Annotated in this window: 126 protein-coding genes and 2 pseudogenes (1 of these 128 cut by a window edge); 32 read left to right on the top strand and 96 right to left on the bottom strand. The window is 47.1% G+C overall.

The genetic code is table 11. The annotated features are described in order from the left end of the window. Positions 1-262: the 3' portion of a DUF4181 domain-containing protein gene (locus C5I45_RS02395; protein WP_014305966.1), read on the top strand. 83 nt of this gene lie to the left of the window's left edge; 262 of the gene's 345 nt are visible here — the last part of the coding sequence; its start codon lies beyond the left edge, outside the window; it ends in the stop codon at positions 260-262. A gap of 11 nt (positions 263-273) precedes the next feature. Here C5I45_RS02395 and ggt read toward each other — a convergent pair whose 3' ends face one another. Then, positions 274-1851: a gamma-glutamyltransferase gene (ggt, locus tag C5I45_RS02390; RefSeq protein ID WP_024085890.1), complete on the bottom strand. Its 1578-nt coding sequence runs from the start codon at positions 1849-1851 to the stop codon at positions 274-276. Between the two features lie 207 nt (positions 1852-2058). Between ggt and C5I45_RS02385 the strand changes: the two genes are divergently transcribed. From C5I45_RS02385 to C5I45_RS02375, 3 genes are read left to right on the top strand one after another with little or no spacing between them, the layout of a single operon-like run. After that, positions 2059-2535 carry a chromate efflux transcriptional regulator ChrS gene (locus tag C5I45_RS02385; protein WP_003151298.1) on the top strand — a complete coding sequence of 159 codons (477 nt, stop codon included), beginning with the start codon at positions 2059-2061 and terminating at the stop codon, positions 2533-2535. A gap of 13 nt (positions 2536-2548) precedes the next feature. Next, positions 2549-3139, top strand: coding sequence for a chromate efflux transporter subunit ChrB (gene chrB, locus C5I45_RS02380; RefSeq protein ID WP_003151297.1), 591 nt, complete (start codon positions 2549-2551; stop codon positions 3137-3139). Then, on the top strand, positions 3136-3672 hold the full coding sequence (locus C5I45_RS02375) for a chromate efflux transporter ChrA (protein WP_107994206.1): 537 nt from the start codon (positions 3136-3138) through the stop codon (positions 3670-3672). The genes chrB and C5I45_RS02375 overlap by 4 nt, the downstream gene beginning before the upstream one ends. 26 nt (positions 3673-3698) lie before the next feature. Here C5I45_RS02375 and C5I45_RS02370 read toward each other — a convergent pair whose 3' ends face one another. Together C5I45_RS02370 and C5I45_RS02365 are read right to left on the bottom strand one after the other, a co-directional pair. Next, positions 3699-3917, bottom strand: a complete 219-nt coding sequence (locus C5I45_RS02370) for a hypothetical protein (protein ID WP_014305970.1) — start codon at positions 3915-3917, stop codon at positions 3699-3701. Continuing rightward, positions 3914-4459, bottom strand: a complete 546-nt coding sequence (locus tag C5I45_RS02365; RefSeq protein ID WP_015387599.1) for a flavodoxin family protein — start codon at positions 4457-4459, stop codon at positions 3914-3916. Before C5I45_RS02365 ends, C5I45_RS02370 begins: the two co-directional genes overlap by 4 nt. Positions 4460-4581: 122 nt before the next feature. Between C5I45_RS02365 and C5I45_RS02360 the strand changes: the two genes are divergently transcribed. After that, the gene (locus tag C5I45_RS02360) at positions 4582-5463 is read left to right on the top strand and encodes a LysR family transcriptional regulator (RefSeq protein WP_003151293.1); all 882 of its coding nucleotides are present in this window, start codon (positions 4582-4584) and stop codon (positions 5461-5463) included. Between the two features lie 85 nt (positions 5464-5548). Here the strand turns inward: C5I45_RS02360 and C5I45_RS19850 are convergent. From C5I45_RS19850 to C5I45_RS02305, 11 genes and pseudogenes are all read right to left on the bottom strand, one after another. Next, positions 5549-5635: pseudogene (locus tag C5I45_RS19850) on the bottom strand (endonuclease V); the annotation flags it as partial. Positions 5636-5698: 63 nt separating this feature from the next. Beyond that, positions 5699-6250: a hypothetical protein gene (locus C5I45_RS02355; RefSeq protein ID WP_041482406.1), complete on the bottom strand. Its 552-nt coding sequence runs from the start codon at positions 6248-6250 to the stop codon at positions 5699-5701. A gap of 4 nt (positions 6251-6254) precedes the next feature. Further along, positions 6255-8072: a T7SS effector LXG polymorphic toxin gene (locus C5I45_RS02350; protein WP_069013310.1), complete on the bottom strand. Its 1818-nt coding sequence runs from the start codon at positions 8070-8072 to the stop codon at positions 6255-6257. 19 nt (positions 8073-8091) lie between these two features. Continuing rightward, positions 8092-8352 carry a YwqI/YxiC family protein gene (locus C5I45_RS02345; RefSeq protein ID WP_007614257.1) on the bottom strand — a complete coding sequence of 87 codons (261 nt, stop codon included), beginning with the start codon at positions 8350-8352 and terminating at the stop codon, positions 8092-8094. After that, complete coding sequence (locus tag C5I45_RS02340) at positions 8352-8786, bottom strand: coiled-coil domain-containing protein (RefSeq protein ID WP_003151273.1); 435 nt, start codon at positions 8784-8786, stop codon at positions 8352-8354. The genes C5I45_RS02345 and C5I45_RS02340 overlap by 1 nt, the downstream gene beginning before the upstream one ends. A gap of 280 nt (positions 8787-9066) precedes the next feature. Next, complete coding sequence (locus tag C5I45_RS02335; RefSeq protein WP_003151271.1) at positions 9067-9855, bottom strand: YwqG family protein; 789 nt, start codon at positions 9853-9855, stop codon at positions 9067-9069. Positions 9856-9918: 63 nt separating this feature from the next. Then, complete coding sequence (locus C5I45_RS02330) at positions 9919-11244, bottom strand: UDP-glucose dehydrogenase family protein (protein WP_015387591.1); 1326 nt, start codon at positions 11242-11244, stop codon at positions 9919-9921. A 199-nt stretch (positions 11245-11443) separates the two neighbouring features. Beyond that, the gene (locus C5I45_RS02325) at positions 11444-12208 is read right to left on the bottom strand and encodes a tyrosine-protein phosphatase (protein ID WP_107994205.1); all 765 of its coding nucleotides are present in this window, start codon (positions 12206-12208) and stop codon (positions 11444-11446) included. A gap of 45 nt (positions 12209-12253) precedes the next feature. Further along, on the bottom strand, positions 12254-12943 hold the full coding sequence (locus tag C5I45_RS02320) for a CpsD/CapB family tyrosine-protein kinase (RefSeq protein ID WP_021734086.1): 690 nt from the start codon (positions 12941-12943) through the stop codon (positions 12254-12256). Then, positions 12930-13676, bottom strand: a complete 747-nt coding sequence (locus C5I45_RS02315) for a protein-tyrosine kinase activator TkmA (RefSeq protein ID WP_003151261.1) — start codon at positions 13674-13676, stop codon at positions 12930-12932. Before C5I45_RS02315 ends, C5I45_RS02320 begins: the two co-directional genes overlap by 14 nt. A gap of 215 nt (positions 13677-13891) precedes the next feature. Then, the gene (locus tag C5I45_RS02305) at positions 13892-14035 is read right to left on the bottom strand and encodes a YwzD family small protein (protein WP_003151259.1); all 144 of its coding nucleotides are present in this window, start codon (positions 14033-14035) and stop codon (positions 13892-13894) included. 203 nt (positions 14036-14238) lie between these two features. On the opposite strand from C5I45_RS02305, the gene C5I45_RS02300 reads away from it, so the two are divergent. Further along, complete coding sequence (locus tag C5I45_RS02300) at positions 14239-15849, top strand: SWIM zinc finger family protein (RefSeq protein WP_060387209.1); 1611 nt, start codon at positions 14239-14241, stop codon at positions 15847-15849. Beyond that, positions 15836-18610: a DEAD/DEAH box helicase gene (locus C5I45_RS02295; RefSeq protein WP_003151255.1), complete on the top strand. Its 2775-nt coding sequence runs from the start codon at positions 15836-15838 to the stop codon at positions 18608-18610. The genes C5I45_RS02300 and C5I45_RS02295 overlap by 14 nt, the downstream gene beginning before the upstream one ends. A gap of 112 nt (positions 18611-18722) precedes the next feature. Here the strand turns inward: C5I45_RS02295 and C5I45_RS02290 are convergent, their stop codons facing one another. The 4 genes from C5I45_RS02290 to C5I45_RS02275 form a co-directional block, all read right to left on the bottom strand. Next, positions 18723-19580, bottom strand: coding sequence for a Cof-type HAD-IIB family hydrolase (locus tag C5I45_RS02290; protein ID WP_003151252.1), 858 nt, complete (start codon positions 19578-19580; stop codon positions 18723-18725). Beyond that, positions 19577-20359: a transcriptional regulator GlcR gene (locus C5I45_RS02285; RefSeq protein ID WP_003151250.1), complete on the bottom strand. Its 783-nt coding sequence runs from the start codon at positions 20357-20359 to the stop codon at positions 19577-19579. The genes C5I45_RS02290 and C5I45_RS02285 overlap by 4 nt, the downstream gene beginning before the upstream one ends. Before the next feature lie 210 nt (positions 20360-20569). Next, complete coding sequence (locus C5I45_RS02280) at positions 20570-20911, bottom strand: single-stranded DNA-binding protein (protein WP_003151249.1); 342 nt, start codon at positions 20909-20911, stop codon at positions 20570-20572. A gap of 97 nt (positions 20912-21008) precedes the next feature. Beyond that, positions 21009-21362 carry a hypothetical protein gene (locus C5I45_RS02275; protein ID WP_003151247.1) on the bottom strand — a complete coding sequence of 118 codons (354 nt, stop codon included), beginning with the start codon at positions 21360-21362 and terminating at the stop codon, positions 21009-21011. Between the two features lie 172 nt (positions 21363-21534). On the opposite strand from C5I45_RS02275, the gene C5I45_RS02270 reads away from it, so the two are divergent. After that, on the top strand, positions 21535-21945 hold the full coding sequence (locus tag C5I45_RS02270) for a YwpF-like family protein (protein ID WP_003151245.1): 411 nt from the start codon (positions 21535-21537) through the stop codon (positions 21943-21945). A 45-nt stretch (positions 21946-21990) separates the two neighbouring features. Here C5I45_RS02270 and mscL read toward each other — a convergent pair whose 3' ends face one another. Both mscL and fabZ read right to left on the bottom strand, forming a co-directional pair. After that, entirely contained in the window at positions 21991-22386 is a 396-nt protein-coding gene (mscL, locus tag C5I45_RS02265) for a large conductance mechanosensitive channel protein MscL (protein ID WP_003151243.1), read from the bottom strand. A 56-nt stretch (positions 22387-22442) separates the two neighbouring features. Beyond that, complete coding sequence (gene fabZ / locus C5I45_RS02260) at positions 22443-22868, bottom strand: 3-hydroxyacyl-ACP dehydratase FabZ (RefSeq protein WP_003151242.1); 426 nt, start codon at positions 22866-22868, stop codon at positions 22443-22445. 195 nt (positions 22869-23063) lie between these two features. Between fabZ and C5I45_RS02255 the strand changes: the two genes are divergently transcribed. Continuing rightward, a complete protein-coding gene (locus C5I45_RS02255; RefSeq protein ID WP_003151240.1) occupies positions 23064-24128 on the top strand; it encodes a tetratricopeptide repeat protein in 1065 nt (354 codons plus the stop codon). A 17-nt stretch (positions 24129-24145) separates the two neighbouring features. Here C5I45_RS02255 and C5I45_RS02250 read toward each other — a convergent pair whose 3' ends face one another. The 4 genes from C5I45_RS02250 to spoIIID all read right to left on the bottom strand — a co-directional run bounded on the left by C5I45_RS02250 (position 24146) and on the right by spoIIID (position 27410). Continuing rightward, positions 24146-24967, bottom strand: a complete 822-nt coding sequence (locus C5I45_RS02250; protein ID WP_046341500.1) for a flagellar hook-basal body protein — start codon at positions 24965-24967, stop codon at positions 24146-24148. 24 nt (positions 24968-24991) lie between these two features. Further along, complete coding sequence (locus C5I45_RS02245) at positions 24992-25789, bottom strand: flagellar hook-basal body complex protein FlhO (RefSeq protein ID WP_107994204.1); 798 nt, start codon at positions 25787-25789, stop codon at positions 24992-24994. Positions 25790-25947: 158 nt separating this feature from the next. Beyond that, positions 25948-26949: a cell shape-determining protein Mbl gene (mbl, locus tag C5I45_RS02240; RefSeq protein ID WP_003151237.1), complete on the bottom strand. Its 1002-nt coding sequence runs from the start codon at positions 26947-26949 to the stop codon at positions 25948-25950. A 179-nt stretch (positions 26950-27128) separates the two neighbouring features. Beyond that, positions 27129-27410 (bottom strand): sporulation transcriptional regulator SpoIIID, encoded by a 282-nt coding sequence (gene spoIIID / locus C5I45_RS02235; protein ID WP_003151236.1) that lies wholly within the window; start codon positions 27408-27410, stop codon positions 27129-27131. Positions 27411-27741: 331 nt separating this feature from the next. On the opposite strand from spoIIID, the gene C5I45_RS02230 reads away from it, so the two are divergent. After that, positions 27742-28155, top strand: coding sequence for a MarR family winged helix-turn-helix transcriptional regulator (locus tag C5I45_RS02230; RefSeq protein ID WP_014305988.1), 414 nt, complete (start codon positions 27742-27744; stop codon positions 28153-28155). Between the two features lie 24 nt (positions 28156-28179). After that, positions 28180-29376 carry an MFS transporter gene (locus tag C5I45_RS02225; RefSeq protein ID WP_024085905.1) on the top strand — a complete coding sequence of 399 codons (1197 nt, stop codon included), beginning with the start codon at positions 28180-28182 and terminating at the stop codon, positions 29374-29376. Positions 29377-29411: 35 nt separating this feature from the next. Here C5I45_RS02225 and C5I45_RS02220 read toward each other — a convergent pair whose 3' ends face one another. From C5I45_RS02220 to C5I45_RS02210, 3 genes are all read right to left on the bottom strand, one after another. Further along, positions 29412-30866, bottom strand: coding sequence for an NCS1 family nucleobase:cation symporter-1 (locus tag C5I45_RS02220; RefSeq protein ID WP_003151230.1), 1455 nt, complete (start codon positions 30864-30866; stop codon positions 29412-29414). A 163-nt stretch (positions 30867-31029) separates the two neighbouring features. After that, complete coding sequence (locus tag C5I45_RS02215) at positions 31030-32394, bottom strand: MFS transporter (RefSeq protein WP_003151229.1); 1365 nt, start codon at positions 32392-32394, stop codon at positions 31030-31032. Then, entirely contained in the window at positions 32391-32957 is a 567-nt protein-coding gene (locus tag C5I45_RS02210) for an isochorismatase family protein (protein WP_003151227.1), read from the bottom strand. The genes C5I45_RS02215 and C5I45_RS02210 overlap by 4 nt, the downstream gene beginning before the upstream one ends. A 252-nt stretch (positions 32958-33209) precedes the next feature. Here C5I45_RS02210 and C5I45_RS02205 point away from each other — a divergent pair, with 252 nt between their 5' ends. Both C5I45_RS02205 and C5I45_RS02200 read left to right on the top strand, forming a co-directional pair. Continuing rightward, entirely contained in the window at positions 33210-34421 is a 1212-nt protein-coding gene (locus C5I45_RS02205) for an ammonium transporter (protein ID WP_107994203.1), read from the top strand. A gap of 17 nt (positions 34422-34438) precedes the next feature. Beyond that, positions 34439-34789: a P-II family nitrogen regulator gene (locus tag C5I45_RS02200; protein WP_003151222.1), complete on the top strand. Its 351-nt coding sequence runs from the start codon at positions 34439-34441 to the stop codon at positions 34787-34789. Positions 34790-34841: 52 nt separating this feature from the next. Here the strand turns inward: C5I45_RS02200 and ftsW are convergent, their stop codons facing one another. Next, positions 34842-35996 (bottom strand): putative lipid II flippase FtsW, encoded by a 1155-nt coding sequence (gene ftsW / locus C5I45_RS02195; protein ID WP_107994202.1) that lies wholly within the window; start codon positions 35994-35996, stop codon positions 34842-34844. 164 nt (positions 35997-36160) lie between these two features. Between ftsW and C5I45_RS02190 the strand changes: the two genes are divergently transcribed. Further along, the gene (locus C5I45_RS02190) at positions 36161-36736 is read left to right on the top strand and encodes an undecaprenyl-diphosphatase (protein WP_025853586.1); all 576 of its coding nucleotides are present in this window, start codon (positions 36161-36163) and stop codon (positions 36734-36736) included. 16 nt (positions 36737-36752) lie between these two features. Here the strand turns inward: C5I45_RS02190 and C5I45_RS02185 are convergent, their stop codons facing one another. Next, positions 36753-37175: a VanZ family protein gene (locus tag C5I45_RS02185; RefSeq protein ID WP_014305992.1), complete on the bottom strand. Its 423-nt coding sequence runs from the start codon at positions 37173-37175 to the stop codon at positions 36753-36755. A gap of 91 nt (positions 37176-37266) precedes the next feature. After that, positions 37267-38136, bottom strand: a complete 870-nt coding sequence (locus tag C5I45_RS02180) for a stage II sporulation protein SpoIIQ (protein ID WP_017418752.1) — start codon at positions 38134-38136, stop codon at positions 37267-37269. A gap of 132 nt (positions 38137-38268) precedes the next feature. Here C5I45_RS02180 and C5I45_RS02175 point away from each other — a divergent pair, with 132 nt between their 5' ends. Continuing rightward, positions 38269-38766, top strand: coding sequence for a GNAT family N-acetyltransferase (locus C5I45_RS02175; RefSeq protein WP_003151217.1), 498 nt, complete (start codon positions 38269-38271; stop codon positions 38764-38766). Continuing rightward, positions 38763-39212, top strand: a complete 450-nt coding sequence (locus C5I45_RS02170) for a DUF5362 family protein (protein WP_003151216.1) — start codon at positions 38763-38765, stop codon at positions 39210-39212. Before C5I45_RS02175 ends, C5I45_RS02170 begins: the two co-directional genes overlap by 4 nt. A 31-nt stretch (positions 39213-39243) precedes the next feature. Here the strand turns inward: C5I45_RS02170 and C5I45_RS02165 are convergent, their stop codons facing one another. Next, positions 39244-39681 (bottom strand): DUF5392 family protein, encoded by a 438-nt coding sequence (locus C5I45_RS02165; RefSeq protein ID WP_107994201.1) that lies wholly within the window; start codon positions 39679-39681, stop codon positions 39244-39246. Positions 39682-39901: 220 nt separating this feature from the next. Here C5I45_RS02165 and cls (C5I45_RS02160) point away from each other — a divergent pair, with 220 nt between their 5' ends. After that, a complete protein-coding gene (gene cls, locus C5I45_RS02160) occupies positions 39902-41350 on the top strand; it encodes a cardiolipin synthase (protein WP_003151210.1) in 1449 nt (482 codons plus the stop codon). 135 nt (positions 41351-41485) lie between these two features. Then, the gene (locus C5I45_RS02155) at positions 41486-41872 is read left to right on the top strand and encodes a DUF5362 family protein (protein WP_003151208.1); all 387 of its coding nucleotides are present in this window, start codon (positions 41486-41488) and stop codon (positions 41870-41872) included. A gap of 37 nt (positions 41873-41909) precedes the next feature. Here C5I45_RS02155 and C5I45_RS02150 read toward each other — a convergent pair whose 3' ends face one another. Beyond that, on the bottom strand, positions 41910-42089 hold the full coding sequence (locus C5I45_RS02150; protein ID WP_014305995.1) for a hypothetical protein: 180 nt from the start codon (positions 42087-42089) through the stop codon (positions 41910-41912). A 293-nt stretch (positions 42090-42382) separates the two neighbouring features. Here C5I45_RS02150 and xynA point away from each other — a divergent pair, with 293 nt between their 5' ends. Next, positions 42383-43024 (top strand): endo-1,4-beta-xylanase XynA, encoded by a 642-nt coding sequence (gene xynA, locus C5I45_RS02145; RefSeq protein ID WP_003151206.1) that lies wholly within the window; start codon positions 42383-42385, stop codon positions 43022-43024. A 24-nt stretch (positions 43025-43048) separates the two neighbouring features. On the opposite strand, the gene C5I45_RS19845 is transcribed toward xynA, so the two are convergent. From C5I45_RS19845 to C5I45_RS02065, 17 genes are all read right to left on the bottom strand, one after another. After that, a complete protein-coding gene (locus tag C5I45_RS19845; RefSeq protein ID WP_234415024.1) occupies positions 43049-43351 on the bottom strand; it encodes a hypothetical protein in 303 nt (100 codons plus the stop codon). Between the two features lie 46 nt (positions 43352-43397). Next, complete coding sequence (locus tag C5I45_RS02135; protein ID WP_015387581.1) at positions 43398-43802, bottom strand: Rrf2 family transcriptional regulator; 405 nt, start codon at positions 43800-43802, stop codon at positions 43398-43400. 140 nt (positions 43803-43942) lie between these two features. Next, on the bottom strand, positions 43943-45652 hold the full coding sequence (gene ureC / locus C5I45_RS02130) for an urease subunit alpha (RefSeq protein WP_043867501.1): 1710 nt from the start codon (positions 45650-45652) through the stop codon (positions 43943-43945). Next, the gene (gene ureB, locus C5I45_RS02125) at positions 45649-46023 is read right to left on the bottom strand and encodes an urease subunit beta (RefSeq protein ID WP_003151199.1); all 375 of its coding nucleotides are present in this window, start codon (positions 46021-46023) and stop codon (positions 45649-45651) included. The genes ureC and ureB overlap by 4 nt, the downstream gene beginning before the upstream one ends. Then, complete coding sequence (gene ureA / locus C5I45_RS02120) at positions 46020-46337, bottom strand: urease subunit gamma (RefSeq protein WP_003151198.1); 318 nt, start codon at positions 46335-46337, stop codon at positions 46020-46022. Before ureA ends, ureB begins: the two co-directional genes overlap by 4 nt. 353 nt (positions 46338-46690) lie before the next feature. Beyond that, complete coding sequence (locus C5I45_RS02115) at positions 46691-46879, bottom strand: CsbD family protein (protein WP_003151197.1); 189 nt, start codon at positions 46877-46879, stop codon at positions 46691-46693. Positions 46880-46952: 73 nt separating this feature from the next. Beyond that, a complete protein-coding gene (locus tag C5I45_RS02110) occupies positions 46953-47432 on the bottom strand; it encodes a hypothetical protein (RefSeq protein ID WP_003151196.1) in 480 nt (159 codons plus the stop codon). Positions 47433-47554: 122 nt separating this feature from the next. Beyond that, positions 47555-48685 carry a response regulator aspartate phosphatase gene (locus C5I45_RS02105; protein WP_003151195.1) on the bottom strand — a complete coding sequence of 377 codons (1131 nt, stop codon included), beginning with the start codon at positions 48683-48685 and terminating at the stop codon, positions 47555-47557. 190 nt (positions 48686-48875) lie between these two features. Continuing rightward, entirely contained in the window at positions 48876-49901 is a 1026-nt protein-coding gene (gene moaA / locus C5I45_RS02100; RefSeq protein WP_015387579.1) for a GTP 3',8-cyclase MoaA, read from the bottom strand. Between the two features lie 17 nt (positions 49902-49918). After that, positions 49919-50707: a formate dehydrogenase accessory sulfurtransferase FdhD gene (gene fdhD, locus C5I45_RS02095; RefSeq protein ID WP_025853589.1), complete on the bottom strand. Its 789-nt coding sequence runs from the start codon at positions 50705-50707 to the stop codon at positions 49919-49921. Between the two features lie 94 nt (positions 50708-50801). Next, positions 50802-50966, bottom strand: coding sequence for a hypothetical protein (locus tag C5I45_RS19715; RefSeq protein ID WP_003151191.1), 165 nt, complete (start codon positions 50964-50966; stop codon positions 50802-50804). Positions 50967-51052: 86 nt separating this feature from the next. Further along, on the bottom strand, positions 51053-51733 hold the full coding sequence (locus C5I45_RS02090) for a VWA domain-containing protein (RefSeq protein WP_015387578.1): 681 nt from the start codon (positions 51731-51733) through the stop codon (positions 51053-51055). Positions 51734-52042: 309 nt separating this feature from the next. Beyond that, positions 52043-52729: a VWA domain-containing protein gene (locus C5I45_RS02085; RefSeq protein WP_003151188.1), complete on the bottom strand. Its 687-nt coding sequence runs from the start codon at positions 52727-52729 to the stop codon at positions 52043-52045. A 264-nt stretch (positions 52730-52993) separates the two neighbouring features. Then, positions 52994-54025, bottom strand: coding sequence for a stage II sporulation protein D (spoIID, locus tag C5I45_RS02080; protein ID WP_014306003.1), 1032 nt, complete (start codon positions 54023-54025; stop codon positions 52994-52996). A 198-nt stretch (positions 54026-54223) separates the two neighbouring features. Then, complete coding sequence (gene murA / locus C5I45_RS02075; protein WP_003151185.1) at positions 54224-55534, bottom strand: UDP-N-acetylglucosamine 1-carboxyvinyltransferase; 1311 nt, start codon at positions 55532-55534, stop codon at positions 54224-54226. Positions 55535-55567: 33 nt separating this feature from the next. Beyond that, positions 55568-56308 carry a YwmB family TATA-box binding protein gene (locus C5I45_RS02070; RefSeq protein WP_032857509.1) on the bottom strand — a complete coding sequence of 247 codons (741 nt, stop codon included), beginning with the start codon at positions 56306-56308 and terminating at the stop codon, positions 55568-55570. Between the two features lie 141 nt (positions 56309-56449). Next, positions 56450-56680 carry a DUF1146 family protein gene (locus tag C5I45_RS02065; RefSeq protein ID WP_003151181.1) on the bottom strand — a complete coding sequence of 77 codons (231 nt, stop codon included), beginning with the start codon at positions 56678-56680 and terminating at the stop codon, positions 56450-56452. A gap of 172 nt (positions 56681-56852) precedes the next feature. Here C5I45_RS02065 and C5I45_RS02060 point away from each other — a divergent pair, with 172 nt between their 5' ends. Then, positions 56853-57323, top strand: a complete 471-nt coding sequence (locus C5I45_RS02060; RefSeq protein WP_003151179.1) for a hypothetical protein — start codon at positions 56853-56855, stop codon at positions 57321-57323. 44 nt (positions 57324-57367) lie between these two features. On the opposite strand, the gene C5I45_RS02055 is transcribed toward C5I45_RS02060, so the two are convergent. From C5I45_RS02055 to spoIIR, 18 genes are all read right to left on the bottom strand, one after another. After that, positions 57368-57766 (bottom strand): F0F1 ATP synthase subunit epsilon, encoded by a 399-nt coding sequence (locus tag C5I45_RS02055; RefSeq protein WP_003151176.1) that lies wholly within the window; start codon positions 57764-57766, stop codon positions 57368-57370. Positions 57767-57789: 23 nt separating this feature from the next. Beyond that, a complete protein-coding gene (gene atpD / locus C5I45_RS02050; RefSeq protein WP_003151173.1) occupies positions 57790-59211 on the bottom strand; it encodes a F0F1 ATP synthase subunit beta in 1422 nt (473 codons plus the stop codon). A 25-nt stretch (positions 59212-59236) separates the two neighbouring features. Beyond that, the gene (atpG, locus tag C5I45_RS02045; RefSeq protein WP_003151172.1) at positions 59237-60100 is read right to left on the bottom strand and encodes an ATP synthase F1 subunit gamma; all 864 of its coding nucleotides are present in this window, start codon (positions 60098-60100) and stop codon (positions 59237-59239) included. Positions 60101-60175: 75 nt separating this feature from the next. Beyond that, positions 60176-61684 carry a F0F1 ATP synthase subunit alpha gene (gene atpA / locus C5I45_RS02040; RefSeq protein ID WP_003151170.1) on the bottom strand — a complete coding sequence of 503 codons (1509 nt, stop codon included), beginning with the start codon at positions 61682-61684 and terminating at the stop codon, positions 60176-60178. Positions 61685-61700: 16 nt separating this feature from the next. Further along, positions 61701-62246 (bottom strand): F0F1 ATP synthase subunit delta, encoded by a 546-nt coding sequence (locus C5I45_RS02035; protein ID WP_003151169.1) that lies wholly within the window; start codon positions 62244-62246, stop codon positions 61701-61703. Beyond that, positions 62243-62755 (bottom strand): F0F1 ATP synthase subunit B, encoded by a 513-nt coding sequence (gene atpF, locus C5I45_RS02030; protein WP_003151168.1) that lies wholly within the window; start codon positions 62753-62755, stop codon positions 62243-62245. Before atpF ends, C5I45_RS02035 begins: the two co-directional genes overlap by 4 nt. 142 nt (positions 62756-62897) lie before the next feature. Next, a complete protein-coding gene (gene atpE, locus C5I45_RS02025; protein WP_003151167.1) occupies positions 62898-63110 on the bottom strand; it encodes a F0F1 ATP synthase subunit C in 213 nt (70 codons plus the stop codon). Between the two features lie 45 nt (positions 63111-63155). After that, positions 63156-63890, bottom strand: a complete 735-nt coding sequence (atpB, locus tag C5I45_RS02020; RefSeq protein ID WP_003151158.1) for a F0F1 ATP synthase subunit A — start codon at positions 63888-63890, stop codon at positions 63156-63158. Positions 63891-63897: 7 nt separating this feature from the next. Further along, entirely contained in the window at positions 63898-64281 is a 384-nt protein-coding gene (atpI, locus tag C5I45_RS02015) for an ATP synthase subunit I (protein ID WP_003151155.1), read from the bottom strand. Positions 64282-64701: 420 nt separating this feature from the next. Then, a complete protein-coding gene (gene upp, locus C5I45_RS02010) occupies positions 64702-65331 on the bottom strand; it encodes a uracil phosphoribosyltransferase (protein ID WP_015387576.1) in 630 nt (209 codons plus the stop codon). Between the two features lie 134 nt (positions 65332-65465). Beyond that, positions 65466-66713, bottom strand: a complete 1248-nt coding sequence (gene glyA, locus C5I45_RS02005) for a serine hydroxymethyltransferase (RefSeq protein ID WP_107994200.1) — start codon at positions 66711-66713, stop codon at positions 65466-65468. A gap of 146 nt (positions 66714-66859) precedes the next feature. Continuing rightward, positions 66860-67402 (bottom strand): TIGR01440 family protein, encoded by a 543-nt coding sequence (locus C5I45_RS02000; protein ID WP_107994199.1) that lies wholly within the window; start codon positions 67400-67402, stop codon positions 66860-66862. 13 nt (positions 67403-67415) lie between these two features. Next, positions 67416-67865, bottom strand: coding sequence for a ribose 5-phosphate isomerase B (gene rpiB / locus C5I45_RS01995; protein ID WP_003151149.1), 450 nt, complete (start codon positions 67863-67865; stop codon positions 67416-67418). 133 nt (positions 67866-67998) lie between these two features. After that, on the bottom strand, positions 67999-68454 hold the full coding sequence (locus C5I45_RS01990) for a low molecular weight protein arginine phosphatase (protein ID WP_003151148.1): 456 nt from the start codon (positions 68452-68454) through the stop codon (positions 67999-68001). 73 nt (positions 68455-68527) lie between these two features. Continuing rightward, complete coding sequence (locus C5I45_RS01985; RefSeq protein WP_003151147.1) at positions 68528-69085, bottom strand: manganese efflux pump MntP; 558 nt, start codon at positions 69083-69085, stop codon at positions 68528-68530. Positions 69086-69152: 67 nt separating this feature from the next. Further along, on the bottom strand, positions 69153-70193 hold the full coding sequence (locus tag C5I45_RS01980; RefSeq protein WP_003151146.1) for an L-threonylcarbamoyladenylate synthase: 1041 nt from the start codon (positions 70191-70193) through the stop codon (positions 69153-69155). 156 nt (positions 70194-70349) lie between these two features. Next, the gene (locus tag C5I45_RS01975; RefSeq protein WP_003151145.1) at positions 70350-70793 is read right to left on the bottom strand and encodes a GNAT family N-acetyltransferase; all 444 of its coding nucleotides are present in this window, start codon (positions 70791-70793) and stop codon (positions 70350-70352) included. 70 nt (positions 70794-70863) lie between these two features. Next, positions 70864-71544, bottom strand: a complete 681-nt coding sequence (spoIIR, locus tag C5I45_RS01970) for a stage II sporulation protein R (RefSeq protein ID WP_003151144.1) — start codon at positions 71542-71544, stop codon at positions 70864-70866. Between the two features lie 161 nt (positions 71545-71705). On the opposite strand from spoIIR, the gene C5I45_RS01965 reads away from it, so the two are divergent. Beyond that, positions 71706-72080, top strand: a complete 375-nt coding sequence (locus C5I45_RS01965; RefSeq protein WP_003151143.1) for a UPF0715 family protein — start codon at positions 71706-71708, stop codon at positions 72078-72080. On the opposite strand, the gene C5I45_RS01960 is transcribed toward C5I45_RS01965, so the two are convergent. From C5I45_RS01960 to prfA, 3 genes are all read right to left on the bottom strand, one after another. Next, positions 72067-72345, bottom strand: a complete 279-nt coding sequence (locus C5I45_RS01960) for a DUF5316 family protein (RefSeq protein ID WP_041481929.1) — start codon at positions 72343-72345, stop codon at positions 72067-72069. The two genes, C5I45_RS01965 and C5I45_RS01960, sit on opposite strands and share 14 nt — an antisense overlap. Before the next feature lie 70 nt (positions 72346-72415). Next, entirely contained in the window at positions 72416-73276 is an 861-nt protein-coding gene (prmC, locus tag C5I45_RS01955; RefSeq protein ID WP_003151141.1) for a peptide chain release factor N(5)-glutamine methyltransferase, read from the bottom strand. Between the two features lies 1 nt (position 73277). Beyond that, positions 73278-74348 carry a peptide chain release factor 1 gene (gene prfA, locus C5I45_RS01950; RefSeq protein WP_003151139.1) on the bottom strand — a complete coding sequence of 357 codons (1071 nt, stop codon included), beginning with the start codon at positions 74346-74348 and terminating at the stop codon, positions 73278-73280. 111 nt (positions 74349-74459) lie between these two features. Here prfA and gloA2 point away from each other — a divergent pair, with 111 nt between their 5' ends. Both gloA2 and racA read left to right on the top strand, forming a co-directional pair. Beyond that, entirely contained in the window at positions 74460-74843 is a 384-nt protein-coding gene (gene gloA2 / locus C5I45_RS01945; protein WP_003151138.1) for an SMU1112c/YaeR family gloxylase I-like metalloprotein, read from the top strand. A gap of 110 nt (positions 74844-74953) precedes the next feature. Beyond that, positions 74954-75517: a chromosome-anchoring protein RacA gene (gene racA / locus C5I45_RS01940; protein WP_003151137.1), complete on the top strand. Its 564-nt coding sequence runs from the start codon at positions 74954-74956 to the stop codon at positions 75515-75517. A gap of 33 nt (positions 75518-75550) precedes the next feature. Here racA and C5I45_RS01935 read toward each other — a convergent pair whose 3' ends face one another. The 11 genes and pseudogenes from C5I45_RS01935 to spo0F all read right to left on the bottom strand — a co-directional run bounded on the left by C5I45_RS01935 (position 75551) and on the right by spo0F (position 86022). Further along, positions 75551-76507 carry an AEC family transporter gene (locus C5I45_RS01935; protein ID WP_003151136.1) on the bottom strand — a complete coding sequence of 319 codons (957 nt, stop codon included), beginning with the start codon at positions 76505-76507 and terminating at the stop codon, positions 75551-75553. An 86-nt stretch (positions 76508-76593) separates the two neighbouring features. Then, positions 76594-78291, bottom strand: a complete 1698-nt coding sequence (malS, locus tag C5I45_RS01930) for an oxaloacetate-decarboxylating malate dehydrogenase (RefSeq protein WP_003151135.1) — start codon at positions 78289-78291, stop codon at positions 76594-76596. A 276-nt stretch (positions 78292-78567) separates the two neighbouring features. Continuing rightward, the gene (locus C5I45_RS01925; RefSeq protein WP_014306007.1) at positions 78568-79158 is read right to left on the bottom strand and encodes a thymidine kinase; all 591 of its coding nucleotides are present in this window, start codon (positions 79156-79158) and stop codon (positions 78568-78570) included. Between the two features lie 84 nt (positions 79159-79242). Then, complete coding sequence (gene rpmE / locus C5I45_RS01920) at positions 79243-79443, bottom strand: 50S ribosomal protein L31 (protein WP_003151132.1); 201 nt, start codon at positions 79441-79443, stop codon at positions 79243-79245. A gap of 122 nt (positions 79444-79565) precedes the next feature. Further along, a complete protein-coding gene (gene rho / locus C5I45_RS01915; protein WP_003151107.1) occupies positions 79566-80852 on the bottom strand; it encodes a transcription termination factor Rho in 1287 nt (428 codons plus the stop codon). After that, a pseudogene (locus tag C5I45_RS20185) lies at positions 80849-81057 on the bottom strand (hypothetical protein). The gene rho and the pseudogene C5I45_RS20185 overlap by 4 nt, the downstream one beginning before the upstream one ends. 201 nt (positions 81058-81258) lie before the next feature. Next, positions 81259-82224: a class II fructose-bisphosphatase gene (gene glpX / locus C5I45_RS01910; protein ID WP_003151105.1), complete on the bottom strand. Its 966-nt coding sequence runs from the start codon at positions 82222-82224 to the stop codon at positions 81259-81261. Between the two features lie 33 nt (positions 82225-82257). After that, a complete protein-coding gene (locus C5I45_RS01905) occupies positions 82258-83547 on the bottom strand; it encodes a UDP-N-acetylglucosamine 1-carboxyvinyltransferase (RefSeq protein WP_015387571.1) in 1290 nt (429 codons plus the stop codon). Positions 83548-83857: 310 nt separating this feature from the next. Beyond that, on the bottom strand, positions 83858-84496 hold the full coding sequence (gene fsa, locus C5I45_RS01900) for a fructose-6-phosphate aldolase (RefSeq protein ID WP_003151103.1): 639 nt from the start codon (positions 84494-84496) through the stop codon (positions 83858-83860). A gap of 118 nt (positions 84497-84614) precedes the next feature. Next, a complete protein-coding gene (locus C5I45_RS01895) occupies positions 84615-85472 on the bottom strand; it encodes a class II fructose-bisphosphate aldolase (RefSeq protein WP_003151102.1) in 858 nt (285 codons plus the stop codon). Positions 85473-85647: 175 nt separating this feature from the next. Beyond that, a complete protein-coding gene (gene spo0F, locus C5I45_RS01890) occupies positions 85648-86022 on the bottom strand; it encodes a sporulation initiation phosphotransferase Spo0F (RefSeq protein ID WP_012118670.1) in 375 nt (124 codons plus the stop codon). A gap of 164 nt (positions 86023-86186) precedes the next feature. Here spo0F and C5I45_RS01885 point away from each other — a divergent pair, with 164 nt between their 5' ends. Then, positions 86187-86708: a DUF2529 domain-containing protein gene (locus tag C5I45_RS01885; protein WP_025853590.1), complete on the top strand. Its 522-nt coding sequence runs from the start codon at positions 86187-86189 to the stop codon at positions 86706-86708. A gap of 47 nt (positions 86709-86755) precedes the next feature. Here the strand turns inward: C5I45_RS01885 and pyrG are convergent, their stop codons facing one another. From pyrG to C5I45_RS01870, 3 genes are all read right to left on the bottom strand, one after another. After that, a complete protein-coding gene (gene pyrG, locus C5I45_RS01880) occupies positions 86756-88363 on the bottom strand; it encodes a glutamine hydrolyzing CTP synthase (RefSeq protein WP_003151098.1) in 1608 nt (535 codons plus the stop codon). 240 nt (positions 88364-88603) lie between these two features. After that, the gene (gene rpoE, locus C5I45_RS01875; protein ID WP_025853591.1) at positions 88604-89131 is read right to left on the bottom strand and encodes a DNA-directed RNA polymerase subunit delta; all 528 of its coding nucleotides are present in this window, start codon (positions 89129-89131) and stop codon (positions 88604-88606) included. A gap of 227 nt (positions 89132-89358) precedes the next feature. Further along, positions 89359-91467 (bottom strand): (Fe-S)-binding protein, encoded by a 2109-nt coding sequence (locus C5I45_RS01870; protein ID WP_003151094.1) that lies wholly within the window; start codon positions 91465-91467, stop codon positions 89359-89361. A 138-nt stretch (positions 91468-91605) separates the two neighbouring features. On the opposite strand from C5I45_RS01870, the gene cls (C5I45_RS01865) reads away from it, so the two are divergent. The 3 genes from cls (C5I45_RS01865) to C5I45_RS01855 all read left to right on the top strand — a co-directional run bounded on the left by cls (C5I45_RS01865) (position 91606) and on the right by C5I45_RS01855 (position 94121). After that, on the top strand, positions 91606-92805 hold the full coding sequence (gene cls / locus C5I45_RS01865) for a cardiolipin synthase (protein ID WP_003151091.1): 1200 nt from the start codon (positions 91606-91608) through the stop codon (positions 92803-92805). Between the two features lie 12 nt (positions 92806-92817). After that, positions 92818-93780 (top strand): UV DNA damage repair endonuclease UvsE, encoded by a 963-nt coding sequence (uvsE, locus tag C5I45_RS01860; protein WP_003151088.1) that lies wholly within the window; start codon positions 92818-92820, stop codon positions 93778-93780. 68 nt (positions 93781-93848) lie between these two features. After that, a complete protein-coding gene (locus C5I45_RS01855; protein WP_003151087.1) occupies positions 93849-94121 on the top strand; it encodes a hypothetical protein in 273 nt (90 codons plus the stop codon). 67 nt (positions 94122-94188) lie between these two features. Here C5I45_RS01855 and C5I45_RS01850 read toward each other — a convergent pair whose 3' ends face one another. From C5I45_RS01850 to C5I45_RS01815, 8 genes are all read right to left on the bottom strand, one after another. Then, complete coding sequence (locus C5I45_RS01850; RefSeq protein ID WP_014306011.1) at positions 94189-95916, bottom strand: ABC transporter ATP-binding protein; 1728 nt, start codon at positions 95914-95916, stop codon at positions 94189-94191. A gap of 80 nt (positions 95917-95996) precedes the next feature. After that, positions 95997-97499 carry a cardiolipin synthase gene (gene cls / locus C5I45_RS01845; RefSeq protein WP_014306012.1) on the bottom strand — a complete coding sequence of 501 codons (1503 nt, stop codon included), beginning with the start codon at positions 97497-97499 and terminating at the stop codon, positions 95997-95999. A 95-nt stretch (positions 97500-97594) separates the two neighbouring features. Beyond that, positions 97595-98224, bottom strand: coding sequence for a YitT family protein (locus C5I45_RS01840; protein ID WP_003151082.1), 630 nt, complete (start codon positions 98222-98224; stop codon positions 97595-97597). A 138-nt stretch (positions 98225-98362) separates the two neighbouring features. Further along, positions 98363-99034 (bottom strand): respiratory nitrate reductase subunit gamma, encoded by a 672-nt coding sequence (gene narI / locus C5I45_RS01835; protein WP_095318316.1) that lies wholly within the window; start codon positions 99032-99034, stop codon positions 98363-98365. Further along, positions 99031-99588, bottom strand: coding sequence for a nitrate reductase molybdenum cofactor assembly chaperone (gene narJ / locus C5I45_RS01830; RefSeq protein ID WP_015387565.1), 558 nt, complete (start codon positions 99586-99588; stop codon positions 99031-99033). The genes narI and narJ overlap by 4 nt, the downstream gene beginning before the upstream one ends. A 25-nt stretch (positions 99589-99613) precedes the next feature. Further along, positions 99614-101077: a nitrate reductase subunit beta gene (gene narH, locus C5I45_RS01825; protein WP_015387564.1), complete on the bottom strand. Its 1464-nt coding sequence runs from the start codon at positions 101075-101077 to the stop codon at positions 99614-99616. Then, positions 101067-104753 carry a nitrate reductase subunit alpha gene (locus C5I45_RS01820; RefSeq protein WP_107994198.1) on the bottom strand — a complete coding sequence of 1229 codons (3687 nt, stop codon included), beginning with the start codon at positions 104751-104753 and terminating at the stop codon, positions 101067-101069. Before C5I45_RS01820 ends, narH begins: the two co-directional genes overlap by 11 nt. Before the next feature lie 176 nt (positions 104754-104929). Beyond that, on the bottom strand, positions 104930-105406 hold the full coding sequence (locus C5I45_RS01815) for a cyclic nucleotide-binding domain-containing protein (protein WP_015387562.1): 477 nt from the start codon (positions 105404-105406) through the stop codon (positions 104930-104932). Between the two features lie 142 nt (positions 105407-105548). Here C5I45_RS01815 and C5I45_RS01810 point away from each other — a divergent pair, with 142 nt between their 5' ends. Then, positions 105549-106268, top strand: a complete 720-nt coding sequence (locus C5I45_RS01810; protein ID WP_003151076.1) for a YwiC-like family protein — start codon at positions 105549-105551, stop codon at positions 106266-106268. A gap of 31 nt (positions 106269-106299) precedes the next feature. Here C5I45_RS01810 and C5I45_RS01805 read toward each other — a convergent pair whose 3' ends face one another. The 4 genes from C5I45_RS01805 to C5I45_RS01790 all read right to left on the bottom strand — a co-directional run bounded on the left by C5I45_RS01805 (position 106300) and on the right by C5I45_RS01790 (position 110534). Beyond that, a complete protein-coding gene (locus C5I45_RS01805) occupies positions 106300-107016 on the bottom strand; it encodes a fumarate/nitrate reduction transcriptional regulator Fnr (protein ID WP_014306017.1) in 717 nt (238 codons plus the stop codon). 97 nt (positions 107017-107113) lie between these two features. After that, entirely contained in the window at positions 107114-108304 is a 1191-nt protein-coding gene (gene narK / locus C5I45_RS01800; RefSeq protein WP_095315495.1) for a nitrate transporter NarK, read from the bottom strand. A gap of 134 nt (positions 108305-108438) precedes the next feature. After that, positions 108439-110109 carry an arginine--tRNA ligase gene (gene argS / locus C5I45_RS01795; RefSeq protein ID WP_003151071.1) on the bottom strand — a complete coding sequence of 557 codons (1671 nt, stop codon included), beginning with the start codon at positions 110107-110109 and terminating at the stop codon, positions 108439-108441. Continuing rightward, positions 110106-110534, bottom strand: coding sequence for a YwiB family protein (locus tag C5I45_RS01790; protein WP_003151069.1), 429 nt, complete (start codon positions 110532-110534; stop codon positions 110106-110108). Before C5I45_RS01790 ends, argS begins: the two co-directional genes overlap by 4 nt. A 291-nt stretch (positions 110535-110825) precedes the next feature. Between C5I45_RS01790 and C5I45_RS01785 the strand changes: the two genes are divergently transcribed. The 4 genes from C5I45_RS01785 to C5I45_RS01770 all read left to right on the top strand — a co-directional run bounded on the left by C5I45_RS01785 (position 110826) and on the right by C5I45_RS01770 (position 112692). Then, complete coding sequence (locus C5I45_RS01785; protein WP_107994197.1) at positions 110826-111971, top strand: response regulator aspartate phosphatase; 1146 nt, start codon at positions 110826-110828, stop codon at positions 111969-111971. Further along, entirely contained in the window at positions 111955-112074 is a 120-nt protein-coding gene (locus tag C5I45_RS01780) for a PhrC/PhrF family phosphatase-inhibitory pheromone (RefSeq protein WP_003151066.1), read from the top strand. The genes C5I45_RS01785 and C5I45_RS01780 overlap by 17 nt, the downstream gene beginning before the upstream one ends. Positions 112075-112271: 197 nt before the next feature. Further along, positions 112272-112475 carry a helix-turn-helix transcriptional regulator gene (locus C5I45_RS01775; protein ID WP_003151064.1) on the top strand — a complete coding sequence of 68 codons (204 nt, stop codon included), beginning with the start codon at positions 112272-112274 and terminating at the stop codon, positions 112473-112475. Between the two features lie 13 nt (positions 112476-112488). After that, positions 112489-112692, top strand: coding sequence for a hypothetical protein (locus C5I45_RS01770; RefSeq protein ID WP_069473623.1), 204 nt, complete (start codon positions 112489-112491; stop codon positions 112690-112692). Positions 112693-112955: the final 263 nt, after the last annotated feature.

The following is a 112955-nucleotide window of genomic DNA, read 5'->3' as shown; positions in this document are numbered from 1 at the left end:
TCATTTTCCAAAGGCTGTTAAAAAGCAGAAGCCGATAAACGGCACACATCGATTAATCGAAATCACACTGCTTATTACGGGCATCGCAGCGGTGACTTTGTTCAATGAAATGTACGTATTTGCGGGAGTTGTTTTCATGCTATTTTGCTGCAGCGGCTTAATGGAATGGCGGCACCGGCGGGAGGAAAAGCAATATGTGTACGATTCGTTTTACGCAGGTCTTTCTGCCGCTCTTGGCGTGCTTATTTTTTTCATCAGTTAGCGTATCATGCTCTATACTCCTGCGGCCGCTCCGTCGCCGCGCGGGTCGGCCCCGCCTTGGAGAAAGCCTTCTTCATCAATGACGATCGCTGCCGCATGGCCCATAAGCCCGTCAAAATCACCAACGGTCTCGACGCGGTGGCCGCTCTGCCTTAAGGCTTCTCTCGTTTCAGGGCTGATTCTGCTTTCAACCCTCAGCCCTTCATACTCCTCTCCCCATGTCCGCCCCCAGACCCAGCGCGGCTCATTGATCGCCTGCTGCGGGTCCATTTTGTAATCAATGATGCGCGTAATCATCGCTGTCTGAGTTTGCGGCTGGCCTTCTCCTCCCTGGGTTCCGTACAGGATGTGCGGCTTTCCTTCTTTACAGGCCATCGCCGGCATGAGAGTGTGGAACGTCCGCTTGCCGGGTTCAAGTGTATTGACATGGGATTCATCCAGCGAAAAAAATGACCCGCGGTTTTGCAGCAGAATGCCCGTCTTCCCCGCCGTAACGGCTGACCCGAATTCAAAATAAAGGCTCTGTATAAAGGAAACGGCATTTCCTTCCGCATCTCTGACGGCGGCATAAGCAGTGTCGCTTCCGACCGGACGGCTTAGCGCCGGCGCAGCCGTGTCACCGATTTCTTCCGCCAGCTGCTTTGCATACCGTTTATCAAGCAGCCGATCCAGCGGAATATGAGAAAATGCCGGATCAGTCAGCACTTCATTCCGGTGCTGAAAACTCTTTTTCAGCGCCTCGATCAGCAGATGATAATAGTCAAAGGAGCCGTGTTCAATCTGAGAAAAATCATAGTTTTCCAATATATTGAGCGTCATTAAGCCTGTAAAGCCCTGTGAATTCGGCGGAGCCTGATAGATGCGGTATCCGCGGTAATCAGAGGATACCGGGTTCGTCCACTCGCCGCGGTGGGCTTTAAAGTCATCAAGTGTCAGACGGCTGCCGTTGTTTTGCAGAAAGGATGTGATGCTTTGAGCGAGGTCTCCTTCATAAAAAGCGCTTCTGCCCTTCTCGGCAAGCTGCTCCAAGCTGTCCGCCAAATCCTTTTGGACAAACCGTTCACCGGGCCTGGGCGCTTTTTTGTTTCTCGTAAAAATGGCCGAGGTGTAAGGCGTCGAGGCTAAAAGAGCGAGATTGTGTTCTGTGTGGGCGCACTGGTCGGCGGACACCGGGAATCCGTTTGCCGCATAATCAAGAGCAGGCTTCAGCACCTCAGCGAGCGAAAGACGCCCGTACGCCGAAAGCACGGCATCCCAGCTGTCCGCCATTCCCGGAACGGTAATGGCGCTTTCTGGCCCGCGCAGAGGGATCGCTTCTCTGCCCCGATACAAGTCTCTCGTCACATGCTTCCCTGAACGGCCGCTCCCGTTATAAGCTTTGATTCGTCCCGTTTCTTTATGGTAAGTGAGCCAAAATGAATCCCCGCCAAGACCCGTCATATGCGGATACACGACTGCCAGGCAGGCGCTGACCGCCACTGCCGCGTCAAACGCGTTTCCGCCCTTTTCCAGAATGCCGGCCCCCGCCTGAGAAGCAAGATAATGCGGACTGACGACCATTTGTTTCGTTCCGATGGTTGAAGTATTCATGGCAAGCCCCTTTACAAATTTTCCTAAGTATAAAAAGCGGCTTCACCGGTATCCACTTTCCTGAAAGAAAAGCTCACACACTATTTACTTTCCGATAAGAAATAATCCTAAGTTATTACGTAACGAAAACAATAAAAAAATTTCCCCTTCATACCGTAACATTTCATGATACAATAATATCCACCAAATGAAGGAAGGTGAAGCCGGTTGGAACATGAGTACAGCATTCCGAATCTTGTCCTTGATGAAACGGATAAACAGATTCTCTCGATTTTGCACGAGGAAGGGAGGATTTCCTATACAGACTTAGGAAAGCGGGTTAACCTGTCGCGAGTGGCGGTTCAGCACCGCATTCAGCATTTACTGGATGCCGGTGTGATTGAAAAATTCACCGCTGTCATCAACCCGGCGAAAATCGGCCGTCATGTGTCCGTGTTTTTTAACGTGGAGGTGGAGCCGCAGTATTTGGAGGAAACCGCATTAAAGCTTGAAAAGGAGCCGGCGGTGACAAGCCTTTATCATATGACCGGACCGAGCAAGCTGCATATGCACGGCATTTTCGCAAATGATCAGGAGATGGAAGAGTTTTTGACAAAACGGCTCTATACGCAAAAAGGCGTCGTCAGCGTCGACTGCCAAATGCTGATTAAACGCTATAAAAGCAGAACGGGCATGAAGCTGTAAGGAGGACATAGCCATGAAACATCCCTATTGGGACATTACGGCGGCGATGGTCCGAACGGGCATTCTCGGATTCGGAGGCGGCCCGTCGGTGATCCCGCTCATCCGCCATGAAGCCGTCAATAAATACAAATGGATAGATGATGATGAATTCGGAGAAATATTAGCGATCGCTAATGCGCTTCCCGGACCGATTGCCACAAAAATGGCGGCGTATCTGGGCTTCAAGCTGAAAGGCACGTTAGGCGCAATCGCGGCAACCCTCGCACATATTCTGCCTACATGTCTCGCTATGGCGGGCTTGTTTGCGGCTGTCAATGTCTTAAGCCGCTCAGCAATCGTTGCCGGCATGATTGGCGCCGTAACACCGGTGATCGCCGTCATGCTCGGCATCATGGCGTACGAGTTTGGCCAAAAAGCGCTTAAAGGTTTCGGCTGGGTCACGGGCATCCTGTTTTTTATCATCGCTTTTATCGGCCTGCAAACGTTACAGATCAATCCCGGCTTTGTCATTATCATTTTCTTGGCATACGGCGCGTTTCATTTTAAATTAAAGGACAAAATCACAAAGAAACGTTCAAAAGATAAAGGAATGCCGGCCTCATGATCTTGATTTATGTATTTATGGCGTTTTTTGTCGCAAACGTACTCGGATATGGAGGCGGACCGGCGTCGATCCCGCTGATGTTTGAAGAAGTCGTCAACAGATACAACTGGCTCTCAAACGATCAATTCTCAAATATGCTCGCACTTGCGAACGCATTGCCGGGCCCGATCGCAACCAAAATCGCGGCGTATGTCGGCTACAGCGCAGGCGGATGGCCCGGATTCCTGATTGCGCTGATCGCCACCGTCGTACCGTCGGCGCTCGCATTGATCATCCTCTTGCGCGTCATTCAGCGCTTCCGCCAATCCCCCGTCATCAAAGGTATGACGCTGTCCGTCCAGCCTGTCATCGCCGTCATGATGCTCATTCTTACCTGGCAAATCGGCGCAGACGGCATCAAAGCGATCGGCTGGGTTCAAGCGATAATGATTGCGGGGATTTCCCTCCTTGCCTTGACAAAATTCAAGATGCATCCGGCCTTTCTGATTATCGCGGCGTTTTTGTATGGAGGGCTTGTGATTCCTCATTTATAAAGAAAAGCACCTGGACAGGTGCTTTTTTATTTTGGCCCCACAATGCCGTTTGATATGACAACAGATTCATCGCCTGCATCACTCTTGATGATTTGCTTGACTTGCAGCGTTGCGCCTGCCATTCTCACAAATTGCTGAACCTGAGGCGAATTGGTTTCAGCCTGTATCCAAACAGAAGTCGGCGCTTTCCAAGCTAGAAAGAGTGCAAGAATCAACATACCAGAGATAACCAGCAGCAGCTTCATATCGCATCACTCCTTTTCAATAAACGGCTCGCAGCGGACAGCGCCTGTTGATCATGAAGAATATCACCGGGACGATTGCCTTCTCCCAACACATAGCCTTTAAAGGACATCCCCATAAAATCAAAAATATGTTCAAATTGCTGAATCAGCGGCAGCCCTTTTAGTTTAGGGTTGTCTCCGCCCACTGCTGTTACATATGCCTGCTTCGCTGACATTTGCTGTTTAAAATCAGGAAACCTCGGATCTCTCAGCGTCTGTGACCAGCGATCAATAAACAGCTTTAATGTCCCTGACATGCCAAACCAATAAATTGGGGTGGCGAATACAAGAATATCGCACGGTAATATCAGCTCAATGATAGAATCGTAGTCATCTTGAACAGGACGAAAGCCGCCTTGGGCGTGACGCAGATCTTCAATTGGCCGGATCCGATATTTCCGCAAATGAATGTGCTCCGCATCGAATCCTTGAACAGCCTTCTCCGCAAGAATATCCGTATTTCCGCCAGGCCTCGTTCCGCCATGAATAACCGCAATGTTCATGATGCATCTGCTCCTTTGTTTACGAATGATTTTCTTCATCATATAATGGATTCATCAATCAATACAGATAATTATTTCGATTGTTTCAATCGATAAAACCGATTTAGAAAGGGCGAGATCAAATGGAATTGAAGCAGCTGATCACCTTTATTACCGCAGCAGAACATGTAAACTTCACCCTAACCGCCAAGATGCTTAACTACGCACAATCAAGCGTTACCTCTCAGATCAAATCACTGGAAGAAGAAATCGGGACTCCTTTATTTGAACGGCTGGGCAAGCGGCTTTTCCTGACAGAAGCCGGCAAAACGTTCAAATCCTATGCGGAGAAGATCATTGCGTTAACAGAAGAAGCAAAAATGGCCGCAAATCAAGCAAGAGAAACAACCGGAACCTTGAAAATCGGCGCGACGGAAAGCCAGTGCACATACCGCCTTCCGCCTATCATAAAAGAATTCAAACAGGCTTTTCCTCAAGTAAAGCTTATATTCAAACCGTATATTTCCAACGAACAAGCGAAAGAACAGCTCTTGCAGGGCCAGCTTGATATCACTTTCATTTTGGATGTGAATCGGTCGGAAGACGCACTGCACGTTGAATCTCTGATTCAGGATGAAATCAAAATGGTAGCCGCCAATGACCATCCTTTTCCAGCAGACTCACCAGCAACATTGAAGGATCTTCAAAATGAAACCCTTCTGCTGACAGAGGACGGCTGTTCATATCGCACGCTCTTTGAGAACACTTTACATGACGCCGGAGTCTACCCTAATAAATTAGAATTCGTCAGCATAGAAGCCATCAAACAATGCGTGATGGCCGGACTCGGAATCGGACTATTGCCTGAAATGACAGTAAAAGACGATATTGCCGAAGGACGGATGAAAGAACTCAACTGGCAGAATGAATGCCCCGTTTTTACTCAACTAGCATGGCATAAGGACAAGTGGATGTCTGCGCCATTAAAGGCATTTATCGATTTGACGCGAAAAACATTCAAATAAAAACCTGCTGCAAGGACGACAAAGTTTTTAATAAAGCAGACACCAGGCATACAAAAAAACACTTGGTGGCTTAAAGCTCCAAGTGTTACATGTGATTTTTCCGATAAAACGTTCGCAAAACATGCGTTTCAAGGTCAGCCAGACGGACAGGGATCGGCAGCCTGCTTCTCCTTGTATTCCACATTGTTAAATTATTATAAAAAAACTTGCCGATAACAACACGGCAAGCTCTTAACTATAGCAATTCTAATACATCAGTAAACAAGGCATCTCCTAATGTTAATCTCCTGTTGAAAGGCTGTATATGTGGCAATTCACTCCACTCATACACAGTATCGTAGTAATCATACAAATAACTGAGTTCGATAAACCCTTTCTCTTGCATTATTTTATTAATATAGTTCGTTCCCTGAATGAATTCTAAAGATTCAGCGGTTCCTACAATGTCATAAGCGCCATCTATTAAATCGTGTCTTAGGGAATAACTATAATCTAATACATAAACAGGAACCAATTTAGATACTTTCATATTGATTTGCTGTTCTAAATGAAAACCATTTTCCCCAGAAAGATCTTGCAAATGGATATCAATTTCTCCTGAAGGATTGTTTAAATCTCTAACTTCAATTTTTTTCAAACCTTTTATTTGATTAAATTCATCAGGTACTTTTATTTTCTCTGCGCATTTGCTCTTGTACCATTCGTCTAATTCCCTATTCACAAATAGACGATGAAGCAATTCACCGATTTCAGGGTATTCATTAATAAATCTGATTCCATGTTCCATAGTTTTAACCATCCCATCTTCTTGAAGGCTCGCCTTTTTTCGTCTGCTTACCAGTTACAGGATCAAACTCTCCTAAATGCTCTGTTCTTCTGCGGTTCCACTTTTCTAATTTACCATGCTGGGAATCCCATTGCCAATTAAACCCATCTCTATCTGACCAAGATTTTCTTTTTAATCTTTCTTTTATTTGTATCATACCTCTTTCTTCCATCCAGTTAGTTGGTTCTTTTAAACGATATCCATTTGAATTGTCTCCAACTATCTTCTCTCTATCAGCTAGCGCAGCATAGTATTCTTCAGTCCGTTTCTTTTTACTGTAGTTAGTACCATTATGAGCAACATAATCATTTTGAGTCATCCCCTCAGGTTTTTCCAACCATTTTGGTTTTTTTGACTGGCTACTAGCCATCTTCACAATCCCAAGATCCTTCACAGCCGTCTTTTCCACATCGACACGGACTGTTGGGAATCCGTACGTAAAGCCGTTCGCTGTTACTGGGCGTTCTGCGTACACGCGGACGTTTGTCGGGACTTTGAATTGTTTAACTTTTTCTAGTGTCTTGTTAGCTTTTTGAACTTTTGAATGGGTTGCAAGCGGTATGCCTTTGTTTACATGCTTCGCCAATGCGCCGGCACCAACCAAACTCAGCGCAGCTTCCAACGCCCCTTGCTTCCGTTTTTCCTCAGACACTTTGTTTCCGAACATATCCCGTCCTGTGACGGCTTCTGAGAATCCGTTTGAGGCGACAAGACCGTATGCGCCCATTTCTGTCATTTTGAGAATGTCTAAGGATTTTCCGGTTTTATAGGCATCTAAAGCATGTTCTGCGGCAATGACGGTTTTTCCGGTTTTGTAAATGGCTTTTCCGCCTTTGAAAGCGCGGCCCGCCCAGCCGACGACCGGTATGAATCCGGCGGCGGCCATCGCTCCTGCTGTGACGCGTTCTGCGGTGGAGAGTTTTTCGCCGGTCACCGGATCAACGCCTTCGGCTGCTCTTTTATAATCATAATAGCCGGTGACTTCGCCGGTAAAGTTGCAGATGCCGTCCCATGTTTTTTCGTACCATGGTTTATTGGCTTCTTCTTCAGCCTTTTCCTGAAGCCGTCTTGCTTCGGCCTGCTGGGCTTTTGCGTCAATATAGTCCGTGCCCTGTTTTTCTGTCGCCATGACGCTTTTGTAGATTTCATTGCTGTGGAAGGCTTTTTTGTCATAGTACATAGGGGAGGCGCTTTTCCCGTTGCTGGTGGCCTGCATGAGAAGGGAATATTTGCTGAGCACTGCGTTGTCCAGAGATTCTAAGTTTTGATATTCAGCGGTCAGGGATTCATCAAGCGTATCGACTGCCGTGATCGTGTCGCGTCTGGTTTTCTGGGCATCACCCATTTTATCTGCGTAATCATCCAGCGTATATGTATCGAGATGAATAATATCACTGATGCCAGACAAAATCGAATCGATTTCTGCTTTATGAGCGGAGACAATCTCTGAAGCTCTCAAATCCGCATTGGGCAGCTCATGCTCTAAAAATGAAGTCTCCGCATATGAATCACTGAGCTCTTGATCTTTAATGTCACCTGAAATGCCATTTAAAAACGCAATTTGAGCAGAGACAAGCGTCAGCCAGCTGTCGGCGATTTCCGCTTGTCCCTGAAAGAAATCCTTTATATTGTCTGCGCCTTTCCCTTTCAAAGCATCACCCAGATCGGCCACGCCTTGAAAGGCTTGTTTGAGCGCACGCAGCTGTTCTTCAAGGGCTTCGTATTGTTTCTTTCTCTTATCTGCTTCGTCCGTTAACGATTGTGATTCAAACACTTTGCTCATCGGCAAGTCCTTTCTTTCGTTATTTTACAGCGATCGCCTCGTCCTGTTCCTTCAAAGAATCTACGTTGTCTTTAACGTCCGCGATGTTCTTATGAACGGCCTGCTTGTATTCGCTGATCATCGATACAAGCTTTGCCTCGCGGGATTGGTATTTGGAGGTATAGTCGAGCTTGTTTTTTCCGTTTGAACCGGCGTTCCCGATAGAAACGGCCTCCAAAGCGCTGCTGACGGATTCAAGCTGCTTCATGACGGCTCCGTATTTGAGTTTTATTTCTGCCATTAAAACCAACTCCAGCTTTTTTTGATTGATTGTATTTTTTCTCCGACCGTGTCAAGGGCTTCTTCTCCCAGCGTCAGCAGGTGCTCTGCCTCTCTCGCGATGCTTCTGGCGGCAAGGAGCCCTCCTTTTTCAATTTCAAGCTGTGTCATCTTTAAGCCGATTCTGTAAATATAACCGTCGTATTTGTCTGTGACGATTCTGTATGCTTCTGTATGGGCCTGATCGCGCCGGTCATCAAATTCTTCAGCAAAAGTGCCGGTCCAATGATGATCCAGGTGCGGCCTGAGGATGTCCCTGATTTCAGACACGCCCTCTTCCTGCAGAGATTCTATCTCTCTTTTCGCTTCTTTTAATTTATCAATTTGGTGTTCGATCTCGCCCAGTTTATGGCTGATGGTGCTGTTAATATGGCTTAATGTGCTTGAATGGCTCATCTGTTTTCACCTCGTCTTACGCAAAAAGTCGTACAAAAAGCACAGACTTTTCCATACTATATTTCCATATATTATATTTTAAAATAGACAGAAAGCAGCTTAAATAGGTTAAATGACTTATTTTCAGCAGCCGAGATGCTCATCATTAACGCCAAAAGACTCACTTAAACAGCATATCCATTCATTGATCTCCTCTATGTATCCATGATAAATTCCCTAAAAAAAAAGAGACAGTGATTAACCGTCTCCTTTGCCTTGTATCATGATTCTAATAATGTCGTTAACTGCAGTCCCAGTTGTACAAAACGTTTGAGAAATCTTTTTTCTTCAAATCTTCCGGTCTGATAAAGAAATTGGCGATTCCCACATCTCCCCACATCGAATCAATGTCATCATCTGAATCAATTTGCAAGAGCAGAATCGTATGGTTTTGATGGGAATAAGACCGCGGATCTTCCTGGGTGAAGGACGCATAGCCGCCGATTTTATGGCCGAATGCGTTCACCGTATATTCGTCATACACCTCATCGTCAAACTGCTCGAAATAGCCGAAGGCATCCATCCCGGCATATTGCCTGAATTGAAAATCAGACGGGAGCACCCATTCAGCAGACAGCTCAGGGGTGATCAGCGCTTCGGATTGAATCGGAAAATCGTACTCCTCTTCAACCTGAACGAAAGAAAAATCATCCATGAGCTCCTCTTCCCGATCTGTCACGTGCTCAAAATATTTGACGCAGAAACCCGTTTGCGCGCACCCGTCGTCAAAATTCAAACCGTATACGTCATCACTGACCGATATGTAAAACTGAAGAATGCCGGTGTCCGGAAAATCAGGTAGTCCGGGCATATCCGCAAAATTGATTTGGGCGAGAAGCTTCATCGGCCTGCCGCTTTCATCTTCAGGGTATGGTTCATGTTTCGGAAAATAGGGGTCTCCGGCAATTTTACTGTCATACCGTCCCGTTTCAGCTTTTTTGACGTGCAGTTTGATAAAGGGCCGTGCTGACGTTTCCAGCAGACCGCGGGATGATTCCATTTGCTTCGGCAATTTCCATGTGTTTTCCACGATTAATATCTCCTTCGTCTCTAATGATTGTATGATAAAAGGCCGGCGCGGACCGCCGGCCTTTCAAGTGACAGAATCAGTCTGAGGCACGACGGCTCTTCTTCCGATTGAGATATATTCCACGCCGGCCTGTTCCGCTTCCTCAAGCGAGTGGCAGTTTCTCCCGTCGAAAATAACCGGGGTTTCCATCAGCTCTTTGTACGCTTCAAGCGGGAAGTGTTTAATTTGTTCCCAATCTGTCAGAATCAGGACGGCATCCGCTCCCCTGACGGCTTCTTCTATGGACTCCCGATAGGAAACCGCAGCCGGAAGCAGCCCGGAAGCCCGGAATGAAGCGATCGGATCGTACGCTGTCATCCGGGCGTCAAGAGCCGCCAGACGATCCGCAATGACAATGGACGGGGCATCCCGCATATCATCTGTATTCGGCTTAAAAGACAGCCCTAATAACGCGATGGTTTTCCCCGTCACACCGCCCAGCCTGTTCAGCACTTTATCAACCAGCATGGACTGCTGGTTATTGTTGACTTTAATGACGGACTTCAGCAATTCAAAATCATGCTCCACATGTCCCGCGATCTGCACGAGGGCGTTTGTATCCTTCGGAAAACAGGAACCGCCGTAACCGATGCCGGCTCTTAAGAATTGATTGCCGATCCGTTTATCCAATCCCATTCCGTGTGCGACTGATTCCACATCCGCACCGACTTTTTCACATATATGAGAAATTTCATTAATAAAACTGATTTTTGCCGCTAAAAATGCGTTTGACGCATATTTGATCATCTCAGCGCTTCTGATGTCCGTATGATATACCGGAATCGCAAGCGGCGCGAAAACCCGGTCAAGCGTTTCCCGCGTCTGCCGGTCTTCAGCCCCGATCACGATGCGGTCGCCGTGAAAGGTATCGTGAATCGCCGAACCTTCACGGAGAAATTCCGGATTCGAAGCGATTGAAATGTTCACGTCCGCTCTCAGCCGTGAATGAATAACTTCGCTGATTCTGTCATTCGTTCCCACGGGAACCGTGCTTTTTGTCACGACGATCGCATCTTTAGAAATATGTTCGGCAATCTGTTCGGCGACATTTTCAATATAAGTAAGGTTTGCGTGCCCGTCTTCTTTTTGCGGCGTTCCGACCGCTATAAAAATAACGTCCGCTTCCGCAAGCCCTTTTTCGTAGCTCGTTTCAAATGCCAGCCGATGCCGGCCGATATTTCGTTTCATCATATCTTCAAGGCCCGGTTCAAAGATAGGGGACAATCCCTTTCTCATCTGCTCAACCTTACGTTCGTCAATATCTATGCATGTTACGTCATGGCCGATTTCTGAAAGAGACACTCCTGTCACAAGACCGACGTAGCCTGTTCCGATCACTGTTATTTTCATCGTGTTCCCCCAACCGTTTAGAAATTGCTGCTGGGCAGCTTACCGCTATTATCATATGATCCCGGCGCCGGCGGAATGCCGGGAGCCTGAGGTCATGATAGGAAAAAACGGCGCCGGCCGCTGATAATAGCATAAGCATAAAAGAATCATCTTGCAAAACAGCCGCTTACGCTTCATTTAAACGGGATGGAGACGACGATTAAAAAAGACCCCAGCGCTTACGGCGGGCCACAGGCAGCGGAGGTTCCTTATAAACGGCTTTGTTTTCAGCGAGAAGCGCCGCATTTTCCGTGAGCATGTAAATCAGCTCCGCTCCTGCTTCTTTTTTCAGAACGCTGATCGCCTCCTGATAATAAAAATTTCTCGGTCCGAGATTATGGGCGTCAGATGCGAGAAAGTGGATCAAATTCGCTTCCATCAGCTGCAGCGAAAAGGATTTCGCTTTCCGCCCGAATGCTCCGGCAATGCAGCCGGCCGTCACTTGGGCGGCCGCCCCTTTCTTCACAAGACTGTAAAGGACGGAAGGATTTTCGCGAATTTCCCTGTTCCGCTCCGGATGGGCGATGACGGGGACATATCCGTTCAGCTGCAGTTCATAAAACAGCCTTTCAGCATAGGCCGGGACATGATCCGCCGGAAATTCCGCCAGCACATACTTTGTATTATGGAGCGGGGCAAGCGAGCCGCTTTGAAGACCTGCCAGCAGATCTCCGTCTATTCTGATCTCCTGGCCTGGCAGAACAGTCAGCGGAATGCCTTCCTTATTCAAACGTTTGTTTAACAGGCTGACCGCTTCGTTGACCGTATGCCGATCCGTGTCATAGCGGTATTTCACATGATGCGGCGTCGCGATGATCATATCAATCCCCTGTCTGACCGCTTCTCTCGCCATCTTCAGGCTTTCTGTATCATCCGCCGCGCCGTCGTCTATGGAAGGAAGGATGTGACAATGGATATCTATCATATTTCAATCCCTCCTTAAAAAGAATGGACCGCGCCCATTGTGACATTATTGTCCGTAATAGGCGTAGTCCGAATGTTTCGTTTGTTTCTTCCCGTTCATAACGGCCCCAAGGAGCTTGCACGGGCAGTAATCGAGCGCTTCTTTCGCCTTGGCCGCTTTTTCTTTGTCCGTTTTCCCGCTTGAGATCACCATAATGGCTCCGTCAGTGTAGCTGCCTAATATTTTCGTATCGGCTACGGCCAAAACGGGAGGCGTATCCAAAATCACCTTATCATAAACTGCGGCTGCTTCTGACAGAAGATCTTTCATCGCACCCGTCGATAAAAGCTCCGCCGGATTGGGCGGGATCGGCCCGCTCGTTAAAATATCCAAGTTTGCTTCATCAGCCGGCAGGACGGCATTCTGAAACGGCATCTGTTTTAACAGCAGCGACGTTAATCCGGTTCCGTTATCCAATTTGAAGGTGAAATGAACCGTCGGTTTGCGCAGATCCGCATCAATTAAAAGCACTTTTTTCCCCTGCTGTGCAAATACGACGGCAAGGTTGGCCGCGGTTGTCGATTTTCCTTCTTCCGGACCGGCGGATGTGATCAAAAGGGACTTCACCTCCGTATCAACGGAAGAAAATTCAATGTTTGTGCGAATCGTGCGATATTGTTCTGAGTTGATGGATTTCGGCTCAGACATCGCAATCACGCTTCGTTTTCCGGGTTTGTCTTTTTTACGCGTCAACATGTCCGCCTCCCGCTTGTTTGGTTTCCGCCATCCTCAAGCTTTTGGCAACGCTGTCTTTAGTACTGATTGAAGTAACCGTTCCCAGGATCGGGATGCCGAGCAGCGCTTCCAGCTGTTCTTCCGATTTGATCGTATTATCCAGATGTTCCAGCAAAAAGGCGAGACCGATTCCGCCCAAAAGTCCGGCGGCAAACGCAATCGCGATGTTCAGCTTACGGTTAGGCTCTGCCGGTGACTGGCTGTCCGACACTTCGGCCTTTGAAAGGATGCTGACATTATCCACGTTCATGATGGCGGTGATCTTGTCCTGAAAAACGGATGCAACCGCATTTGCCATAACGGCCGCCCGCTTAGCATCCGTATCCCGAACGGCAATCGTCACGACTTGTGAATCCTGCTCGCTGGATACCGTGATTTTCGATTCCAGCTCTTTCGAAGTCATGGACAGATGCAGCTGTTTAATCACCTCATCGAGGATGACCGGGCTTTTGATGATGACATTATACGTGTTGATTAATTGGAGGTTGGTTTGAACGTCATTGAATTGGACTTCTTTTTGATTGTTTTTGGATTGGCTGACCAAAATTTGAGTTGAGTTTTCATAGACCGGCGTAAGAGCGAAGAAACTGATGAGACCGCCTGCGGAAGATGCCGCCGCGGTAATAATAAGTATAAACAGCAGACGCTTTCTCAGTATTGCGAATATTTCCTTTATGCTTGCAGATTCTCCCATATAACCTCCATATCACTTTCCGTGTATTCCCATTCCCTCCAATGATCTTTTCCAATTACGATTATACAGCTTTAAACTGTCATTTCTAACCTTTTCAAATGACAAAATTCGACAAAAATAGACAATCACTTCAATCTGATTTATATTTGTAAGCGCTTTAAATGCTGGTGTCACAGGAAGATTAAAAAATCCCGCGGCCAGGAGGCTGCGGGATTTTATGTTGCATATCCATTTTTAATATAAGAAATCAAATTCTCAAGCATTTCTTTTGTGGTCATCTCAGAGGACTGCTCACCGATGTCGTGCGCATGCATTAAAATCTTCAGAAACTCCTCTTGATCTAACTTCGTTTTCTTCATCATTCGTTTCCTTTCGGCTTCCATTAAATTGAAAACAAGATTATTATATGCTGTCGGGTGCTGTTTTGCAATCTCTAATACATCATTCGACACATTCGGGTTTTTATGTCCTTTTTTAGGAAAAACTTTTTCCGGGCCATGTGTTGCGATATAATAGAGGAATTGGAATCTTTTTATTTTGTGACTCGTTAGGAGCGATAATCATGCTTCAGGATATGATTGCTAAAGAAGATGTGCTCGCAGCGGCTGAACAGCTTAAAGAACTTCTTCCTTACAATGAAGACAATGTTCAGCTGATGAAGAAAGCACTCATTTTATATCGGCAGGATTCCGTCTATCGTATACAGGTTCAAACCCCGACAGAGATTTCCGCATATGTGCAGGATGTTGTGCCTGTAAGGGTCACGCTGAACTTATTTTTCATGGTGAAAAGCGGCTGCGCATGCCCGTCTGAGGCGATCTGCCGCCACGTGCTCGCCGTTTTTCTTTACGTATATGCCCAATTCGAGCGGGTCGGTACCTTTACCGAACATTGGCTGGAAAGAGAAAAGCTTGAGGAAAGCAGGGAGCTTGTCCGCCGGCAGTTTCAGGAAAAAGTGCTGCCGAATGAAGAGTCGCTGTCAAGCTGGCTCGCTTTTTTTGATTCGGAATTCTCGCTGTGGGAGGCGCGGACGCCGGCCGGAAGCCAGACGATGCAGGGCCTTTATTACGGCTATCTGTCAGCGCTCAAAAAACACGCCCCGAAAAAACCCGAGCTTAAAAGCTTATATCAGATTCATTCGGCGCTTGCCGTCTGGCTTCACATGTTCACTTTGATTGAGTCAGGCAGATTGGATGCCGAAAAAGATTATTACAGCATTAATCCATACGTGGAACAGCTGATGGATACGATTTATTCCTCCATTGACAGACTGAAAACGTACGCCTTGTCTTTTTCACTCGATCCTTTTTTAGACCGGACGCCCCCGGTGCTCCGCAGACTGCTTGTGAAAGAAGAGCTTTTTCAATACGAACGCCTCCGGGTATTCGGTGAAATGTGGAGCGCGCTTTTGAACCGGCCGAAATGGGTCGCGCGTGAACAGGAGATTCTCGAACAGGAAAGCGGGCGCCGTTTTTCGCCGGAAGTGCGGTTCGGACGGCTTCATCTGGCCTTTTTGCAAAAAGATGATGAAGCGGTCTTTGAAGATATGTCCCGCTTCCCTCCTGAAGCGCTGCCGTACACTTTTCAATGGCTCGGTGAACTCACCGCGAAAAAAGACTGGAAACGGCTGAAAACATGGTATGGCCGGATCGAACCGCTTGCCGTGAACTATACGAAGCTTGATAAGCCGTTTAAAGAAATGCGCGACATCATCGGAGAGCTGTTTGCACTGTTGGCGGATTATGCGCGGCACTCACGGGATGATCAGCTGTTTGAACGGTTTGCTTCCGGCTGCCTTCCCTATACCTTTACCGAATACAGCCAGTACCTGTACGAAAAACGGCGGCACGCGGAATGGGTCGAGATTCACAGCCTCGTCGGTTTTTCCGTCTGGGAAATTGAAAAGGACATCCTGAAGGAAATTGCCGCCAGTGATCCGGAAGCGCTCATCCCCTCCTATCACCGGGCGGCGGCCTTTTTTATCGACCAAAAAAACCGCAGCGCCTATAAAGAGGCTGCGCGCCACCTGAAAAAACTGCGGACGCTTTATAAAAAGGCAAAAAAACAGCAGGTATGGGAGCGTTATATCAGCCGGCTGAGCGCAAGCTACAAGAGGCTGCGCGCCCTTCAAGAAGAATTGCAGAAAGGAAAGTTGATTGATGGCGAGTCTTAAGGAAATTTTCATTCATGTAGAACAAATGGAAGATTGGACATTTACGCTGTCAAGCCATGATGAGAAGGAGCAGCCGCTTACTCTCAGTCAGATGAAGACTCATTTGTTCCAATGGCATGAGTCCACCTTTTACGGAACGTTTCTTGAAGACGTCAGCTTCATCGGCACTCCGGCCGTTCTGCTCAGCCCTTGGATGACCGTCGAGCTTCTTGGAAAAAACTCGTTCAATTCATTCAGCACCGTGCAGCTGACAAAGGAAACGGAACCGTTAATCGAAGCGGCTTCGACGATATACGAATTTATTGCTGACGGCGATTTTCTTCCGGATTATGACGCATGGCAAAATGGCGTCCTGCGCTTCAAAGACCGCGAGCTTTTGCTGGAAGGCTTTACGGCAGACTGGTTCTCAGCCGCGGTACAGGACTACATTCAGTACAATGATGATCTGCTGGAAAAATGGCGGCGGATCGAAACCCGTTCGCCGGCCGTTCATACGTTTAAAGGCTCCTTTTTGGATGAAGAGGATTTTCTGGAGGGAATCGGCTGGCATGACGATCTGACGCCGTTTACCGTCGGCCTCCGATTAAACGAGCCTGATTTCGACGGTGACGACTGGAAAATCGAGATGTTTTTACGTGAGAAAAAAACCGGCTCCATCACCTTTTTCGACGGACTGAAAGGGCTGAAAAAAGCGTGGCAGGCATACAGCGGAAAAATCGCGCGTGAACAGGACCGCTTCCGCAGAACGGTTCCCTGGCTTTCGTTTGATTCAGGAACGACGCTGATATCTGAAGAAGAGGCTTGGATCTTCTTATCGGAAGCGAGTGAGACGCTTGTCGATATGGGTGTGGAGATTCTTCTCCCATCATGGTGGCAGATTGTCCGGGACAGCAATATGATGCTTAAGGCGAAAGTGTCATCCTCCCCGCGGGGCGAGTCCTTCGTCGGCATGAACGCTCTGCTTGATTTCAACTGGAGATTCGCCACAAACGGGATTGAGCTGACAGAGGATGAATTCAATGAGCTCGTCGCAAACAACAGACGTCTCGTCAACATTCGCGGCCAATGGGTGAAAATTGATCCGCAATTTATTAAACAGATGAAAATACTGATGGAAAAAGCGGAATCTGAGGGCCTCCACATGTCCGACGTGCTGGCGCGCGAACTGATGGATCACGGGGAAAACGGAGCCGAGGACACGGACATCATTGACTCATCGGCATTTGCCGGAATCAAGATCGAATTATCAAAGCATCTCAGAAGCCTGATCCGCAAACTGACGGATGCCGGGGATCTGCCGGAGCATGAAGTCAGCGCCGCGTTTCAGGGCCAGCTCCGCCCTTATCAGATGTACGGCATGAACTGGCTTCTGTTTTTACGGGAAAACGGCTTCGGCGCCTGTCTCGCAGATGACATGGGACTTGGAAAGACGATTCAGATGATCGCTTATTTTCTCCATGTGAAGGAAAGCGGCCGGCAAAAAGCGCCTGCCTTAATCATTGCGCCGACATCGGTGCTCGGCAACTGGCAGCGTGAGCTCCAGACCTTCGCGCCGCAGCTGAAGGCCGTGCTTCATTACGGCCCCCGCAGGCCGAAGGGGGAAGCATTTGTCCCGGCCTATCAGGACGCGGATGTCGTTCTTACTTCTTACGGCCTCTCGCACGCCGATCAGGAAGAGCTTTCTTCCGTGACATGGAGCACCGTCTGCCTTGATGAAGCGCAAAACATTAAAAACGCGCATACGAAGCAGTCCCGCGCAATCAGAAAGCTGAAAGGCGTCCATCATATCGCGCTGAGCGGAACACCGATGGAAAACCGCCTGACAGAGCTTTGGTCGATCTTTGATTTTATGAACAAAGGCTATCTCGGCAGTCTGACCGGCTTTCATAAACGCTATGTGCTGCCGATTGAAAAAGACCGTGACGAAAAAAGAATCAACCAGCTTCAGCAGTTAATCCGGCCGTTTTTACTGCGCCGGACAAAACGGGATGAAGAAGTGGCGCTTAATCTTCCTGACAAGCTGGAACAAAAAGAGTTTATCCCGCTCTCAGCCGAACAGGCATCCCTTTATGAACAGCTTGTCAAAGATACATTTGAACATATGGCTTCTCTGACCGGGATGCAGCGGAAAGCGCTGATTCTGAGCATGCTCGGCCGCTTGAAGCAAATATGCGACCATCCTGCGCTCTATTTGAAGGAAGAACAGACAGAGCTGTTAAACGGGAGGTCCGTCAAACTGGAAAAGCTGCTTGACTTAATGGCGGCGATCCGCGGACAAGGGGAAAGCTGCCTCATTTTCACCCAATACATTCAGATGGGCAACATGATGAAGCGCCTCCTGGAAAAAACATTCGGAGAACCGGTTCAGTTTTTAAACGGAAGCCTGTCCAAGCAGGAACGCGATTCTCTCGTCGAACGGTTCCAGAAGAAAGAATACCCGACGCTGATTTTGTCACTGAAAGCGGGCGGAACCGGCCTGAATCTGACGGCTGCCAATCATGTCATTCACTATGACAGGTGGTGGAATCCGGCGGTGGAAAACCAGGCGACCGACCGCGCCTACCGAATCGGCCAGGAACGGTTCGTCCACGTTCACAAACTCATTACGACGGGAACGATTGAAGAAAAAATTGATGCCATGCTCGAAACGAAACAAACTTTGAACGATCAGATTATCCAAAGTGAAAATTGGATTACCGAGCTGTCATCCGATGAGCTTGAAGAATTATTCACCCTCAGCGCATCGGCGCAATCACATTAAACGCAAAAAGACCGGCTCTCTCGGAAGAGCCGGTCTTTTATGTCGTCCTTACTGTTACGCCGCATTTGCCATGAATGCGTCACGCCAGTCATGAACAGTATCGCCATACCTTTCACAGTAAATTCCTGATCATATACGCAACGCCGTTTTGATCATTTGTCAATGTAACGGCATCAGCGATCTCTTTAATATCTTCTCTCGCATTCCCCATCGCTATGCCTTTTCCGGCCGCCTGAAGCATTGAATAGTCATTTAAGCTGTCACCGACCGCGGCGGTTTCAGCCATCGGAATGCCGAGCTTTTGCGCCAGCCGTTTGAGCGCCTGCCCTTTTGAGGCGTTTCGAGACGCCACTTCAAAGTTGTGATCGGCAGAGCTGACAAGGGTGAGATCTTTCTGACCGCTGAATCGGTCCCAGCCCGCTTTCAGCTTCCGCTCATCAAACGAAAATCCGAGAATATTATAAAAATCCAGATGCTCTTCTTTCTCAAAGAGCTCACGGTATGAATGAATGTAAGCAAAGCCGGACTGGCTGTATTGCACTGAAGCCGCCTGTTCCAAAACGGAAAGATCGGTTTCCGGATTGGCGCTTTTCACCCGGTCCATTTCGATATCGAGCAGCTGCCTGCCGGTTTCAGGCGTATAGATGGCTTTGTTTGTAAACACCTCATAATAATATTGATTCTCTTCAAGCCATGACAAAATCCCCCGGGCTCTTGTTTCTTCAATCGCTTCACAATGGTACAGGCTGCCGTCAGGAGCATGAATGGCGGCTCCGTTTGCGCTGATAATCCATGTTTTTATGCCGAGCGGTTCGAATATGGAGTGCACATCAAAATGCGCGCGTCCAGTGGAAACCACGATTTCAATTCCCGCTTGCCGGGCTTCCCTTAAAGCCCGCTTGTTTTCATCGCTTACTTGATGACTGCTGTTCAGCAGTGTGCCGTCCAGATCTATGGCAATCAGTTTCACATGTCCTCATCCTCTTCTTCAGATTCAGTTACAAGCAATTCTACGCCGTGCCGGTCGAGCAGATCGCAAAAATCCTGATCAGGCAGCCGATCGGTAATCAGCAGGTCAACCTCGTGCAGGTCTGCATACTGATAAAAACTCGTACGGCCAAGCTTCGAGTGATCGCTCAGCGCAATCACCTGTTCAGCCTGACGGATCATTTTACGCTTTACCATGCCGTCTTCTTCATGCGGAATCGTCAGGCCGTTTTCCGAGATGCCGACAACGCCGATCAGCACCTTATCAGCGTGATAATCCCCCAGTTTTTCTACAACGGAAGCCCCGTATAAAAACCGGTGTTCCTTCTGGAGCTTTCCGCCGAGCAGGTGAATATCAATTCCCTCTTTTGCGGAAAGGATATCGGCCTGATTGATCGAATTTGTAATAACAGTGCAGCCGGTGACATTTAAATGCTCCGCGCAGGCCTGAACGGTTGTCGATGTGTCCAGGATGATCCGGTCTCCTTTATGAATCAGGGATGCGGCCAGCTTGCCGATTTTGTTTTTCTCTTCAGAAACGGTTTTCAGCCGGCCCGAATAGCCCGGAACTTCCTGATTCACTGACGGCAGAATCGCGCCGCCCCGTGTTCTGATAATGGCCCCTCGCTCTTTCAGCTTTACAAGGTCCCTTCTTGCGGTATCTCTTGAAATATGAAGCAGCGAACATATCTGTTCAGCGGTGATCCGCCGGTGCTGTTTCAAATATTCCATTATCGCAATCAGTCTTTCTTCTTGATACACGTCCTCATTCCCTTTTTTTCGTCACTTATCTGTAAGTAATTATAAGTTTTTATCCCAATATATTCAATGTTTTTAAGTATTTATAAGCGAAATCACTTCTTTTTAACCATTTTTCAGCTCCCGCACAAAAAAACCAGTCTTTCGACTGGCGAATGGGAAGGAGGTATTGCGGGGCCCGCTGAAAGGCGGGAAATCGAGGAAAAAAGCATGCTATTCAGCCAGCGGCTCTTTCCGTTTTTGATCCATAAACCGAACGGTATCAGCCATGACCTCGGTCACATAAACTTTTACGCCGTCTGTCTTTTCATAGCTTCTCGTCTGGATTCTGCCGCTTACACCGACCATTGACCCTTTTTGGCAGTACAATGCCGTGTTTTCAGCGTTTTTCCTCCAGATGGTGCAGTTGACAAAGTCGGTTCCGGTTTCACCCGACGCGCTTTTAAAATTGCGGTTTACCGCCAACGTAATATGAGCGACGGGAATGCCCGCTGATGTAAAACGGAGCTCCGGGTCTTTCGTCAGCCGGCCGACAAGCATAACGTGGTTAAACAAGCCGTCTCCTCCTCTCTTTTTCGAGGCTGGCTTCATTGTAGTACAAAGGCTTATGAAAGCAAAAAGCGGAAAAAGCCGTTATCCGTTTGGGCTGCTTTTATGTTTTTGTTTTTCTTTCTGATAAAAAAAACTTTTGTTTTTGACCGCTTATGTAATATGTATTTTTGAGCAGCCGCGAGAAAAGTTTCGTTTTGAGCCAGTCTTTCTCAAACATGCGGACAAACTTTCCGCCGTCCCATGCGAACCAGTAAAAACTCAGCTTTTTATCAGTCAATGAAAGCTGAATTTTATACTGTTCCATGCGGTCTTTTGTTTCATATAAAAAGACGACATTTCCCCTTCTGTTAAGATGCACCTCACAATCTTCCTTTTTGCATACCAAGTAGGAATGATCGTCTTTTCGCCTTGAACCGTCTTCTATATAGATTTCCTTCAGGCGCAATTGATTCATAAGCATCTCTCCATGACCATATTCTTTTACATTATAATGAAAAAATAGAAATGATTAAATGTTGACCGCCTACAAAAATGATGAAGCATGTCTTACAGCATTTTCCCGGGAAAAATGATATGTGTTATAATAAATGAACGAAAAACATGGACAACAGGGGTGAAAATAAGAGATGAAAACCTTTAAACTGGTTGATCTGAATGTGGAACGTTTAGATAAAGACGATCAGCCGATTGAACAGTTTCCCCTTTTAGACGGATTGATTATCAACAAAGAGGACGGAGAAAACCACTGGTTAATTGAAGCACTGGTCCCGGCCGAACACTTTTCTTTTTTTGACATGCTGATGAAAAGCCAGAAAGAAGCGAAGGTGTTTGTAACGATTACGAAAAAAAGCAACCGCCCCGCCCAGCTGACGGGAAGCATCAAAAATATTGTGGAGCTGGAAAAGAGTATACAAGTTTTAATTTACGGTCAAATGGTGTCAAGAAACCACCCCGGATCAGAAAGCATTCTGGAGTCGCTCGTGAAAGAAGGCTACTCGGGCAGCCGGCTGATTGAAGCGTTTAAACAAAAATTATAATCATAAAAAAGGCCGGACGTTAATCATCCAGCCTTTTTTTGTGCCTTAGTCATTGTGAGGAGCCCGCTGTTTCAGCAGATCTCTGATTTCAGTCAGCAGTTCTGTCTGCTGATCTGTTTCTTCTGCTTCTTCAGCCTCTTCTTCTGCTTCTTTTTTACGTCTCAGCTTGCCTATTGTGCGGATCACGATAAAGATAGAAAATGAAATAATGAAGAAGTTCACAATCGTTTGAATGAAGCTTCCGTACTTGATATGAGCATCGCCGAATGTCACGGCCAGCCCTGAAAAGTCAAGACCGCCAAGAAGCAGGCCGACAAGCGGCATGATGATGTCTTCAACGAGCGACGTCACAATTTTGCCGAAAGCGCCGCCGATGACGACACCGATTGCCAGATCCATGATATTGCCCCGCATCGCAAAGCTTTTAAATTCTGACCACATTACATTCACCCCTTTCTATACAAAATGGGCTTTTTTATAAGCCCATTCGTTTGTTTTTATTCTCCGAGCGCAAATGTTAATTCAGCTTCACACACGAGCTCGCCGTCAACTTTGGCAACGCCTTTGCCGCGTCCGATCGTACCGCGCGCGCGGGTAATATCAACCTCAAGCTCCAGCTTGTCACCCGGTTTTACCTGCTTTTTGAAACGGCAGTTATCAATCCCCGCAAAAAATGCGAGTCTGCCCCGGTTTTCTTCTTTAATCAGCATCGCAACCGCTCCGACCTGCGCCAAAGCCTCTACGATTAAGACGCCCGGCATAACAGGGTATTCAGGAAAATGGCCGTTAAAAAAATCTTCATTCGCCGTCACATTTTTATATCCCGCCGCCCGTTTTCCTTCTTCGACTTCTGTAATTCTGTCTACCAGAAGAAACGGATAGCGATGGGGAATAATTTCTTTAATTTGCTGAGTATCAAGCATTTTCTTGACATCTCCTTCATCGACAATAGTATGTATAGAAGGTATATGCGCTAACCAATCTGTACATTTGGAAGTATATTATGAATCAATTTCTTTTTCAACCGCGCTGTAAACTGTAACCAGCTGGCAATGAGCCTCGTCCATTAATGTGTTATGATAAATAAAGATTTTTACCCTATGCAAAGAGGTTGGAAGATGATTGCTAAGTTTACTGAAAAACGTACGCTGGTGATGCTGAATGAGTGGTATGACGCCATGGGAAAACGCCAATTCGATCTAGCCCGTTCCCTTCACGAACAAATCAATCAGCATCTCCCCAAATTACAAAAGAACGCAAAGCTCAAACTCAGATATCAGCTGTTTTTCGCACGGTTTCAGCTGCTGTTTGAGAAAAAAGACGGTCTGACTAAATTGTTCTGCGAGCTGAAGCGGCGCAAAGATGAGATGGATCATGAATTAACTTATTATTTCTATTTTTTCAAAGGGTTATTCCATATGGTGAATGGCGCTCCGAACCGTGCTGTCTGCCGCTTTAAAGAAGCTGAACAGTACCTGCCGGCCATTCAGGACCGTTTCGAAGCCGCTGAATTTTATTATAAAACAGCGGGTGCATATTACATGATGAAGTCGCCTGCGCTCTCCATTCAATATGTCAATAAAGCGCTGGAAATCTATCAAGGTGAATTCGGCTACATCAAAAAAACGCTCAGCTGCCGGCTGCTTCTCGCCGTGAATTACATAGACGAGGCACGCTATGAAGACGCAGAACAGCTCTTTAATGAATCCATAAAGATAACGGACCGGATCAATGACAATAACCTGCTGTGCCACGCCTATTATAATTTTGGTTTTTTAAAGACCGCCCAGAAAAAAGATAAAGAGGCCCTCCCTTTTTACAAAAAGGTATTGGGCAATCAGCGTTTCGAGAAAGAGTCTCCCGTTTCCTACCTGCATTGTGTATACGAAGCGGTCAGAGCACTTTTTAAAACCGGATATGCCGCCGAAGGACAAACCGTGCTGCAGAAAGGTTTATACATATCTGAAAAAGTGCAGAACAAGATTATGAAATTGAAGCTGACCGCGCTCAACATACTGTACACCGCTCAGGAGGACCCGTACGACCGATTGCAGAAGCTCGTGCTGGAGCTGCAGAAAATTGAAGCGTGGGTGGATTTGGAAGTGCTGCTTCAGGATATTACTGATTACTACAAAAAAAAGGGCGATTTTGAGAAAGCCGCATTTTTTATCATGCGCGGCTGATCAAAACGCCCCTTCTTTTATCTGACTGAGTTGATTAAGCCCAGCATTTGGTCTCCCAATGTAATCGTGCGGCTGTTCAGCTGATAGGAACGCTGAGACACGATTAGGTCGGTCATTTCTTTTGACATATCGACATTTGAACCTTCAAGCGCGCCCTGCTCCATGCCGATTGCCTGCCGGTTTGCGCCGGTAAGCTCTTCAATCGCTGAAGCCCCCGCACCGTTTACGGAAAACAGATTATCCCCTTCCGCATGAAGCGCCTGAGGATTATTGACATTGACGATGCCGAGATTAAACGTCTGCGAACGGGTTCCTGCCTGGTCTGAAGCAGTCAGCGTTCCGGTTTTGCTGATTTTCAGCTGATTCAGCGAACTGTCAATTTGTATGGGCTGGCCGTTCTCATCGAGAATGGGATTGCCTCCCGCTGTCATCAGCTGAAGCACCCGGTCATTTCCGCCGGCCGGCTTGAGGGAAAGTGAGCCGTCCCTTGTATACACCCGCCGTCCGTCCGCTTCTGCCTGAAGATATTGATAAGGTGAGGTGAACGCGATATCAAGGTCACGGTCGGTTTTTTTGATGCTGCCCTGACCTGAGTCCAGCTGCGGAGTCATGACCGTTCCGGCGCCGAGACGAAGGCCGGGCGGCGTTTTCCGCATGTTCGGCGAATTTTCCTTTTTGTCATCTATATGGTCATACTGCTGTCTGATCAGCTCGGAAAAGCGGGAGTCCCTCGCTTTATAGCCTGTCGTATCACTGTTTGAAAGGTTGCTGCTGACTGTATCCATCTGCTGCTGAAGCTGATTTAAGGCTGTTGAAGCCGTCAGCATTGATCTGAGCATCATAATTGAACGTCCCCCATTTTGTTACACTTTGCCGATTTCATTTGCGGCTTTATCCATGCTTTTATCGTAAGCCTGAATGACTTTCTGATTGGCTTCAAATGATCTGTATGCTTCCGTCATTTCTGTATACGTGCTCGTCACGTCCACGTTCGAAAGCTCCGAGACGCCTTGCTTTAATGAATACGAGACCTGGGGATTCGCCGCCGCGCTCGGCAGTTCAGAGCCGTCGGCCGTGCTGTATAGGTCATTGCCGTCCCGTTTCAGATTGCGCACGTCTTCTTCCATTCTGATGTCAATCTGCCCCGCCGGCCGGCCGTTTGTCGTGACCGTTCCGTTTTCTGATACGGTGAATTTTTCATTGTCTACTGTAATCGGCTGTCCGTTTGTTGATAAAACAAGGTTTCCGTTTATCGTAAGCTGATTGTTTTCATTTAATGAGAAAGTGCTGCTTTTTGAATAGCGGACGCCGCCCGCAGTCTGCACGGGATAAAACAGCTCGGCGTTTTCATTCGTTTCGGCATTCTTGGGAACCTGATTCTCCATAAGCGCGATATCCATCGGCTGATCGGTCGTTTTCAGGCTTCCCTGCGTAAACAACGGTTTCAGCTCCTGCATGTATACGCCTGTGTTGACGGAACCGATTTTCGTTTTTTTATCGCCTTCTATTCGGCTCAGAAGCATCTCGGGAAAGGCGCGGATTGAACCTTGATCCTCTTTGTATCCTGACGTATTCGCGTTTGCGATGTTATTTGACAGCATTTCCGTTCTTCTCTGCTGTGTAATCATTGCGGACGTTGCGGTATATAATCCTTTTAACAAGTCTTCCACCTCTGAAATAGCATTATTTCCAGTTGCCTCACCGGAACATTTGTTCTATAATGAAAATCAGCATTTTTCTTATTATCGGATTTACATTCCCGTTCGTGAAGGGTTTGACAGAAAAAAACCCCATTCTTTTTCAGAATGAGGTTTTATCATCAGCTCAGTTTGCGTTTTGGAAGCTTGTCCATGTTATCCAGCATGACGCCGGTTCCGACCGCAACACAATCCATCGGGTTCTCAGCGACAAGAACCGGCACCCTCAGCTCTTCGGCAAGAAGCTGATCAAGCCCGTTTAACAGCGCTCCCCCGCCGGTAATGATAACGCCGCGGTCGATGATGTCAGCGGACAATTCAGGCGGTGTTCTTTCAAGAACCTGCTTGGCGGCCTGCACAATGACGGCAACTGATTCACGAAGGGCTTCTTCCACTTCTTTGCTGTTTACTGTAATCGTTCTCGGCAGACCTGAAACCATGTCACGGCCGCGGATGGTGATTTCTTCATGACGTGCGTCTGGGAAAACCGTTGCGACCTTCACCTTAATATCTTCAGCGGTACGTTCACCGATCAGCAGCTTATACTCGCGTTTGATATAATTTAAGATTTCCATGTCAAACTTGTCCCCAGCCATCTTAATAGAAGAGGAGGTGACAATATCGCCCATAGAAATAACTGCGATATCTGTCGTACCGCCTCCGATGTCAACAACCATGTTACCGCTCGGCTGGAAGATTTCCATACCCGCGCCGATAGCGGCAACTTTCGGTTCTTCTTCAAGGTACACATGCTTTCCGCCGCTTTTTTCAGCTGCTTCTTTAATCGCTTTCTGCTCAACGGATGTAATATTCGTCGGGCAGCAGATCAGCATGCGCGGTTTTGAGAAAAGTCCTTTTACATTCAGCTTATTAATGAAATGTTTCAGCATGGCTTCAGTTACTTCGAAGTCTGCGATTACGCCGTCTTTCAGCGGACGGATCGCAACAATATTCCCAGGTGTACGTCCAACCATTCGTCTGGCTTCTTCACCGACAGCCAGCACTTTGCCGCTGTTTTTATCAAGTGCCACAACGGAAGGCTCATTCAGAACAATTCCTTTTCCTTTTACATGGATCAGTACATTTGCAGTACCGAGGTCAATTCCAATATCCCTTGCAAACATCTATTTATATCCTCCTTGATATCTGTTTCACAGTAAAATATCCACATTGTGCCCTAATTATATATATTATCATAATTTATCAAAAAAAAGCTGCTGAACGATATAAGTTCTTGACAAAATTTTGCGGATATTCGCGAAACCGCCCGGAGGAGAAAAAAGGGCCCGGCAGACGTCAGGCGCTACGGCTGCTGAACGGGCTCCCCTTCAAGAATTTCATCCTTCTTGTACTTTAATTTTGTCGCCTCGCCCCCCCTTAAATGTCTGATGGATTTATGATAATCGAGTATTTCTTTTACTTCATTCGCCAAGTCAGGATTGATTTCAGGCAGGCGTTCTGTCAGATCTTTGTGTACGGTACTTTTGGAAACACCAAACTCTTTCGCAATGACACGAACGGTTTTTTTCGTCTCCACGATATACTTACCAATCTTGATTGTTCGCTCTTTGATGTAATCGTGCACACCACTCGACCTCCCCAGTTGGATGTGAGAAGTGTGAAATGAGATCCGTATTCTGTAACAGATTCACTGATGATGCAGCTTCTTCGTTGTCCGATTATATAAGAAGGTTTTAGAAATATGCCCACGATCCCTCACCTCAAACACTCTCTTTGATAGGTTTGTAACAGTGTATTAGCAATGAATTGGGAATATGCTAAAAACTCAATAAGGACAAGGGGCGGGTCATAATTTTCTGCTTTTTGAACGGGGGGTTTACATCCGCGCGATCCTGCTGTAGAATGAAACAGCACAATTAGTTACTTAGGTAAGTTTTTTGAAAAGGAGAACGGAAATGATCCACGTCAACAGACGCCTCATTCACCAAATCAATCAATGCGCCCGCCTGATTACGAAGAAAGCCAATGAACGGCTGGAACCATTCGGCCTGTACTCCTCTCAATGGTCAATCCTATATTGCTTAAAAACGATCGGACCGATGACCCAAAAAGAAATCTGGTCCTATCTGAACGTAGAGGCGCCGACCGTTACCAGAACGATCAAACGCCTTGAAGAAAACGGCTGGATTCAGCGGGAACAGGGAGAAGACAAGCGGGAAAAGCTCGTCGTCCTGACGAAGGAAGCTGAATTGAAATACAACAGCATCAATCAAGAGATGCTGAAGTTCGAGGAAGACATGCTTGCGGATTTCCAAGATGGAGATAAGGAAGCTTTTTCTGAGTTTCTGAATGTGTTTTTAACGAAATAATAAAGAAAGGGAAGTGCTGTACTTTTGAGTAAATCTGACTCGATCTGGACCAAAGATTTTATTATGGTCGTACTCGTGAATTTATTTGTCTTTGTGTTCTTTTATACATTTTTGGCCGTGCTGCCTATCTATATGATTCAGGAGCTTGGCGGCAGTGAATCGCAAGGAGGGCTTTTGATCAGCCTGTTCCTGTTATCTGCTATTATCACCCGTCCTTTTTCAGGGGCGATTATTGAACGGTTCGGCAAGAAAAGAATGACGATTGTATCTCTGGCGCTGTTCGCCCTGTCTTCTTATCTGTATTTGCCGATACACAATTTCTATCTGCTGCTCGGACTGCGTTTTTTCCAAGGCATCTGGTTCAGCATTTTAACGACGGTCACAGGCGCAATTGCCGCTGACCTTATTCCCGCCAAGCGGCGCGGCGAGGGGCTCGGTTATTTTGCGATGTCTATGAACCTTGCCATGGCGATCGGTCCGTTTCTCGGACTGAGCCTTGTGAAAGTCATATCGTTCCCGGTGTTCTTTACGCTTTTTGCTGTATTTGTTTCTTTAGGCTTGCTGATTGCTTTTATGATTCGTGTGCCTGATCAAAACAACAGCGGAACGACTGTGTTCCGTTTTTCTTTCTCCGACATGTTTGAAAAAGGCGCGCTTAAAATCGCGATTGTCGGGTTGTCCATTTCTTTCTGTTATTCAAGTGTGACTTCATATTTATCCGTTTATGCAAAGACGATCCACCTGTTGGATGTCAGCGGCTATTTCTTCGTCTGTTTCGCCGTGACGATGATGGCCGCCCGTCCTTTCACAGGAAAGCTGTTTGACAGAGTGGGGCCGGGAATCGTCATCTATCCGTCGATTATCGTGTTCTCCGCGGGGCTTTGCATGCTGGCGATGACAAACAGCGCCCTCATGCTTCTCTTGTCCGGTGCCGTAATCGGTCTCGGATACGGCTCTATCGTACCGTGTATGCAGACGCTGGCGATTCAGAATTCGCCCGGACACCGTTCAGGCTTTGCGACGGCGACCTTCTTCACTTTCTTTGACAGCGGGATTGCCGGCGGGTCATATGTATTCGGCCTCTTCGTCGCTTCGGCCGGATTCCATTCGATTTATCTGGCAGCGGGGCTGTTCGTCCTGATTGCTTTGCTCCTGTATGGCTGGAGCCAGAAAAAAAGAACGCCGCTTGAAGCGGACGGAAACGTTTCAATCGCAGACTGATATGACAAAAAGCCGGGGACAGCCCCCGGCTTTTTTTATTCGGCCGCTCTTTCCCGCACGATTCGTCCCTCCGCTTTTGCATAAGGAGGATGAATGTACATAAGCGCCGTATAACCGAGACATGACAAAATGACACCCGCAAACCAGGAGATATCATAGATGCCGGCGAACGCCGGGACGTACATCCCGATTAAAGAAATAAACGCGCCGAGAAACGTCGCGGCAAAGGCCCGGTAATTATAGCCTTTGTAATAAGTGTACTGTCCGGTTTCTGAATAAAGGTCTTCAACTGAGAGCTGCCTTTTTCTGATGATAAAATAATCAGCCATCATCACCCCGGCCACCGGTCCGAGCATCCCGCCGATGAGTCCGAGAAACGCATATACATTCGTGGCGCTCTCCATCAGCTTCCACGGTATTGTGAACAGAGCCAAAACGGCGGTCAAATACCCTCCCCTTCTGAATGTAATATACTTCGGCAGGACATTCGCCAAGTCATAGGCCGGTGACACGATGTTTGCCGCCACGTTAACCGAGACGGCGGCGATGCAAAGTGTGATGACCGAAAGAGCGATAACGAAAGGATTATCAAACCGGGCCAAAATCTCCACCACATCCCAGATCGGTTCTCCGAATGCTACCTGTGATCCGGATGTCACCGTGATGCTTGCAAACGCAAACAGCGCAAACGTTCCCGGCAGCCCGTAAAACTGGCCGCGAATCTGTTCTTTTTGCGACGCGGCGAACCGGGTGAAGTCAGGGATATTCAGAATCAGCGTCGCCCATATTCCGATAATGCCCGTCACTCCGGCGGCAAACGGCCAAAACGTTTCAGAAAATGTATGGAACTTTCCCGGCTGTGAGTAAATCGGACCGAGCCCGCCGGCAATATCTATCGCCCACCAGACCATGCCGCCGAAGACGAGATAAACAAGCGGGCCCGCCCACACTTCAAATTTTTTGATCGATTCCATGCCGTGCCGCAGCACAAGCAGATGAATGCCCCAAAAGAAAATGAACGACAGAAAGCCCGGCAGATGAAGCCCGAGTATATTCCAATCTCCGCCGAGACTCCCCCAGCCCGGCCATATGTTCAAAAGCAGAATGTGTAAGGCAGTGCTCCCGGCAAATGTTTGAATTCCGAGCCACATGATGGCTGTAAATGCCCTGAGAAGCGCCGGAATGTTAGCGCCGTATATTCCGTAAGAAGCCCTGATAATGACCGGAAAAGGCAGGCCGTATTTCGTTCCGGCATGGCCGTTCAAGGCCAAAGCGGCGAACAAAATCAGTGACGCCGTCACGATAATGGCGAGCACCTGCCACGGAGAAAGGCCGATCGCAATGAGCCCGCCCACAGTCGCGTAGGTCGGGATATTATGAATACAACCCATCCAGATGGATGCAAAATTCACCGCCTTCCATGTCCGTTCGCCGTCTTCTAAAGGCAGTAAATCTTTGTTGCTTAGCCGATCACTCGTTATTTTTGTCATTTTCTCCCTCCCGCATGTACGTTTTCCTTACATCACATGTGAAAAAATATAACTGAAAATTCCGCAAATAACATTGGTCGCTGTCGACAATAATCGTTTTGATTTTTGAGCACATTACACAAAAAAAGAGACAGGGAGAGCCCGTCTCTTTTTTTCGCGCCTGTTAAGAGGCTTTTTTGAGGAGAACCGAAAACCGGAACGCCATCAAAAGGCTTACGGCGCCGACAACGATAAGAATCGTCCCAAGCATATGAAAATGGCCGGCGGTAATTTCTTTCCCGAAAAGAATGCCCAAAATGACAGAAGACAAAATCGAACCGAGATACCGGCAGGTCTGAAACAGGCCGGACGTTGTTCCGACCATGTCGGCGGGACTCGTTTTCAGCATGGCCGCCTGAAACGTGACATTTCCGAAGCCGTAGCCGACACCAAGCACGGACAGGATCAGCCCTTTTCCTATCATGGGCGCCTGAAGAAAGAAAAACGTTAACAGCACCGCTCCGATCGCGGTCAGGCAGGTTCCGGCAACAATCGGCTGAAGAAGCCCTTTTTTATCTATCCATTTTCCGGTCAAAGGCGACACCAGAATACTCATGCCCGACATAAACAGCATAATCAATCCGCTTGTCTGAACGGACAAATGCATTTCATCCTGAAAATAGCTCGGAAGCCCGAAAAAGATGCAGTAAAAGAATATATTCAGCAAAATAAATTGAATATACACCGACGATAGTTTCCGATGCGTTTTAAACAGCCTGACATCTATAAACGGCTTCTCCGTTTTCAGCTCGCGCCAGATAAACAGCCCGACAAACAAAAGCCCGAATACGCCTTCTGTATAGTGAGGCTTCGTACTGAAGGACAATAAAAACGACAGGAGAAGGATAATCGCTCCGGCAAACAGAAGTATCCCGATCGTATCAAGCTGGCGGAGCACGCCTTTCAAGCCGCCGATCTCGCGTTTTTCATCTTTCGGAAACATATACATTCCGAGAAAAAAGCTGAGGATGATAAACGGCAGATTGACGAAAAAGATCGCCGGCCACCCTCCCCAAACGATCAGAAAACCGCCGAGAGTCGGACCGAGCGCCGTCATGGCTGATGCAAAGATTGACAGGACGGCCAGCGCCGAAGCCTGCTTCTCCTGTATATTTGAACGGATCAATCCGACGCCGGACGGATATATCGCGCTGCTTCCGATCGATTGAAAAAGCCGCATGATCAGCAATGTCATAAAAGTCGGCGCAAACGGCGCGCCGACCGCCGAGACGGCAACAAGCAGAAGCCCGATCAAAAACAGCTTCTTCCTGCCGAGCATATCACCGAGCTTCCCGGTAACAGGCTGCGCCACCGCGCTGGCAAGATAAAAGGACGATATCAGCCAGGACACCGTTGTAAACGACAGGTGAAATTCATGCTGAATACTGTGAAGCGCAAGAGAAATCATCGACGAGTTCAATGGGTTCAGCATCGTCCCCGAAGCCACGGCCGTCAAGAACAGGACGCGGCTTTTTTTGGAGATTGTCATTTTGTCTGTGCGATAAATTCTTCCGTCGTCCGGCTTCTGCCGATTTTCGGGAAGATAAACTTGAGTGTCGCTTCGTGCTGTTCATCGCTGAATGTCGCCATCGCGTCAGTTACGAAAACCTGCTGATACCCGAGCTGAAAAGCTTCCCGCGCCGTGCTTTCCACACCGATGTTTGTCGCAATCCCGCATAACACAATCGTGTCGATTCCCCGTCTTCTGAGCTGAAGGTCCAGGTCCGTGCCGAAAAACGCACCCCACTGCCGTTTTGTTACCGTATAATCGTTTTCTTTCACTCCGATTTCAGGCACAAATTCAGCCCAATCCGCCGGCGGAGCCGAATGGCCCGCCGCCTCTTCATCCGTCAGCGGCTTCAGCGCATCCGCTCCGTCATGAAAATCTACGTTCACAAAGCTGATAAATCCGCCTTTTTCCCGGAACACATCAATTAATTTTTTCGCGTTCGGCACAACGGTACCGCTTTTATCCATCGGCACAATGCCTTTTTGTAAATCAATAAGGACCAAAGCCGTTTTTTCAAATTGCAGATTCAATGATGTTGTCATAATGATTCCTCCTGATGCAGTTAGTGTTTCTCACCCCGTTTATTTTACTCTTTCCCGGACAGGATTTCTTCCGCCATGCTCCAGCGCTCTTTTTATGGATATAAAGTCGCATGACACCCCTTTGAAAAAGCGACATTATGAACGCAAAAAACCATGTCAGATAACCTTACACGAAAATGTTTTATCGTTCTTTTTTCTCTATAATAATGAATTAATCACGATTACATTTTGAATGAGACGGAGGAATACAACATGCAGATGGGCGATACAGTATTTATGTTCTTTTGCGCTTTACTCGTGTGGCTGATGACCCCCGGGCTGGCTTTGTTTTACGGCGGAATGGTAAAAAGCAAAAACGTGCTCAGCACGGCGATGCACAGTTTTTCTTCCCTCGCCATCGTATCCGTCGTTTGGGTTTTGTACGGATATTCACTTGCTTTTGCCCCCGGGAATACATGGCTTGGCGGGATTGAATGGGCCGGACTGAAGGGGGTCGGCTTTGAACCCGGAAGTTATAGTGATACGATCCCGCATTCATTATTCATGATGTTCCAAATGACGTTTGCCGTACTGACGACGGCCATTATTTCCGGAGCATTTGCTGAACGTATGAGATTCAGTGCTTTTCTTGTATTTTCCTTTTTGTGGGCTTCCCTCGTATATACGCCCGTTGCGCACTGGGTATGGGGCGGCGGCTGGATCGGCCAAATGGGCGCTCTTGACTTCGCAGGCGGAAACGTCGTCCACATTTCTTCCGGGGTCGCCGGGCTCGTGCTGGCGATTGTGCTCGGGAAACGCAAGGACGGCACGGCGGCTTCGCCTCACAACTTAATTTACACGTTCTTGGGCGGGGCGCTCATTTGGTTCGGATGGTTCGGCTTCAATGTCGGCAGCGCCCTCACGCTTGACAGTATCGCGATGTTTGCCTTCATTAACACAAACACCGCGGCTGCAGCCGGAATTATCGGCTGGATTTTAATCGAATGGATGCTGAATAAAAAACCGACCATGCTGGGTGCTGTGTCAGGCGCTATTGCCGGGCTTGTCGCCATTACGCCGGCTGCCGGGTTCGTTACGCCGTTCTCTTCCATCGTAATCGGTTTCATCGGCGGGCTTGTCTGCTTCTGGGGCGTGTATTGGCTCAAAAAGACTTTCGGATACGATGATGCGCTTGACGCTTTCGGCCTGCATGGAATCGGCGGGACATGGGGCGGCATCGCGACCGGTTTATTCGCCACCACTTCCGTCAATGACAGCGGGGCAAACGGACTGTTTTACGGCGATCCGGGACTGCTCTGGAAGCAGATTGCGGCCATTGCGGCAACCTATGTATTTGTATTTATTGTCACTTTCGTTATCATTAAAATTGTAGGTCTGTTCATTCCCCTCCGCGCCAGCGAAGAAGAAGAGTCACTTGGGCTTGATTTAACGATGCACGGGGAAAAAGCATATCAGGACTTATAAAGTGAGGAGTGGCTTAGATGAGCGGTCAAATGTTCAAGGTAGAAATCGTTACGCGTCCGGCTAAGTTTGAAACATTAAAACAGGAACTCGGTAAAATCGGAGTCACATCGCTGACCTTCTCCAACGTACACGGCTGCGGCCTTCAAAAAGCTCACACCGAACTGTACCGCGGAGTCAAAATTGAAAGCAATGTGTATGAACGGCTGAAAGTGGAAATCGTTGTCAGCAAGGTCCCCGTTGATCAAGTGGTGGAAACGGCGAAAAAAGTGCTGAAAACGGGAGAGCCCGGAGACGGCAAAATATTCGTCTATGAAATCGGAAACACGATTAATATCCGCACCGGAGAAGAAGGACCAGGAGCTTTATAAACAGACAGAACGCCCGGAGACAGAAATATCCCGGGCGTTTTTTCTCGCTTCATTAAAAAGAAGAAGCCTTTTTTTCATGCGGGGCAGGACGCTTATGCCGTACGGTTTGTTTTTTCGCATATGTACTGATATTGACCAGTATGCCGCACAAAAACAGCGTCATAATCAATGAAGAACCGCCATAGCTGATAAACGGAAGCGGCACACCCGTAACCGGGAGGAGTCCGCTCATCGCTCCCAAATTCAAGACAACCTGAAACATTAATTGAAACGTAATTCCGATGGCAAGAAGCTTCCCGAACGGGTCCTCAGCCCGCACGGCCGTTTTTACGCCGAGAAGCATTAACGCAAAATATAATCCCAAAACGATCAGAACACCGAATATCCCCAGCTCTTCACTGATCACGGCCATAATGAAATCGGTATGCGCCTCAGGCAGATAGTTCATTTTTTCAACACTGTTTCCAAGCCCTCTTCCGAAAAACCCGCCTCCGGAAATAGCAAAATAGGATTGAATCAGCTGATAGCCGTCCCCGTTCGCGTCACCAAACGGATTGGTAAAGGAAACGAGGCGCTTCACACGATAGGATGCAGAAAAGGCGAGATAAACAACCCCCGACACCGCCGTCGCGCCGAGCACGAACAGATGGCGCTTTTTCAAGCCGGCACATAATAAAATCGACCCGCACGCCGCCAGGATTAAGGAAGCCGTCCCTAAATCAGGCTCCGCCAAAGTCAGCAGAAAAGCGGTCCCCAAAATTACTAAAGGCGGCAGAACCCCTTTCACAAATTGATGAATGTACGGCTGCTTTTTCGTATAAATCGAAGCGAAATACAAAATCATGGCGATCTTCGCCAATTCAGACGGCTGTACGACAAGCGGGCCCGCTCCCAGCCACCTGCGGGAAAAATTCCGCTCCAGCCCGATTCCCGGTATCAATACGAGCAGCAGCAATACCAGCGAACCGACCACAAACAGCGGTACAAGCCGCGCATACCGCTTATACGGCAGACAGGCGGCAAATAGAAATAAGCATAATCCTATCAGTAAAGAGGCACTTTGTTTATGGAAGAAATAGGATGGATCTCCGTACCGCTGAGACCCCATCACATCACTGGCGCTGTACACCATTAACAAGCCGAATCCGCAAAGCAGCATAATGACAAACACAAGCGGCAGATCGGCGTTTTTCAAACGTTTCAGCAACGGACAAAACTCCTTCGGCTATTCTTTTCCCGCATACTTGACGCACAGTAATACAGTCACGTTTCATTCTGTTTACTTTTTTATGATTATTTTTAATACCAATTGTGTCTCATAGAAAAAAGCATTACACTGTTCATATAAAATAAAGATAAAAGGTGATATTTGTGAATTACGAACTATTTAAAGCGATCAATGGTTTGTCGCACCATAGTGCCATTCTCGACTCTATCATGGTATTTATAACGGAATACGCCATTTACGCCTACGCCCTTTTCCTGCTTGCCATGTGGCTGTTCGGAAGCACAAAAGGCAGACAAAACGCCCTGTACGCGGGCTTCACGGGTGTTGCGGCGCTTATCATCAACTTCCTCATCACGAAAGTCTATGTCGAGCCGCGCCCCTTTGTCGAGCATACGGTTCATACGCTGATCCCTCATGCCGCGGATGCTTCATTCCCGAGTGACCATACGACAGGCGCTTTGGCGATTTCAATTGCGATTCTGTTCCGCAACAAAAAACTCGGCTGGCCGCTTGTGATTTTCGGCCTTTTGACCGGCTTCTCAAGAATTTGGGTCGGCCATCATTATCCGATCGATGTGCTCGGAAGCATTATCGTTTCCCTCATTGTCGGATTCCTGCTGTTCAGATTTTCAAATGTACTTCGTCCGATTGTCGATCTGATCGTGCGAATCTATGAAAGTATCGTTCATAAAAGCAAATCGACAAACCATAATATATAAAAAAAGCCGGCGTCTGTCACAGACTGCCGGTTTTTGTATGTTTGGCTGTATGCTTTTTCCTTTGTAAAGCACAGAATGCGGCAATGCCGAGACTGTCAATCAGCACATCGCGGAGGCATCCGTTTCTGCCGAAAAAGAGCTGGACGATTTCTGTCAGGAAAGCGGCGGCCAATGCATACAGCACCGCCCTCTTCATGCGCCTGCGCTCCCTGAAAAACAAATAGGCGAGCACAAAAAATGAAAACGCGTGCCCGAGCTTTTGAATCGCCGCTTCCGGTATGGCGAGCTCCGCCATATCGAACACAAAGAAACCGGACACATCCGGATGGGACGTGAAACGGAAGGACACCGTCTGCGACACAATCATATCGTGAAAGCTTTCAGTCAAAGCAGAAACGAAAACAAAGACGAGCCACCCGGCCGCCAGACATTTATTCATTCAGCATCTCCTTCGTTTTCTATTAGTATAAAGGCACATGCAGCAATATGAAAAGCGCCTATCAGAGCTGATAGACGCTTTGGGATCAAGATTACTTGCCCGAATCTTTCATTGAGCCGTCATCTTTACCATCTGTCTTGTCTTTTGTGCCGTCTTCTTTGTCACCTGGTTTTTCTTCGGTTTCTTTTTTAGGCGTCACATCTTTTTTCTCGGAAGACTGCTGAATTGACCCTTCCGTTTCTTCTGTCACAGCGTTTTTCTCTTCAGCCGCCGCTTTTTCAATAGATGTTACCGGCTTGTCCATAAAATTGAGCGGGTTCATCGCTACGCCGTCCTTGCGGATTTCAAAGTGCACGTGATTTCCGCTTTCTTCACTGTAAAGATTTTTTCCGGATTTACCGATGACCTGGTTCTGCTTTACTTTGTCGCCCTGATCCACGCTGACTTCAGATAAAGACTGATAGACAGTAGACAGGCCGTCTGAGTGTTCAATTTCAACCACATACCCCAGTACCGGGTCTTTAGCAGCTTTAACAACCGTACCGCTCAGAGAAGCAGAAACATCAAATGATTTTCCGTCTTTCTCAGCTAAGTCAATTCCTTTACTGAGGCTGTACGTGTTATTATAGTTAACAAGTGCTGCTTCTTTCTCTTTTTTTGCGGCATCAGATTCGTAAAACTTTTTCACAACAGAAACATTTTCAGAATGAGCAGCCGGCATTGCGACGTTTTCCATTGACTTGCCTACTTCGACGGCATCGTCTTTGCCGCTGTCATACGCGGAGTTTCCGCCGTTGTTCGTCAGATTGTCCTTCACATCATTCGAAACGGATTGATACCAAAGGACAGCTGTTAAAATGACGGCCGCACTGACTAAGTAGATTGCAGGGAATATCCAGCGTTTGCGAAAAAACCGCTGAAGTTTTTTGACTTGAGAAGTTTTCTTTTCTTCCTCTCTCATTTGTTCATCACCTCAGCAACATTCTGAACACTTTTCTGAAAATATATACACATCCATAAAAAACTTTTTTGGAAGTAGTATGTGCGGATTGCACTTAATTATGTAATGAAATGTGAAGGGAGATCCCGGAATATGAATTTAACCCTGCGCAAAGCCGTATTGGAGGATTTAGATGCGGTGGTGGCCATATACAACTCGACGATTGCCTCACGAATGGTAACGGCTGATACGGAAGAAGTGACGCCCGCAGACCGGATGGATTGGTTTTTGCGGCACACGGACCGGCGCCCGCTGATGGTCGCGGAAGATGAAACCGGCAAAGTGGCGGCCTGGATCAGCTTTGAAACGTTTTACGGCCGTCCGGCCTATGACAAAACGGCGGAGATCAGCATCTATCTGCATCAGGATTGCCGCGGCAAAGGAGCAGGAAGCTTTCTGCTGAAAGAAGCCCTGGCACTCGCTCCGACAATCGGCATCCGCAGCCTGATGGCTTTTATCTTCGGACATAATGTGCCGAGCATTAAGCTGTTTGAAAAATTCGGTTTTACCGAATGGGGCGTATTCCCGGGTATCGCCGAAATGGACGGAAAACGATATGACTTGAACATTTTAGGGAGAGAACTGTCATGATCACCATCGATAAAGACAAAGACGAAAACCAGCCGCTCAATAAAAAAGCCCGTTCCCTTGCCGACATCGCCAAATGGGGAAAGATCACCGCCGTGTTTCTGATCATCACAGGTTCTCTTTCCGCTCTGTCAGCCATTGTGACGCTGCTCGGAGCCATTCCGGGTGTTCTGCTCATCATTTCCGGCGTCATGCTGATGCGCTCGGCAAAAGCGGCTGCCGCCCTTCAGGAAGGGCTAGAAGAAAACGCGGAAGAAAATATGCTTGCACATTACGCGTCATTTATCAAAATGCAGTTTTTTTACGCGGCATCCAGTGTGGTACTGGGCATTCTCGCTTTTATTTTAGTCGTCATCTTCGCTGTCATCGGAATTATGGCTTATTACAGCACTGATACGTATGACACGCCTGATTCATATTACTATGAGAACGATCCTGTATTTGAATGACAAAAAGAGCTGATCGCGCGTCAGCTCTTTTTTAATACAGCATTTCTTTTTTCCGGTCTTCTTCCGTTAAAAATTCAATAAAGCTCTTCATCGCAGACGGCTCCTCGGCAATCAGCCGGGTATAGGCGCTTTTCCGTTCCTCGGACAGAATATCGCTTTTTCTGATCCTGTTCAGCATATAAAGGCGGATCGTTTTTTGCACCTGTTTCCGCTGATAGCCGGCTTCATTAAAAAACGCAAGACCCAAAGCCGCAAGGAGGGCAAAAATGCCGGCCGATACGAGAGCTCCTCTCCCGGAAGGGGCCTGAATCAAAAGCGATGCCAGATGAAACAGACTAAAAGCGGCGAGCGGGAAAGCAAGAAAACGGTAAATGATGCTTTTTTTCATCAGCGGCGCGATGGCGATTTGTATTTTCTGAATTTCTTTTTTTATGAATCTCGGCAATTGTTCCGCATGCTCCAGCTTCATGCCCTCTCCCCTTTGCTGTCATTTTTGTCTTCTTTTTCATATATGCATATTTTACCGCACCCGGAACTTTCTTTGAAAGAAAACTGCATTCATCTTTGATTCCGGCTCTTTATTCTTTCAAAATGTCAATGTTATAATTTGAAATGGGAATCAGATTGCTGCACTTGTCGGAATACTAATGGGCACAGTCTTGATAAATATGATATAGCGGGGTTGCAAAGTGAGCATTTCATTTATTTTATTCGGATTTTTTTTCGTTTTAAATATACTTTTGGCCGTCATCATGATTTTCAAAGAAAGACGCGATGCCAGCGCTTCATGGGCTTGGCTCTTGGTTCTTTTTTTTATTCCCATTTTAGGGTTTATTTTATACCTGTTATTCGGCCATAACCTGAGACGCAAGCACCTGTTTCAATGGGAAGACCGTAAAAAAATCGGAATAGAAAAGCTGCTGAAGTTTCAGCTGAAAGATCTGAAGTCGAGGCAATTCCAATTTAACAACAGGGCGACTGTGGATAATAAAGACCTCATCTATATGCTTGTCATGAACAACCACGCAGTCTTTACAGAGGATAATTCGGTGGAGATTTTAACGGACGGGCGCGATAAGTTCAAACGCTTAATGAAGGACATTTCCAACGCAAAAGATCACATTCACCTTCAATACTATATTTATAAAGGTGATGAACTGGGAAAAAAATTGCGCGATGCCTTAGTGAAAAAAGCACGGGAAGGCGTAAAGGTCAGAGTGTTATATGATGAACTCGGTTCAAGATCACTCAGAAAAAAATTCTTCAAACCGCTGCGGGACGCCGGCGGCCATGTGGAAGTCTTTTTTCCTTCCAGGCTTCGTCCGATTAATTTGCGGCTCAATTATCGGAATCACCGCAAGCTCGTCATCATTGACGGCGAAACCGGCTATGTCGGCGGCTTTAACGTCGGAGATGAATATCTCGGCCTGAATCCGAAATTCGGCTACTGGCGCGATACGCACCTCAGACTTCAAGGCACGGCGGTACACGCCATTCAGACACGGTTTATTCTCGATTGGAACCAAGCTTCCCATCACCATACGCTCACTTACGTTCCGAATCATTTTCCGGAATGCGAGCCGAAGGGCAATGTCGGGATGCAGATTGTCACGAGCGGACCGGATTCAGAATGGGAACAAATTAAAAACGGCTATATCAAGATGATCTCAACGGCCAAACGGTCGATCCTGATTCAGACGCCTTACTTTATTCCTGACTCAAGTCTTTTGGATGCCCTCAGGATCGCCTGTCTGTCAGGCATTGACGTCAAAATCATGATTCCGAACAAGCCGGATCACGCTTTCGTTTACTGGGCGACTTTATCTTACATCGGCGATCTTTTGAAAGCCGGAGCCTCAGTCTACATTTACGATAACGGCTTTATTCATGCAAAAACGATTGTCGTCGATGATGAGACGGCTTCAGTCGGTACGGCGAATATCGACGTCAGAAGCTTCAGACTTAATTTTGAAGTCAACGCCTTTATTTATGACGTCACCATCGCGAAAAAACTCATTTCCTCATTTAAAGAAGATCTGCTCGTCTCCAGAAAATATACGTATGAAGAATATCAGGAGCGTTCGCTGCGGATCCGCATTAAAGAATCGATTTCAAGACTTCTGTCGCCGATTTTGTAATTCCCGGGATGTTTCCCGGGAATTTTCTGATATAAAAACGGACACGGCTTGAAAAAACACATTTTATATTCAAAAGAATGACCGAATAGTGTATAAATGAAAAGTGAGTATTTTTTTGTAAAGGAGTGCCATGGTTTGAAACCTGAATCAGTGAATCGTTCGCTTATTTCTATTTCGAAATGGGGAAAAGCGACAGGTATTTTGTTTATTATTATAGGCGCGTTTGCGGCGCTTTCGGGCGCGTTTTTCTTTTTAATCGGAGCCATTCCCGGCGTTCTGCAGATCATTGCCGGCATTTTTCTGATGCGCTCGGCAAATGAAGCGGGACAGATGGCGGCGCAGTTCAATGAACTGACAGAGGAACATATGCTGGAGAATTATGCAAAGTTCGTGAAAATGCAGGGGATCTATCTGATCGTGACGGTCGGCTTGTCCGTACTCGGTATCGTTCTATTCATTGTCCTCATGACGCTCGGCATCGTGGACGACGCGTTTAATAATATTGATGCCAATACATATTAAAAAGGAAAATCCCGGCGCATCCGCCCGGGATTTTTTCTTATTCCGCTTCTCCGACAACGGTAAAGTTTTTCTGCTTTGGATTTGCCAATACGGCGGCGAACAGCATTGACGCTGTATGCTCCAGCGCGCTTTCCGTTCGGGTCATGGACTCCGTGCTCTCAAGGTCTTGTAAATTCTCGCCTGCTGAAGCGCTGTCTGCAGATATTCTTTCGGACATTCCGGCTTCGGCCCATGTGTCCCCATCAAATCGAAAATGTCTTTTCAGATGAAACGTTTCCTCAGAGTTTCAACTGAAATCACTCAGTTCTGCGAAATAAGGCTATGGCGGTACAAGACCACTCATCATACAATTTTTTGGGTCTTTGTAATTAAATTACAATTGTTCTTAATATTCACCCATGTATTCATGCTATTATATTGAAAGGAACGATCAAAAGCGTTGGCGTTCGTTAAATATTTACGAGTGCTGCCTCATGTCAAAGTCAGAAAAAATAGTATAGGAGGTAACATATGTTTAAGTTTAAAAAGAAATTCTTAGTGGGATTAACGGCAGCTTTCATGAGTATCAGCATGTTTTCGGCAACCGCCTCTGCAGCTGGCACAGATTACTGGCAAAATTGGACTGACGGGGGCGGGACAGTAAACGCAGTCAATGGCTCTGGCGGAAATTACAGTGTTAATTGGTCAAATACCGGGAATTTCGTTGTTGGTAAAGGCTGGACTACAGGCTCGCCATTTAGAACAATAAACTATAATGCCGGAGTTTGGGCGCCGAACGGCAATGGATATTTGACTTTATATGGCTGGACGAGATCGCCCCTCATCGAATATTATGTGGTGGATTCATGGGGTACTTACAGACCTACCGGAACGTATAAAGGTACTGTAAAGAGTGATGGAGGTACATATGACATATATACAACGACACGTTATAACGCACCTTCCATTGATGGCGATAACACTACTTTTACGCAGTACTGGAGTGTCCGCCAGTCGAAGAGACCGACCGGAAGCAACGCTGCAATCACTTTCAGCAATCATGTTAACGCATGGAAGAGCCATGGAATGAATCTGGGCAGTAATTGGGCTTATCAAGTCTTAGCGACAGAAGGATATAAAAGCAGCGGAAGTTCTAATGTAACAGTGTGGTAACAGCTCATCTCTAATGAGGGGCAGCTAACGGGCTGCTGATCGTTCCTTGAGAAATTTTATAATGATTGTGAAGAGGCGAACGGTTTTGGCATTACCGGAGGCAGGATATTCTCCATCAGTTTTTTTAGCGCGTATTAAAATAAGAGTTCCGTCTTTTTTTGGTAACCCGCTTCCAACAGACACCTTCACATAAGCCTTAAGCAAAATAAAAATATCCCGGTTACCACCTCCTTTAGTTTCGGAGGTTTTCTTCATTAAACAGATCGCAATCCCGCATCCAGGCTTGTCTGAATATGGAGCCAAAACCGTGATTTCCTCATTACCCATTGTAACCATTTCCGTTACACGTCTAGCGGCATGAACCCATCTCTTTTTAACAAAAGAGATGATTCATTACATCATAAAGGGACTTGCTCGCAAGTTCATTCTCCATTGCCCGCTGTACGCTTCCGAACGTCTCATCGAGCGCGCGCTGAATATTTTTGCCGACCGGACAGTCGGGATTCGGATTGTCGTGAACCGCAAAAAGCTCTTCCTTATTCTGCACCGCCCTGTAAACCTCTAAGAGGGTGATCTCCGACGGATCTTTTTTCAGGCTGGCTCCCGGAACACCCGCCCGGGATGTCAGAATACCCGCTTTTTTCAGCTGGCTGATCGTTCTCCGCACTACGACGGGATTGGTGTTTACGCTGCCCGCAATCATGTCCGATGACGCCCGTTCATCCTTTGAGATCAGCGATAAAATGTGAATGGCCACAGCAAGACGGCTGTTAATCATGTTTTTCACCACCATTGTAACCAAAATAGTTACATTTCATTTGTTTGTCAACTACTAATATACACTAAAACGGGCGGCAGGATGAAATCAAGTTGGCAATAGAGGGTAAACAGGCCGGCGGGAAACCGGCCGGAGAGGGATTAAAATAAGAAATAACGCTGTCCTAGCGGAACATAGCTGACGGGCTGGCATGCCAGCTCTTCTCCGTCGGCGAATACCTGATAGGTTTTCGGATCGACATGTATATTCGGCATCGCGTCATTCAGCTTCATGTCGAGCTTACTCAGCTTACGGATATTCCGTACGGGAGAAATCATTTTTTCAAGGCCGAGCTTTTCCGGCACACCGTTTGCGATACCGGCCTGGGACATAAATGTAATAGAGGTGTTGCGGTTTGCTTTACCGTATGATGCGTACATCTGCCGCATAAACACGGGCTCAGGCGTCGGAATGGAAGCATTCGGATCTCCCATCTGGGCGCGGGCAATCATGCCGCCTTTGAGCACAAGTTCAGGTTTGACGCCGAAGAAAACCGGGTCCCATAGTACGAGGTCGGCGAGCTTTCCTTTTTCAACGGAACCGACTTCATGGCTCAGACCGTGAGTGACAGCCGGGTTGATCGTGTATTTGGCGATATAGCGTTTGGCGCGCACATTGTCATTGCCGTTTTCTCCCGATAGAGCGCCGCGCTGTTTTTTCATTTTATCGGCCACCTGCCATGTCCGGATAATCACTTCTCCCACCCTGCCCATCGCCTGCGAGTCAGATGACGTCATGCTGATCGCGCCGATATCGTGCAGAATATCCTCCGCCGCAATGGTGGCCGCTCTGATGCGTGAATGACTGAACGCCACGTCTTCAGGCACTTTTGAATCTAAATGATGGCAGACCATCATCATATCAAGATGCTCGTCCATCGTGTTGACGGTATATGGAATCGTCGGCGTCGTAGAGGACGGCAGGATATTGGCGTAAGATGCGAGTTTCATAATATCCGGTGCATGGCCTCCGCCGGCTCCCTCTATGTGATATGTATGGATAACCCGGTCGCCGATCGCATCAAGCGTATTTTCTAAAAAGCCCGCTTCATTTATCGTGTCTGTGTGGATCGCCACCTGAATGTCCGCCTCATCCGCTGCTTCCATGCAAGCTTTAATGGCGCTTGGCGTTGATCCCCAATCTTCATGCAGCTTCAGGCCGATTGCGCCTGCTTCCACCTGCTCGATCAGCGGCGCTTTATCGGATGCATTTCCTTTTCCTAAGAAACCGACATTGATCGGAAACTCCTCGGCCGCTTCCAGCATTCTCGACATGTACCATGCACCGGATGTACAAGTCGTCGCTTTACTTCCCGTCGCAGGACCTGTTCCGCCGCCGAGAAGCGTAGTCACGCCTGAAGAAAGCGCGACTTCCATCTGCTGCGGGCAGATAAAGTGGATATGCGTATCCACCCCGCCGGCCGTTACGATTTTCCCTTCGCCGGAAATGACTTCTGTTCCGGCACCGATAATCATGTGCGGGTCCACCCCATCCATCATATCAGGGTTGCCGCTTTTCCCGACGCCGACAATCCGGCCGTCCTTCACCCCGATATCCGCCTTGACGATTCCGATATAATCGAGGATGACGGCGTTTGTAATGACCAGATCAAGCGCTCCGTCTTTCCCGGTGATACGCCCGTTCTGCCCCATGCCGTCCCGGATTGTTTTCCCTCCGCCGAAAATCATTTCTTCCCCGTAATTCGTGAAATCTTTTTCGACTTCAATCCATAAATCCGTATCTCCGAGTCTGACTTTGTCTCCCGTTGTCGGTCCGAACAGTTCTGCGTATTGCTCACGCGACATTTTCATCGGATCGCCTCCTCCATCCATCCGGCTTTTTTAAGATTTGACAGCGTCTTCTCTTTTCCCCGCTCATCCATGTACGTATCGGCCATGCCGTTGAGACCTCTGACCGTTTTTCGCCCTCCGATTTCCACGAGCGTGACGGTTTTCTCTTCTCCCGGTTCAAAACGGACAGATGTGCCTGACGGGATATCAAGGCGCATGCCGATGGCTTTGTCCCGATTGAAGGAAAGGGCGCCGTTGGCTTCGGCAAAATGAAAATGCGATCCGACCTGCACTGACCGCGTTCCGTTATTGGTGACTGACACCTCCAGCGTCTTCCGGCCTTCGTTAATGGTGATGGTCCCCTTTGCGACTTGAATCGCTCCCGGCTTCATGACTTCACCTCCGCTTTGATCGGCTGATGAACGGTGACAAGCTTAACCCCGTCCGGGAACGTCGCTTCCACCTGAATGCTGTCCAGCATTTCCGCAACGCCTTCCATAACGTCTTTTTCAGTCAATACATTGCGGCCGGATTCCATCAGCTCAGCAACGCTTTTTCCGTCTCTCGCGCCTTCCATCAGATAACAGGTCAAATATGCGGCGGCTTCGGGATAATTCAGCAGAACGCCGCGCGCCTTCCGCTGCTTAGCGAGCTCTCCCGCCGTAAAAATAAGCAATTTTTCTTGTTCAACCGGTGTCAGTTTCATCTGTATTCCCCCTTAGTGATAGTCAAACACAATCCGCATGGTCATACCGAAACGATGCAGGCGGCCGCCACCCCCTTCACCTCATGAAATGTTAAGTGATAAAAGTTATTCGACAGTGAACTGCCCGATTCCTTTTGCAGAAATGACCGATTTCTCATTTTTTTCTTCAACAAACGTTTAATTAAATGTGAAGAAAGGTTACATTCTTTGTGAATATTATAAAGAAATCGCCGGGGAATTTATAGAATATTTAAAAATTTAGTGAATATTAACCAAACGAACTGGAATTTTTGTCATTTCTCATAACAAAAAGCCCAAAATATTTTGGGCTTTTGCTGTGTTTCACGATCAAATTAATCATCACTGAGTTTATCTTTCGTTTTACCGACACCCTTTTGCAGGCTGCCTTTCGCTTTGTCTTTTTTCCCTTCCGCTTTTAAGTCGGACTTGTTTGCCATGTCGCCTGCTTTGTCCTTTGCTTCCCCTTTCATTTTGTTCATGCCGCCTTTTACTTTGTCTTTTAAACCGTTATCTTCACTCATGGTCTCTTCAGCTCCTTTTGTTTTTGTGTACTTGTTTTCTTCCCTTTCAGCCTGATAGCAAACATTTCAACTCTCAATTATTGATTTCACAGCGTTCCCCGTAGCGGATCACTTTGTAAACGGCCAATCCGTCTGACAGCTTATTATCCCCGTATTGCACGGGCAGAAGAGCAAAGAAAACATAATAAGTTGAAAAATAGACAAATTGGTAAAAAAATAAGTTTGGCTCTAGGAAATCTTTTATGATCAGCAGATTTATTAAAAAGATAGAAGCGAGATTAAACAGACAGCCTCCGGAATAGACGAGCGCGCTCGTCAGACGGTTATCTATCCGCAATTCGCCGAACTTGCAGAAAGAATCTATGAAGTAGATACGCCGAACCTGAATCGGCCCTACTTTTAAAAGACGTTTCCCCATTCCGATATCCAACGACGCCTTGCCTCCGAACAGCATGGCCATAAAGCTGTGTCCCGACACATGGATGACAGACACCATCGGGAGAATGATGAGAAATGAAACGAAAAACTTTATCATATCATTAAATCCGAACAACAAATCCCTCCTTCCCATCGTACTTTTTTCCCTCTTTTGCGATTTTTCCGATTTTTTCTATGATCAAACGTCCTGATGTGCATAAAAAAATAACCATCTGCTGATCAGATGGTTAAGAAAAATTATATATCGTATAAACACTGTTCTTTTTGAATGTTTTCTCTCATGCGAATCGCTTTTTCATAAAAATACGCCGCTTCTTTATATTGCTCATGTGCGCTTGTGTAAACGGCGGCCTCCAAGGCGAAATCTTCAATATACACATACAGCGATTTTTCATTCATATAGTCAAACACTTCATGGATTAAATCCATATTGAGTGACTCCAAATAAAGCGCTTGTAAAAACTTATACTTCTCTAAACTGAATCGGTCGCCGCGTTCTTTCGCGATCATGATCCCTCTTTCATAATAGGTAAGGGCCGCTTGGTCATCATGCAGCCTGAAAAGGGTGTGCGTTAAGCTGAACAGCGCCTTCGGAAGCTGTTCAAGCTGATGCTCTTCAAAAACGGGAACCGCTTTTCTAAAGTACCGGGCCGCTTCATCCAGATCCCGCTTTTCAGCATAACAATTCCCCAGATTGTAAAGCGAAGACCCGATCAGGCGGGGCTGTCCTTCAAGCAAAGAAAGGCGGAGGGCTTCGTCTAAATGCTCAAGCGCTTTGTCGTAGTTTTTGCAGTCGATGTAGTTTCCTGAAATGACGAAATGGCATTGAATTCTCCGCACTCTGTAAAAATCGTGTTTCATATACGTATCCAGCGCCTGAATCCCGTGATTCATGGAAAAATGAGTCTGCTTCATGACGTAAAACACTTCAGACATCTTGAAATGGAATTCCGCCCTCTCTATATCATCCTCGACAAATGAAAGGAGTTTTTCCGCTTTCCGGTAAAAAGAAATAGCCGCAACATAGTTATTGTGATCGAATTCATACATCCCTCTGAACAAATGGAAATAATACTCAGACAGTCCCGATATGCTGTCCGTGCTTTCGATTGTCTTTTGCAGCTCGCTGTACTGAATCTGTGATTGTTCGGTGCATTCCGGCTTGACGTAATCAAGCATAATATGATGGCGGTAGCTGATCAGCTGATAATATAACAGCAGCAGCTGGTCTTCCTCCATACGTTGTATATCCTCATCAATTTCCTCTTTCAGCTTTATGGCATCAGCCGCTTGAAACGCTAAAATATGCTTGTACCATTTGTTGATCTTGACTCCAACTTGAGATGACGGAATCTCGTATGCGGTCATGCCCCTTTCACAACCTTTTCTAATTTCTATTGGTTATATTTTAACATATTGTATGGCTTTGGAATTGCATAACTTGATTGTCCTGCATCAAAATTCCTATCATATATTTCGGCTGTTACCGGTATTTTTTGAACAGACCGCTCTCATAATGTGAATAAAAAAGCCTGCCCTTGTCCGGGCAAGCTTTTCTTCATCCGCCTATATAAGACATTTCCACCTTCTTTTTTCCATCCGTTTTAGAAAGCGCGCGGTCAATTGAATACTGATCCGTGCGATTTCTCCAAACAGAAGCGATGGATTCCGTCAATTCATCATCGGTCAGACCGCCGCGCACGAGTTTCCGAACATCATAGCCGCTTGAGGCAAACAGGCACGTAAACAGCTCGCCTCTCGCCGACAGGCGCGCTCTGTTGCAGGAGGCGCAGAATGCATCCGAGACGGAGGAAATCACGCCGATTTCGCCGGAACCGTCAAGATAGCGGAACCTGGAAGCGACCTCTCCTTTATAATTCGCTTCTATCGGCTCCGTCGGCATGTGCTGGTTGATCAGATCAATAATTTCGGCCTTCGTGATCACGTCTTTTTTATTCCATTGATTCGTATTGCCTACATCCATAAATTCAATAAACCGGAGAATATGACCCTTTTCTTTAAAATAGCGGGCCATCGGCAGGATATCTTTTTCATTGACGCCCTTTTGAACAACCATATTGATTTTCACACCGAGTCCGGCCGCTTTTGCCGCCTCAATGCCCTCAAGCACCTTGTTCACCGAAACGCCGCGGCCGTTAATGGCCTTAAACCGCTCATTCTCTAAAGAATCGAGGCTGACTGTCACTCGATGCAGCCCCGCCTGCTTCAGTTTTTCCGCATACACGGGAAGCAGAGAGCCGTTTGTCGTCATCGCGATATCTTTAAGTCCGGGGATGCGCGCAAGTTTTTTGATCAATTCAGGCATATCTTTTCTCATGAGCGGCTCTCCGCCTGTCAGCCTGATTTTTTCAACGCCGAAGCGGCCGACAAACAGCTTCGCAAGCCGCTCAAGCTCCTCGAAGGAGAGCAATTCCGTCTTTTGTAAAAATGGATAATCCGGTCCGAATAATTCGGCTGGCATACAGTACGTGCATCTGAAGTTGCAGCGGTCGGTTACAGAGATACGAAGATCCCTGAGCGGCCTTTCCTTTTTGTCTGTCACCCGGCGCGTTTCTGTATTCATAAGCCCAAGACCCCTTTCTATTGTTCAACCCGTTCAGGATGTGTGTATACGTTAAATGATCCGTTTCTGACAAAACCGATCGCGGTGATGTTCAGCTCTTCCGCCATTTGCAGCGCGAGCTCCGTCGGCGCCGATTTTGAAATGACAAACGACACGCCGATTTTTGCGGCTTTTAATAAAACCTCTGAGGAAATCCGGCCGCTGAAGACGATCAGCTTGTCACGGACGGGCATTCCGTTTTTCAAACAGCAGCCGTACAGCTTATCCAGCGCGTTGTGGCGCCCGATATCCGTCCTCATCAAGAGCAGCTTTTCCGTATCGCACAGCGCTGCATTATGGACGCCGCCCGTTTCCCGGAAGGTGCCGCTTCCGCTTTGCATCTCCTTCATCAGGCGAAGGCACGTCTCAGGAGTTATGGTAATCCGGCTGACGGCGGTTTTGGCCGTTTTCACATCCTGCTGAAAGTAAAAATGGCGGCCTTTCCCGCAGCATGAACCGATGACCCTCTTCGTATAGTCTTTTTGCTCAAGCACTCCGGGATTCGTCAGTTCAACATATGCGAACCCGAGACTTTCATCTATAGTAAAGCTTTTGATCTCTTTTTCAAAACGAATGACGCCTTCTGATGCGAGAAATCCGATGACGAGTTCCTCTAAATGGTCAGGCGTGCAGACGAGCGTAACAAATTCCTGCCCGTTCACCATGACGGTAAGCGGATACTCTGAAACCATCCGATCTGCCGTCTTTGTTAATACCCCTTTTTCATAGCGGTATATGTCTCTTACCGCTGTTGTTTTTTCATCCACTGTTTTCCCCTCCGCAGTATCCTTCTCTTTTATTCTTCCACAATCCCTGTATTTTGTCGAATTTGCGGTTTAAAAAAAGAGCCCTCTTCGGACTCTATGTTTCATTGCGATGATGTCTGCTCAGAATGGTGAATAAAATAACTGCGGCGATAATGGCCAATATACTGACGAATATGAAGGCGGCAAGCTTCAGAAAAATCCCTATCAGAACAAAAACGACTGCCGCCAGCACCAATATAATGCCTGCTCCTTTTAACAACAGCGTTCATCTCCTTTTATCCGTATCATTCCCGCGGTTCCGTTTTCTAAACAAAAAAAGACGCCTCGCGGGCGTCCTTTTTTAACCTATTCTTTTGCTAAATCCTTTGCGGCGTCTTCCCAAGCCTGTTTGAACTCGTCCGCGCTGTCAGCTGAGACGTATGTGCCGCCTCCCGCTTCCGCCGCTTTTTCAAGGCTTTCGCTTCCTTTCATGCCGAAGTTGAAGCCGATGATATTGACGACCGTGTTGACATTCGCTTTACGGAGCTTTTGAATTTCGGCTTGAGGATTCCCGCCGCATGTTTCTTCACCGTCTGTGATCAGATATACGACGTTTTTCCCTTTAGCGCCGGCCCGCTCAAATTCTTCACGTGTATCAGAAAGCGCTTTCGCTATCGGTGTCCAGCCGGTTGGTTTAATCTTGCTGAGTGATTGCTCAAATGGAGTCACGGCGTACGGCTGAAGGCCGTATAACGTTTCTGTCGCGTTACATGATACGGCTTTGCCTGAGTTTTTATTATTGCCCTTATGCCCGAATACCCGAAGCATCAGATTCGTGTCTTCAGGAAGAACTTCCGCAAAAGAAGTGACAGACTCTTTCGCAACATCTATTTTACGCTCTCCCCCTGTTTTTTGTATCATGCTCCCGCTTGCGTCAAACAGCACGGCGACGTTTGTTTCTTCGTGCTTTTTCTCAGCTGCAAAAACAGGTGATCCGAGTGAAAGCGTCAAAAGTCCGACAATCCCCGCAGTGAACATTTTTTTCATTTCCTTCATTCCTCTCCGTTTGTTTTTGGCCGATGGGCCCCCGGCTCTTCTCTATGCTAGATGAGGAGTATGCAAAAAGATATAGGGCGGGATTCCTTTTGTATAAGCGGCTGTACGCCGTTAAAAATGAACAGAATTATGCGCATCATCCTAAAAAGATTGGATAAATGATGACAGATTTAATGCCTTTTTCGCCCTTTTTGTAATATAAGTCCGGAATCTGATTCTTTTTACAGTTTTCTCTTCATCTTTTCTTGAAATTTTTGTTAAATAAAAATAAAAAAAAGGGCCGCTAAACGGCACCTTTTCTTATTTCGCTAATGAACTCGCTTCCATCGTAAAGATGCGGTTCATATCCTTTTGGCTGTGAGCTTCGTAATATTTTCCTCCGCCCGCACCGGCAATTGCGTGAAGCTGTCCGTTGAAGCCTTCTTTAAAGTCAAAGCCGATTACGTTGACTTTAATATGATGTTTGCGAAGTTCTTTCGCTGTCTTAATAGGATCTCCGCCGCATGTCTCCTCACCGTCCGTCAACAGGTAAACGGATTTAAAGCCGAATTTATGAACGCCGTTAAAAGAAGCCTTCGCATCTTCTAATGCTTTTGCAATCGGTGTCCAGCCCGTAGGCCCGATTCCGTTCAGAGAGTTGAGGAAGCTCTGTCTGTCAAACTTTTGGAATCCGTATACACCGCGAATGGATTCACAAGATTGAACTTTTCCGGAGTTTTTATTATTGCCTTCCGAACCGAAAACCGTCATTCTGACCTGTGATGTAGACTTAATTCGATCTGCAAAACGGACGATTTCATCTTTTGCCATATTGTATTTAGAAACGCCGTCAATCCGTTTCGCCATACTGCCGCTCGCATCAAGCAAAATGGCGATATTGTTTTTAAATAAAAATGTCTTCTCGTTTGCATTCTCGGCAGCAAAAGCAGGAGATGCAGCAGTCAGCATCAATCCGAGCATGATTATGAGTGAAAGTGTTTTTTTCATTGCTTCTTCCCCTTTTCAATAGATTTACGTTCAACGCCGAACAATATTTATCGTAAATGAGATGAAAAGGGAAATAAATAGGACGGCGTTCCTCATTATTTTTGCGTATATTCACATAGATACGGCATTTTTATCAGTGATTTTCACCCGGCGCTCAGCCTTCAGACGGCATTTGTCAGCCTTTAGGCTTTCGTTATATGAGTCTGTTGGTTGCTTTACCGTTTATGGAATAGTTTTCAAAAAAACAGACGCTCATGAAAGCGTCTATTTTTTCGCCATATATTTGTTTAAAAATGAATCTGCTTCGGATATGTCCACTCCCTGATAATAATGCTTGACGATGTCCGCCACGGATTTCCCCTGCTCCGCCATGTAATTGGCCCCGTACTGGCTCATGCCGACGCCGTGGCCGAATCCTTTTGTCGTAATGGTGATGCTGCCGCCGTTCCGTTTCCATTCAAAGTCGGCAGAACGGAGTCCGAGTTTTTCCCGGATGTCTCTTCCCTTCAGCTTTTTGCCGTTTATGACGGCCGTCGCCACTTGATGGCCCGGCGTTCTGGCTGTAATCTGCCCTACCGTGTTTTGTCCCGAGAGCTGTACGCCGAGCTTTTGCTGAAACTCCGGCACACTGAAGGTCTGGGTGGCGAGATATTTCGGCGAATGCTTATCCCACGGACTTTTCACGCTCTTTAAATAAGGAATGGCGCTTGTCCAATAGGCTTCCGCATTTTCCGTATACCCGTTGCTCGTAGAGAAGAAAGATGCCTCAATCGGCTTGTTGTCGTACGTTAAAATCTTTCCTTGCGTGCCTGCGACCGCGTTTGTGATTTTCTTGAGGTTGTGTGCGTACTTAGAACCCCATTCTTTTTTCAGCTGACTTTTGCTTTGATAGACTTGGAACATTTGCGTATCGTCCACCAGTGATCCTTTCGGCGCCTGAACGGCTGAGTCAGCGACCATCAGCCTGACGATGAAGGTCCGGGCGGCGAGCGCCTGGGCTTTTAAGGCTTCCGGTTTAAAGGTTGCGGGCATTTCGGAAGCCACGACACCGATCACGTACTCTTCAAGCGGAATGTTCTCTACAGAATGATTGGATGTCCGATAAACCGGAATGGATACAGGTGATTCTTTCAATGTTTCTGCTCCTTTTGTTTCTCGTGTGGTGTGTGTTGTTTTGTGTCCGGGCTCTCTGTTTACGGCTGCTCCTTTTTCCGCCTGAAACGGAAGAACGAGAATGGTGGGAACAAGAAGAATAAGTATACACAGCCCGGATAGTAGAAATACAATCGGTTTCATATATCAGCTGCCTCCTGCTTGGGATTCGACTCTACTTCATCTTATGGGCAGGGACAAGCTAATATGACTTCCTTTTGGACAGAATCTTATTCCATTTTTCACGCGAAAAACGTATTCTTTTTTGAAAATCAGAGCATAATAATGATGATAAACCATAAAAAAACAGTATGCCAGATTGACATACTGTTTTTACAGCCATTATGCGTTTAGGTCAGTTACGACTTCTTTGCTTTCTTGTTCAGCGGCCGTTTCATCAACGACACGCTCGATGTCAGCGCCGAGAGCCGCAAGTTTTTTATGGAAATTCACATAACCGCGATCCAAGTGCTTCAGTTCCGTGACGCGTGTATGACCTTCAGCCACTAATCCCGCAAGAATCAGCGCCGCGCCCGCACGCAGGTCCGTAGCGGCAACTTCTGCGCCTTGCAGCTGTACAGGGCCGTTAATGATCACAGAACGTCCTTCAATTTTAATGTCGCCATTCATCCGGCGGAATTCTTCAGCATGCATAAAACGGTTTTCAAACACAGTTTCAGTAATCATGCTTGTTCCGCTCGCACGGAGAAGCAGCGCCATCATTTGCGACTGCATATCAGTCGGGAATCCTGGGTGAGGCATCGTTTTAATGTCGATCGGCTTCAGCTGGGCAGGACCGATGACACGAAGGCCTTCTCCTTCATCCGTAATTTTGACTCCCATTTCTTCCATTTTCGCAATTAAAGACGTAAGATGCTCAGGAACCGCACCTTTGACTAATACATTTCCTTCCGTGATAGCCGCAGCCACCATGAAAGTACCCGCTTCAATACGGTCAGGAATGATGTTGTGTCTTACGCCGCGAAGCTTCTCGACACCTTCAATTTTAATGGTGCCTGTGCCGGCTCCGCGGATTTTTCCGCCCATCGCATTGATATAGTTCGCTAAGTCAACGATTTCAGGCTCTTTTGCCACGTTTTCAAGCGTTGTTGTTCCTTCAGCTAAAGCAGCTGCCATAATCAAGTTTTCTGTCGCACCCACACTTGGGAAATCTAAATAGATTTTTGCGCCCTGCAGACGGCCTTCCACTTCTGCTTCAATAAAGCCGTTGCCTACTTTGATTTTTGCACCCATTGCTTCAAAGCCTTTTAAATGCTGATCAATCGGTCTTGAGCCGATTGCGCAGCCGCCCGGAAGCGCTACTCTTGAATGACCCGTACGAGCTAACAGAGGGCCCATAACAAGCACTGACGCGCGCATTTTGCGCACATATTCAAAAGGTGCTTCTGTTTCTAAAGCGTAAGAAGCGTTTACGGTAACTTCATTATTCTCAAAATGCACATCTGCTCCTAAATGACGCAACACTTCATTAATTGTATATACATCGGAGAGCGTAGGTACATCACATATTACGCTTTTTTCTTCACTTGCTAATAAAGATGCAGCGATAACTGGTAAAACGGCATTTTTTGCTCCTTCAACTTTCACTGTGCCGTTTAACTTCTGACCGCCGCGGACGATGATTTTTTCCAAGGTATTCCCCTCCGCGTCCCTATATTCTCTATATTAATATTCAGTTGTCACGATTGGTGTGCCAACCGTAACGGTATGTTTTCCGCCCATTCCCGCACTTCTAAGCGCAACTTGCACATTCATCTTATGTTTCGATGTCATGATGTAATCTGTCCACTTATATGTAAATGCAGAAACAGAAACGAAATGAGGCTCAACTACATGTTCAACTGGACTTGCTTCAAATTCTTTCATGAGCTGTTCTGCTTTTTTTTGCAAAACAATACTCATATTATCATTTAAATGACCCTTTAGACAAGTAAAAATAAATACTTTATTTTGAAATATGTCATGTGCCTGCCGTTCAAACTGTTCATATGTATCATTCCAGTTTTCCGGTTGCTCCGGGCTCATTTGCTCATATAATAAATACGAAGTTGGGTTCTGTTTTTTGAGGGTAGTGACGAGCTGCAGTTTAAAAGTTGTGTGATTTTTTTTGTCAGAATACGTGCCGACGGCCTTTACGATTTTATCTTCCCGCGCGGATTCCCAATGATATTGCGGATACTGCGTCTTCAGTTCTTTTACCTTGTCATCAAATTCACTCAGTGACAGGTTCAGATTTTTTTTCGCATGAAGCGTCCATTCATCCACAGTGACCTGCTGCCGCTCCATTCCTTCGGCAATCTGGGCAAGCGGAGACAGCTCACTTGCATGAATGGAATGAAATACCGCTATTAAGGCGCTTAAAAAAACAAAAAACAAGATGATACGGCCTGCTCTTTTTTTCTTCATATCGATCTCTCCCCCTTACTCCCATTTTTGCCGGAGCCGGGGAAAGCAATACATGGAAAACTTCGTCAAAACTCGCCAAGCGGGTGAAGAAAAATTGGTTTCTCACCCAGCGATTCCCTTCATTTCAACAGACGAAACATCTTAAAATAAGTATGGAAGCTGTTTCGAATAGGTAAGATAATCTAAAAAGAAGTTGGCGACTGCCGTACCGATCGCAATGGTAAGAAGAATGATCAGCAGCCTCGCCTGCACTATTTTTCCTTTTCGGATCAGCGGATCAAAGTTGACGGCCTGAAGCGCCCACCATGTCACCGCAATGCATACCAGGTGAACCAGGATGCTGATTGCGGCCTGCTGCCCCAATACATTCACAAATTCCATCTCCTTTCATTTTTTCCGCCCCTCATATCCTCTCTTATTATATAAGAAGAAGAGAGAAAGATGATCATTTTTACATCAGAATTTTTATCCAAAATTAGGGGCAATCCCCGCTTAAATGTCCGTTCTCCGGCATGATATACTTTTTTGGAAAGGAGATGGGAATATGAATCATTCCTTTTTTCATCCGGAAAAGCAGTATGGAGAAACACTTCCCGTATTTGACCACGAGTGGGAAGCGATAGCATTCTACTATGATTATAGACAGTCTCAAACAGAGGAACTGAAAGAATTATGTCAGTTTTTCAACATTTCTCTTGATTATTCACCCGGCAGCCTGCTGGCAGTGGAAGCTCTTTACTTCCGCAGCATAAAAGAGCTGCTTTTGGCGGATTGGAACCTGCCGATTGACGAATTTGAGAAAATGCTCAGTGTGTATGTCATCGATTGCGCCATCAGACATCATGACGATGCCGAATGGGTCGTCAAACCTTATCCGTATACGGACGGCGCTTATACGACGGGTGTGCGGAGAGGAAACAAAACGTGGCACACCGACAACTGCTGCGAACATTTATATCTGCAAAAAGAAGAGGATCATCCGCTTATCGGCGTCTATGAATCTCTTATGCGTTAATATAGAAAAAGAATCCTTCTCAGACAGCCGAGAAGGATTCTTTTTTAGTTTCCTGCAACATCCAATCTGTTTACAGCCCGCTGTAACGCAAGCTCAGCCCGACGAATGTCAGTATCATCTGATCGTTTGTTCAAACGGTCTTCCGCCCGCTTTTTCGCAGCAAGGGCGCGCTCTTTATCAATGCTTTCCGCTGTTTCAGCGGCTTGTGCAAGGATAGTGACCTGATCAGGACGGACTTCTAAAAATCCGCCGCTGACAGCCGCCAATTCGGTCTGCCCGTCTTTTTTAAGGCGGACAGCGCCGATTTTAAGCGGAGCCACGGTCGGAATATGGCCAGGCAGGATACCGAGATCACCGCTCTCGGCTCTTACACTCACCATTTCAATATCAGCATCATATACTGGGCCGTCGGGAGTAACGATATTGACTTTAACGGTCTTCATGCTTTTACCCTCCTAGGACCAGATTAAACTTCTACACCCATCTCTTTTGCATTCTCAATGACTTCTTCAATGCGTCCCACAAGACGGAATGCATCTTCCGGAAGATGGTCATATTTACCGGAAAGGATTTCTTTAAAGCCTCGTACCGTTTCTTTAACAGGCACGTAAGAACCCTTTTGTCCCGTAAACTGCTCAGCTACGTGGAAGTTTTGAGAAAGGAAGAACTGGATACGGCGTGCGCGGTGAACGACAAGCTTGTCTTCTTCACCTAATTCGTCCATACCGAGAATCGCGATAATATCCTGAAGTTCTTTGTAACGCTGAAGCGTTGACTGAACTTCACGCGCCACCGCATAATGCTCTTCTCCGACAATTTCCGGAGCAAGCGCGCGGGAAGTGGAAGCCAGCGGATCAACCGCAGGGTAGATACCCATTTCAGTTAATTTACGCTCAAGGTTAGTCGTTGCATCCAAGTGAGCGAACGTTGTCGCCGGAGCCGGGTCAGTGTAGTCATCGGCAGGCACGTAGATCGCCTGGATAGATGTAACTGAACCAACGTTTGTAGACGTAATACGCTCTTGAAGCTGACCCATTTCTGTCGCAAGCGTCGGCTGATAACCAACCGCAGAAGGCATACGGCCGAGAAGCGCGGAAACCTCTGAACCCGCTTGTGTGAAACGGAAAATGTTATCGATAAAGAACAGTACGTCCTGTCCTTGTTTATCACGGAAATGCTCAGCCATTGTAAGACCCGTCAGTGCTACACGCATACGTGCGCCCGGCGGCTCGTTCATCTGTCCGAAGACCATGGCTGTTTTCTTGATAACGCCTGAATCGCTCATTTCGTAGAAAAGGTCGTTCCCTTCACGAGTACGCTCTCCTACACCGGCGAATACGGAAATACCGCCGTGCTCTTGCGCGATGTTGTTGATTAATTCCTGGATTAATACGGTTTTACCTACGCCGGCGCCGCCGAACAATCCGATTTTACCGCCCTTGATGTAAGGAGCGAGCAGGTCAACAACCTTAATTCCCGTTTCAAGAATTTCAACCTCAGTTGAAAGCTCATCGAATGAAGGAGCTGATCTGTGGATCGGGTCCTTTTGAGCATCCGCAGGCAGCGGTTCATTTAAATCAATTTTATCTCCCAGTACGTTAAATACGCGTCCGAGAGTCACATCACCGACAGGAACGGAAATCGGCGCACCTGTATCAACGGCTTCCATTCCGCGCTGAATTCCGTCCGTAGATGCCATGGCAATTGTACGGACTGTATCATCGCCTAAATGAAGAGCAACCTCTAGCGTTAGGTCGATGCCTACTTCATTTTCGCCTGTAGCTGGCTGTGAAACTTTAATCGCATTATAAATCGCAGGCAAGTGGCCGTCCTCGAAACGTACGTCGACAACCGGTCCAAGCACCTGACTTACGCGTCCTTTCTTCATCGCTATCCCTCCTGACAAAATCTTTCTATTCTAAAGCGGCTGCACCGCCGACAATTTCGGTAATTTCTTGTGTAATCGCCGCTTGACGCGCGCGGTTATATGAAAGCGAAAGTGAATCAATGAGTTCTTTCGCATTATCAGTCGCATTTTTCATTGCTGTCATTCTCGCAGCGTGTTCACTTGCTTTACTGTCAAGAAGCGCGCCGTAAATTAAGCTTTCCGCATATTGAGGAAGCAGCACTTCGAGCACCTCTTCTTCATCCGGTTCGAACTCGTAAGAAGCCGTGCGCTTCCCGCCGCTCGTTCCGAAATCCGTTAAAGGCAGCACTTTTTTCTCCGTCACTTCCTGTGAAATCGCACTGACGAAATGGTTATACACCAAATGCAGTTCATCAAAAGCGCCGTCGATAAACATTTGAACCGTCTGACGGGTCAAATCTTTAATCTGAGCAAAAGTGACCTCGTCGCCAAGCCCCACTAACTCAGACAAAATCGGCATCTCCCGTTTTTTGAAGAAATCGCGGCCGACTCTGCCGATTGCAATCACCGTGTATTCATCTTTAGACTGATGGCGTTCTTGAATGGTGCGGTAAGCGTTTCGCAAAACCGAACTGTTAAACGCACCCGCAAGCCCGCGGTCAGACGTAATGACGAGATACGCCGTCTTTTTCACTTCTCTTGAGACAAGCATCGGGTGTTTCGCGTTTTTCGCGCCTTTTCCGACGTTAAACACAACCTCCTGGATCTTATCCATATACGGAGCAAATGACTTCGCGTTGGTTTCCGCACGGTTCAGCTTCGCAGCGGATACCATCTGCATGGCTTTTGTAATCTGGCTTGTTTTTTTCGTTGACGTGATCCTTGACTTAATATCGCGTAATGAGGCCAAAGATTTCACCACCTTTATTCTTCATTTGCGTAAAAAGAGAGAAAAAGAGAACCTTTTTCTCTCATCTTCTAAGGGTTAGTTGCTTGGTGCAAATGTGCGTTTGAAGCCTTCGATTGCAGCTTTGAAGTCTTCATCAGCAGGAAGGTTTCCTGTTTTCGCAATGCCGTCAAGCAGATCTTTATGGTTTTGATCAAGGTACATGTAGTACTCTTCTTCAAAACGTCTGATATCCGCAACCGGAATATCATCAAGATATCCTTTTGTCAGCGCATAAAGAATGGCTACCTGTTTTTCAACCGGAAGCGGCTTATTCAAGTCTTGCTTCAGCACTTCAACTGTACGCGCACCGCGGTTCAGTTTCGCCTGAGTCGCCTGGTCAAGATCAGATCCGAATTGGGCGAATGCTTCAAGTTCACGGTATGAAGCAAGGTCAAGACGCAATGTTCCAGCTACCTTTTTCATCGCTTTGATTTGGGCTGACCCGCCGACACGGGATACGGATAATCCGGCATTGATCGCAGGACGCACGCCTGAGAAGAATAGGTCGGATTGAAGGAAAATCTGTCCGTCAGTAATGGAAATGACGTTTGTCGGGATATAAGCGGAGATATCTCCTGCTTGTGTTTCGACGAACGGCAGCGCCGTAATTGATCCTGCGCCTTTAGCGTCACTCAGCTTGGCTGCGCGCTCAAGCAGACGGGAGTGAAGATAGAATACATCCCCAGGGAATGCTTCACGGCCCGGCGGACGGCGAAGAAGCAATGACAGCTCACGGTAAGCGGCAGCTTGTTTGGATAAATCATCATATACGACGAGAACGTGCTTGCCGTTGTACATGAATTCTTCACCCATTGTCACCCCTGCATACGGTGCAAGGTAAAGAAGCGGAGCCGGCTGTGAAGCGGATGCCGTCACGACAATCGTGTAATCAAGCGCGCCGTGCTTACGAAGTGTTTCCACCACGCCGCGTACTGTAGATTCTTTTTGGCCGATCGCTACGTACACACAGATCATGTCTTGATCTTTTTGGTTTAAGATTGTATCAATCGCAACAGATGTTTTACCTGTCTGACGGTCCCCGATAATCAGCTCACGCTGTCCGCGGCCGATCGGAATTAACGCGTCGATCGCTTTGATACCCGTTTGCAGCGGCTCATGTACCGATTTACGGTCCATTACGCCTGGAGCCTGGCTTTCGATCGGACGTGTTTTGCTTGTCAGAATCGGACCCAGTCCGTCTACCGGCTGTCCGAGCGGGTTGACGATACGTCCGATTAATTCTTCACCTACAGGAACTTCCATGATGCGGCCCGTTCTTTTGACCTCATCACCTTCGCGGATATCTCTGTAAGGTCCTAAGATAACGATACCTACGTTGGATTCTTCAAGGTTTTGAGCCATACCCAAAACGCCGTTTGAAAACTCAACAAGTTCACCGGCCATACAATTGTCAAGGCCGTGTACACGCGCAATACCGTCTCCGACTTGGATGACTGTACCTACGTCATGAACTTCAATTTCAGATTGGTAATTTTGAATTTGCTGCTTTATCAGCGTGCTAATCTCTTCAGCTTTGATGCTCACTTAGGTTTCACCCCTTCTATCGATTTCCTCCGGCAAGTTGACGTTCCATGCGCTCAAGCTTTCCGCTTACGCTTCCGTCATAAATCCGGTTTCCAATGCGGACTTTAATGCCGCCTATTAAATCCGTCTGCACTTCATTTCTGATTCTGAGCGAAGCGATTCCGGCTTTTTTTGCAAACACTTGAGACAATGATAACATTTCCGCTTCTGACAGCGGTTTTACTGAATAAACAACCGCATCCTCTGTCTGACGGGCCTGATTGGCAAGTTTGATAAACTCGTCTGTGAGATCAGGCACAATCGAAGACCGGCGGCGGTCAATCAGAAGAAAAATCGTATGCAGCACAGACTCAGACAGTGCGCCGAACGATTGCTGAATCAGCTCTTTTTTCTTAGCGGCCGATACCTTCGGATGGCTTAGCACTTCCTGTAATCCGGCTTCGTTCCGGAACACTTCTTTTAGTACGGTAAGCTCTTCTTCGATTTCATTGATTTGAGAAGTCTCAACGGCAATGTCGAAAAGCGCTGACGCGTATCGTTTAGAGACAGCAGATCCACTCATCGGCTTTCTCCTACCTCTTTAAGATAGTCCTGAATCAGTTGTTCCTGGGCTTGTTCATCAAGCTCTTTTTCAATCACTTTCGATGCGATTAAGACAGAAAGTGATGCGACTTGCTCGCGAAGTGCGGAAACCGCTTGTTCTTTTTCTTTGACAATTTCGGTTCTCGCCGCTTCTTTCAATCTTTCAGACTCGGCGCGTGCAGCCTGGATAATGTCTTCCTTCTGCTTTTCACCCAGTTTTTTCGCATTTTCAATGAGTGATTGTGATTCCTGTTTCGCTTCTTTTAAAAGAACGCGCTGCTCTTCAATCAGCTTCTGCGCTTCTTTATTTCTTTCTTCAGCGGACGTAATTTCGCCGGCGATATGATCTTCACGCTGTTTCATTATATTTAATAGCGGTCCCAGAGCGAATTTCTTGAGAAGCGCTAATAAAACTAACATAGCTAACAATTGGAATAGGATATCTCCGCCGTTAAACGACAGTCCTAATTCAAGAGGTAATTGAGACATCTACTACGGCAACTCCCTTCTGCAGGTTTTCTCTGCTGATAAAAAGCCGTTTCGGGACGGCCTGCTTATCAGACATAAAGCAATGGCGAAGGTTCTCTTAGAGTGATCTTCGCCATTTTTAGTTCATATAAGGCTTTTTTGCTTAGCCAAAGAACGCTAAGAACGCGATAACGACAGCGATAATCGGAAGGGCCTCAACCAATGCGATACCCATGAACATAAGAGTTCTAAGTTCTTTTCCTGCTTCCGGCTGACGGGCGATTCCCTCTACCGTACGTGAAACGATCAGACCGTTACCAATACCTGCACCAAGTGCACCTAAACCGATTGCAATTGCAGCTGCTATTAAATTCATGAAAAAGTTCCTCCTTTAAAATGTTATCCGAATGGATATATGATTTTAATGATCATGACTGATTTTGTGTGACATGTACACCATCGTCAGCATCGTAAAGATAAATGCCTGGATGGTACCGATGAACAAGCTGAATGCCTGCCATGCAAGCATCGGAATAATGGCTCCGACTGTGCCGACCAAACCGAGAAAGAAACTGTTTGAGTAGAAATTCGTCGCCAGATTCGCAAGCAGGCCAAGAAGAATTTCCCCGGCGAAAATGTTACCGTAAAGACGAAGTCCGAGTGTCAGCGTATTCGCAAACTCCTCAATGATCTTCATCGGGAACATAAGCGGAACCGGTCTGAGGTAATCCTTAGAGTATTCCTTCAAACCTTTCATCTTCACGCCGTAATAGTGCGTTAACGACACAACCATAACGGCTAGAGTCAGAGTAATAGCCGGATCGGCCGTCGGTGATTTCCACCAAAGCTCGTGTCCGACCGTTACAGAAAACGGCAGCCCTAGCATATTTGATACAAATATGTACATCAGCAAGGTTACACCAAGCGCCAAGAAGTTAGCCCCTGTTTTTAAATCCATTGTACTGCCTATAATATTGCGGACAAAATCAACAATCCATTCCATGAAGTTCTGGGCTTTTCCCGGACGGATGGACAGCGTTCTTGTAGTAAGAATCGCAATCAGCAGCACAATCACACTTGCCACAGTAATCATCAGAATGTTTGTCAGATTAAAAGTAAGACCAAACAAATCAATAGTTCTGTAATCGTGATTCAATGGGTTTTCACCTCTCTTCCATTGATGAACGTTTGAGCTGAATAATGGAATCTATCATAATGACGGGATAAATTGTCATTAATCCAATAATCACACTTGCCACACTGACTTTATCGGGATATTTAAAGGCGACAGCCATCGCAAGTATCGCATTGCACCAACGCGCTGCGCTCCCGAGTGATCGTATGGACTTTCCTTTCGCCACGGCCTTGTCAAAAGCATTCATTCTTCTGGTCAAGAGCCACAAATTAAACAAACTGAAAACAGTTCCCAAAAAGAGGCCTAAAAAAACAGTTTTATACGCCGTAAGACCATATCCCAGCAAATAGATTGCTAAGATTACAAATACATATCTCCGTTGTCTGCTGAATGTAAGATTGGGATCGTCCATCAACTATCTGTCTCCTGATGAAAATGTAATATAATTCCTGGATACGGCAAAACATGCGGTTAACCCTTGCAGAAGGCCTTTTTTGTCCGCAAAACGGCCTGTTCGAAAAAACCACTCATCCTCCTGATGCTACGGGATGCTGTTTCATTCGCTTAGATAAATCCTCATATAACGGGTTTTTTTGGAGGATTTAAAATGAGGATGGATACTAGAAATGAAAGGGATGAAAACCTTCTCATAATACCCTCGTTTAGCATACAATAGCCCCTAACATGTGTCAATCTGTTTAAAGTTAAAAAACTTTTTATACCGGAAGCATACACAGAATGTTCACAAATTCACCTATAAATGTATGAACTCTGCCCATTCAGCTAAAATCTGGATAAAAAAAAGAAAACCCCCTGAATGAGGTTTTCCGATTTATTTGGTTCCGTACAGTCTGTCACCCGCGTCACCGAGGCCCGGAACGATATAGCCTTTTTCATTCAGTTTTTCATCAAGGGCGGCGATATAAATATCAACGTCAGAATGATGTTTCTGCAGCTCTTCCACGCCTTCCGGAGCCGCTACAAGACACATAAAACGAATGTTTCTCGCGCCGCGCTTTTTCAGGCTGTTGATCGCTTCCACCGCAGAGCCTCCCGTAGCAAGCATCGGATCCACGACAATAAATTCGCGTTCTTCTACATCAGAAGGAAGCTTGACATAGTATTCCACCGGTTTTAAGGTTTCCGGATCACGGTATAATCCGACATGTCCCACTTTAGCGGCCGGGATTAATTTCAGCATGCCGTCAACCATTCCGAGACCCGCTCTCAGGATCGGCACGATACCGAGTTTCTTCCCTGAAATCACTTTGGATGTCGCTGTTTGAACAGGTGTTTTCACTTCCACTTCTTGAAGAGGAAGATCACGTGTAATTTCAAACGCCATCAGTGATGCGACTTCATCCACAAGGTCTCTGAAATCCTTTGTGCCTGTATTTTCATTCCGAATATATGTCAGCTTATGCTGGATTAAAGGATGATCAAATACGTAAACCTTTCCCATACTGTGTTCAGCTCCTTTTTTGTTGTCCGAGTGACTTTTTCACACTTCTATTGATTCTACAGAAAAAGACAAACAGTTTCAAGAAAATCATAAAAAAACCCGCCGGATTAAGGTTCCGGCGGGTTTCTTCCTTATTAATAGTCCAGTTCTTTATATAAAGGAAACTTTTCAGTCAAGGCAGATACGCGCTTTTTCGCTTCTTCAAGTTTTGCTTCGTCTTCATGATTTTTCAGCGCGAGGCCGATGATGGCGCCGACTTCTTCAAGCGCGTCACCGTCAAAGCCGCGGCTTGTCACAGCCGCCGTACCGAGACGGATTCCGCTTGTGACGAACGGTTTTTCCGGATCGTAAGGGATCGCGTTTTTATTAGATGTAATGCCGATTTCATCAAGAACGTGTTCAGCGACTTTTCCGGTCAGTCCGAGAGAACGGAGGTCGACAAGCACAAGGTGGTTATCCGTTCCGCCTGATACGAGCTGAATGCCCTCTTTGTTCAGAGACTCAGCCAGGCGCTTCGCGTTCGAGATGACGTTTTGCGCATATGTTTTGAAATCATCTTCAAGCACTTCTCCGAAAGAAACGGCTTTTGCCGCGATAACATGCATAAGCGGTCCGCCTTGGATTCCCGGGAAAATGGATTTATCAATCTTCTTGCCGAACTCTTCACGGCAAAGGATCATTCCTCCGCGGGGTCCGCGAAGTGTTTTGTGAGTCGTTGTCGTTACAAAGTCAGCGTAAGGAACCGGATTCGGATGAAGGCCGGCTGCGACAAGACCCGCGATATGCGCCATGTCTACCATGAAGTAAGCGCCGACTTCATCAGCGATTTCACGGAATTTTTTAAAGTCGATCGTGCGGGGGTATGCGCTCGCTCCGGCAACGATGAGTTTCGGCTTATGCGCCAGCGCTTTTTCACGCACATCTTCATAATCTATATATTGCGTGTCTTTATCGACACCGTATTCTACAAAGTTGTATTGAACGCCGCTGAAATTAACCGGGCTTCCGTGTGTTAAGTGGCCGCCGTGGGAGAGGTTCATCCCGAGCACCGTGTCGCCGTGCTCTAAAATCGTGAAGTAAACAGCCATGTTCGCCTGAGCGCCTGAGTGCGGCTGAACGTTTACATGCTCAGCTCCGAAAATCTCTTTCGCGCGGTCGCGGGCGATGTCCTCAACGACATCAACATGCTCACAGCCGCCGTAGTAGCGTTTGCCGGGGTAGCCTTCAGCATATTTGTTTGTTAAAACAGAGCCTTGTGCTTCCATTACCGCTTCCGTCACGAAGTTTTCAGAAGCAATTAATTCGATCTTAGTCTGTTGACGCTTACGCTCATCTTTGATGGCGTTAAACACTTGTTTATCTTGTACAGGTAAATGTTTCATCAGCGAGATCCTCTCCTATCCGTTTCCTGTTCTTTATTTTTACCACCTTATTGTACATGGTTTTTCAGGTGAATGTAACAGCTTATTTAAAAAAATCACGAAATTTAATTAGAAAACACGAACATTATAGAGGAAAAGTATTTTCATCATTCGCATTCATAAACGGCGCGAATTCCGCCTATCAGCTTCGGTCTTGTCCGGGCCATCGTCACATGTGCTTCTCCAAGCTCACGGCTCGATATCCGGACAGGGACGACAACGGGTTTCAGATGCATGCCGATGAACGTATCACCAATGTCAATCCCGGCGTCAGCCTGAATCGATTCAGCGAGCACTGGAGAACGCATCTGCCGGTATGCATAAGAGGCCATCGCTCCGCCCGCTTTCGGGACGGGGACGGCTGAAACAATGGGGAGCCTGAACCGCTCGGCCGTTTCCGCTTCAATGACAAGCGCCCTGTTTAAATGCTCGCAGCATTGAAAAGCAAGATGCACACCCGTTTTTTCCTTAAACCGGTTAAGTCCGCCGTATATCAATTCAGCCCAATCCCCGCTTCCGGCGGTGCCGATCCGGCTTCCGGCGGCTTCACTTGTACTGCACCCGATCACCAGCAGACTGCCGTCCGTCAGTCCTGCCTGCTCTTGAAACTCAGTCAGCATGTCCGTCCATTTTTGCTTCATCTCTTCCATTGTCCAGCACCTCTTACAGATTTTTTTCTTCGTAATCTGCGATTTTGCCGATCCGCCGTTCGTGGCGGCCGCCCGTAAATTCAGTCGTCAGCCAGACTTTTGCGATTTCGCGCGCCAGCCCCGGGCCGATGACGCGTTCGCCCATCGCAAGAACATTCGTGTCATTGTGTTCACGCGTCGCTTTTGCGCTGAAGGTGTCATGGGCAAGCGCACAGCGTATGCCCTTTACCTTATTTGCGGAGATGCTCATGCCGATGCCTGTGCCGCAAATTAAAATTCCCCTGTCAGCTTCGCCGTTCACCACTTTTTCCGCTACCGGAAAAGCGTAGTCTGAATAATCGACAGAGCCGGCGCCGCATTCACAGCCCATATCAATGTATTCAATCTGCAATTCATCCAAAAGACTTTTTATTTCTTCGCGGATATGGACGCCGCCGTGATCTGACGCAATAGCTACTTTCATTCATTTACCTCCTAGGTGTGGCTGGGCGAAGACAGCCCAGTGTGCTTGTCCTTTTTATTACGAAATCCGTTGATTTCATTCTACTCTTTCACATTCGTTTTGCAAATGACCTGTTTGCAGATTTTCTGACAGATTACTTGCTTTTCCCGTCAAGCAATTGATCAGCCAAAAGGGTTAGCAGCTCCTCCAGTTCGTCCCGCGTCTGTTTATAAACATCAAGCGGACCGCCGAAAGGGTCAGAGATATCGCCGTTTTCCCCCGTTACGTATTCTTTAATGGTAAAGACTTTGCCCTGACTGTTTTGATATCGGCCTTCAATCAGCTGTTTATGCTGTTCGGTCATCGCCAGCACCAGATCGGCCGTCTCGATATGTTCTTCCGATAAGGGAGATGAACTGTGATTGAGGGCGATCCGTTTTTCAAACAGCGCTTCTACGGCATGAGCCGACGCTTTTCCGTGCGGAGACGCGAATACGCCGGCCGAGCTTACGCTGACATCCAGCCCTTTCGTTTCTGCTATGGATTTAAAAAGAGCCTCAGCCATGGGACTGCGGCACGTATTGCCTGTACAAACAAAGATTATTTTCATGTCCGTCACCTCTTACTGCCTATTATAAATGAAGAAAAAAGAAACGGCATCTTCGTTTCTTTTTTTACGTATCTTATATCGGTAAAAGCAGTTTCAGCCCGAATCCGATCAAAATGGCTCCGCCAAGCGCTTCGCTGTAGGAGCCGAGCCATGACTGCACCTTTCTTCCCGCCAAAAGGCCCGCCCATGTTAAAACGGTGCTGAAGACCCCGAACAGCGTAACGGCCAGAAACGGATTGGAGCCGTTCATCCCGAGACTGAGCCCGACAGAAAAGCTGTCCAGACTGACACCGACCGCAAACAGCAACAGTCCCGAGCCTGCCGGAGATATGAGCGGCCCGTCTGACTGTTTAAACGCGGCGATCATCATCTGCACCCCTAAAATGAAAAGAAGAGATCCGCCGATGTAAACGGCGAGCATCCCCAGAAAACCGGACAGCAGATGCCCGGCCGCCATTCCCACAAGCGGCATCATGACATGAAACAGCCCGATGACAACCCCTATATGAAAAATCTGTTTTTTCTTCAGCTGAATCATTCCCATTCCGAGCCCGACGGAAAAGGCATCCGTCCCCAAAGCAAATGCCATGATGCTTAAGGAGACAAGTTCCCCGATGAATAGATTCGACATGAATAAAAACCCCCTTGGACGTGCCCGCTTGTTTAGCTTATGCATGTCCGATAAGGGGTAGAACAAGTTAATGGATAACGGTGCCGCCTGCGGCTTTCATCAGCCTGTTCATAACGGCGAGCCCCACTCCGGTATCCGGAAAGGACTCAGAAATAATCATATCCACTTCCGCTTCATCAAAGCTGCGGAGCGCATCGTATAAGGCGGACGCCACTGTTTCAAGGTCGGCGCGTCTGCCGCAGACCTTGATATAATCAGCCTGGTAACTATCGGCGTTCTCTTCAGTTGTCAAAATGCCGATTCGTTTTCCCCGGCTTTTATATGCGTCTGCCAGTTCTTGAATTCTCCGGGCGCCGCCGTCGGCAATAGCCATCGGCGCAGAAGGCGCGTAATGTGTATATTTCATACCGGGAGAAATAGGAACCTCATCTTCTTCGGTCAGCCCTTTATCCACAAGAACCGGACCGGCGGCGGATTCAATCTGCTCTTTTGTCACGCCGCCCGGACGAAGCAGCACGGGCTGTTTCCCCGTACAGGACAGAACGGTTGATTCCACTCCGATTCCCGTCGCGCCGCCGTCCACAATACCGGCAATACGGCCGTTTAAATCATGAGCTACATGCTCGGCCTTCGTCGGGCTCGGTTTTCCTGATAAATTGGCGCTCGGCGCGGCGATCGGCAGTCCGGCCGAGCTGATGAGGGCTAATGCTGCCGGATGATCAGGCATTCTGACCGCTACCGTCTCAAGTCCCGCGGTGACACGGGGTGACAGCACACCGGGCTTACACGGCAGGACAAGGGTCAGCGCCCCCGGCCAGAATAGCTCCATAAGCTTTTTCGCCGTCTCAGGAATATGGCTGATAAAACGATCAAGCTGGCTGATATGGGATATATGCACAATCAGCGGGTTATCGCTCGGCCTTCCTTTCGCCTCATATATTTTCGTTACGGCTTCCGTATTTTCAGCGTTAGCGCCCAGTCCGTAAACGGTTTCTGTCGGAAAAGCCACAACCTCATTCTGCCGGAGCAATTCCGCGGCTTGTGTAATTTGGGGATCGGTTGTGGATAATTCTGCGGAACAATCCACAAACCATCTTCTTGTTTTCATGTATAACCAAACTCCTTATTTTAAAGCGGTAAAACTTTATTTTCTCTCGTGTATTCCTTTTGAAAGTATAAAAGATGTCCTTTAATAAAACAAGCGTTATCCACAAACTGTGGACAACACTTTTTAATAAGTGGATAACCTTGTGTATAAGTTAGATCAGGCAGAGGTTTTCACCATTAAAAACGAACCTTCTGTGCATAACGAGTTGCGGAAATGTTCGGACGTATACAGTTCATCAGGCGCATCGGCGCACGCTTCAAATCCCATCACATTCAGAAACTCAGCAGATGAGGGCTGATTGGCGACTAAGTAGACATCTTGAATCTCATGTTTTTTGCACAGCACATCCATACTTTGAAACAGTGTAACGATATGGCTTTGATTCAGCCTGTCCGACATGACGAGTGAACGGAGAAGTCCTTTTCCGCCGCTGAATTTTTCGATCCCGAGACAGGCGGCAATCTTTTTTTCGCTGTCTTCCAGCACGATAAACCGGCTGATCTGCTGATCGATTTCCGCATGTGCCGTATCAGACTTTTTCAAAAAGGCCTCCAGCGCCTCCGTATCTTGATCTCTTGCCACTCTCAGCTGATAAAACATATATTTCCCTCCGTTTCGATCAACTCTTTCTTCCAATCTATGAATCGAATCCGGATTTATGCCTTTTGCTTCAGGAAAATAGATCTGAAATCCAATCGACGAGGAAAAACTTCACTTCGGTATCATCGTCATCTTTATTTTCTTTCTTCGCTTTATCAGCCTTTGCTTTTACGTCATCCAGCACTTTTTCTGTCTGTTTCTGCGTTTCTTCCTGCTTCTGTCCGCCGTCTTCCTGATCTTTCACCGCTTCGCCGTTTGAGAAATCAAGGAAGCACAGCGGCGGAAACAAGACGCACCACCAGTTGGCGCCCTCGCCATTGCCGAGTGTAATTAAAATGGCTTCATATTTTCCGGCCGGATAGACCATATTGCCGTACAGCTTTGTCGGAAACGAGATTTTATTGAATTGAACTGAAACGGATTGATGCGCACCCTTTTCTTTCATCGTTTGTTTGGCGATTTCTTTAATTTCAGGAAGCTTCGAACGAATGAGCCGCCGCGCTTCTTCAATGGAAGTGATATCTTTCACCCAGTCTGTGATTTGCTTGTTTACAGCATCTCTGATCTGGCGCTTGAGCTTTTGATCTTCATCGTTATCACTGTTGGCCAAAATTCTGAGCCGGATCGCTTCATCCGGTATGACGACGGGCTCATCGGCTGATGCCCGCGCCGTTTCTTCTTTTGTCAAACCCGCAAGCGCTCCTGATAATAAAAGAAAAATATATATGCAGATCATCATTGTCTGTTTCATCGGTCCCCACCGTTCCTCTCCGTGCTTTTTTTTATCTAGTCCCATTATGGACATGACGGAAAAGGTTTAAACCGGCGGGAAGAAAAAAATCTAGCAAGCTGATAATCTGCATTGACAGATTCAAAATATGGTACGATATTATTTTGATAGGAGGTTTTCAGATGAAATATAATTACACCGTGCTGCTGTCGGCGGCATGTATGTCTGTCATTTATTCTATTTTGTATGTTCATCAATTCATTATCGCGGCTTTCATTTCGATGGCGTTTTATTTTTTGTTTCCTTATTTGATTTTTGCGCTGCCGCTTCAATACTTTCTGAATAAAAAGCCGAAGAGATTTCATCCGCTGTATTTTCTTTATTATTTGGGGGTGTCGTTCATTGCAAACGGGATCATCTTCGGTCTTTTGCAGCCGTCAGGCCAATCTCTGTTTTCTAATTCAGCCTTTTATATCTTTGCGGTTTTAACAGCCGTCGTCTATTGGGTATGGGATTCCGTATTGCTGCAAAGACAAAATCCGGCTACAGAAGCGTAATCAGCAGACAGCCGGCTGAAGGGAGAGCGGCGCAAAAGAAAACGGCGGCCATCTTTAAACGGGCGCGCCGTCCTTCTTCTGTTTCAGAATGATAATTGGCCCGCTGCTCCGCTCCGCTTACGGCCAGCCCGGAAACGATGACCGCTGCGACGATAAGAACAGCCGTAACGGCGCCGAAAATGATGTCAAAGCCAAACGGCAGGACAAATCCAGCCGCATAAGCTGCGGCGGCGAGTATACATCCGAAGGCGAACGCTTTTTTCAAGGCGGATGCCCCTTTCATTTTCTTTCCATTGTAACAAAAGCCCGCCGTGTGCGTCACCGGCGGGCTTTTTTCATGATGTGATGACCGCGGATACGGTTCTGTCTTTTCCGTTGATGTCCTGTACGACTTCCACTTCCGCATTCGGAAAGGAATGACGGAACAGGTCTTTCACGGCTTTTCCCTGATTATATCCGATTTCAAAGACGACAAGCGCTTTATCTTTCATGACAAGAGGCAGCTCCTCCATAAACCGCTTGTAGAATTTCAAACCGTCACCGCCGTCCGTAAGAGCATGAAGCGGCTCATGGAAACGGACGATATCCGACAAATCCGCCATTTCTTCTTCAGAAATATACGGCGGATTGGAAACAATAATATCCGCTTTTATTCCTGATGAAATAAAAGGAGTTAACAGATCTCCCTGCAAAAAGCGGACGTCCGCTCCAAGGTTTTGCGCATTTCTTTCCGCCACCTGAAGCGCTTCTTTTGAAATGTCCGAAGCCGATACTGAAAAATGTCCGCATTCAAGCGCGAGCGTCACCGCAATGGCTCCGCTCCCCGTACCGATATCAATGACGTTCAGGCGTTCTCCCTCAGAAAACACCCGCTTCTGTCTGTCCAGCAGATGAAAGACGACTTCTTCCGTTTCCGGACGCGGAATGAGAACATCGTCATTCACAAAGAATTCCCTGCCGTAAAACTGTTCTTTCCCGATAATATATTGAATCGGAACGCCTTCTTTATGCATTTCCACATGCCGTCTGAATCGGTAAAGCTCGTCCTCGCCGACGGGCTCCTGCAGACTTGCGAGAAGCTTGCTCCGATCCATTCCGGTATCATTTAACAGCAGCAGCTCGGCCGCGTTTTTTTCTCTTCCCGCTTCGGTTAAATAAGAAGAAGCCCAGCTTAGGGCTTCAAAAACGGTCTTCATCTTAATTTTCCGCCTGCTGGAGCTTGCTTGACTGGTCTTCTACGATTAACGCTTCAACCACTTCATCAAGCTTGCCTTCCAGGATTTGATCCAGCTTTTGAATCGTCAGGCCGATACGGTGATCCGTCACACGGTTTTGCGGGAAATTGTATGTGCGGATACGCTCGGAACGGTCGCCTGATCCGACGGCTGATTTACGGGTCTGATCATATTCAGCCTGAGCTTCCTGCTGGAATTTGTCATAGATTCTGGCGCGGAGCACCTTCATCGCTTTTTCTTTATTTTTAATCTGAGATTTTTCATCCTGACAGGATACGACGACACCGGTCGGTAAATGCGTCAGGCGTACGGCCGACATCGTCGTATTTACGCTTTGTCCGCCCGGTCCGCTTGATGCGAATGTATCGACGCGGATGTCTTTTTCGTGGATGTCCACTTCTACTTCTTCCGCTTCAGGAAGACACGCCACCGTCGCCGTGGATGTATGAATACGGCCGCCTGATTCCGTTTCCGGCACACGCTGTACGCGGTGCGCGCCATTTTCATACTTCAGCTTGGAGTATGCGCCTTTTCCCGTAATCATAAAGATGATTTCTTTGTAACCGCCCGTTCCGGTCACGTTTGCTTCCATGACTTCAGTCTTCCAGCCTTGGATTTCAGCGTAACGGGAGTACATTCTGTAGAGATTTCCCGCAAACAGCGCGGCTTCTTCTCCTCCCGCTGCTCCGCGGATCTCCATGATTACGTTTTTGTCATCGTTCGGGTCTTTCGGGATGAGGAGCACTTTCAAACGCTCTGATAAGGTTTCCGTCTCTCCCTGCAGTTCGGAGATTTCTTCCTTCACCATTTCTCTCATATCGGCATCAAGCTTTTCCTCAAGCATCGCTTTCGCATCGGCAAGCTGTTCTGATGCGTCTCTGTATTGTCTATAGACTTCAACGGTTTCTTGTATATCAGATTGCTCTTTCGAATATTCTCTAAGCTTTTTCGGATCGTTGACCACTTCCGGATCACTTAAAAGCTCATTTAATTTTTCGTATCGTTGTTCAATTGACTGTAAACGGTCTAACACGGTCTTCACCTCTGTTTTCCTGTGCGTAACATTCTCATTATAGTATAGGGCTTATCACCAGTCAAAAGCAATTCGCCTCTGTTATACTGAAGCAAAAAAGGAGGGGCGGATATGCTGAAATCCATCCACCATATAGCAATCATATGCTCTGATTATGAAAAGTCGAAAGCTTTTTACACCGAGATACTCGGTTTTGGCATTATAAAAGAAACATACCGAAAGGAACGGGAATCTTATAAACTCGATCTGGCGCTGGACGGCGCGTATGCGATTGAATTGTTTTCCTTTCCCGATCCGCCCGAACGGCCGACCAGACCGGAAGCCGCGGGTCTCAGGCATCTCGCCTTCACCGTAAACGATCTTGAAGCAGCCGTCAGGGAGTTAAAGGAAAAGGGCGTCGGCACAGAACCGATCAGAACCGATCCGCTGACGGGGAAACGGTTTACCTTTTTCTTCGATCCCGACAAGCTTCCGCTTGAATTGTATGAAGCGTAACGTTTTTTGAAGAAATGCCGCTTTCTTTGGCGAATTCCTTCTTGTTTTGTCTAACATGAAGGGAACGCCGCCTCATGGTCGAATACCTAGCAAAAAGGAGGTATGTGATCATGAATACAAACATGGCCGCGAAAGAGCTCGGCGTCTCCGCAAAAACGGTGCAAAGGTGGGTCAAGCAGCTGAATCTTCCGGCTGAACGGAATGAGCTCGGACATTATTCCTTTACACCTGAGGATCTTGATGTGCTGAAATCGGTCAAACGGCAAATTTCTGAAGGCACTGCCCTTCTGGACGTTCAAGTGCCCCGGCAGCCGAAAAAACGGACGGGCTTCATTTTGCAGCGTCCGAAAATCAATGGCGGCGCTGAACAAAGGTTGGCAGAGCTGGAGCGTAAACTGGACATTCTCACGAAAGAGAAACAGGATGAGAACCATCTGCTTTCAAGGATAGAGGAGCTTGAACGCCAGCTGAAACAAAAGGCGGATGAAGGGGTGTCTTATCAGCTTCTTCAGCACAGACGGGAAATTGACGACCTCAATACCGAATTGCAGACATTGGCCTCCCGCATCCAGGAACTTGCCCAGACAGCTCCCCTCTCAGAAACAGCCGCTTCTTCAGAACATAAGAAACCCAGAAAAAAAACGAGATTTTCGCCTTTTAAATTTCAATTCTAATCAAAAAAGCTCCCTGAAACAGGGAGCTTTTCATTATGCAGTCAGCGCAATGATGATCGGCAGTGAGATAAGAGATAAAATCGCACTGATCACGAACGCGGACGCAGTTTCTTCCTCTTGTTTTTCGAAACGTGTGGCAATCATCGCCGCTACCGCAGATCCAGGGAATGCGACGAGCAATACCGCTTTAGTGATCTGGTCAGCCGGAAGTCCGACTGCAAGAGCGATCAAGTACATCAGCGCAGGCTGAACGGCAACTTTTAACAAAGCGATACCGAAAGCCGGCAGACTGAGCTTGATGTTGCGGATACCGACAGTTACACCGACGGCAAAGAGTGCAACACCTGATGTTGTGCTTCCGAGCTGATCAAGCATTTTTTCACCCAAGCCAGGGAGTGTTACACCGCAGAGTACCAGGATGATACTGATAAGCGGTGCAGCCGCAAGCGGTTCGGAAAGACCGTGAAGAATAGACTTACCAGTCATTTTCCAGAAGTTCTCGTTTTCGCTGTCTTGTTTCTTAGATGACTCACCGACTGTAGCGATAATGATCGCAAGCGGGTCAAGGATGGCGTTAACCACGATACCCGTAACGGCGATAGGAATCGCTACTTCGTTTGCTCCGAATAAGCTTCCGAGTACCGGAATACCCATAAATGCAAATGTCGGCTGTGCAGAGTTTAAAGAAAATACAGATGAATTCGTTAAATCATACTTGAAGATAAATTTGCAAACCAACAAAATGACGATAAAGAATCCGACAATCCCAATGATCAAAGCGATCATTAAAGGAACCTGTGATAAAAACGCACTTCTTGAAGTGGTTAAAATACTTGCGATAAAATGCGCCGGAAGCGCGTACTTCGTAACTAAGGTGCTTACCCCTTTTGCTGACTTCGCGTCATAACTTCCGAAGCGACCTGCGAACCATCCCAGCACGATCACGAAAAAGATCGGCGCCAGGAGGATTAAAATATCTAAGAAGCTCAAAATATTCTCCTCCAAATCCTTAATGTCCGTATACTTTAGCCTTTACATAAAAGCTTTCCCTCGGACTGTAAAATTAATCGTAAAAATTATTTAGCGATAACTTGTTTATATTGCGGTTTCCACATTGCATCAAGAACGGCTTGTTCTACATTCTCAGGAATGCGGTTTGCCACGCCTTCTTTAATGGCAGTTTCCGCTACGGCGATCGCAACTTTAATTGAAACTTCTTGTAAGTCGCTCATGCTCGGCAGAAGGCCTGCACCCGGTGTTTCAAAATCAACGCTTTCTGCGATTGCGTCAGCAGTTGCCGCAAACATTGCAGGAGTAATCACTTTCGCTTCTACAACGATTGAACCGAGACCAAGTCCAGGGAACGCGAATGCGTTGTTAGATTGTCCGATTTCATGAGAAACGCCATTGTACTCTACATTGTCAAACGGGCTTCCTGTCGCCACAAGCACTTTGCCGTCAGTCCATTTGAATAGATCGCTAGGAACGGCTTCAGCAAGCGGTGTCGGGTTAGACATCGGCATGATGACCGGACGCTCAACGTGTTTTGCCATTTCTTTGACGATTTCTTCACTGAACGCGCCGCTTTGGCCTGATGTACCGATTAAGATTGTCGGTTTCGCTTGACGGATCACTTCAATGAAAGGAATTTGTCCGTTTTCATCGCGTTTCCAATCTTTAATTTCTTCAGCTGTGCGCAGGTACGGCTCTTGGAAATCAAGAATGTTTTCCATACCTTCAATTAACAAGCCTCTGTAGTCCATTGTGTAGAACGCTTTGTTGGCTTCTTCTTCAGAAAGACCGGCAAGCACCATAGTGTCGCGGATTTGGTCAGCGATTCCGATTCCGGCAGATCCCGCACCGAAGACAACCACACGCTGGTCTTTAATAGACGCGCCTGTTTTCTTCATAGCCGCAAGCACACCTGCAAGCGTAATCGCGCCTGTTCCTTGAATGTCATCGTTGAATGTAAGAATTTCATGATTGTATTTCTTCATGATATTGCGCGCGTTTTTGTTTCCAAGGTCTTCCCAGTGAAGAAGAGCTTTAGGGAAATATTTAAGCGCAGCTTTTACATAAGCGTCAATGAAAGCTTCATAACGTTCGCCTTGGATACGTTCATGGCGGTTACCGATGTATAAAGGATCGTTCAGAAGTTTTTCATTGTTCGTACCGACGTCAAGAACGACAGGAATAACACGGCTTGGGTCAATACCGGCAGCAGCTGTGTATACGGCTAATTTACCGATGGCGATGTTGATACCGCCTACACCCCAGTCACCGATTCCGAGGATGCTTTCTGAGTCTGTCGCAACGATCAGATCAATATCTCCGGCAGTGGCATGAAGGTTTTCAAATGCCTCTTCGATTCCTTCTACATTGTCGATAGAAAGGTAAATCCCTTGAGGTCTTCTGTACTCATGGCTGTATTCTTGAATCGCTTCACCGACAGTCGGTGTGTAAACAACCGGTAGCATTTCACGAAGATGGTTTTGAAGCAATTTAAAGAAAAGAACTTCGTTACGGTTTTGCAAATCATTCAAATACACGTTTTGGCGAAGGCGGTCCGGCTGAGCTTGAAACTGCTCGTATGCGCGTTTTGCCTGCTCATCAAGAGACAGAATGGTCGGAGGAAGCAGCCCGTCTAATCCAAGGCTTTTTCTTTCTTCTGCTGAAAACGCAACACCTTTATTTAAAGTAGGGATAGATAGAACTTCTTTTCCTCTTAAAGTAGTTTCTAAGTTGCCTTCCTTCGTTACTTTAATATTATTCAAGAAAATCTCCTTCTTTCTTCAAATAGTTAACAAAGTTAAGTAATTACCCATTTTGGCTAGTGTGATCGCGATCTGCTATATCTTTTTTTGACAATTATTCGAACAATGTCTCATAACTATTTACATTACTTAGTCATTTTATGCCTGTAAAAATGAAAATTCAAGAGATGAAAATTACTTAATTTTTTCATACTCTTTTTTAAGTTAATTAACTACAATTTTTGAAAAACCGTCAAAAAAACACCGGATTTTTTACCGATGTTTTCATGAAAAGGGTTATTTATCAGTCTGTTTTTTCGGCACTTCGTGGTGATGTCTGCATCTCGCTTCGTATGACTCCGACGCGCCGACTAAAATGACCGGATCATCATAGGAAGCGGGCTTCCCGTCAATCAAACGCTGCGTACGGCTTGCCGGCGACCCGCAAACGGAGCAGACCGCCTGCAGCTTCGTCACTGATTCGGCAACCGCCATCAGATTCGGCACCACACCGAACGGCTCTCCCCGGAAATCCATATCAAGTCCGGCCGCGATGACACGATAGCCTTTATCCGCAAGCAAGGATAAGTCGCCGATGATCGATTCGCCGAAAAACTGCACTTCATCTACCGCGATGACGTCCGTGCTTTCACTGATATGATCCCATATTTCAGCCGAAGACGAGATGACGTGGCTTGTCATGGATGTGCCGTTGTGAGAAACGACGGCCTCCTCACTGTAGCGATTATCAATGGCAGGTTTGAACACCTTGACCTCCTGCTTCGCATATGTCGCTCTTTTCACTCTGCGGATCAGCTCTTCTGATTTCCCAGAGAACATGCTGCCGCATATCAGCTCAAGCCATCCGCTTTGCTTCATTATGTACATAGGCTATCCGCTCCCCTTTTTTTCCTGTTTATGGACATAAAAAACAGGCAAGAAGCAATTCTTGCCTGCCTGTAAAATCTATTATTACTTAAGACCGTATTTTTTGTTAAAGCGATCAACACGACCATCAGCAGAAGCGAATTTTTGACGTCCAGTGTAGAATGGGTGGCATTCAGAGCAAATCTCAACGCGTACCTCTTCTTTTACTGAGCCTGTTTCAAATTCATTTCCGCAAGCGCATTTAACTGTTGCTTTTTTGAAATTAGGATGAATTCCTGCTTTCATTGTATCCATCTCCTTCCGCCCTGAATCCCGTGTGGAAACAGAGTTATTATTCCGGAGCGAATCCGGAACGCATATGAGAGAATTATATCAGTCATTTACTGCATTTGCAAATACATTTTTTATCAGCGGCGGGCTGATGATGAAAGGTTTGCCTGCTTCCATTCTTGGTTGATCAGATCGAAGAATTCCTGATTCGTTTTTGTTTTTTTCATTTTTCTCATAAACTTCTCTGCGAAGTCCGGAGAATCAGACATCGATTTGCGGATCGCCCATAGACGGTCAAGATGCTCTTTCGGCACGAGCAGCTCTTCCTTCCGCGTGCCGGAGCGGCGGATATCGATCGCCGGGAAAATCCGTCTTTCCGCAAGAGAACGGTCAAGGTGAAGCTCCATGTTGCCCGTTCCTTTAAACTCTTCATAGATGACGTCATCCATCCGGGAGCCCGTGTCTACGAGCGCCGTCGCCAAAATGGTCAGGCTGCCGCCCTCTTCAATGTTTCTCGCGGCACCGAAAAAGCGCTTCGGACGATGGAACGCAGCCGGGTCAATCCCGCCGGAAAGCGTACGTCCGCTTGGCGGGATAACGAGGTTGTAGGCCCGTGCCAGGCGGGTAATGCTGTCCATCAGAATGATAACGTCTTTTTTGTGTTCAACGAGACGCATCGCCCGTTCAAGCACAAGCTCCGCTACCTTAATGTGATTTTCCGGCACTTCATCGAACGTCGAGCTGACGACATCGCCCGCTACGGAACGTTCAATATCCGTTACTTCTTCCGGTCTTTCATCAATTAAGAGAACGATCAATTCAGCGTCAGGCTGATTTGTCGTAATGCTGTTAGCGATTTCTTTTAACAGCATGGTTTTACCGGCTTTCGGCGGCGCCACGATCAGACCGCGCTGGCCGAAACCGACGGGAGCCATCATATCGAGAATTCTTGTTGAGAGATAATTCGGTTTCGTCTCAAGCACCATTTGGCGGTCCGGATAAAGCGGAGTCAGCGCGGGAAAATGAACGCGCTCTTTCGCAGATTCCGGATCGTCTCCATTTACCGCTTCAACGTGCAAAAGTCCGTAATAGCGTTCGTTTTCTTTCGGCGGACGCACCTTGCCGGATACTTTGTCACCGTTTCTTAAATCAAAGCGGCGGATCTGGGAAGCAGAAATGTAGATGTCTTCTGAGCTTGGCGAGTAATTAATCGGTCTGAGGAAGCCGAATCCTTCCGATTGGATGATTTCGAGCACGCCTTCCATAAACAGAAGATCCTCCTGCTCGGCGTTGGCTTTCAGGATGGCAAAGATTAATTCTTTTTTAGTCAGTTTGCTGTAGTAGGAGATTTTATAATGTCTGGCCAGTTCATATAGTTCTTTTAATTTCATATTTTCCAAAGAGGAAATAGATACGTCTTTCATAAAAACACCACGCTTTTCATAGTCAATGTATTGCTGTTTTCATTCAAATCGGCTGCTTCGCATGATTCCGCCAAAGCACATTCTTTTATAAAACGTTCAGGAACTTCTATCGGTAACACTTCCACCCATGATCGGCGCTTTTTTAAAAAAGGAATGTCTTAATGAGTTTTGAAGGAAGCGAGGACAAAAACTTGAGAAGATCAATATTTATATCGTCTGTATGCGGTAGAATTTGAAAATTTCCCAGTACTCAAAAGAAGGAATGACACAGAAAAATCGCAGCACTCTTTATTTTTACCTCATTTCAAAAAATTATTCAACTTAAATAATGCTTTGACATATAAATGATAGGGTTGACTCTTTTTTGCAAAAGAAAAGCGGGACTTTCCGTCCCGCTTTTCTCTATTTATGGCCGGATCACAAGATTTGGTTTTTTCTTCAGGCTGTGTCTTCCGTCAACGAATCGGACCGTTCCTGATTTCGCCCGGATGACCAGGCTTTCAGTCGTGCCGACGGAGCCTTTGAACTGAACGCCTTTCAGCAGCTCTCCGTCCGTGACGCCCGTTGCGGCAAAAATGGCGTCATCCCCTCTCACAAGGTCCTCCATCCGGAGCACTTTGGATACATCAAGGCCCATTCGCTCACAGCGGGCCTGCTCTTCCGCACTTTGTGGCAGAAGCCTGCCGATGATTTCGCCGCCGAGCGCTTTTAACGCAACGGCAGACAGCACGCCTTCAGGAGCCCCGCCTGAACCGAAGAGAATGTCTACTCCCGTATGGTCAAAGGCCGTATTGATGGCGCCCGCGACATCGCCGTCGTTGATCAGTTTGATTCTGGCGCCCGCCTCACGCAATTCAGAGATGATTTTTTCGTGTCTGTCACGATTTAAAATGGTTGCCACGACATCTTCAATGTCTTTGTTTTTCGCTTTCGCAACGGCTTTTAAGTTATCAATGACAGGCGCTTCGATATCGATGCAGCCTACCGCTTCGGGACCGACCGCGATTTTTTCCATATACATATCCGGGGCGTTCAGCAATGTTCCATGGTCGGCGACCGCGATCACCGTCAGCGCATTCCAGCCGCCGCTCGCTACGATGTTTGTGCCTTCAAGAGGATCGACGGCGACATCGACGCGCGGGCCGTATCCGTTTCCAAGCTTTTCGCCGATGTAAAGCATCGGCGCTTCATCCATCTCGCCTTCCCCGATCACGACCGTGCCTTTCATCGGCACCGTGTCAAACACGTCACGCATTGCGCTTGTCGCCGCATCATCAGCTTCATCTTTTTTCCCGCGGCCCATCCATCTGGCAGATGCTAAAGCCGCCGCTTCAGTGACTCGAACCAATTCCATCGATAAGCTTCTTTCCATTTCAACACGATCTCCTCTCAAAAGTCCGCATTTCTATGAATTTTGGAGCTGTTCTATCTCTTCGTCCGTCAGCCTTTGCCGCCAGATTGTGGCGCCCAGACCTTCGAGTTTTTTCTCAAGATTGCTGTAGCCGCGGTCTAAATGTTCAAGACCGGTAATTTCGGTTACGCCGTCAGCCATGAGCCCGGCGACGACCAGACAAGCGCCTGCACGCAGATCGCTCGCCTTTACTTTTGCGCCCTGAAGCTCGGCCGGACCGGTGATAATGGCCGACCTGCCTTCCACTTTCATATTGGCCCCCATCCGTCTCAGCTCATCTATATGTTTAAATCGGGCCGAGTAGATGGTGTCGGTTACGACGCTCGTGCCGCTGGCTCTCGTTAACAGAGATGTCATCGGCTGCTGAAGATCAGTCGGGAATCCCGGGTAAACAAGCGTTTTCACGTCGACCGGTTTTATCTGCTTCTGCCCGCCGAGCATAAGAAGCTGATCGTCACTCGCCTCAATGTAAAAACCCATTTCCCTGAGCTTCGCCGTTAAAGACTCCAGGTGAGTCGGTATAACATTATCAATAATGACTTCTTTCCCCATCGCGGCGCCGGCGATCATAAAGGTGCCCGCCTCAATTCTGTCCGGAATGATCGTATGCCTGCATCCGTGCAGCTCTTTTACGCCGTCGATTCTGATTACATTGGTTCCCGCACCTTTGATCTTTGCGCCCATGCTGGTGAGCAATGTTGCAACATCAATAATCTCAGGTTCCTTGGCGGCGTTTTCTATCACGGTTTTACCTTCAGCCAGTACAGCGGCAAGCATGATATTAATCGTCGCTCCGACGCTGACGACATCTAAATAAATCCGTGCGCCTCTCAGCCTTTCGGCGCGCAGATAAATCGCGCCTTGTTCATTGGTGACTTCCGCTCCAAGCGCCTCAAACCCTTTGATATGCTGGTCAATCGGCCGCGGACCGAGATGGCATCCGCCCGGCAGTCCGATGACCGCCTGTTTGAAGCGGCCGAGCATCGCGCCCATTAAGTAATAGGAAGCGCGGAGTTTTTTCACTTTGCCGTTGGGAAGCGGCATGCTGATCATCGGGGAAGGGTCAACGACCATTTCTCCTTTTTCAAAATGGACGTTTCCGCCGATTTCTTTCAGCAGGTCACGCAGCGTTTCAATATCTGAGATCTCCGGAAGCCCTTCGATCGTTACTTCGGAATTTGCCAGAATGGTTGCGGGTATCAATGCGACGGCGCTGTTTTTCGCACCGCTGATATGTACGGTTCCGTTTAACGGATCGCCGCCGGCAATATTCAACTTTTCCATGATAGTCTCCTTCCATAAGAAGATAGCTGCGGAGCGTAAATAAAATGGCATTTTATTCTGTCTCTGCAAATAAAGCTCTTGTCCAAAATGTAGCCAATTCGAAGAGAAAGAATACAAGGACATTATAAAATAACAGGAAGAAAATAGCGAAGCTTTGCGGGGCATTTTTAACACAGGATGCACAGAGGCCCGCCGGGTTCATATTCCGGGGAAACACACTCTTCACTTTGATACTGAAGGCCCGCTGCCAAACAGGAAAACATAAGGGTGCGGCAAACGGATGCAACCGGTTTGCCGCCCTTTTCGCCCCTTATTTATTCCAGTCAGCCAAGAATTGCTCGATGCCTTTATCCGTTAACGGATGTTTCGTCAGCTGGTGAATGACTTTCAGCGGCATCGTACCGATATGCGCACCGCGTAAAGCGGCTTCAGTCACGTGCTGCGCATGACGGATGGAAGCTGCGATGATTTGAGTATCAATGTCATGAATGTCAAAAATCTGTCTTATTTCTGAAATCAGTTCAAGACCGTTATGGCCGATGTCATCCAGACGGCCTAAGAACGGAGATACATAAGTCGCCCCGGCTCTTGCCGCCAAAAGCGCCTGGTTGGCGCTGAAAATGAGCGTTACGTTTGTTTTAATGTTCAGGTCGCTCAGCGCTTTTACGGCTTTTAACCCTTCAGACGTCATCGGGATTTTCACCGTAATATTCGGCGCGATTTTCGCAAGTTCTTTACCTTCTTCAATCATTTCTTCAGCATTCAGGGAAATGACTTCCGCGCTTACTGATCCGCTCACGACTTCCGTAATCTCACGAAGTCTGTCATGGAAAGACACGTCAGCTTCTTTCGCCACTAAACTAGGGTTTGTCGTAACTCCGGCAAGAACGCCAAGTTCATAAGCTTCTTTAATCTCGTCAATGTTTGCTGTATCAATGAAAAATAACATAAGGAAAGCCTCCCCAGTAATAAATTTTCAGAACTGTAAAACATGATTGCGCTTTCTAAAGGTAAGACATAAAACCGCCTGTCAATGCTGTCAGGCGGTTTATGGATGTTACATTGGATTAAGCTTGGTTTGAAGAACCGAACTCACGCATTTTGCCGATAACCGTTTCTTTGATCGCTTCACGAGCAGGTCCAAGATATTTACGAGGATCGTATTCGTTCGGCTTAGCTGCCAATGTTTCGCGGACAGCTTTTGCAGAAGAAATTTGGTTTTCAGTGTTTACGTTGATTTTAGCCGTACCAAGTGAGATTGATTTTTTAATGTCGGCAGTCGGAATTCCTGTACCGCCGTGAAGTACTAACGGAAGGCCGGTTGATTTGCCGATATCTTCCATTTCTTTGAAACCGAGGTTCGGTTCGCCTTTGTAAGGGCCGTGAACAGAACCCAGTGCAGGTGCAAGGCAGTCGATGCCAGTGCGCTCTACAAGTTCTTGACACTCTTTAGGGTCAGCATAGATTACGCCTTCAGCGATCACGTCATCTTCCTGTCCGCCTACAGTTCCAAGCTCAGCTTCAACTGAAACGCCGTGGAAATGAGCAAGCTCAACCACTTTAGCTGTAGTTGCTACGTTTTCCTCAAACGGATGGTGAGATGCGTCGATCATTACAGAAGTGAAACCTGCATGAATCGCTTTCGCACAAGATTCAAAGCTTGAACCGTGGTCTAAGTGAATCGCGACAGGAACTGTCACTTTGTATTCTTCCATAAGAGCTTTAACCATGGCAACCACTGTTTTGAAGCCGCCCATGTAGCGTCCCGCGCCTTCTGAAACACCAAGAATAACCGGGGATTTTTCCTCTTCTGCTGCTTGTAAAATAGCTTGAGTGAACTCAAGGTTATTTAAGTTAAATTGTCCAACAGCATATCCTTTTTCTTTAGCTGTATTCAACATTTCCGTCATTGAAACTAAAGGCATGTCGAAAGTCCTCCTTATGTAGCCTGATTTGCTTCTTCTCGAAAAAAGCTTTCCACCTATAGCATGACCATAAAAACCTGTCATATGTAAAACAACAGATCGCTTTTTCTCCATCTCTAGGATACCAACTTTTCGACAAATCGGCAACACAATGACATAATTGTTTCTAATTTTATTAATTCGATTTTAGAGGTAAATATTTTTTCACCGCGTCTCTGATCTCATCAATGTCAAAAGGTTTCGCAAAATGAGTCAGCGCTCCGAGCTCTTTTGATTCCTTAATCATATCGAGTTCTCCGTAAGCGGTCATGATAATGACGCGGATGGATTCGTCGATCATCTTCATGCGCTTGAGAATTTCGATACCGTCCATGCCGGGGATTTTCATATCTAAAAGCACGAGATCGGGCCGTTCTTTCGTTACGATGTCCAGCGCCTGTATGCCGTTGGCGGCCTGAAACGTCTGGTACCCTTCTTTATGAAACACTTCATTGAGCAATATGCGTATACCGTATTGGTCATCTACGATTAAAATCTTTTCATTCATCATTTTACACCCCAATATTATCATTTTCGTCAAAAGGAAGCAGTTGTTTATGTATTCTGTTTGATTTTCACATTTCCTTTAATTATAATAGTCTACTTTCCGACATTTTCTGAGCATTTTCTCTTTTGTTGTATACTGTTCTTGTATGTGTAAAGGAGGTTTCACTCATGTTAAAGATATTTACGACACAGCTTGCAGGCATTTTTTCCCGCATTCAGGATAAGGAATCCGAAGCAATAGAAGACGGCGCGCGCCTGCTGGCGCAGGCAGCCGTCAGCGGTCATACCATTTATTTATACGGCGCAAATGAGATGCAGGGCATTTTGTGCGAGGCGGAACTCGGCTCAGAACCGATGCCTTCCGTCAAAGCGTTTCCGGATACAGCTGATTCGATTACAGAAAGCGACAGGGTGCTGATGTTTTGTTCAGGTCCGGGCACAGCTGAAGAACAGACGCTGGCTCAAAAGCTTTATGAAAAAGGGGTCGGCCTCGTTTGCGTATCTCCTGTCATCAAAGATCAAACCGGGATTGAGGAATTTTGTGATGTTCATATTGACAGCAAATTAAAAATGCCGCTTCTGCCCGATGAAGACGGGACAAGATACGGCTTTCCTTCATTAATGACAGGCCTGTATGTCTATCACGCGCTATCCTTTACGTTAAAGGAAATGATGCAGGAATATGCCTGATGCAGAAAAAAGACTTGCCGCTTTTAAAGGAGGCAAGTCTTTTTTTATTACTTCTGTTCTGCAGCTTGTACGGAAGCGCCGATAAAGTCTTTGAATAAAGGCTGAGGTCTTGTCGGTCTTGATTTGAACTCAGGGTGGAACTGGCAAGCGACATACCAAGGATGATCTTTCAGCTCGATGATTTCCACAAGGCGGCCGTCAGGGCTTGTTCCTGAGAACACAAAACCGTTCTCTTCCATTTGCTGTCTGTATTCGTTGTTGAATTCATAACGGTGGCGGTGGCGTTCGTATACCACTTCATCCGCATACGCTTCGAAGGCTTTCGTGTCTTCCTGAAGCTTACAAGGGTACAGTCCGAGACGAAGCGTTCCTCCAAGATCCTCGACATCTTTTTGTTCTGGCAGAAGGTCGATGATCGGATAAGGAGTGGACGGATCGATCTCCGCAGAGTGAGCCCCTTCCAGACCTAATACATTTCGCGCATATTCAATGGATGCAATCTGCATACCGAGGCAGATGCCGAAGAACGGAATTTTATTCTCACGCGCATACTTGGCGGCAATGATTTTCCCTTCTACGCCGCGGTCCCCGAAACCGCCGGGCACGATGATTCCGTCTGTGCCGCCAGTCAGCTCTTGAATATTGCTTTCTGTCACTTCTTCGGCGTTAATCCATTTGATCTTCACATCAGCGTCAAACGCATAGCCCGCGTGGCGCAGTGATTCAACGACTGAAATGTAAGCGTCCTGAAGCTCGACGTATTTACCGACAAGGCTGATTGTAATGGTTTTAGACAAGTTTTTCACTTTCGTGACAAGGTCTTTCCATTCCGTCATATCCGGGTCTTTGCATTCTAATTTCATATGATCGCAGACAAGCTTATCGAGTCCCTGCTCCTGAAGGTTAAGCGGGATGGAGTAAAGGTTGTCCGCATCTTCGCACTCGATGACCGCTTTCGTGTCAATATCGCAGAAGAGCGCGATTTTATCTTTCATATCTTGAGAAATCGGCATTTCCGTGCGCACGACGATGATATTAGGCTGAATACCGAGGCTTCTCAGCTCTTTTACGCTGTGCTGCGTCGGTTTTGTTTTCAGCTCGCCCGCCGCTTTGATGTACGGAACAAGCGTACAGTGAATGTACATCACGTTTTCATGGCCGATGTCGCTTTTCATTTGACGGATGGCTTCAAGGAACGGAAGGGATTCGATGTCTCCCACTGTTCCGCCGATCTCAGTAATGACTACATCTGCGTTTGTTTCTTTGCCTGCACGGTACACACGGTCTTTCAGTTCATTTGTGATGTGCGGAATGACCTGAACCGTTCCGCCGAGGTAGTCCCCGCGGCGCTCTTTTTTCAATACGGCAGAATAGATTTTACCGGTCGTCACGTTGCTGAATCTGTTCAGATTAATGTCAATGAACCGCTCATAATGCCCTAAGTCAAGGTCAGTCTCAGCGCCGTCATCGGTAACGAATACCTCACCGTGCTGGTACGGGCTCATCGTTCCCGGGTCAACGTTGATATAAGGGTCAAATTTTTGGATGGTGACGCTCATGCCTCTGTTTTTCAAAAGGCGGCCAAGTGATGCTGCCACAATTCCTTTTCCGAGTGATGATACAACTCCCCCGGTTACAAAAATATATTTCGTCATTTCGTTTGCTCCTCTCTTCGGTCTGCGCTACATTCCTTAAAATGTGCCGTTTTATAGAAAATCATTTCACTAAAAACAAATGATGTGTAAAAGAATTTGGGAGATGAAAATAAGAAAGCTCCCTTTCAATTTCTTGAAAGGGAGCGTAGCACTCTTATGAATTCTCTTCTTTTTGAAGAGCCCAAAATACATACTACATAGTTCGACAATGAAAGTCAAGATCGTTTTGCTGATATAAAATCAGTCTTTGCGATCCTCTTCCTCATCATCATAATCTTCCTCATCTTCTTCAATCATCTCATCTTCAATCTCAAGCTCGTCGTCATCTTCTTCATCGATATCTTCGTCGTCAAAGCTGTCTGCGTCAAGGTCAATATCTTCTTCCATTTCATCGAGATCGATGTCATCTTCATCAACTTCCTCGAATTCATCAAGGTCGAGATCTTCCTCAACGGCTTTTTTCGCTTTTTTCTTTTTCGCTTTTACAGTCGGCTGTGTTTCTTCGTCCAGCTGATCGTACGGATACCAGCTGCGGAGCCCCCATGTCTGATCTGACAGAGCAATAAAGCGGCCGTCAATGTTGAGGTCTGTATAAAATTGGGCGATACGGTCGCCCAGTTCCTCTTTCGTAACACCGAGCAAGGAGATCATTTCCTTCAGCAGCTCCTGGAACGGAACCGGTTTTTTATGTTCTGAGAAAATTTCGTGAGCGATTTCAACTAAAGCCATCTGCTTCAGCTGTTCCTGAGAATATTGTTTGATACCCAAGGTCGGACACTCCCTTTCTATTACTTATATGTATCTGTTTCTATCCTATAATAAGAACGAATTTGTATTGTTTTGTTCATAAACCATACCTCTCATTATAAACAAATTAAAACAGAATATGCTACCCTAAACAGCGTAATTTAAGAAATTTTAGAGCCTTCCCTTCATAAATCGGCTGATGTGCGAAAACAAAGCCGCCGGCATATGCGCCGGCGGCCCGCTTCTTTCTATAAAGACTCTTGTTTTTCGGCGCCGAATACAGACATGGCGAGCAATTCACTGACATCATAAGTGCCGATCGCGTCTTCGGCTTCTTTCGCTTTCGTCCCGTCACCGAGCATGGTCAGACAGTAAGGACATCCGGAGCTGATGACCGTCGGACTGACAGAAAGCGCCTGCTCAGTCCGGGCCGTGTTGATCCTCGCTCCCGTTTCTTCTTCCATCCACATGAGCCCTCCCCCGGCGCCGCAGCACATCCCGTTTTCGCGGCTGCGCTCCATTTCCTTCAATTGAACGCCCGGAATGGCTTTTAAGATCGCTCTCGGCGGCTCATACACTTCATTGTATCTTCCTAAATAGCACGAGTCATGGAAGGTAATCGTTTCATTGACCGGGTGAAGCGGTTTTAGTTTCCCCTGTGACACAAGCTCGGCTAATAATTCAGTATGATGATAGACTTCGGCCCGGAATCCGAAATCAGGGTATTCATTTTTGAACATATTATAGGCGTGCGGATCAATTGTGACGATTTTTTTGATTCCGTGTTTTTCAAATTCGCCGATGTTGTGTTCCGCCAGCTCTTGGAACAGAAACTCGTTGCCCAAACGGCGCGGCGTATCGCCTGAGTTTTTTTCCTTATTGCCGAGAATCGCAAAGGATACGCCCGCTTCATTGAGCAGCTTTGCAAATGAAACGGCAATCTTTTGGCTCCTGTTGTCGTAGGAACCCATTGAGCCGACCCAAAACAAATAGTCGAACTCTTTGTCTTGTTTTTTCATTTCTTTCACTGTCGGAATCTCTGTATCAGCCTGCTCCCGCCAGTTCTCCCGCTCTTTCCGGTTTAAGCCCCACGGGTTTCCCTGTCTTTCAATGCTTGTCATGGCCCGCTGCGCGTCGCTGTCCATCTTCCCTTCCGTAAGCACAAGATAGCGGCGCAGATCGATAATTTTATCAACGTGTTCATTCATGACCGGACATTGATCTTCACAGTTGCGGCAAGTGGTGCACGCCCAAATCTCCTCTTCCGTGATGACCTCGCCGATTAAGCTCGGGTTGTAATCAATGGCTGCCGCCGCTTCACGCGATCCTCCCCCAGAGGAAGCCGCGGCGAGCTGATTCGCCTTCGTGTGCTGAAAAACGGGCGCGGGCACCCACGGAGATTTTGACGTCACGGCAGCGCCTTTTTCCGTCAAATGGTCTCTGAGCTTTAAAATGAGGTCCATCGGCGAGAGCATCTTGCCCGTACCGGAGGCCGGACACATATTTGTACAGCGGCCGCATTCGACGCAGGCGTAAAGGTCGACAAGCTGAGAGCGGCGGAAGTCTTCAATCTTTCCGACGCCGTAGCTTTCTTTCGTCTCATCGGTAAAATCGATTTTTTCCAGCTTTCCTTTTGAATCCAGCCTGCTGAGGAACACATTCGCCGGACCCGCAATTAAGTGCGCATGCTTTGATTGCGGCACGTACACTAAAAAGCTGAGCAAAAACAACAGATGAAGCCACCATGAAACATAAAATACGGCGGCGGCCGCCGGCGCTGAAAGACCGCCGAGCACAAACGCAATGGAGGAAGCGATCGGTTCCGTCCAAGACAGAGAATGATCGTGCCATAAAAGGTTCATGGCGTTCCCGAGCAGCACCGTCACCATCAGTCCGCCGATAAACAGCAGGACAAGCCCCGCTTTAAACCCGCGTTTCAATCTGACGAGCTTTTCAATGTAGCGCCGGTAAAACGCCCAGACTACGGCGATTAAAATCAGAAACGTGACGATTTCCTGAAAAAAGGTAAATGCCGGATAAAGCGGGCCGAACGGCAGATGCCGGTCAGGAAGCAGCCCTTTCAGAATAAAATCAATTGCGCCGAACTGAACGAGTATAAAACCGTAAAAAAACAGAACGTGGATGATTCCGCTCTTTTTATCTTTCAGCAATTTTTTCTGTCCGAACACATTCACCCATATCTTCTGAAGACGTTCTTTCAGGCGTTTATCAAATTCTTCCCTTTGGCCGAGCTTAATATAAGCGATCCTCGTTCTGATCAGGTAAACGAATAAATAAACGGCGTAAGCGGTTACAGCTGAAAACAGCAGCGCGTTTACCATGAGAAATGCGTTCATCTTGTCTCCCCCTTTGTTCTGATTCCCCTCTTCATTGTCATATCTTTACTTTATCATAAATAATGAATGAGTGTTCAGTCAATAATTAAATTCACATTCTCAGGGCACACTACGGATACTTCGGAAAGGAGCGTCGGTATGAAGGTCATTTTTGTGTTGCTTGTCATTTTTATCATATTGATCGCACTTATGCTGCTTGATATGCTGCTTGGCCGGGCGGCGTACAAAAAACAGGCGTATGAGCCCGTTTTTGACCCCAAAAAAAGTGATATCACACTCATTCACTGCGGCAGCGAGCTTGTGCAGCAGATGACGGCTGATATCCGCCAAGCCGTCTCTTCTATTCATATGATGTTTTTTATTATGAAGAACGACCAAGTCAGCCATGAGATGTTTGATTTATTGAAAGAAAAGGCCCGGGCCGGCGTCTCCGTATATCTGCTGCTCGATTGGGCGGGCAGCCGCCAAGTGAAAAAGCCTTCCATTCAAACGATGAAAAAAGCCGGCGTTCACGTTCATTTTCTAAATAAACCGGCATTTCCCTTTCTTTTTTTCAGGCTGCAAAAACGGAATCACCGGAAAGTGACCGTCATTGACGGCAAAATCGGCTATGTCGGCGGCTTTAATATCGCTGAAGAGTACCTCGGCAAAAAAGCGAAGTTCGGAAACTGGGAGGATTATCACCTGCGGATGACCGGCGAAGGCACGGCGGATCTTCAGACTCTTTTTGTAAGCGACCTGAAACGAAACACCGGAAAAACACCCGAATCACCCGGGGTTTATCCGGCATTATCCGAAGGGAATATCTCTCATAGGACATATGCATCTGACGGTTTTTCGCTTGAATCGCATTATGAAAACTGCATCCGTAAGGCGGAGAAAAAAATCATCATCGGCACGCCTTATTATGTACCGAGCAAAAAGCTTCAGGAAGCGCTTATTTCAGCCTGCCGAAAAGGCGTCAAAGTCATCTTGATCGTTCCGATGAAATCAGATCACCCGCTCGTTCGGGAAACAGCTTTTACCTATTATCCCGAGCTCCTGAAGGCCGGCTGCCTCATCTATCGGTATTATCAAGGCTTTTATCATGTTAAAGCCTTCATTATAGATGACCGCATCAGCATTATCGGCACGCCGAATTTTGATAAACGGAGCCTGTTCTGGAATGAAGAGGTAAATGTCATCATTCATGATGAGGCCTTTACAAAGGAAGTGCTTTCAACCATAAAGCAGGACATCGAAAAATCCGAGCTTCTCACATTAGAAAAAGTGAAACAGCGCTCCGTCAGACAGCTTCCTGCAGAATGGCTGGGAAAGGCCATATCTTACTTTTTATAAAGGAGAAACCATATGCTGTTCAGATTCGGATTCGTCGCAAACGCCATGTGCCTTTGGGACGCGTCCCCCGCCAAAACCTTAACATATGCGCGCTATACCAAGCTTTCCCGCAGTGAGCGGAAAGACGCTCTGCTTTCTGTGACGAAAGCAAATCTTACCAATACGCTGCGCACCCTCCACTATGTGGTCGGCCACGGCATCCCTTTGTACAGGTTCTCAAGCTCAATTGTGCCGCTCGCCACGCACCCGGATGTACTGTGGGATTTTGTCACGCCGTTTCGCCAGGAGTTTCGTGAGATCGGCGGGCTGGTCAGAAAATATGACCTCAGAACGAGCTTTCATCCGAACCAATTCACGCTTTTTACAAGCCCGAAACGGGAGATTACCGCAAATGCGGTCAAGGATATGGCCTATCATTATGACATGCTGGACGCAATGGGCATCGCGGACCGTTCCGTCATAAACATCCATGTCGGAGGCGCTTACGGTGACAAACAAAGCGCGCTTGCCCGTTTCCGCGTGAATCTGAAAGAACTTCCCGATGTCATCAAACAGCGGATGACTTTAGAAAACGATGATAAAACATATACGTCCGAGGAAACACTCAGTGTATGTGAGCAAGAAGGCATTCCGTTTGTGTTTGATTATCACCATTTTTACGCCAATCCGGCCGATGACGCTGATTTAGATGACATTCTTCCGCGGATGATCAAAACATGGCAGCGGATCGGCTTAAAGCCGAAGGTCCATCTCTCCTCGCCAAAATCAGAATCAGCCGTACGCAGTCATGCGGACTATGTGGACGCGAATTTTATTCTGCCGGTGCTGGAGCGGTTCAGACAATGGGATGCGGACATCGATTTTATGATTGAGGCGAAAGAGAAAGACCGGGCGCTGCTCCGGCTCGTCGAAGAATTAAGCGCCATCCGCGGAGTTAAACGCCTGGCGGGCGGAGTGCTGAGGTGGAAGGCATAACCAGGTTTATCACCCGTTCATATGGGGAATTTCCGAAATAACAGACCATCAGACGGAGGAGAAAACACATGAAAAACATTACATCTTTGAAAATAGCCGCTAAGAAGTTCACTTTAAGAAACATGCTTCAGCTTTATCAGCTTTGCCACACGGGAGGCCACGAGCTGTATATCTACTCTAAAAAAACAATGTGCAAAATCAAAGATATCATTGAGCTGGAAACGTTCAGAATGGCTCATAAAGAACAAGAATATTTAATTGTAGTGGAAGGAAAGAAAGCGGTGCAGCTTGTTGACCGTTTCAAACATATCATCGAACCTGCGCAAAAAGAAGCCCATTAAATACGGACTACATAAAAAAAGGATAGACAGGAGGCTGCCCGGCCCCCGCTCGTCTATCCTTTTTCCATTATTTATGTATCAGCTCGCCGAATTGGGCCTGATGGAGTCTCTGGTATATGCCGCCGGATGCCAGCAGTTCCTTATGATGACCTTGTTCAGCGATGCCTTCTTTCGTGACGACGACGATCCTGTCCGCATCCTTAATCGTAGCCAGCCGATGGGCGATCACAAGCGTCGTGCGTCCTTCAGACAGCTCTTGCAGCGATTTTTGAATGGCGGCTTCCGTTTCTGTATCGAGGGCTGATGTAGCCTCGTCTAAAATTAAGATCGACGGGTTTTTCAAAAACATTCTGGCGATGGAAAGCCGCTGCTTCTGCCCGCCTGACAGCTTCACGCCGCGCTCGCCGATCACCGTGTTTAAACCGTCGGGATACCCGTTTACCAGCTCCTCTAAATGCGCCTGGCGGACGGCCTGCCGGATTTCTTCCTCAGACGCATCGAGCCGCCCGTACGCAATGTTTTCCCGCAATGTGCCGGAAAACAGAAAGACATCCTGCTGGACGACGCCGATTTGTCCGCGCAATGATGACAGCGTCATGTCCTTAATATTAATTCCATCGATGGAAATCACGCCTTCAGACGGCTCATAAAAGCGCGGCAGCAGACTTGTCAGCGTTGATTTCCCCGCTCCCGAAGGCCCGACGAATGCGACTGTCTCCCCTGCATGAATGGACAAATTGATTCCCGACAGAACCGGGCTGTTTTCTTCGTAACCGAATGACACACCATCATAACGGATATTCCCTTTTAAACCGGACACATGTCTCGCGTTCGGGGCGTCCTTGATATCAGGCTCCGTTTCCATTATTTCTATAAAGCTTTTAAAACCGGCTATGCCTCTCGGATACAGCTCAATAATCGCATTGATTTTATCAATCGGACGGAACAGAACGTTCGTCAGCAGCACAAAAGCGACGAATTCCCCGTAAGATAACGATCCGCGGATCACGAACCATGTCCCGCACAACAGGACGAACAGCGTTACGAATCTTGTCAGCATGTAACTGATCGAGCCGTTTTTCGCCATGATTTTATATGACTTCAGCTTTGTTTTGCGGAAACGCTGATTGTTCACGTCAAACCGCTGCGTTTCAAACGCTTCATTGCTGAAAGCCTGAACAAGACGGATGCCGCCGATATTGTTTTCGACCCTCGCGCTGAAGTCTCCGACGTCTTTGTTCAGTTTTGTAAACGCAGAGGTCATTTTTTTATTAAAATACAAAGCAAGCCATATGACGACCGGCATAATGATAAAGGTCAACAGCGCGAGCTGCCAGTTAATGAACAGCATCACACCGAACGCGCCCAAAATCGTCATGACCGCGATAAACAGGTCTTCAGGCCCGTGGTGGGCGGTTTCTCCGATATACATCAAATCATTGGTGAGCTTGGACATTAAACTGCCCGTTTTGTTGTTATCGTAAAATTTGAACGAAAGCTTTTGCAGATGGTCAAAAAGCTTTTTACGCATATCGGTTTCAATGTTAATGCCGAGCATATGGCCCCAATACGTCACAACATACTGAAGCGCCGAGCTGAGGGCGTAGACTCCGAATAAAGCAGCGGAAGTCAAAATAATCAGACGCCAATCCCGCCCCGGGAGCAATGTATCGATAAAGTAATTAACAATCAGAGGAAAACTCAGCTCCATCAATCCGCCGGCGATGGCAGAAAAGAAGTCGAGAAAAAACAGCTTCTTGTACGGTTTATAATAAGAAAAAAATTGTCGCAGCACGTTTCCGTCCTCCTTGTGCCTCGTTCCTAATGATAATATTTCTCAATTATACTATACACAAGGAGTTTTAAAAGCGTTTTTTATAAAACGCCGGAAAATAACCGCGCGAAGGATTCCTTCGTTCTTTCCCATAATGTGCGCTTATAGAAACGGACGGGGCTGATTTTCTCAGACTCTCTCATATCCTCCAGATAATGCGCTTCAAGATCTTTGATCGCCTTTTGATCTGTAAAAAAGACATTGACCTCAAAGTTCAGCTGAAAGCTTCTCATGTCCATGTTCGCCGTCCCGACAGAGGCGAGGTTTCCGTCAGTGATGAGCACCTTTTGATGCATAAAGCCTTTTTGATAGGAATAGACTTCGATTCCTTCGCGAAGAAGCTCGGGGAAATACGATCTCGTCGCGTACTGGGTTAAAAATCCGTCATTGGTTTCCGGCACCATGACTCGCACCCGGACGCCTCTGGCAGCAGCCTCCTTTAGCGCTGTGCGGATCGGCTCATTCGGCACGAAATAAGGCGTCGCGATCCATACAGATGATTCGGCCGCCGCTATCATGGCATAATACAGATCGCTCATCCGCTCCTTCATATCGGGTCCCGTCGGAACGACTTGATAGACGCCGCCGCTTTCTGCAGGGACCGGGCGGCTGTATGCTTTCTGATCAATCAGCACCTCATCCGAAACGTATTCCCAATCAAGCATAAAAATGCTGTGGAGCGTCTGAACGATTTCTCCTTCGACTTTCATATGGGTGTCCCGCCAAAAGCCGACATTTTGGTCTTTGCCGATATACTCCTTGCCGACATTCAGCCCGCCGACAAAACCGGTTTTCCCGTCAACGATGACGATCTTGCGGTGATTTCTGAAATTGAACTTTTGGTTGAAAAAACCGTATTTCAGCGGCAGAAACGGGACGATGTTCACGCCCGCGCGTTTCAGTTTTTTAATGTCTTTTCCGGCCAGCTTCAGGCTGCCGGCCGCGTCGAACAAAAACCGCACTTCCACGCCTTGACGCGCTTTTTCCATCATAATGTCCATCATCTTGTGCCCAAGCATGTCTGATTTGAACATGTAATACTCAATATGTATAAATGATGCTGCCGACCTGATCGCTTCAAACAGCTCCGGAAATGTTTCATCCCCGTTTTTGAGCACCTTCAGCCTGCTTTTTGTATTGATATTCATATGGGACGCCTTGATTGAATATTGAAAGAAACGCTTCTGATTTCCTTTCAGCCCGGACAGATCGGGCGTCTGTTCCATATCAAATATCGTTCTCAGCTTTTCCCGGTTGTATGTCCGTTTCGACCTGAACAGCTTGCCTTTTTCATAAAGCTGGCCGGAAAAAAGGTAAAATAAGTACCCGGCGATCGGAAAAAACACAAGAATATGAATCCATAACAGCGTGTGCTGCGAGGTGCGGTTTTCAAGAATTAACGAATAGATGCTGAACAAAATAATGCTTGCGTAGCAAAGCAACCCTCCGTAAAACTCAAGCCTGGAAACCGGAAAAAACCATATGACATATGCTCCGATAAGCATCATATATAAAAAGCAAAATTCCAGTCTCCTTTTCAGCATCCCGACTCTCTCCCATCTGATCCGATATCTCTGTATACCCTCTGTTTTCCAGCCTGTAAACATATGAAAAATCCTCTCCGCACGAGCGGAAAGGATTATGATGACACTTCCTGTGACTGGCCGGTTGTGATGTTCTGAAGCAATGCCGGATTGAGCGAGCAGCTGCCTTTGATTTTATTTTTGAAGATGCCGATGATCAGACCGGTGACCGCTATCGACACTAAGGAGAAGAGCCCTTTCAGCAATCCGACGGAAAAAATGCCGGCCAGCACGACGCCAAAATCGAAGAGGAAATTAACGGCACCCGGATTCCATCCGCAGCGCTTTTGCAGAAATAAAGCGAGGATATTGGCGCCGCCGAGCGATGCCTGATGATAAAACATGAGCGACAGGCCGAACCCGATCAGCGCCCCGCCGCAAATCGCCCCGGCAAGCGGTGAAACAGAGACCGGCGGCAGCCAGTGATCCGCGCCGGTAAACAGAGTCAGCACAGTGACTGCAAAAACGGTGGATAGAGTGAATTTGATTCCCATTCTGATGAGAGAAAATATATAAAACGGGATATTGATCAGAAAGAAGATAATCGCAAACGAGGAATGAAACAAGTACGACAGGCTTAGTGACAGTCCCGCTGTGCCGCCGGTTAATACATGAGAATGTCTGAGTGTCAGGACGCCGGCGCTTGTCATCAGACAGGCGGCTAAAATGAGGAAAATCCGCTTCATTCTTCACTCTCCTTTTGTTGATATTATTTCCACATAAAACATAACAGGAATCCCCGCCGCCCAGCCATTACCTTGGCAGAAAATATCTTATGTTTTTATTTTTTCACCATAAAAAATCCCCCTCTTGCAGGGGGATTTTTACGTGCGTTTCCGATAGACAACATAGCTGCGGGTCAAATACTTGAGGGGCAGGCTGAACACGTGAACCAATCTTGTAAACGGCCAGAGGATAAAAACGACGTACCCTATGATGATATGAAACTTAAACCATAGCGGGACACTCTCCATCAAAGAAGCGTCAGGCCGGAACAAAACAATTTCCCTGAACCACGGCCCGACTGTTGCCCTGTAATCAAATCCTTTCGAGTCAATGTTGAGAAACGTGGCCGCAACGCCCGACAGCATCATGAACAGCAGCAGAATAAGCGTCAGGATATCCGATGGCGAGCTGGTTTTGCGGATTCTTTTGTCAAACAGCCTTCTGTATGTCAGGATCACTAGTCCGGCACAAGCCGCGGTCCCAGCCGGCAGGCCTGCGCCGATCGCCATTTTGTGATACGTATGCTCTGAAATGCCAAGTGCAGTATACACGCCTTCCGGGATCAGAATTCCCATGACATGTCCGCCGACAACGAACAGCAGTCCCCAGTGAAAAAGTGTGCTGCCCGCCGCAAGTTTTTTCTTTTCTAACAGCTCGCTTGATTTCGCCGTCCAGCCAAACTGGTCATGCTGATAGCGGTAAATATGCCCGCCGATAAAGATCGTCAATACCATGTACGGCATAATCCCCCACAGGATCTGCCCGCTCATGCCTGAACAGCCCCTTCTTCAGTGCTTTCACGTACACCGATGCTTTCCAGCGCGGCCTGCAGCACGTGCAGCAGCTCAGCATAGAGGCTGTCATTTTTTTCGAGGCGGGAAGCCAGCTCCCTCACATTGGACAGGTATTTCTCAAACACGCTTCTCGCCGCTTCAATTTCTGCGACCGCGGCGAATTCCAGCATAAGCGGCAGGTAATCAGGCAGCTCTTTCTCTGTCGGCAGGAAACCGGATTGCTGGTAGGTGTTTTTTAAATGCAGCAGTTCAATTCCGCGCTCCCTTTGCTCGCCTGAGTTAAAGTAGGTGACGTACATATTCGTTTTTTTCCCGAAGTCGAACGTATACACATAGTGTTCAATCAGCGCTTGCGGAGAAAACCTGGCTGACACCTCGAAAAAGTGCAGCAATTTCCCGCGGATTTGCTGAATGCCGATTTCATGGATAAGAGCCTTCCAATCGGGAAGCCCGGCTCTCCACTCTTCATCCGGATAAGAGAGAAGAATGGAAAGAGCTGCGAACGTCATTTGCCGGTCTGTGGTGTTCATCTTGTTCCACCTCATTTATCAAAAGTTAGAAACAAGAGCCGGGGCCGCCTGAAAATGACAAGCCGCAGCTTCCTTGTTCAGCGTATAAATCAGACACTTCTTCTCGATGGCTGCTCGGGATCACAAAGCGGTCATCATATTTGGCGATCGCCAGCAGCCGATACATGTCTTCAATTTGCTTTTCTGTTAAACCGACACCGGAGATCAGTGCCGGGTCGATGGATTTATTCGTCTGAACCGCTCTCATATACTGGCGCATGACAGACATTTTCTTTAACGTTGACCGAATATGATCCGTATCACCGGCTGTTAATAGCTGGGCCAAATAGTCAATCGGAATTCTCATTTGGTCGATAGCCGGAAAAATATCTTCCGCCGTTTGCTGGCTGCCTTTTCCTTCAAAGAGATTCATAATCGGGCTCAGCGGCGGAATGTACCAAACCATCGGCAGTGTGCGGTACTCAGGATGAAGCGGCAGCGCAATCTTCCAATCGATGATCATTTTGTAGATCGGCGATTGCTGCGCGGCCTCTATCCATTCAGCCGGGATGCCTTGTTCTTTTGCCAGTTTGGCAACTTCAGGATCATTCGGATCAAGAAAAACGTCTAATTGGGAATGGTAGAGATCCTTTTCATTTTCAACAGATGCCGCTTCCTCCACTTTGTCCGCGTCATACAGCATGACACCAAGATAGCGGATTCTGCCTACACACGTCTCGGAGCAGATGGTCGGCAGCCCCGCCTCCAAGCGCGGAAAGCAGAGTGTGCATTTTTCCGCTTTGTTCGTCTGCCAGTTAAAATAGACTTTTTTATAAGGACAGGATGAGACGCAATATCTCCATGAACGGCATGCGTTTTGATCCACAAGCACAATGCCGTCTTCCTCGCGTTTGTACATGGCGCCGGACGGGCAGGAGGACACGCACGCCGGATTGATGCAGTGCTCACAAATACGCGGCAGATACATCATAAAGACTTCATCGAATTCTGTTTTGATCGATTCCTCCATCTTTTGCACGTTTGGATCTTCAAGACCCGTAATGTGGCCGCCAGCGAGATCATCCTCCCAGTTCGGGCCCCATTCGATATTCATAAAATCGCCCGTCAAGGACGATTTCGGCCGCGCCACCGGCTGGTGCTTTTTCTGCGGGCTGTTTGTTAATGTTTCATAATCATAGTTCCAAGGTTCATAGTAATCATCAATCGTCGGCTGGTTCGGGTTATAGAAAAGGCCTGCAAGCCGGTTTGTTTTCGGGCCTGATTTCAGTTCAAGCTTTCCTTTTTTCAACGTCCAGCCGCCTTTATATTTGTCCTGGTCCTCCCATTGCTTCGGGTAGCCGATACCGGGCTTTGTTTCAACATTATTGAAGTACATATATTCCGCACCGGAACGGTTTGTCCACGTGTTTTTGCAGGTAACGCTGCACGTGTGGCAGCCGATGCATTTATCCAAGTTCATGACCATTCCGATCTGCGCTTTAATCTTCAAGCCAATCGACCTCCTTCAGCTTGCGGATGACGACATTCAGATCGCGCTGATTCCCCGTCGGACCGTAATAGTTAAAGCCGTAGCTGAGCTGGGCATAGCCCCCGATCATCTGGGTCGGCTTGACGTGAATCCTTGTCGGGCTGTTATGGGTGCCTCCGCGGTTATTCGTCAGTTTTGTGCCGGGCACATTGATGTGGCGGTCCTGGGCATGGTGCATAAACGCCATTCCTTTAGGAATCCGGTGAGACAAAACCGCTCTCGCCACGACAACGCCGTTTCGGTTGAAGCATTCAATCCAATCGTTGTCTTTGATATCCGTGTCCTTTGCGTCATCTTTATTCATCCACACGGTCGGCCCGCCCCGGAACAGCGTCAGCATCGGCAGGGAATCAAAATACATGCTGTGGACGGACCATTTATTATGCGGCGTCAAATAATTAAGAACGATCTCTTTGCCCTCTTGATCAGGCCGCTTGCTCAGGAACGGACGGTGCTGGAGGATCGGTTTAAATGTCGCCATCGTTTCACCGAATTCCATCATCAGTTCATGATCGACATAATAGGATTGTCTGCCGGTCAGTGTCCGCCACGGGATTAATTTTTCCACATTCGTCGTAAACGGCGAGTACCTGCGCCCTCCTTTTTCTGAGCCGGTAAAAGCCGGAGACGTGATGACCGTTTTCGGCTGGGCTGTAATTTGCTCGAACGTAAAGCATTCTTCCTCGCGTTCTTCCGCCAGGTCTTTCAGCTTCAGGTTTGTGATGTTTTCAAGCGATTCCCATGCTTTTACGGCGACCTTTCCATTTGAGGTGGACGACAGGGTTAAAATCGCTTCTGCCGCCTGCTTTGCTTCACTTATATTCGGGCATCCTTTGGCAACGCCGTCTGAATCGGTTTCTCCCAGTCTCTTTTTGAGTGATTCATATTCATCCGCAATCGACCAGCTCATCCCTTTTGTTCCGCTCGGTTTTAAAGCCGTATCAGGGCCGAGCGCGGTCATTTTATGAAAAATGTGTTTGTAATCCCGTTCAGCGACATGGATGTTCGGCATCGTTTTTCCCGGAATGGCTTCACATTCGCCCTTGCTCCAGTCGTTGATTTTTCCGAACGGCTGGGCCAATTCCTGCATCGTGTCGTGAAGGAGCGGCGTCGCGACTACCTCTTTCACCGGCTCCATATCGACTTCTTCCGCCAGGTCGGAAACGGCTTTTGACAGTGCTTTGAAAATATCCCAGTCTGACCTCGATTCCCACGGCGCCGAGATCGCCGGAGCGAATGGATGAATGAACGGGTGCATATCCGTGCTGCTGAGATCGTGTTTTTCATACCATGTCGCCGCCGGCAGCACGATATCGGAATACAGCGCCGTACCGGCCATTCGAAAGTCGAGATTGATTAACAAGTCGAGCTTGCCTTCCGGCGCCTGCTCCCGCCATTTGATTTCTTCAGGGCGGATGCTGTCGCTGTCGTCATTCATCAAACCGTTCGTCGTCCCCAGCAGATGCTTAAGAAAATATTCATGCCCTTTTCCTGAGCTTGAGATCAGATTTGCCCGCCATACAAAGAGATTCCTTGGGAAATTCACTTCATTGTCCGGGTCTTCAATCGCGAATTTCAGTTTTTTCTCCTGAAGCTGTGAGGCCACGTACGCACCTACGTCTTCAGGTGTCGCCGCCCCCGCCTTCTCAGCTTCTTTGTACAGATCAATGCCGTTTTGATTGAATGTCGGGTAGGACGGCAGCCACCCTAATCGCGCCGCCAGCACATTGTAATCGGCGTGATGCTTGTAGCGGGATGAAGAAGCGATCGGTGAAGCCAAGTCACTGATCGGCTGGTCTTCGTAACGCCACTGGTCTGTCGCAAAGTAGAAAAATGAGGTGCCGTTTTGCAGTTTAGGCACGCCTTCCCAGTCCTTTGCGGTTGCGATCGTCTGCCACCCTTCAGCAGGACGGAGCTTTTCCTGACCGACATAATGAGCCCAGCCTCCGCCGTTTACGCCTTGGGCGCCTACCAATAAAACAAGATTTAACACCGCGCGGTAAATCGTGTCGGAGTTGAACCAGTGGTTGATTCCCGCCCCTACGATAATCATCGATCTGCCGTCTGTATCAATCGCATTTTGGGCAAACTCCCTGGCAATCTGTATAACGGCTTCTCTTTTAATTCCCGTGATCTGTTCCTGCCAGGCAGGTGTGAACGGACGGGGATCATCATAAGATGCGGCTGATTGTCCGCCGATGCCCCGGTTCACGCCGTAGTTGGCCAATATCAAGTCAAATACAGTCGTGACACACACCTCTTCGCCGTTCAGTTCCAGTTTTTTAATAGGAAGATTCCGCTCAAGCACTTTGTTTCCGTCATTTGAAAAATACGGAATGCGCACCGTACTGATTTCGTCCTCTATTCCGAGCACGGAGAGACGGGGCTCGATCTGTTCCCCGGTGTCTTCGTCGATCATGTGCAGATTCCATTTCTGCTGCCCGTCCCAGCGGGAGCCCATTGTTCCTTGCGGTATGGCAAACGCACCTGTCTGTTCATTCCAGACCGCCGGCTTCCATTGATCATGCTTTGTCTGCCGTCCGATATCCTTCGCATGCAGAAACCGTCCCGCTGTGTATACGCCATTTTCTTTTGATAAGGTGACGAGGAATGGAAAATCCGTGTATTGCTTCGCGTATTCCATGAAACGTTCCGTCTCTTGATTCACGTAAAATTCCTGCAGAATGACGTGACCCATCGCCATCGCCAGGGCTCCGTCAGTCCCTTGGCGGATACTGAGCCAGTCATCCGCAAACTTTGAGGACTCCGCAAAATCGGGACTGATTGAAATCACCTTGGCGCCTTTATAGCGGGCCTCCGCCAAAAAATGCGCATCAGGCGTTCTCGTTAGCGGAACGTTGGAGCCCCATGTGATGATATAGCCTGAATTGTACCAATCACTGCTTTCCGGAACGTCCGTCTGGTCACCCCAAATTTGCGGGGACGCCGGCGGGAGATCCGCATACCAGTCATAAAAACTGAGCATTGGGCCGCCGATTAAAGACATGAATCGCGAACCTGACGCGTGGCTGATCATGGACATAGCTGGAATCGGAGAAAAGCCGACATTCCGGTCAGGCCCGTATTTCATGACTGTATACAGCAGAGAGGCTGAAATCAGCTTCAGCACTTCCGGCCATTCCGCGCGGACAAAGCCGCCTTTCCCTCTTGCCTGTTTATAGGACTTCGCTTTTTCAGGGTTTTCAACGATCGATTTCCAGGCATCCAGCGGATTTTGATGCGTCTGCAATGCTTCCCGCCACAAATTGATCAGCACACCTCGCACATATGGATATTTCACACGGAGCGGGCTGTAGATGTACCATGAAAAACTGGCCCCCCGCGGACAGCCTCTCGGTTCGAAATCAGGCATATCCGGTCCTGTTGATGGATAATTCAAGTTTTGTCCTTCCCACGTGACAATTCCGTTTTTCACATAAATATTCCAGCTGCAAGAACCCGTGCAGTTGACGCCGTGGGTGGAGCGAACGACTTTGTCGTACTGCCATCTGTTTCTGTATACATTCTCCCAATCACGATCTTCGCTTGTCGTTTGGCTATGTTTATTTGAATGATGTTCGATAGGAGAAAAATAGTTTAATCTCCTGAGCAACGGACTCATTTTCTTTTTCTTCATGATCGTTCACTCCTTCCGAGTCAGGTGATGCTATGTACACTATAAACAGAGACGGCGCATCACCTTGTGAACTATGTCACACAATCTGCTTTTTTCACAAAACGTTCACACAGAGCAGCAGGAAGGATTTTCAAACGATATGAGGACGCCCGCGTCATCAAAAAAACCGGTTCTGTTTAAGAACCGGGTTCGGCGTTTTCATCCAGTGATGTATGCAGATACCGCAAAAACAACTGATAGGAACAGAAGACATTTTGCTGAAGCATCGCCAAAAAGTTCATTTGCAGCCGCGGATGGTAAGACATCATTTGCTTAAATATAGAATATGGAATATGGAGTACCAGAATATCCGGTGAGGCATTGACTGAGATAAAAGGCGATAAAGAGAGCCCGCCTTTTTCATCAATCGGAAACACATCGCCTTTTTCCCACAGCGCAACGGTTTGCGACCCTTCAGGGAGCCTGCTGTCCGTAAAACGGATATTGCCTTTTAATACAATATAAACGGATTGTGAATGAAGAAAGGATGGAGATTGGTCAGATGAGCCGCGGATAAACGTCCCGTTTTTCAGCAAGGTTTCGACAATGGACAGAGGCACTTCATTAAACATAGGAAGTTGTTTCAGAAATAATAAATAGTCACACTGATTCATAGGAAAGCCTCCTGTGCTATTGATAGCTTTAGTGTAGCCCGATTGAGCCCGCGCGGCAGTGATGTATTTCACAGCTTGTATGATGAAAGTCACTTATCAGGAGAGTGTTTGCACTTATAATGAAATAAAAAGGAGGGTTTCGATGAAAGCGATGATTCCGAAGCAGCACGGCGCATGGGCGATGCTGCTGATTCCATTTTTACTCGGCATGGTCAAGGGAGGCCCGGTTTTATGGCATATTCCGCTCTTTCTGGGCTGGCTGTTCCTTTACTTGACGGTTTATCCCGTTTCGCTCGCTTTGAAAAAGAAACAGCTTCAGCCTTATCAAAAGTGGATATGGTATTACGGTTTTCCGGCCTGCTGCTTTTTGATCATTTCTGTCTTTCATAAGCCGCAGCTCGTCTGGATCGGCGTTTTTTTATTGCCGCTGTTTCTCATACATACGCATTATGCCCGCCGAAAAAACGAACGGGCGCTCACGAATGATATTGCGGGAGTCTTGTTCTTTTGTTCAGGCGGGCTTGCGAGCTGCTGGCTGGGAACGGGAATCCTTGACGGCTGGGCTTGGTTTCTATTCTTGCAATCCGCTTTATTTTTTGTCGGGAGTTCTTTTTATGTGAAATCGGTCATACGGGAGAGAAAAAACAGAAGGTTTGCTTACTGGTCGTGGGGATATCACCTCTTGCTCCCCTTTTTATCGGCTCTTCTCGGGGCAGGCTGGGCGTTTCTCGCTTTTATCCCAAGCAGTCTGCGGGCCTGGTTTTTTCACGGAAGAGACTGGCCGGTGAAAACGATCGGCATTCTGGAAATCGTAAATGCCGGCTTCTTTTTCGCCGTCATGTGTATATGTATCACAAGCTGAAAAACAAGGACACCGGCTGCCCTTGTTTTTTTCAGTCAATATTGCAGATCTCAAGCGGACAATTTTCACACTCGATCTCGCATCGTAAATAGTCCCGCTTGTGCAAAATAATTTTTCCGGTTTCGTCTATCGAAATAACCCCTTGTTTGCGGAGGTCGCCCAGCATGCGGTTGACGCTCTCCCTTGCCGCCGCGCAAAACTTAGCCAAATCCTGATTTGTCAGCACAATGTTAATCAGAATCCCGTCGCTTCGTTCCACCCCGTAGCTGTTTGATAAGCGGATAAGGGTGGAATAGAGCGCCCCTTTTTTGCCGTGAAGAAGCAGATCCCTGATCTTAGACTGGATTTTTCGCAGATGGGTGCTCATCCATTTCATAAATTCAAACGTCAAAACACCGTTTTGGATCAATTCCTTTTCCAGCCTGTTTTTATTAATGACGAGCACCTCCCCGTCCTCTAACACTTTCGCACTGAGCATATATCTCGGCTCATCTGTGAATAGCGTCAATTCTCCGACAATATCGTGTTTTTGGCAGATTCTAAGTGTCAGGTCTTTTCCGTCAGATGTCAGCTTGCCGATTTCAATGAGTCCTGATTGAATCAGATAAAGCTCTTCTGCATCCATTCCTTCTTGAAACAAATACGTGTGTTTTTTCATTTTCCTTTTCGTACTGATCGATTCCAGCAATTCATGCAGTTCGCGGGAAAGAAGTTCTTTATCAGATTTTCGGACAGAGAGAATATTCATGAGCTCACCTCGAAGAAAGTCACGTTGCGTATGTATATTGTAACGTGACTTGATTTGCACTCACCCAGAAAAAACTAACAATCTTGTGAATGGATCATTATGAATCAAGGCTATGACTGTTTCTCTCCGTATGTGTTTTCATTCTTTCCTGCCAATACATCCAGATCACAAGGACAAAGCTGGCTAACGCAACCTCTGAAAGCGCCATAAACCCGATCGCGTATTGACCCGTTGCCTGAAATACACTTGCCAGAATCAGCGGAGGGAAAAAACCGCCCAGTCCGCCCATGGCAGACACAATACCGTTGGCAATCCCCGCTTGCTTCGAAAAATAGAAAGGCACCAGTTTAAATACCGTCCCGTTTCCAATCCCTGAGCAGACTGCCACCGTCAGCGATCCGAACGCATAAAGGCCGATCGCCGGGGAGAATGACAGCATGACGCCTGACAGCGTAAGCCCTGCGAAAACGAACATCAGAATGCGGAGCGGGCTCAGTTTATCTGCAAGAAACCCTCCCACAGGCCTGAGCAGCGTAGAGACCGCAATAAAGCCGGCCGTCCGCAGACCGGCGTCCGCAGGGCCCAGCCCAAAATGCTCAACCAAAAAATTCGGAAGATAGATGGTAAAGGCGACAAAGGCGCCGAACGTAATAAAATAAAACAGGCTCAACATCCACAGCACATGATTTCGGTAAACGGCTTTCATTTGTGTCTTTATGGAAACTTTGACTTTCTTCTCATGCCGGTCGCCGAACAAAACGTGCAGTAATGCGAAAACAGCCAGCAAAACAAGATACATCTGCACGGTTGCTTTCCATCCCGCGGCTTGAGCGATAACCGGCGCCGCAAAGGTAGTAACGGCGGTCCCGATGTTTCCGGCACCGTAAATCCCATTGACGACACCGTGCTTTTCTTTTGGATAATATTTCGGGAGGGACGTCACTCCGATGGAGAATACCGCTCCGCCGATCCCTAAGAAAAAGCCGCCCGTGATTAAATCAAATAAAGAATCCGCGATACTGATCCAAAATACGGGAAACAAAAGCAGGATGAAGCTGATCATAAACATCAGCCGCGCGCCATACCTGTTCGTTAAATATCCTAAAGGAATACGGAGAAGCGATCCGAGAATAACGGGAATCGCCGTCACCAATGAAATCTCGCCTTTGCTTAAATGAATATCTGATGTCATTTGAGAAATGAGCGATGAAATCAGCACCCACACCATAAACCCTGCCACTAAGCTTAATGACTGCAGCGATAATTGAATATGTTGACGATTGATCATTCGGCTTGCCCCTTTCACTGATTCAATATCAGTCTTATCATACAAAAACTCAGTGTACGGGATTGTGAATTACATCACACGCTTTATATGCAAAAAAAAGAACAAAGCCCGAAGACTTTGTCCTTTGATCATCATTACATTTTTTCCGGAGCGGATACGCCGATCAGCTGAAGCGCATTGTTCAGCGTAATTTGCGTCGCCTTCATTAAAGCGAGACGCGCGCGGCTCTTCTCTTTATTTTCCGGATCGATGACTTTCTCCGCATTGTAGAAGCTGTGCAGAGCGGAAGCCAGATCATAAATATAGTTTGTGACACGGTGAGGAATGCGTTTTTCCGCCGCTTCTGCCACTGCTTCAGGGAAGCCGCCGATTGTTTTCAGCAGGTCATATTCTTTTTCTGATTGAATATGGCTGAAATCAAGATCTGCCGCCGGTTTAAGTCCCTGCTCCTCCCCTTGGCGAAGCATGCTGCAAATACGTGCATGTGCGTATTGCGCATAATACACAGGGTTTTCATTAGATGTGGATACGGCAAGATCCAAGTCAAAATCCATATGCGTATCAGCGCTGCGCATCGCGAAGAAATAACGCACGGCATCCAAGCCGACTTCTTCAATCAAGTCGCGCATCGTTACGGCTTTCCCCGTACGTTTGCTCATCTTCATTTTTTCGCCGTTTTTGTATAAATGAACGAGCTGAATGATCTCAACTTCCAATGTGCCTTTCTTGTAACCGAGCGCTTCAATCGCCGCTTTCATACGCGGAATATACCCGTGGTGATCCGCGCCCCATACATTGATGAGCTTGTCGAATCCGCGGTCAAGTTTGTCTTTATGGTATGCGATATCCGGCAGCAGATAAGTGTATGAGCCGTCTTTTTTGATCAGCACACGGTCTTTATCGTCACCGAACGTTGTGGAGCGGAACCATGTCGCGCCGTCCTCTTCGTATACATGGCCCTTTTCGCGAAGCGCCTCGAGCGCCTGATCAATTTTTCCGTTTTCGTACAGTGACGTTTCAGAATACCATACGTCAAACGGCACGCGGAAATTTTCCAGGTCGGAGCGAAGTTTATCAAGCTCGTACTTTAAGCCGTATTCACGGAAAAACGCCTGACGTTCGCTCTCCTCTTCATGTACGAAACGGTCGCCGAAATCTTCGGCAAGCTTTTTCCCGATGGCGATAATATCCTCGCCGCGGTAACCGTCTTCCGGCATCGGTTTCTCGAGGCCGAGCGCTTCAAAATAACGGACTTCAACGGAAAGCGCCAGGTTGTTAATCTGGTTGCCAGCATCATTAATATAGTATTCACGGCTCACATCATAGCCCGCTTTAGAAAGCACGCTGCACAGCGCGTCACCTACCGCCGCGCCGCGCGCATGGCCTAAGTGAAGATCTCCCGTCGGGTTGGCCGATACGAATTCGACCTGAATCTTTTCGCCTTGTCCGATGTTTGTCTCTCCGTAATGTTCACCCGCTTCAAGCACGGACGGAATCAGTTTTGTTAAGTAGCTGTTGTTCATGTAAAAGTTGATAAAGCCGGGCCCCGCAATATCCATCTTTTCAATGGAAGCTTTGCCTTTATCAAATGACGCCACGATCTCCTCAGCGATTTGGCGCGGCGCTTTTTTTGCGATTCTCGCCAGCTGCATCGCCATGTTTGTGGAATAATCACCGTGTGTTTTGTCTTTCGGCGTTTCTAACAGTACGCTTGGAATCTGGCTTTCTTCCGCCAGGCCCGCTTTCAGAACGGCCGCTTTGATCTCTTCCTTCAGCACGTCCTTCATCTGTTCCGCAATATTCATGCCTTTGTTTCCTCCTTATATTGGATCGTCATGTTATGTACATGTTCTTGGTTTTCGCCTACAGTCATGTTATATGTCAGTTTGACGGAGCCTTCCGAACCGCCGACATCAGATTGAATGTTTTTCGTTTCCGTACGGAGCTCCATTTGTCCGAACGGCAGTTTATATTGAGTGAGTGTCGATGCCCCCGGAATGAACCGCTGTTTCATTTGGATGGCGCCCGATCTCATTACGAGAATCTCTTTTTCTGTGATCTTGACGACCGTTTTAATCTTGCCCAAATCATGCTCTTCGTGATAGGAAAGATACGTTTTGCCGTTTCTCACGTAATAGAATCCACTCGATGTAAATTCAACCGACTCTTCTTCAGAGCCGTTATGAATGAATGATTGCACATGAATGGCTACTGGTGTCTCCTGTCTCATGCTGACACTTCCTTTTCATCATCCCGCTTAACCTGAATAGTATAAGTTTTCAAGGGAAAAAGTTCAACCGCTTCCTCCTATCTTACCATCTTTGCTGATTGGTTTTGAAGATAAACATGATTTTTAAGGAAAATGAAAAAACCGGAAATCCTAGGCTGCGGGATAAATGCGGTTCCTTCGGCGGACGGCTTTGTCAAAGGGGAAAAGTTTGCGGTATTTTTGCGCTATCCTTCCGAATGAAAATGATAAAATATGTCATATACATAACGTGGAAGGGAGGGATTCGGAATAGTGGCGAGTGTTTTATCGTCTTCAGCGGTTGGAGAAAAAATCAACGAATGGTATATGTACATTCGAAGGTTCAGCATCCCGGACGCCGAGTACTTGCGGAGAGAAATCAAAGAAGAGCTTGCAGGCCTGGAAGAAGATCAGGATCTTCATCTGTACTATTCTCTCATGGAATTCCGCCACAATCTGATGCTCGAATACCTCGAACCGCTGGAATCGCAGCGGATAGAAGAACAGCCGAGACTATCGGATCTGCTCGCGGATATTGATAAAAAGCAGGCCCGGCTGACCGGACGGCTTGATTATTATTTTAATTTTTTCCGGGGGATGTATGAGCTGGATCAGCGGGAATATTTGTCGGCTATAAAATTTTTTAAAAAGGCTGAGACGAAACTCTCATTTATTAAGGATACTATTGATAAAGCCGAGTACTTTTTCAAGATGTCTGAAGTCTACTACTATTTGAAACAAACGTATGTATCTACCGATTACGCAAGGCAGGCATATGAAATATATAAAGCTCAGTCGTCATACGATATCAGGCTCATACAATGCCAATCCTTATTCGGAGCAAATTTCCTGGATTTAAAACTATATGATCGGGCAATTACTCACTTTCAAAAGGCTTTTTCTTTGGCAGAAACAGAAAAACAGCCTCAATTAATGGGCAGGACGCTGTATAACATCGCACTTTGCAAACAAAGCCTGAACGACTATGAAGCAGCTATAACTTATGTTGAAAAAGCCATTGATGTTTTTGAAAGTGCTAAAATGACCCCTTCTTTGCCCCAAGCATATTTTTTAATGACACAGATTCATTATAAATTAGAAAGATACGACAAAGCGCTCGAGTATCATAAAAAAGGAGTTATCCATTCCGAAGAGTCAGCAGATTCAGTTTATTTACACGAATTCGAATTTTTAAAATCTTTGTATGTGAACGGACCTGATGAGGATGCAATGAAACGGAGTTTTGACTTTTTGGAAAGTAAGATGATGTATGCAGATATAGAAGATTTTGCTCTTGATGCAGCTAAATATTATCACAAACTTGAAGATTATAAAAAAGCTTCAACATACTTTTTAAAAGTTGAAGAAGCAAGACAGCATATTCAAGGGGGGGTAACTTTTTATGAAGCTGAAGTATAAGGTCTTACTCACTTGCTTAGCTGTAACCTCAGTTTTTATAACAGCAGATATGACGAATACACCTTCACACCAATTCGAAGTAGCACAAAGAGCTATGATTTAAATGATAATTACTTTTAGGCTTGCAGGTTAAACTGCAAGCCGTTTTTTATATAAACAACTAATTTACAAAAACAAAAACATACCTTAGAACTCAAATGTGTAAAAAGTATTTGACACTTATACATATATTATTTAAAATAAATATATATAAATTTGAAAATTTAAAATAAAAAACAAAATAAGTTAAGGAGGGTTTTAGTGGATAACAATATAAAAAAACTTAGAACAGCAGCTGATATTTCACAAAATGATCTGGCTAAGCTCTGCAATGTGACTAGGCAAACCATCAATGCAATTGAAAATAATAAATATGACCCGACTTTAAGTCTGGCTTTTTCGATAGCTCACGCTTTAAATACGGGAATAGATAAAGTATTCAACTATAACGCCAAAAAAAATTAAGGGAGCGGTTCTTATGAAGAAAATGGATGAGATGCAAAAACACCAATCGGGTACAGCCGCCAGAATAGCATTTAGTTTTTATACTGTCGCTTTACTGATATGGTCATTAATAGATTATTTTAAAAACGGAAATACAGGATGGCAATTTCCGATTCTTTTAATAGGCTGCGCGCTCTATTTATGGATTCAAGTTTATCAAAATCGAAAAACAAGGTAACGATTCCAATACACTTCCGGAGGATTATACAGCAATGTACGAATACAAGTTCATAAAAGCAGAAGTAAACCGATGGAAAGGAAAGCCTAAAGAAGACTATAAATAAATTATTGAAAAGTATTCGCAGCAAGGGTGAAAGCTGGTTCAAATATTTGCTCCTGCTATTTCAGGCTATGGGGCAGCTGATTATTTTGATATTATTTTTGAAAAAAAAGTATAATGTTTCAGTACCAAAGAAAGCCGGATCATACATATGGTCCGGC

It is taken from the genome of Bacillus sp. ZY-1-1, from assembly GCF_003047165.1.
In the GTDB taxonomy this organism is placed as follows: Bacteria; Bacillota; Bacilli; order Bacillales; family Bacillaceae; genus Bacillus; species Bacillus velezensis.
Note: the sequence above shows the minus strand (reverse complement) of the source record. Positions and strands in the feature narration are given on the sequence as shown.

Bases quoted from the DNA above. Each gene is read 5' to 3' on its own strand.
- moaA (WP_015387579.1), bottom strand. From the start codon at position 49,901: ATGAATACAGAAACGCGCCGGGTGACAGACAAAAAGGAAAGGCCGCTC.
- C5I45_RS02055 (WP_003151176.1), bottom strand. From the start codon at position 57,766: ATGAAGACCGTTAAAGTCAATATCGTTACTCCCGACGGCCCAGTATAT.
- argS (WP_003151071.1), bottom strand. From the start codon at position 110,109: ATGAATATTGCGGAACAGATGAAGGACGTGCTGAAGGAAGAGATCAAA.
- C5I45_RS01790 (WP_003151069.1), bottom strand. From the start codon at position 110,534: ATGAGACAGGAGACACCAGTAGCCATTCATGTGCAATCATTCATTCAT.
- C5I45_RS02180 (WP_017418752.1), bottom strand. From the start codon at position 38,136: ATGAGAGAGGAAGAAAAGAAAACTTCTCAAGTCAAAAAACTTCAGCGG.
- atpF (WP_003151168.1), bottom strand. From the start codon at position 62,755: ATGTCTCAATTACCTCTTGAATTAGGACTGTCGTTTAACGGCGGAGAT.
- upp (WP_015387576.1), bottom strand. From the start codon at position 65,331: ATGGGAAAGGTTTACGTATTTGATCATCCTTTAATCCAGCATAAGCTG.
- C5I45_RS01965 (WP_003151143.1), top strand. From the start codon at position 71,706: ATGAAATATAATTACACCGTGCTGCTGTCGGCGGCATGTATGTCTGTC.
- C5I45_RS02305 (WP_003151259.1), bottom strand. From the start codon at position 14,035: ATGAAGAAAACGAAGTTAGATCAAGAGGAGTTTCTGAAGATTTTAATG.
- C5I45_RS02220 (WP_003151230.1), bottom strand. From the start codon at position 30,866: ATGACAAAAATAACGAGTGATCGGCTAAGCAACAAAGATTTACTGCCT.
- spo0F (WP_012118670.1), bottom strand. From the start codon at position 86,022: ATGATGAATGAAAAGATTTTAATCGTAGATGACCAATACGGTATACGC.
- C5I45_RS02295 (WP_003151255.1), top strand. From the start codon at position 15,836: ATGGCGAGTCTTAAGGAAATTTTCATTCATGTAGAACAAATGGAAGAT.
- xynA (WP_003151206.1), top strand. From the start codon at position 42,383: ATGTTTAAGTTTAAAAAGAAATTCTTAGTGGGATTAACGGCAGCTTTC.
- mscL (WP_003151243.1), bottom strand. From the start codon at position 22,386: ATGTGGTCAGAATTTAAAAGCTTTGCGATGCGGGGCAATATCATGGAT.
- C5I45_RS01925 (WP_014306007.1), bottom strand. From the start codon at position 79,158: ATGTACATAATGAAGCAAAGCGGATGGCTTGAGCTGATATGCGGCAGC.
- C5I45_RS02340 (WP_003151273.1), bottom strand. From the start codon at position 8,786: ATGAGCCATTCAAGCACATTAAGCCATATTAACAGCACCATCAGCCAT.
- C5I45_RS01810 (WP_003151076.1), top strand. From the start codon at position 105,549: ATGAAAGCGATGATTCCGAAGCAGCACGGCGCATGGGCGATGCTGCTG.
- C5I45_RS01990 (WP_003151148.1), bottom strand. From the start codon at position 68,454: ATGAAAATAATCTTTGTTTGTACAGGCAATACGTGCCGCAGTCCCATG.
- C5I45_RS02115 (WP_003151197.1), bottom strand. From the start codon at position 46,879: ATGAGTGAAGATAACGGTTTAAAAGACAAAGTAAAAGGCGGCATGAAC.
- C5I45_RS02345 (WP_007614257.1), bottom strand. From the start codon at position 8,352: ATGGCAGAAATAAAACTCAAATACGGAGCCGTCATGAAGCAGCTTGAA.
- spoIIR (WP_003151144.1), bottom strand. From the start codon at position 71,544: ATGAAACAGACAATGATGATCTGCATATATATTTTTCTTTTATTATCA.
- C5I45_RS19845 (WP_234415024.1), bottom strand. From the start codon at position 43,351: ATGGGTAATGAGGAAATCACGGTTTTGGCTCCATATTCAGACAAGCCT.
- C5I45_RS02330 (WP_015387591.1), bottom strand. From the start codon at position 11,244: ATGAAAATAACAGTGATCGGAACAGGCTACGTCGGTCTTGTGACAGGA.
- ureC (WP_043867501.1), bottom strand. From the start codon at position 45,652: ATGAAAATGTCGCGTGAGCAATACGCAGAACTGTTCGGACCGACAACG.
- C5I45_RS01885 (WP_025853590.1), top strand. From the start codon at position 86,187: ATGTTAAAGATATTTACGACACAGCTTGCAGGCATTTTTTCCCGCATT.
- C5I45_RS02105 (WP_003151195.1), bottom strand. From the start codon at position 48,685: ATGACCGCATACGAGATTCCGTCATCTCAAGTTGGAGTCAAGATCAAC.
- cls (WP_003151091.1), top strand. From the start codon at position 91,606: ATGAAGGTCATTTTTGTGTTGCTTGTCATTTTTATCATATTGATCGCA.
- narK (WP_095315495.1), bottom strand. From the start codon at position 108,304: ATGATCAATCGTCAACATATTCAATTATCGCTGCAGTCATTAAGCTTA.
- fabZ (WP_003151242.1), bottom strand. From the start codon at position 22,868: ATGCTTGATACTCAGCAAATTAAAGAAATTATTCCCCATCGCTATCCG.
- C5I45_RS02085 (WP_003151188.1), bottom strand. From the start codon at position 52,729: ATGAAAAAAACACTTTCACTCATAATCATGCTCGGATTGATGCTGACT.
- C5I45_RS02360 (WP_003151293.1), top strand. From the start codon at position 4,582: ATGGAATTGAAGCAGCTGATCACCTTTATTACCGCAGCAGAACATGTA.
- C5I45_RS02185 (WP_014305992.1), bottom strand. From the start codon at position 37,175: ATGAATAAATGTCTGGCGGCCGGGTGGCTCGTCTTTGTTTTCGTTTCT.
- C5I45_RS01805 (WP_014306017.1), bottom strand. From the start codon at position 107,016: ATGAATATTCTCTCTGTCCGAAAATCTGATAAAGAACTTCTTTCCCGC.
- C5I45_RS01905 (WP_015387571.1), bottom strand. From the start codon at position 83,547: ATGGAAAAGTTGAATATTGCCGGCGGCGATCCGTTAAACGGAACCGTA.
- C5I45_RS01895 (WP_003151102.1), bottom strand. From the start codon at position 85,472: ATGCCTTTAGTTTCAATGACGGAAATGTTGAATACAGCTAAAGAAAAA.
- C5I45_RS02370 (WP_014305970.1), bottom strand. From the start codon at position 3,917: ATGAAGCTGCTGCTGGTTATCTCTGGTATGTTGATTCTTGCACTCTTT.
- C5I45_RS02210 (WP_003151227.1), bottom strand. From the start codon at position 32,957: ATGACAACATCATTGAATCTGCAATTTGAAAAAACGGCTTTGGTCCTT.
- C5I45_RS02365 (WP_015387599.1), bottom strand. From the start codon at position 4,459: ATGAACATTGCGGTTATTCATGGCGGAACGAGGCCTGGCGGAAATACG.
- C5I45_RS02275 (WP_003151247.1), bottom strand. From the start codon at position 21,362: ATGAATCAATTGCGCCTGAAGGAAATCTATATAGAAGACGGTTCAAGG.
- gloA2 (WP_003151138.1), top strand. From the start codon at position 74,460: ATGCTGAAATCCATCCACCATATAGCAATCATATGCTCTGATTATGAA.
- C5I45_RS01975 (WP_003151145.1), bottom strand. From the start codon at position 70,793: ATGTTTTATCAGCTGAGAGTGGCAAGAGATCAAGATACGGAGGCGCTG.
- cls (WP_014306012.1), bottom strand. From the start codon at position 97,499: ATGCTGAAAAGGAGACTGGAATTTTGCTTTTTATATATGATGCTTATC.
- spoIID (WP_014306003.1), bottom strand. From the start codon at position 54,025: ATGAAACCGATTGTATTTCTACTATCCGGGCTGTGTATACTTATTCTT.
- ggt (WP_024085890.1), bottom strand. From the start codon at position 1,851: ATGAATACTTCAACCATCGGAACGAAACAAATGGTCGTCAGTCCGCAT.
- ureB (WP_003151199.1), bottom strand. From the start codon at position 46,023: ATGAAGCCGGGAGCGATTCAAGTCGCAAAGGGGACCATCACCATTAAC.
- C5I45_RS02325 (WP_107994205.1), bottom strand. From the start codon at position 12,208: ATGATAGATATCCATTGTCACATCCTTCCTTCCATAGACGACGGCGCG.
- C5I45_RS02350 (WP_069013310.1), bottom strand. From the start codon at position 8,072: ATGAGCAAAGTGTTTGAATCACAATCGTTAACGGACGAAGCAGATAAG.
- C5I45_RS01980 (WP_003151146.1), bottom strand. From the start codon at position 70,193: ATGAAAACAAGAAGATGGTTTGTGGATTGTTCCGCAGAATTATCCACA.
- C5I45_RS02300 (WP_060387209.1), top strand. From the start codon at position 14,239: ATGCTTCAGGATATGATTGCTAAAGAAGATGTGCTCGCAGCGGCTGAA.
- C5I45_RS02150 (WP_014305995.1), bottom strand. From the start codon at position 42,089: ATGTCCGAAAGAATATCTGCAGACAGCGCTTCAGCAGGCGAGAATTTA.
- C5I45_RS01840 (WP_003151082.1), bottom strand. From the start codon at position 98,224: ATGAAGCGGATTTTCCTCATTTTAGCCGCCTGTCTGATGACAAGCGCC.
- rpmE (WP_003151132.1), bottom strand. From the start codon at position 79,443: ATGAAAGCAGGAATTCATCCTAATTTCAAAAAAGCAACAGTTAAATGC.
- C5I45_RS01820 (WP_107994198.1), bottom strand. From the start codon at position 104,753: ATGAAGAAAAAGAAAATGAGTCCGTTGCTCAGGAGATTAAACTATTTT.
- C5I45_RS02035 (WP_003151169.1), bottom strand. From the start codon at position 62,246: ATGAGTGGATCTGCTGTCTCTAAACGATACGCGTCAGCGCTTTTCGAC.
- atpE (WP_003151167.1), bottom strand. From the start codon at position 63,110: ATGAATTTAATAGCAGCTGCAATTGCAATCGGTTTAGGTGCACTTGGT.
- fsa (WP_003151103.1), bottom strand. From the start codon at position 84,496: ATGTTATTTTTCATTGATACAGCAAACATTGACGAGATTAAAGAAGCT.
- glyA (WP_107994200.1), bottom strand. From the start codon at position 66,713: ATGAAACATTTACCTGTACAAGATAAACAAGTGTTTAACGCCATCAAA.
- racA (WP_003151137.1), top strand. From the start codon at position 74,954: ATGAATACAAACATGGCCGCGAAAGAGCTCGGCGTCTCCGCAAAAACG.
- C5I45_RS02270 (WP_003151245.1), top strand. From the start codon at position 21,535: ATGAAAACCTTTAAACTGGTTGATCTGAATGTGGAACGTTTAGATAAA.
- C5I45_RS02215 (WP_003151229.1), bottom strand. From the start codon at position 32,394: ATGACAATCTCCAAAAAAAGCCGCGTCCTGTTCTTGACGGCCGTGGCT.
- C5I45_RS01985 (WP_003151147.1), bottom strand. From the start codon at position 69,085: ATGTCGAATCTATTCATCGGGGAACTTGTCTCCTTAAGCATCATGGCA.
- pyrG (WP_003151098.1), bottom strand. From the start codon at position 88,363: ATGACGAAATATATTTTTGTAACCGGGGGAGTTGTATCATCACTCGGA.
- C5I45_RS02070 (WP_032857509.1), bottom strand. From the start codon at position 56,308: ATGAAGAAAAAAAGAGCAGGCCGTATCATCTTGTTTTTTGTTTTTTTA.
- narJ (WP_015387565.1), bottom strand. From the start codon at position 99,588: ATGAACACCACAGACCGGCAAATGACGTTCGCAGCTCTTTCCATTCTT.
- C5I45_RS02175 (WP_003151217.1), top strand. From the start codon at position 38,269: ATGAATTTAACCCTGCGCAAAGCCGTATTGGAGGATTTAGATGCGGTG.
- C5I45_RS02250 (WP_046341500.1), bottom strand. From the start codon at position 24,967: ATGCTCAGATCAATGCTGACGGCTTCAACAGCCTTAAATCAGCTTCAG.
- C5I45_RS02135 (WP_015387581.1), bottom strand. From the start codon at position 43,802: ATGATTAACAGCCGTCTTGCTGTGGCCATTCACATTTTATCGCTGATC.
- C5I45_RS01770 (WP_069473623.1), top strand. From the start codon at position 112,489: ATGAAGAAAATGGATGAGATGCAAAAACACCAATCGGGTACAGCCGCC.
- C5I45_RS02205 (WP_107994203.1), top strand. From the start codon at position 33,210: ATGCAGATGGGCGATACAGTATTTATGTTCTTTTGCGCTTTACTCGTG.
- C5I45_RS01855 (WP_003151087.1), top strand. From the start codon at position 93,849: ATGAAAAACATTACATCTTTGAAAATAGCCGCTAAGAAGTTCACTTTA.
- C5I45_RS02165 (WP_107994201.1), bottom strand. From the start codon at position 39,681: ATGAAGCTGGAGCATGCGGAACAATTGCCGAGATTCATAAAAAAAGAA.
- atpI (WP_003151155.1), bottom strand. From the start codon at position 64,281: ATGGACGATCCCAATCTTACATTCAGCAGACAACGGAGATATGTATTT.
- C5I45_RS02060 (WP_003151179.1), top strand. From the start codon at position 56,853: ATGAATCATTCCTTTTTTCATCCGGAAAAGCAGTATGGAGAAACACTT.
- rpiB (WP_003151149.1), bottom strand. From the start codon at position 67,865: ATGAAAGTAGCTATTGCGTCAGATCACGGCGGCGTCCATATCCGCGAA.
- C5I45_RS02255 (WP_003151240.1), top strand. From the start codon at position 23,064: ATGATTGCTAAGTTTACTGAAAAACGTACGCTGGTGATGCTGAATGAG.
- uvsE (WP_003151088.1), top strand. From the start codon at position 92,818: ATGCTGTTCAGATTCGGATTCGTCGCAAACGCCATGTGCCTTTGGGAC.
- C5I45_RS01870 (WP_003151094.1), bottom strand. From the start codon at position 91,467: ATGAACGCATTTCTCATGGTAAACGCGCTGCTGTTTTCAGCTGTAACC.
- C5I45_RS02000 (WP_107994199.1), bottom strand. From the start codon at position 67,402: ATGGAAGAGATGAAGCAAAAATGGACGGACATGCTGACTGAGTTTCAA.
- C5I45_RS02320 (WP_021734086.1), bottom strand. From the start codon at position 12,943: ATGTTGACGCGTAAAAAAGACAAACCCGGAAAACGAAGCGTGATTGCG.
- C5I45_RS01780 (WP_003151066.1), top strand. From the start codon at position 111,955: ATGAAGCTGAAGTATAAGGTCTTACTCACTTGCTTAGCTGTAACCTCA.
- prmC (WP_003151141.1), bottom strand. From the start codon at position 73,276: ATGAAGACCGTTTTTGAAGCCCTAAGCTGGGCTTCTTCTTATTTAACC.
- rho (WP_003151107.1), bottom strand. From the start codon at position 80,852: ATGAAAGACGTATCTATTTCCTCTTTGGAAAATATGAAATTAAAAGAA.
- C5I45_RS01815 (WP_015387562.1), bottom strand. From the start codon at position 105,406: ATGAATCAGTGTGACTATTTATTATTTCTGAAACAACTTCCTATGTTT.
- C5I45_RS02375 (WP_107994206.1), top strand. From the start codon at position 3,136: ATGATCTTGATTTATGTATTTATGGCGTTTTTTGTCGCAAACGTACTC.
- glpX (WP_003151105.1), bottom strand. From the start codon at position 82,224: ATGGAAAGAAGCTTATCGATGGAATTGGTTCGAGTCACTGAAGCGGCG.
- C5I45_RS02200 (WP_003151222.1), top strand. From the start codon at position 34,439: ATGAGCGGTCAAATGTTCAAGGTAGAAATCGTTACGCGTCCGGCTAAG.
- C5I45_RS02090 (WP_015387578.1), bottom strand. From the start codon at position 51,733: ATGAAAAAAATGTTCACTGCGGGGATTGTCGGACTTTTGACGCTTTCA.
- C5I45_RS02230 (WP_014305988.1), top strand. From the start codon at position 27,742: ATGATCCACGTCAACAGACGCCTCATTCACCAAATCAATCAATGCGCC.
- C5I45_RS02315 (WP_003151261.1), bottom strand. From the start codon at position 13,676: ATGGGAGAATCTGCAAGCATAAAGGAAATATTCGCAATACTGAGAAAG.
- ureA (WP_003151198.1), bottom strand. From the start codon at position 46,337: ATGAAACTGACACCGGTTGAACAAGAAAAATTGCTTATTTTTACGGCG.
- chrB (WP_003151297.1), top strand. From the start codon at position 2,549: ATGAAACATCCCTATTGGGACATTACGGCGGCGATGGTCCGAACGGGC.
- C5I45_RS02355 (WP_041482406.1), bottom strand. From the start codon at position 6,250: ATGGAACATGGAATCAGATTTATTAATGAATACCCTGAAATCGGTGAA.
- narI (WP_095318316.1), bottom strand. From the start codon at position 99,034: ATGAGCGGGCAGATCCTGTGGGGGATTATGCCGTACATGGTATTGACG.
- mbl (WP_003151237.1), bottom strand. From the start codon at position 26,949: ATGTTTGCAAGGGATATTGGAATTGACCTCGGTACTGCAAATGTACTG.
- atpD (WP_003151173.1), bottom strand. From the start codon at position 59,211: ATGAAGAAAGGACGCGTAAGTCAGGTGCTTGGACCGGTTGTCGACGTA.
- C5I45_RS02170 (WP_003151216.1), top strand. From the start codon at position 38,763: ATGATCACCATCGATAAAGACAAAGACGAAAACCAGCCGCTCAATAAA.